90 protein-coding genes and 1 riboswitch (2 of these 91 only partly in view) are annotated in these 115,343 nt (G+C 34.2%); of the genes, 37 read left to right on the top strand and 53 right to left on the bottom strand.

What is annotated here, in order from left to right:
- From ITJ86_RS02225 to ITJ86_RS02190, 8 genes are all read left to right on the top strand, one after another.
- Window positions 1–1,233, top strand: partial view of a protein adenylyltransferase SelO gene (locus ITJ86_RS02225; RefSeq protein WP_195869968.1) — the 3' portion only. It extends 330 nt beyond the left edge of the window; the window shows 1,233 of its 1,563 coding nt (coding positions 331–1,563); the start codon falls outside the window, past its left edge; its stop codon occupies window positions 1,231–1,233.
- A 23-nt stretch (window positions 1,234–1,256) separates the two neighbouring features.
- Window positions 1,257–1,982, top strand: a complete 726-nt coding sequence (locus ITJ86_RS02220; RefSeq protein WP_195869967.1) for a flavodoxin family protein — start codon at window positions 1,257–1,259, stop codon at window positions 1,980–1,982.
- 62 nt (window positions 1,983–2,044) lie between these two features.
- Window positions 2,045–2,326 (top strand): DUF427 domain-containing protein, encoded by a 282-nt coding sequence (locus ITJ86_RS02215; RefSeq protein WP_195869966.1) that lies wholly within the window; start codon window positions 2,045–2,047, stop codon window positions 2,324–2,326.
- 9 nt (window positions 2,327–2,335) lie between these two features.
- Complete coding sequence (locus ITJ86_RS02210; RefSeq protein WP_195869965.1) at window positions 2,336–3,553, top strand: bifunctional alpha/beta hydrolase/OsmC family protein; 1,218 nt, start codon at window positions 2,336–2,338, stop codon at window positions 3,551–3,553.
- Between the two features lie 8 nt (window positions 3,554–3,561).
- Window positions 3,562–4,728 (top strand): ergothioneine biosynthesis protein EgtB, encoded by a 1,167-nt coding sequence (gene egtB / locus ITJ86_RS02205; RefSeq protein ID WP_317190608.1) that lies wholly within the window; start codon window positions 3,562–3,564, stop codon window positions 4,726–4,728.
- Complete coding sequence (locus ITJ86_RS02200) at window positions 4,729–5,667, top strand: L-histidine N(alpha)-methyltransferase (protein WP_195869964.1); 939 nt, start codon at window positions 4,729–4,731, stop codon at window positions 5,665–5,667.
- A 108-nt stretch (window positions 5,668–5,775) separates the two neighbouring features.
- A complete protein-coding gene (locus tag ITJ86_RS02195) occupies window positions 5,776–7,122 on the top strand; it encodes a DUF2254 domain-containing protein (protein ID WP_195869963.1) in 1,347 nt (448 codons plus the stop codon).
- Between the two features lie 53 nt (window positions 7,123–7,175).
- Window positions 7,176–8,393 carry a BaiN/RdsA family NAD(P)/FAD-dependent oxidoreductase gene (locus tag ITJ86_RS02190; protein WP_195869962.1) on the top strand — a complete coding sequence of 406 codons (1,218 nt, stop codon included), beginning with the start codon at window positions 7,176–7,178 and terminating at the stop codon, window positions 8,391–8,393.
- On the opposite strand, the gene ITJ86_RS02185 is transcribed toward ITJ86_RS02190, so the two are convergent.
- On the bottom strand, window positions 8,360–10,603 hold the full coding sequence (locus tag ITJ86_RS02185) for a hybrid sensor histidine kinase/response regulator (protein ID WP_195869961.1): 2,244 nt from the start codon (window positions 10,601–10,603) through the stop codon (window positions 8,360–8,362). The two genes, ITJ86_RS02190 and ITJ86_RS02185, sit on opposite strands and share 34 nt — an antisense overlap.
- 248 nt (window positions 10,604–10,851) lie before the next feature.
- On the opposite strand from ITJ86_RS02185, the gene ITJ86_RS02180 reads away from it, so the two are divergent.
- The 7 genes from ITJ86_RS02180 (at window position 10,852) to ITJ86_RS02150 (ending at window position 16,270) form a co-directional block, all read left to right on the top strand.
- Window positions 10,852–11,325, top strand: coding sequence for a DUF1697 domain-containing protein (locus ITJ86_RS02180; RefSeq protein WP_195869960.1), 474 nt, complete (start codon window positions 10,852–10,854; stop codon window positions 11,323–11,325).
- 5 nt (window positions 11,326–11,330) lie between these two features.
- Window positions 11,331–12,473, top strand: a complete 1,143-nt coding sequence (locus tag ITJ86_RS02175) for a diphosphomevalonate/mevalonate 3,5-bisphosphate decarboxylase family protein (RefSeq protein ID WP_195869959.1) — start codon at window positions 11,331–11,333, stop codon at window positions 12,471–12,473.
- A 59-nt stretch (window positions 12,474–12,532) separates the two neighbouring features.
- Window positions 12,533–12,880 carry a four helix bundle protein gene (locus ITJ86_RS02170; RefSeq protein ID WP_195869958.1) on the top strand — a complete coding sequence of 116 codons (348 nt, stop codon included), beginning with the start codon at window positions 12,533–12,535 and terminating at the stop codon, window positions 12,878–12,880.
- Between the two features lie 35 nt (window positions 12,881–12,915).
- Window positions 12,916–13,845, top strand: a complete 930-nt coding sequence (locus ITJ86_RS02165; RefSeq protein WP_195869957.1) for a mevalonate kinase family protein — start codon at window positions 12,916–12,918, stop codon at window positions 13,843–13,845.
- A gap of 45 nt (window positions 13,846–13,890) precedes the next feature.
- Entirely contained in the window at window positions 13,891–14,793 is a 903-nt protein-coding gene (locus tag ITJ86_RS02160) for a geranylgeranylglycerol-phosphate geranylgeranyltransferase (RefSeq protein ID WP_195869956.1), read from the top strand.
- A gap of 108 nt (window positions 14,794–14,901) precedes the next feature.
- The gene (locus ITJ86_RS02155) at window positions 14,902–15,762 is read left to right on the top strand and encodes a pseudouridine synthase (RefSeq protein WP_195869955.1); all 861 of its coding nucleotides are present in this window, start codon (window positions 14,902–14,904) and stop codon (window positions 15,760–15,762) included.
- A gap of 127 nt (window positions 15,763–15,889) precedes the next feature.
- Window positions 15,890–16,270, top strand: a complete 381-nt coding sequence (locus ITJ86_RS02150) for a hypothetical protein (RefSeq protein WP_195869954.1) — start codon at window positions 15,890–15,892, stop codon at window positions 16,268–16,270.
- A 22-nt stretch (window positions 16,271–16,292) separates the two neighbouring features.
- Here the strand turns inward: ITJ86_RS02150 and ITJ86_RS02145 are convergent, their stop codons facing one another.
- Window positions 16,293–17,306, bottom strand: a complete 1,014-nt coding sequence (locus ITJ86_RS02145) for a transglutaminase domain-containing protein (protein ID WP_195869953.1) — start codon at window positions 17,304–17,306, stop codon at window positions 16,293–16,295.
- Between the two features lie 7 nt (window positions 17,307–17,313).
- Window positions 17,314–17,748, bottom strand: a complete 435-nt coding sequence (locus ITJ86_RS02140; protein ID WP_195869952.1) for a carboxypeptidase-like regulatory domain-containing protein — start codon at window positions 17,746–17,748, stop codon at window positions 17,314–17,316.
- A gap of 60 nt (window positions 17,749–17,808) precedes the next feature.
- On the opposite strand from ITJ86_RS02140, the gene ITJ86_RS02135 reads away from it, so the two are divergent.
- Entirely contained in the window at window positions 17,809–18,006 is a 198-nt protein-coding gene (locus tag ITJ86_RS02135) for a hypothetical protein (protein ID WP_195869951.1), read from the top strand.
- Window positions 18,007–18,009: 3 nt separating this feature from the next.
- Here ITJ86_RS02135 and ITJ86_RS02130 read toward each other — a convergent pair whose 3' ends face one another.
- Window positions 18,010–18,816: an AraC family transcriptional regulator gene (locus ITJ86_RS02130; protein ID WP_195869950.1), complete on the bottom strand. Its 807-nt coding sequence runs from the start codon at window positions 18,814–18,816 to the stop codon at window positions 18,010–18,012.
- A 188-nt stretch (window positions 18,817–19,004) separates the two neighbouring features.
- On the opposite strand from ITJ86_RS02130, the gene ITJ86_RS02125 reads away from it, so the two are divergent.
- Window positions 19,005–20,525 carry a succinate CoA transferase gene (locus ITJ86_RS02125; RefSeq protein ID WP_195869949.1) on the top strand — a complete coding sequence of 507 codons (1,521 nt, stop codon included), beginning with the start codon at window positions 19,005–19,007 and terminating at the stop codon, window positions 20,523–20,525.
- A gap of 215 nt (window positions 20,526–20,740) precedes the next feature.
- Here the strand turns inward: ITJ86_RS02125 and ITJ86_RS02120 are convergent, their stop codons facing one another.
- On the bottom strand, window positions 20,741–21,517 hold the full coding sequence (locus ITJ86_RS02120; protein ID WP_195869948.1) for a T9SS type A sorting domain-containing protein: 777 nt from the start codon (window positions 21,515–21,517) through the stop codon (window positions 20,741–20,743).
- Between the two features lie 526 nt (window positions 21,518–22,043).
- Here ITJ86_RS02120 and ITJ86_RS02115 point away from each other — a divergent pair.
- From ITJ86_RS02115 to ITJ86_RS02095, 5 genes are all read left to right on the top strand, one after another.
- Entirely contained in the window at window positions 22,044–23,441 is a 1,398-nt protein-coding gene (locus ITJ86_RS02115) for a type III PLP-dependent enzyme domain-containing protein (protein WP_195869947.1), read from the top strand.
- 175 nt (window positions 23,442–23,616) lie between these two features.
- Complete coding sequence (gene speB / locus ITJ86_RS02110) at window positions 23,617–24,558, top strand: agmatinase (RefSeq protein WP_195869946.1); 942 nt, start codon at window positions 23,617–23,619, stop codon at window positions 24,556–24,558.
- On the top strand, window positions 24,548–25,525 hold the full coding sequence (locus ITJ86_RS02105; protein WP_195869945.1) for a deoxyhypusine synthase family protein: 978 nt from the start codon (window positions 24,548–24,550) through the stop codon (window positions 25,523–25,525). The genes speB and ITJ86_RS02105 overlap by 11 nt, the downstream gene beginning before the upstream one ends.
- Window positions 25,525–27,057 carry a carbon-nitrogen hydrolase family protein gene (locus ITJ86_RS02100; RefSeq protein WP_195869944.1) on the top strand — a complete coding sequence of 511 codons (1,533 nt, stop codon included), beginning with the start codon at window positions 25,525–25,527 and terminating at the stop codon, window positions 27,055–27,057. The genes ITJ86_RS02105 and ITJ86_RS02100 overlap by 1 nt, the downstream gene beginning before the upstream one ends.
- A gap of 44 nt (window positions 27,058–27,101) precedes the next feature.
- A complete protein-coding gene (locus ITJ86_RS02095) occupies window positions 27,102–27,428 on the top strand; it encodes a hypothetical protein (protein WP_195869943.1) in 327 nt (108 codons plus the stop codon).
- Between the two features lie 117 nt (window positions 27,429–27,545).
- Here ITJ86_RS02095 and ITJ86_RS02090 read toward each other — a convergent pair whose 3' ends face one another.
- The 5 genes from ITJ86_RS02090 to ITJ86_RS02070 are packed head-to-tail and all read right to left on the bottom strand — an operon-like array spanning window position 27,546 to window position 34,174.
- Complete coding sequence (locus tag ITJ86_RS02090) at window positions 27,546–29,069, bottom strand: mannosyltransferase (RefSeq protein ID WP_195869942.1); 1,524 nt, start codon at window positions 29,067–29,069, stop codon at window positions 27,546–27,548.
- Window positions 29,066–30,556 carry a cellulose synthase family protein gene (locus tag ITJ86_RS02085; protein WP_195869941.1) on the bottom strand — a complete coding sequence of 497 codons (1,491 nt, stop codon included), beginning with the start codon at window positions 30,554–30,556 and terminating at the stop codon, window positions 29,066–29,068. The genes ITJ86_RS02090 and ITJ86_RS02085 overlap by 4 nt, the downstream gene beginning before the upstream one ends.
- The gene (locus ITJ86_RS02080) at window positions 30,553–31,245 is read right to left on the bottom strand and encodes a glycosyltransferase family 2 protein (protein ID WP_195869940.1); all 693 of its coding nucleotides are present in this window, start codon (window positions 31,243–31,245) and stop codon (window positions 30,553–30,555) included. Before ITJ86_RS02080 ends, ITJ86_RS02085 begins: the two co-directional genes overlap by 4 nt.
- Before the next feature lie 32 nt (window positions 31,246–31,277).
- Entirely contained in the window at window positions 31,278–32,867 is a 1,590-nt protein-coding gene (locus tag ITJ86_RS02075) for a 4Fe-4S binding protein (protein WP_195869939.1), read from the bottom strand.
- A gap of 2 nt (window positions 32,868–32,869) precedes the next feature.
- A complete protein-coding gene (locus ITJ86_RS02070; RefSeq protein WP_195869938.1) occupies window positions 32,870–34,174 on the bottom strand; it encodes an NAD(P)/FAD-dependent oxidoreductase in 1,305 nt (434 codons plus the stop codon).
- A gap of 97 nt (window positions 34,175–34,271) precedes the next feature.
- On the opposite strand from ITJ86_RS02070, the gene ITJ86_RS02065 reads away from it, so the two are divergent.
- Entirely contained in the window at window positions 34,272–35,276 is a 1,005-nt protein-coding gene (locus ITJ86_RS02065) for a glycoside hydrolase family 113 (protein ID WP_195869937.1), read from the top strand.
- A gap of 46 nt (window positions 35,277–35,322) precedes the next feature.
- On the opposite strand, the gene ITJ86_RS02060 is transcribed toward ITJ86_RS02065, so the two are convergent.
- Window positions 35,323–36,852 carry a carboxypeptidase-like regulatory domain-containing protein gene (locus tag ITJ86_RS02060; RefSeq protein WP_195869936.1) on the bottom strand — a complete coding sequence of 510 codons (1,530 nt, stop codon included), beginning with the start codon at window positions 36,850–36,852 and terminating at the stop codon, window positions 35,323–35,325.
- Between the two features lie 182 nt (window positions 36,853–37,034).
- Between ITJ86_RS02060 and ITJ86_RS02055 the strand changes: the two genes are divergently transcribed.
- Together ITJ86_RS02055 and ITJ86_RS02050 are read left to right on the top strand one after the other, a co-directional pair.
- On the top strand, window positions 37,035–37,766 hold the full coding sequence (locus ITJ86_RS02055) for a metallophosphoesterase family protein (protein ID WP_195869935.1): 732 nt from the start codon (window positions 37,035–37,037) through the stop codon (window positions 37,764–37,766).
- A gap of 3 nt (window positions 37,767–37,769) precedes the next feature.
- Window positions 37,770–38,213, top strand: coding sequence for a hypothetical protein (locus ITJ86_RS02050; RefSeq protein WP_195869934.1), 444 nt, complete (start codon window positions 37,770–37,772; stop codon window positions 38,211–38,213).
- Window positions 38,214–38,233: 20 nt separating this feature from the next.
- On the opposite strand, the gene ITJ86_RS02045 is transcribed toward ITJ86_RS02050, so the two are convergent.
- From ITJ86_RS02045 to ITJ86_RS01985, 13 genes are all read right to left on the bottom strand, one after another.
- On the bottom strand, window positions 38,234–39,070 hold the full coding sequence (locus tag ITJ86_RS02045) for a TIGR04283 family arsenosugar biosynthesis glycosyltransferase (RefSeq protein ID WP_195869933.1): 837 nt from the start codon (window positions 39,068–39,070) through the stop codon (window positions 38,234–38,236).
- 32 nt (window positions 39,071–39,102) lie between these two features.
- Window positions 39,103–39,864, bottom strand: coding sequence for a DUF547 domain-containing protein (locus tag ITJ86_RS02040; protein ID WP_195869932.1), 762 nt, complete (start codon window positions 39,862–39,864; stop codon window positions 39,103–39,105).
- An 18-nt stretch (window positions 39,865–39,882) separates the two neighbouring features.
- On the bottom strand, window positions 39,883–40,800 hold the full coding sequence (locus ITJ86_RS02035; protein ID WP_195869931.1) for a sterol desaturase family protein: 918 nt from the start codon (window positions 40,798–40,800) through the stop codon (window positions 39,883–39,885).
- A gap of 173 nt (window positions 40,801–40,973) precedes the next feature.
- Entirely contained in the window at window positions 40,974–41,786 is an 813-nt protein-coding gene (locus tag ITJ86_RS02030) for a purine-nucleoside phosphorylase (RefSeq protein ID WP_195869930.1), read from the bottom strand.
- The gene (locus ITJ86_RS02025; RefSeq protein WP_195869929.1) at window positions 41,779–42,408 is read right to left on the bottom strand and encodes a TIGR04282 family arsenosugar biosynthesis glycosyltransferase; all 630 of its coding nucleotides are present in this window, start codon (window positions 42,406–42,408) and stop codon (window positions 41,779–41,781) included. Before ITJ86_RS02025 ends, ITJ86_RS02030 begins: the two co-directional genes overlap by 8 nt.
- Window positions 42,401–42,895 (bottom strand): rhodanese-like domain-containing protein, encoded by a 495-nt coding sequence (locus ITJ86_RS02020; protein WP_195869928.1) that lies wholly within the window; start codon window positions 42,893–42,895, stop codon window positions 42,401–42,403. Before ITJ86_RS02020 ends, ITJ86_RS02025 begins: the two co-directional genes overlap by 8 nt.
- A 30-nt stretch (window positions 42,896–42,925) precedes the next feature.
- Window positions 42,926–43,753 (bottom strand): metallophosphoesterase family protein, encoded by an 828-nt coding sequence (locus ITJ86_RS02015; protein WP_195869927.1) that lies wholly within the window; start codon window positions 43,751–43,753, stop codon window positions 42,926–42,928.
- A gap of 8 nt (window positions 43,754–43,761) precedes the next feature.
- On the bottom strand, window positions 43,762–45,120 hold the full coding sequence (locus ITJ86_RS02010; protein ID WP_195869926.1) for a sodium:solute symporter family transporter: 1,359 nt from the start codon (window positions 45,118–45,120) through the stop codon (window positions 43,762–43,764).
- Window positions 45,121–45,126: 6 nt separating this feature from the next.
- Window positions 45,127–46,569 carry a SusD/RagB family nutrient-binding outer membrane lipoprotein gene (locus ITJ86_RS02005; protein ID WP_195869925.1) on the bottom strand — a complete coding sequence of 481 codons (1,443 nt, stop codon included), beginning with the start codon at window positions 46,567–46,569 and terminating at the stop codon, window positions 45,127–45,129.
- An 82-nt stretch (window positions 46,570–46,651) separates the two neighbouring features.
- Entirely contained in the window at window positions 46,652–49,846 is a 3,195-nt protein-coding gene (locus tag ITJ86_RS02000) for a SusC/RagA family TonB-linked outer membrane protein (protein ID WP_195869924.1), read from the bottom strand.
- 89 nt (window positions 49,847–49,935) lie between these two features.
- A complete protein-coding gene (locus ITJ86_RS01995) occupies window positions 49,936–50,616 on the bottom strand; it encodes a TIGR04282 family arsenosugar biosynthesis glycosyltransferase (RefSeq protein WP_195869923.1) in 681 nt (226 codons plus the stop codon).
- A gap of 35 nt (window positions 50,617–50,651) precedes the next feature.
- On the bottom strand, window positions 50,652–51,707 hold the full coding sequence (arsS, locus tag ITJ86_RS01990) for an arsenosugar biosynthesis radical SAM (seleno)protein ArsS (protein WP_195869922.1): 1,056 nt from the start codon (window positions 51,705–51,707) through the stop codon (window positions 50,652–50,654).
- A 56-nt stretch (window positions 51,708–51,763) separates the two neighbouring features.
- Window positions 51,764–52,099 carry an arsenosugar biosynthesis-associated peroxidase-like protein gene (locus ITJ86_RS01985; RefSeq protein ID WP_195869921.1) on the bottom strand — a complete coding sequence of 112 codons (336 nt, stop codon included), beginning with the start codon at window positions 52,097–52,099 and terminating at the stop codon, window positions 51,764–51,766.
- A 183-nt stretch (window positions 52,100–52,282) separates the two neighbouring features.
- On the opposite strand from ITJ86_RS01985, the gene xdhC reads away from it, so the two are divergent.
- The 3 genes from xdhC (at window position 52,283) to ITJ86_RS01970 (ending at window position 54,742) form a co-directional block, all read left to right on the top strand.
- Window positions 52,283–53,059, top strand: coding sequence for a xanthine dehydrogenase accessory protein XdhC (xdhC, locus tag ITJ86_RS01980; protein WP_195869920.1), 777 nt, complete (start codon window positions 52,283–52,285; stop codon window positions 53,057–53,059).
- Window positions 53,060–53,240: 181 nt separating this feature from the next.
- The gene (locus ITJ86_RS01975) at window positions 53,241–54,248 is read left to right on the top strand and encodes a hypothetical protein (RefSeq protein WP_195869919.1); all 1,008 of its coding nucleotides are present in this window, start codon (window positions 53,241–53,243) and stop codon (window positions 54,246–54,248) included.
- On the top strand, window positions 54,245–54,742 hold the full coding sequence (locus tag ITJ86_RS01970) for a nucleoside-triphosphatase (RefSeq protein WP_195869918.1): 498 nt from the start codon (window positions 54,245–54,247) through the stop codon (window positions 54,740–54,742). The genes ITJ86_RS01975 and ITJ86_RS01970 overlap by 4 nt, the downstream gene beginning before the upstream one ends.
- Window positions 54,743–55,079: 337 nt before the next feature.
- On the opposite strand, the gene ITJ86_RS01965 is transcribed toward ITJ86_RS01970, so the two are convergent.
- The 12 genes from ITJ86_RS01965 to ITJ86_RS01910 all read right to left on the bottom strand — a co-directional run bounded on the left by ITJ86_RS01965 (window position 55,080) and on the right by ITJ86_RS01910 (window position 74,688).
- Window positions 55,080–55,562, bottom strand: coding sequence for a hypothetical protein (locus ITJ86_RS01965; RefSeq protein ID WP_195869917.1), 483 nt, complete (start codon window positions 55,560–55,562; stop codon window positions 55,080–55,082).
- Window positions 55,563–55,702: 140 nt separating this feature from the next.
- A complete protein-coding gene (locus ITJ86_RS01960; RefSeq protein ID WP_230080185.1) occupies window positions 55,703–58,033 on the bottom strand; it encodes a xanthine dehydrogenase molybdopterin binding subunit in 2,331 nt (776 codons plus the stop codon).
- Window positions 58,026–59,438, bottom strand: a complete 1,413-nt coding sequence (locus tag ITJ86_RS01955; RefSeq protein WP_195869916.1) for an FAD binding domain-containing protein — start codon at window positions 59,436–59,438, stop codon at window positions 58,026–58,028. Before ITJ86_RS01955 ends, ITJ86_RS01960 begins: the two co-directional genes overlap by 8 nt.
- Window positions 59,439–59,449: 11 nt before the next feature.
- Window positions 59,450–59,842: a hypothetical protein gene (locus ITJ86_RS01950; RefSeq protein WP_195869915.1), complete on the bottom strand. Its 393-nt coding sequence runs from the start codon at window positions 59,840–59,842 to the stop codon at window positions 59,450–59,452.
- A gap of 12 nt (window positions 59,843–59,854) precedes the next feature.
- Window positions 59,855–60,328, bottom strand: coding sequence for a nucleoside deaminase (locus ITJ86_RS01945; protein ID WP_195869914.1), 474 nt, complete (start codon window positions 60,326–60,328; stop codon window positions 59,855–59,857).
- 196 nt (window positions 60,329–60,524) lie between these two features.
- Window positions 60,525–62,780: a translocation and assembly module lipoprotein TamL gene (gene tamL / locus ITJ86_RS01940; RefSeq protein WP_195869913.1), complete on the bottom strand. Its 2,256-nt coding sequence runs from the start codon at window positions 62,778–62,780 to the stop codon at window positions 60,525–60,527.
- A 35-nt stretch (window positions 62,781–62,815) separates the two neighbouring features.
- Complete coding sequence (locus ITJ86_RS01935; protein WP_230080184.1) at window positions 62,816–67,903, bottom strand: translocation/assembly module TamB domain-containing protein; 5,088 nt, start codon at window positions 67,901–67,903, stop codon at window positions 62,816–62,818.
- A gap of 137 nt (window positions 67,904–68,040) precedes the next feature.
- The gene (locus tag ITJ86_RS01930) at window positions 68,041–69,765 is read right to left on the bottom strand and encodes a DUF885 domain-containing protein (RefSeq protein ID WP_195869912.1); all 1,725 of its coding nucleotides are present in this window, start codon (window positions 69,763–69,765) and stop codon (window positions 68,041–68,043) included.
- A 156-nt stretch (window positions 69,766–69,921) separates the two neighbouring features.
- On the bottom strand, window positions 69,922–70,929 hold the full coding sequence (locus ITJ86_RS01925) for an alpha/beta fold hydrolase (RefSeq protein WP_195869911.1): 1,008 nt from the start codon (window positions 70,927–70,929) through the stop codon (window positions 69,922–69,924).
- Window positions 70,930–70,938: 9 nt separating this feature from the next.
- Window positions 70,939–71,391, bottom strand: coding sequence for an OsmC family protein (locus tag ITJ86_RS01920; RefSeq protein ID WP_195869910.1), 453 nt, complete (start codon window positions 71,389–71,391; stop codon window positions 70,939–70,941).
- Window positions 71,392–71,470: 79 nt separating this feature from the next.
- Window positions 71,471–72,769, bottom strand: coding sequence for an O-acetylhomoserine aminocarboxypropyltransferase/cysteine synthase family protein (locus ITJ86_RS01915; RefSeq protein ID WP_195869909.1), 1,299 nt, complete (start codon window positions 72,767–72,769; stop codon window positions 71,471–71,473).
- Between the two features lie 145 nt (window positions 72,770–72,914).
- Window positions 72,915–73,038, bottom strand: a riboswitch (SAM riboswitch).
- Window positions 73,039–73,143: 105 nt separating this feature from the next.
- Window positions 73,144–74,688 (bottom strand): hypothetical protein, encoded by a 1,545-nt coding sequence (locus tag ITJ86_RS01910; protein ID WP_195870164.1) that lies wholly within the window; start codon window positions 74,686–74,688, stop codon window positions 73,144–73,146.
- A 148-nt stretch (window positions 74,689–74,836) separates the two neighbouring features.
- Between ITJ86_RS01910 and ITJ86_RS01905 the strand changes: the two genes are divergently transcribed.
- Genes ITJ86_RS01905 through ITJ86_RS01885 form a run of 5 tightly spaced genes read left to right on the top strand, consistent with a single transcriptional unit; the run spans window position 74,837 to window position 81,743 of the window.
- Window positions 74,837–76,012 (top strand): 2-isopropylmalate synthase, encoded by a 1,176-nt coding sequence (locus ITJ86_RS01905; RefSeq protein ID WP_195869908.1) that lies wholly within the window; start codon window positions 74,837–74,839, stop codon window positions 76,010–76,012.
- 3 nt (window positions 76,013–76,015) lie between these two features.
- Window positions 76,016–77,398, top strand: coding sequence for a 3-isopropylmalate dehydratase large subunit (gene leuC, locus ITJ86_RS01900; protein WP_195869907.1), 1,383 nt, complete (start codon window positions 76,016–76,018; stop codon window positions 77,396–77,398).
- Window positions 77,398–77,988: a 3-isopropylmalate dehydratase small subunit gene (gene leuD, locus ITJ86_RS01895; protein WP_195869906.1), complete on the top strand. Its 591-nt coding sequence runs from the start codon at window positions 77,398–77,400 to the stop codon at window positions 77,986–77,988. The genes leuC and leuD overlap by 1 nt, the downstream gene beginning before the upstream one ends.
- Before the next feature lie 47 nt (window positions 77,989–78,035).
- Window positions 78,036–79,154, top strand: a complete 1,119-nt coding sequence (gene leuB, locus ITJ86_RS01890) for a 3-isopropylmalate dehydrogenase (RefSeq protein ID WP_195869905.1) — start codon at window positions 78,036–78,038, stop codon at window positions 79,152–79,154.
- A 9-nt stretch (window positions 79,155–79,163) separates the two neighbouring features.
- Window positions 79,164–81,743, top strand: coding sequence for a phosphoenolpyruvate carboxylase (locus ITJ86_RS01885; protein ID WP_195869904.1), 2,580 nt, complete (start codon window positions 79,164–79,166; stop codon window positions 81,741–81,743).
- Between the two features lie 164 nt (window positions 81,744–81,907).
- On the opposite strand, the gene ITJ86_RS01880 is transcribed toward ITJ86_RS01885, so the two are convergent.
- Window positions 81,908–83,206, bottom strand: coding sequence for an ammonium transporter (locus ITJ86_RS01880; RefSeq protein WP_195869903.1), 1,299 nt, complete (start codon window positions 83,204–83,206; stop codon window positions 81,908–81,910).
- A gap of 27 nt (window positions 83,207–83,233) precedes the next feature.
- The gene (locus tag ITJ86_RS01875) at window positions 83,234–84,253 is read right to left on the bottom strand and encodes an outer membrane beta-barrel protein (protein ID WP_195869902.1); all 1,020 of its coding nucleotides are present in this window, start codon (window positions 84,251–84,253) and stop codon (window positions 83,234–83,236) included.
- Window positions 84,254–84,699: 446 nt separating this feature from the next.
- On the opposite strand from ITJ86_RS01875, the gene gltB reads away from it, so the two are divergent.
- On the top strand, window positions 84,700–89,211 hold the full coding sequence (gene gltB / locus ITJ86_RS01870; protein ID WP_195870163.1) for a glutamate synthase large subunit: 4,512 nt from the start codon (window positions 84,700–84,702) through the stop codon (window positions 89,209–89,211).
- Window positions 89,212–89,320: 109 nt separating this feature from the next.
- Window positions 89,321–90,787 carry a glutamate synthase subunit beta gene (locus ITJ86_RS01865; protein ID WP_195869901.1) on the top strand — a complete coding sequence of 489 codons (1,467 nt, stop codon included), beginning with the start codon at window positions 89,321–89,323 and terminating at the stop codon, window positions 90,785–90,787.
- 141 nt (window positions 90,788–90,928) lie between these two features.
- Here the strand turns inward: ITJ86_RS01865 and argH are convergent, their stop codons facing one another.
- The 15 genes from argH to ilvD form a co-directional block, all read right to left on the bottom strand.
- Window positions 90,929–92,215, bottom strand: a complete 1,287-nt coding sequence (argH, locus tag ITJ86_RS01860) for an argininosuccinate lyase (protein WP_195869900.1) — start codon at window positions 92,213–92,215, stop codon at window positions 90,929–90,931.
- Between the two features lie 180 nt (window positions 92,216–92,395).
- Entirely contained in the window at window positions 92,396–93,457 is a 1,062-nt protein-coding gene (locus ITJ86_RS01855) for a M20 family metallo-hydrolase (protein ID WP_195869899.1), read from the bottom strand.
- Window positions 93,454–94,230: an acetylglutamate kinase gene (gene argB, locus ITJ86_RS01850; protein WP_195869898.1), complete on the bottom strand. Its 777-nt coding sequence runs from the start codon at window positions 94,228–94,230 to the stop codon at window positions 93,454–93,456. Before argB ends, ITJ86_RS01855 begins: the two co-directional genes overlap by 4 nt.
- 71 nt (window positions 94,231–94,301) lie before the next feature.
- Window positions 94,302–95,237, bottom strand: coding sequence for a Rossmann-fold NAD(P)-binding domain-containing protein (locus ITJ86_RS01845; protein WP_195869897.1), 936 nt, complete (start codon window positions 95,235–95,237; stop codon window positions 94,302–94,304).
- Between the two features lie 52 nt (window positions 95,238–95,289).
- Window positions 95,290–96,423: an aspartate aminotransferase family protein gene (locus ITJ86_RS01840; protein WP_195869896.1), complete on the bottom strand. Its 1,134-nt coding sequence runs from the start codon at window positions 96,421–96,423 to the stop codon at window positions 95,290–95,292.
- On the bottom strand, window positions 96,420–97,220 hold the full coding sequence (gene proC / locus ITJ86_RS01835; RefSeq protein ID WP_195869895.1) for a pyrroline-5-carboxylate reductase: 801 nt from the start codon (window positions 97,218–97,220) through the stop codon (window positions 96,420–96,422). Before proC ends, ITJ86_RS01840 begins: the two co-directional genes overlap by 4 nt.
- 178 nt (window positions 97,221–97,398) lie before the next feature.
- Window positions 97,399–98,382, bottom strand: coding sequence for an N-acetyl-gamma-glutamyl-phosphate reductase (argC, locus tag ITJ86_RS01830; RefSeq protein WP_195869894.1), 984 nt, complete (start codon window positions 98,380–98,382; stop codon window positions 97,399–97,401).
- Between the two features lie 40 nt (window positions 98,383–98,422).
- Complete coding sequence (locus tag ITJ86_RS01825) at window positions 98,423–99,604, bottom strand: argininosuccinate synthase (protein ID WP_195869893.1); 1,182 nt, start codon at window positions 99,602–99,604, stop codon at window positions 98,423–98,425.
- Window positions 99,601–100,224 carry a GNAT family N-acetyltransferase gene (locus ITJ86_RS01820; RefSeq protein WP_195869892.1) on the bottom strand — a complete coding sequence of 208 codons (624 nt, stop codon included), beginning with the start codon at window positions 100,222–100,224 and terminating at the stop codon, window positions 99,601–99,603. Before ITJ86_RS01820 ends, ITJ86_RS01825 begins: the two co-directional genes overlap by 4 nt.
- Window positions 100,225–100,651: 427 nt before the next feature.
- Window positions 100,652–102,244 carry an NADP-dependent glyceraldehyde-3-phosphate dehydrogenase gene (locus ITJ86_RS01815; protein ID WP_195869891.1) on the bottom strand — a complete coding sequence of 531 codons (1,593 nt, stop codon included), beginning with the start codon at window positions 102,242–102,244 and terminating at the stop codon, window positions 100,652–100,654.
- Between the two features lie 248 nt (window positions 102,245–102,492).
- Window positions 102,493–103,761, bottom strand: coding sequence for a threonine ammonia-lyase IlvA (gene ilvA / locus ITJ86_RS01810; RefSeq protein ID WP_195869890.1), 1,269 nt, complete (start codon window positions 103,759–103,761; stop codon window positions 102,493–102,495).
- A 105-nt stretch (window positions 103,762–103,866) separates the two neighbouring features.
- A complete protein-coding gene (ilvC, locus tag ITJ86_RS01805) occupies window positions 103,867–105,372 on the bottom strand; it encodes a ketol-acid reductoisomerase (protein WP_195869889.1) in 1,506 nt (501 codons plus the stop codon).
- A 92-nt stretch (window positions 105,373–105,464) separates the two neighbouring features.
- Window positions 105,465–105,995, bottom strand: coding sequence for an acetolactate synthase small subunit (gene ilvN, locus ITJ86_RS01800; protein ID WP_195869888.1), 531 nt, complete (start codon window positions 105,993–105,995; stop codon window positions 105,465–105,467).
- Between the two features lie 161 nt (window positions 105,996–106,156).
- Entirely contained in the window at window positions 106,157–107,893 is a 1,737-nt protein-coding gene (gene ilvB, locus ITJ86_RS01795; RefSeq protein WP_195869887.1) for a biosynthetic-type acetolactate synthase large subunit, read from the bottom strand.
- Window positions 107,894–107,960: 67 nt separating this feature from the next.
- Window positions 107,961–109,640, bottom strand: a complete 1,680-nt coding sequence (gene ilvD, locus ITJ86_RS01790; RefSeq protein WP_195869886.1) for a dihydroxy-acid dehydratase — start codon at window positions 109,638–109,640, stop codon at window positions 107,961–107,963.
- Window positions 109,641–110,340: 700 nt separating this feature from the next.
- Here ilvD and ITJ86_RS01785 point away from each other — a divergent pair.
- Window positions 110,341–113,148, top strand: coding sequence for a helix-turn-helix and ligand-binding sensor domain-containing protein (locus ITJ86_RS01785; RefSeq protein WP_195869885.1), 2,808 nt, complete (start codon window positions 110,341–110,343; stop codon window positions 113,146–113,148).
- Between the two features lie 252 nt (window positions 113,149–113,400).
- Window positions 113,401–115,343, top strand: the 5' portion of a protein-coding gene (locus ITJ86_RS01780) for a SusC/RagA family TonB-linked outer membrane protein (protein ID WP_195869884.1). The gene runs 1,093 nt beyond the window's last position; only the first 1,943 of its 3,036 coding nucleotides appear in the window; its start codon is at window positions 113,401–113,403; its stop codon lies beyond the right edge, outside the window.

Here is a 115,343-nt window from a genome sequence, read left to right as displayed (position 1 = left end):
GAACAGAACAACCAACGTTGGGCGATTCAACTTAAAGGTTCAGGTGAAACACCCTATTCAAGACAAGGAGATGGGTTGGCGGTTTTACGCTCTTCCATTCGTGAGTATTTATGTAGTGAAGCTATGTATCATTTGGGTGTGCCCACTACAAGAGCGTTAAGTTTAATGTTGTCGGGCGATGACGTGTTACGCGATATGCTTTACAACGGTAATGCCGATTACGAAAAAGGCGCTATCGTCGCTAGAGTTGCGCCTAGTTTTATTCGCTTTGGAAATTTCGAATTATTTGCGGCTCGAAATGATATTAAAAATCTTCAAAAGCTAACCGATTATACCATAAAACACTTTTATCCAGAATTGGGTAACCCTTCAAAAGACACCTATATCAAGTTTTTTGAAGCGGTGACACAACGCACGCTGGATATGATTATTCATTGGCAACGCGTTGGTTTTGTTCACGGCGTAATGAATACGGATAATATGTCTATTTTGGGCTTAACCATAGACTATGGCCCTTATGGTTGGCTCGAAGATTTTGATTTTGGGTGGACGCCAAACACTACAGACAAACAGAATAAACGCTACCGTTTTGGTAATCAACCTAACATCGGACTTTGGAATTTGCTGCAGCTCGCCAATGCCCTTTATCCACTGGTTGAAGAAGCCGAGCCTTTTGAAACGATTTTAAATCAGTACCAGACTGATTTTGAAAAGCAATCCCTCGACATGATGCGTTCTAAATTAGGCTTACAAGTTGAACTTGAAGACGACGCGAAACTGATACAAAATTTTGAAGATTGTTTAGTGTTGTCTGAAACCGATATGACGATAGCATTCCGATTATTAGCGAGTTACAAAAAAGATAATCCAGACCATGGTATAGACATTATTGAAAATGCATTTTATAAGCCAGAAGAAATTATAAAAGATAATTTAAAGCAATGGAAAGTTTGGTTCAAAGCTTACGACCAACGCTTGCAGAAGGAAACAATTACAGATTCCGAACGTCAAAAAAACATGAATGCTGTAAACCCTAAATATGTGCTTAGAAATTATATGGCGCAGTTAGCGATCGATAAAGCGGATAAGGGCGATTATGGTTTGATAGATGAATTATTTAAAGTATTAAAAAAACCTTACGATGAGCAACCAAAGCACGAGAAATGGTTTGCCAAACGCCCAGAGTGGGCACGGTACAAAGTCGGTTGCTCAATGCTGAGTTGCAGCTCTTAATTTTTAATTTAAAAAACAGAACTATGGATTTTTCAAAACTTAAAGTATTATACATCAATTGCACCTTAAAGAAATCACCTGCTGAAAGTCATACAGAAACACTGATGGAAGTCTCTCAGAATATTCTAAAAAAAGAGAAGGTGTCTTTTGAGACCGTTCGATTTATAGATCATGATGTTGCAGTAGGAGTGTATCCAGATATGACAGAACACGGTTGGGAGAAAGACGACTGGCCAAGTATTTATAAAAAAGTGAGTGAAGCCGATGTTTTAATCGTAGGAACACCAATTTGGTTAGGGGAAAAATCGTCTGAAGCACAAAAGCTAATTGAACGTTTGTACGCCATGAGTGGAGAAACGAATGATAAAGGCCAATATGTGTTTTACGGTAAAGTAGGAGGATGTATGGTAACGGGTAATGAAGACGGCGTAAAACATTGTGCCATGGGAATATTGTATTCACTGCAGCATGTCGGGTATTCTATTCCACCACAAGCCGATTGTGGATGGATTGGCGAAGTAGGACCAGGACCAAGTTATGGTGATACCGAATGGAAAGATAAAACTATGAATCCACCAGTAGGTTTTGACTCGGAATTCACCAATAGAAATACCACATTTATGACGTATAATCTATTGCACTTAGCAAAACTATTGAAAGAAAATAAAGGATATAGCAATTACGGTAATTCTCGTGAAGCGTGGGACAGTGGTACTCATTGGTCTTTCGAAAATCCGGAATATAGATAAAAATTAAGTGGCCATAAATAGAGCAAGATTAAAGCTTCTATTTAATATAAAAAACAATAAAGATGAAAGCAATTTGGAATAATAAAGTCATAGCAGAAAGTAATGACACGATAGTCATAGAAAGAAATCATTATTTTCCTCACGACAGTATAAAAAAGGAATTTTTTAAACCAAGTGACTTAAACTCTGTTTGCCCATGGAAAGGCACAGCGTCGTACTATACGATAGAGGTTGATGGTAAGGAAAATAAAGATGCTGCTTGGTTTTATCCAGAAGTATCAGAATTAGCAAAAGGGATTAAAAACCATGTTGCTTTTTGGAGAGGTGTAACCATTGAAGAATAAAATTAGGGAATGAAAAGCACAAAACTTAAGATAAAAAATAGAAAAGGCATTACTCTCAATGCCAATTTAGAATTACCAGCCAATCAGAAGCCAAATTATTACGCCATTTTTGCACATTGTTTTACATGCAGCAGCAGCCTAAGTGCTGTAAGAAATGTGAGTAGAGCATTAACTCAAAATGGGTTTGCAGTGTTACGTTTCGACTTTACAGGTTTAGGTCGAAGTGAAGGCGAGTTTGCAGATAGTCATTTTTCTGCTAATGTGGATGATTTGTTAGATGTACATAGCTACATGTCGGATCATTACCAAGCGCCAAGTTTACTTGTCGGTCATTCCTTAGGTGGAGCAGCCGTATTAGTGGCGGCTTCCAAACTTGAAACAGTCAAAGCAGTTGCTACAGTAGGTGCACCATCAACCGTAAATCATGTGAAACATTTATTCTCGCATCAGGTTGAAGAATCTGCAGAAAAAGGCGATGTTGAGGTAAATATTGGTGGTCGACCATTTGTAATTAACCAGGATTTTGTTGAAGAATTTGACAAAACGGACTTGCCAACAATAGTTAAAGATTTGCGCAAACCGCTATTGATTATGCATGCGCCATTCGATAAGATTGTAGGTATAAAAAACGCAGAAGAATTATATATAAATGCACATCACCCAAAAAGTTTTATAACCTTGGATAGTGCAGATCATTTACTGTCTAAGGAAGAAGATAGTCAGTATGTAGGTCATATGATTGGGACTTGGGCATCGCGTTATTTTCCTAAAGTTGAAAATGTAATGTTAGATACCGAAGGCGAACAATTGGTTGGGCATCTTAATATTGTAGAAGATAATTTTACCACCTCAATTCAAACTAAAAATCATACTTTAATTGCAGATGAACCCGCAAGTGTTGGAGGAAGTGATTTTGGACCTTCACCTTATGAATATCTCAATGCAGCTTTAGCCGCATGTACGGTAATGACACTTAAGATGTATGCCGAACGTAAAAAGTGGGATTTAAAGGAGGTCTTCGTTTATATTTCACATTCACGGAAACACAGTGATGATTTGAATCTTGGTTTAGAGCAACCGAAGTACCTAGATCACATTAGCAAAAAATTAAAGTTTGTGGGTGATTTAACTGCAGAACAGAAGCAACGTTTAAAAGAAATTTCATCACGTTGTCCTGTGCACAAAACCATAGCAAGTGAAGTTATTTTTCAAACTGAAATACTATAGATTAAGACGTGGAAACCATAACAAAACATAGCATTTCAAAAGAGCGATTTTTAGAAGTTAGACATCAAACAGAACTGATTTGTAAATCGCTTCAGGCGGAAGATGTATCCATCCAACCCGCAGAATTTGTGTCGCCACCCAAATGGCATTTAGCACATACCACTTGGTTTTTTGAGCAATTTGTACTTTCTGAATATAAAGCAGGCTACAAAGTATTTAACGACGATTTTGCCTATTACTTTAACAGTTATTACAATAACGTAGGTAAACGGGTTATGCGAGCTGAACGTGGTTTAATGACACGACCAACGTTGCAAGAAGTTCTCGATTATAGGGCTTATGTAAATACACAACTTTCGGAATTTATTTCTAATGGAACTTCTGAAGAGATTTTTAATATTATTGAAATTGGTTTACAGCACGAGCAGCAGCATCAAGAACTATTAATTTACGACATCAAATATATTTTTGGGAATCAACCTTCTTTTCCGGTTTTAGATTATAAAATCCAGTTACAAGCCGAAAATGAACCACAAGAATTTCTTCAATTTAAAGAAGGTGTTTACCAAATTGGTCATAAAGGGGAAGGCTTTTGTTTTGATAATGAATTAGGAAGGCATAAAGTGTATCTTCATGATTTTGAAATTTCAAATCAACTCGTCACCAATTCAGAGTTTATTGAATTTATAGATGCAGGCGCTTATAACGATTTTAATCATTGGCATGCTGAGGGTTGGGATTATGTTCAAAACAATAAACTTGAAGCACCATTATATTGGCATAAAGTTGATGGGACATGGATGCACTACACACTCAATGGTTTTGTTGAGGTTGATGGTGATTTACCGGTAACTCATATTACATTTTACGAAGCTTATGCTTTTGCACAATGGAAAGGTATGCGTTTACCCACCGAGTTTGAATGGGAAGTGGCATCACCTCAATTTAATTATGGCCAACTTTGGGAATGGACCAATAGTGCGTACTTACCTTACCCTAATTACACTAAAGTAGACGGTGCGCTTGGTGAGTATAATGGTAAATTTATGGTGAATCAAATGGTGTTGCGAGGTGGCTCAGTGGCGACTTCAAAAAACCATTGTAGGCCGACTTATAGAAATTTTTTTCAGCCAGACATGCGTTGGCTATTTTCAGGAATTAGATTAGCAAGATAAATGACAGATAACTTCGCAAAAGATGTGCTCAAAGGCTTAACTGCCAAAAATAAACACTTGCCATCTAAGTATTTTTACGACGATAATGGCAGTCGCATATTTCAAGAAATAATGAATATGCCAGAATATTATCCAACCAATTCAGAGTTTGAGATTTTATCCATGCAATCCAAACAAATTATTGAAGCCTTAAAGTTTTCAGGCCCTTTTAATATTGTAGAATTGGGTGCTGGTGATGGTTTTAAAACCTTTAAGCTTTTAGAATATTTAGTGAATAACAACGTGGACTTCCATTATATTCCTATTGATATATCTCAAGAAGCTATAGATATTCTCACACAACGCTTAAAAGAGAAATTACCAGCTCTAAAAATTCACCCAAAAGTGGGGGATTATTTTGAAATATTAAAAGATAATAGACATAGTGATTATCCAAGTCTATTATTGTTTTTGGGTGGTAACATCGGAAACTACTTAGAAGAAAAAGCTAAAGAATTATTGCAACTGTTTCACAAAAACATGAAACGTGGTGATAAGCTTTTAATAGGTTTTGATTTAAAGAAAAATCCAATTATTATTCATAATGCCTATTATGATAAGCATGGCATTACAAAGCGTTTTAATCTTAACTTATTGGTGAGAATGAATCGTGAGTTAGATGCCGATTTTAAAATTGATGATTTCGATTTTTATTGCTATTACAATCCAATCACCGGAAATGTAAAAAGTTATATCGTTAGTCTTAGAAAGCAAACGGTACATCTTAAAGCGATAAACGAAGTTATTCATTTTGATTATGATGAATTAATCTGGACCGAATTGTCTAAAAAATATGCCTTAGAAGAGATTAGCGATTTAGCAAATAATGCTGAGTTTACAGTGGAGCACAATTTTTTAGATTGTAAGCATTATTTTACAGACAGTTTGTGGACAAAATGATACCGACTAAAACCTAATGCGTATGGGTTAAGTGATTAGCTTATAAATGTGTTTCTTAAGCTTGAATTGAAAATTTTTCAATATCAATAAGTTTTATAATTCTCAAGCGTGAAGAAGTACATCTACAAAATCCTAAAATCATTAGATAAGTTAGAAAGTAATATTGCCTTTTATCCATCCATAATTAGTCTGTTTGGATTGGTTTTTGCCTTTTTTATGATCTATTTAGAAAGCATTGGCATTTCTAAATACCTCGTGGAAAACGCACCAATTTTAGTTGTTAATAATACAGAAACGGCAAGAAGCTTATTAACCACCTTTATTGCAGGTCTTATTTCAATTATGGTGTTTAGCTTTTCATTGGTGATGATACTACTTAATCAAGCGTCAAGTAATTTTTCACCAAGAGTGCTACCAGGATTGATTTCTAATCGAAGGCATCAAATCATTTTAGGAATTTATAATTCCACATTGCTTTACTGCATTTTTACTTTAGTATCTATTACACCTCAAGGTGATAAATACCAAATGCCAGGTTTTTCGGTGTTATTGGGTATTATTTTTATGACCTTCAGTTTAGGAGCTTTTATCTATTTTATTCATTCCATTTCTCAAGAAATTCAAGTCAATACCATAATGGATAAAATTTTTAAAAAATCTAAAGCGCGGCTAGAGAAGTTGGTAGAAGCCGAAAAACATACTGATACTCGTTTTGAGGACACTTCAGACTGGAAACCTATTATGTCTGATAGAACTGGCTATATGCAAGATGTGAGTTTAAAAGCCATGGCAGAATTGGCTGAAGATCATAATTTAATAATAGAAATTGTTCCCATAAAAGGAGCGTATATTTTAGAAGGTATTCCTGTTCTTAGGTATAAAGGCGATGTTAATGATGCTAATGATGATATTGAAGACGATAAGGAGTTAGAAGAGGAACTTTTAGCAACCATCACCTTTTCTAATAACGAAATTATAGAAGACAACTACATTCTTGCTTTTAAACAAATTACAGAAATTGCCTTAAAAGCGATGTCGCCAGGAATTAATGATCCTGGAACATGCATTAATGCAATAGATTACCTTACAGAACTATTTGCATTGCGAATGCGTAAGAAAGACCAAAGCTTTTATTTTAATGAAGATGATAAAGCACTTATTCATATAAATACGGTTAGTTATGAAGAATTGCTATACAACGTTATGGCTGCGTTAAGAACTTATAGTAAGCACGATATTATAGTGGTTCAAAAACTATTCATAATGTTTAAGTATTTATTGCAACAGAACAATGTATTAAATGAGAACTACAAAGAAGCCATCATAAAGGAAGTGATCAATCTAAAAAAAGATGCTTTAAACAATCATAATAACGAGCGAGATATTGAGCTGATAAAATCATATATTACTAAACTTAAAAATGTAAATCCATCTGACCATAATTTTGAAGTTTAATTGCCTAATTTGCGCTGTTATGTAACAAACCTTAACATGTCTAAATTCGTTTAATGTTTAATCACAAAGATATCATCATAGTTGGTGGAGGAGCAGCAGGCTTTTTCGCAGCCATTAACATTGCAGAACAACATCCGGAATTATCAGTAGCACTCTTAGAACGTGGGAAAGAAGGCTTGCAAAAAGTGAAAATTTCTGGAGGTGGACGATGCAATGTAACGCATGCCGAATTTATACCGTCGGAATTAGTTTTAAATTACCCAAGAGGCGAAAAAGAACTTTTAGGGCCTTTTCATAGTTTTATGACAGGTGATACTATTGCATGGTTTGAAGAACGGGGAGTTGAATTGAAAATTGAAGAAGACGGAAGAATGTTTCCTGTTTCAAACTCTTCTCAAACTATTATCGATTGTTTTTTACATGAAGCCGAAAAGCATAAGGTTGAGGTCCTGTATAATCACTCTGTAAAATCAATTGAAGCTTTAGAGCATGGCTTTAAAATTGAAACATCTCAAGGAGGTTTTCAATCTGAAAAACTATTAATTACCACAGGAAGCAATCCTAAAATCTGGAATCTATTAGAAGATTTAGGACACACAATTATTCAGCCAGTGCCTTCTCTTTTTACTTTCGATATAAAAGATAAACGTATAAAGGATATTCCAGGTGTTGTTGCACAAAATGTAGAAATTAAAGTGGTTGGAACCGATTTAGAATCTAACGGTCCATTGTTAATCACACATGTTGGTATGAGTGCACCAGCAATTTTAAAACTGTCAGCTTTTGGGGCTGTAGAATTGGCAAAATTGAATTATAATTTTAAAATAGAAATCAATTTTATTCAATTAGATTTTGAGACCTGTTTAAACCAACTTAAAGATTATAAACAGGAATTCGCTAAAAAAACGGTTGTTAAATTAACACAGTTCAATTTACCAAAACGTCTTTGGAAGCAGTTGGTTTTAGCGTCAGATATTGAAGATTTTAAACGTTGGGCTGATTTAAATAAGCAGCAATTAGAGGCTTTGGCAAATCAATTAACTAGTGCTGTTTTTCAGGTGACAGGAAAAAGCACGTTTAAAGATGAGTTTGTAACTGCAGGAGGAGTAGACTTAAAAGAAGTGAATTTTAAAACCTTTGAAAGTAAACGTATTCCTAACTTGTATTTTGCAGGTGAAGTTATTAATGTAGATGCAGTAACAGGTGGATTTAACTTCCAGAATGCATGGACAGGTGCTTATATTGCTTCAGTATCTATAATGTTACACTGATTTTGTTTATTGCCATAAGATGTAATAATGGCTTTAAAATCGTCAAAAATATAGGGCTTTGTTACAATTTGGTCGATACCAGCGGCTTCAGCTTTTGTAGAAATTTCATTAGAGTTTAATGCTGTCAGTGCCAAAATAGGAATATGAGGATTAAACATTCTTATATGTTTCGTAACTTCGTAGCCATCCATATCTGGCATGTTAATATCCATTAAAATTAGATCAAAATCTTTTTCCTTCACAATAGATATGGCTTCCCTACCATTAGATATGGTTTGACACGTGTAACCTTCTATTTTTTCGATGTTCTTTTTTGTGATTAATAGGTTAATTTTGTTGTCGTCAACGATTAAAACATGGATGTCTCTTTTTGGTGATATCGCACTTGAACTTTCATTTTTTGCTGCCAATGAGAGTTGAAATGTTATATCAAAGAAAAAACAAGTCCCTTTGTTTGGTGTCGATGTAAAATCGATATCAGAATTATGACTCTTTAATAAGGTCTTTACAATATACAGTCCTAGTCCAGAACCACTGCTATTTTTATTTAAAAACGTCTTGTTTTCAAAAGCACTGAAAACAACAGAGCGGTGTTCTTCTTTTATACCAATACCAGAGTCTTTAACTTCAAAGCGTAACGTAATATCGTTATCTGTTCGGCTTTTTTCAAAAACATTAATAGAAACATGACCTTTTTTGGTGTATCTAATCGCATTGTATGCCAAGTTGATTAAGATTTGACTAAAAGCTACTTTATCTACGAGTACATATTCATGTTCGTCAGACTCATCTATATAAAAATGAAGATCTAAACCTTTATTTTTAGCTGCAACGGCAATTGTACTTACGACATGCCGTACAATTTTTTCTATTTTATCTGGTTTTAATCGTAAGTTCTTGTCTTCAAATTTTAACCTATTTGCTTGTAAAATGTTATCAATTAAAATAGATAAATAGTTGCTTGATGATATTAATGAATCTAAATACGACTGTTTTTTAATGTTATCATTTTCTTGATCTATTAGTGTTGCTAAACCACTTATGCCATAAATTGGTGTACGTAATTCATGACTGAGTATTGAGAAAAATTCTAGCCTGTCTTTATCTATTGAAATAAGTTTAGAGTTTGAAGCTTTTAAGGCTTTATTAATCGTTACAATATTCTTTCTAGCTTTAAAATAAAAGTAAAAAACGGTTAATATTATAGCCAAAGTAACACTCATAATAATGGTACTTTTTAAGAATATTTGTGAGTTTTGTGCTTCTTTTATACGGGTTTCATGTAAGCGCGCTAATTCTTGCTCTGCATTTATAATTTTATAAACGAGCTCCCCATTTCTACGGCTTTGTTGTTCAACATTATCTAATGCTCTGTATTTATAAGTATCAGATTTTAAAAGGTATTTATTAGCAGAATCTAAATTTTTCTTGCTATTGGTGTAATACAAATATTTGTAATAATTTAAAGATGCCAATTTTCTGTAGGATCTAACATCCTTAGAAATAGAAGCTTCTAATGCTTTTTCATTAATTGCAAAAAGAGGTTCGTAATCAGCGTCTTTAAAATTAGTGACTTTAATACCTGCTATGGCATTGAAGTATTGAAAAGATTGAAATAAATTCTGTTTTAAATTCTTAATTCTATAGTTTTTAGAATAATTTAAGCTGTCAAAATTAGTGTTTTTTAAGGTGTCTAAGCCAAAGGTACTTGAGGCTAACATAGATGCATTATCAAAACTGTAATAGTCTTTTCTTATTTTGTTTTCAAGATTTATAAAGTAGATTTCACTTTTTAGTGTTTTAGATACGGCTTGCGCTATGGGATATAAACTATCGAATTTGGGATAATTTTTGCCCGAAACATATGTGTTTAGTAAACCCGAATATGAAAGATCTATTCCTTTCTGATTTTGTAGAGAATCAAAGATTTTTAATGCTGTGTTATGGTATTTTTCAGCTTTTTTAAAATTAGACATTTTCGTCAAAACTTTGCCTAGTGCATTGCTAGCAATAGCTTCTGTATTTTTGAGATTGTATTTTTTAGAAAAACTTATGGCGTCATTAAGAAGAATCGTGGCTTGATAAAGACTATCGTTTTTAACGAGTAAATCCAGTTTGTAACTGTCAAAAGTACAAGAACTGCTATCAATGTTTATTAAGGAATCTTGCGCTTTAGCTACAAATCCATTAGTAATTAAGACTATAAACAAAATAATAACAGTGTTCGATTTGGGGAAACACATGGTATAGACTATTAATGCGGTAAATCTACGCTTTATTTATAAAACAAGACTCGTTTTGTCGGATTTATTTGTGTTTCGTGGGGTTTTTTGAGGTGATGTGGTTAAATACAAATTGATGTTATATTTGTGTCTTCAACGTTACAATAATAAACTAATGATTGCGTACATAGCACTTTATAAGAGGTATAAATGTTGGAGGGCATAACAAAGTGCAGATGGCAGTTTTGAGAGAATTATTAACGAAATCTGGTTTTGAAAACGTAAAAACATACATTCAAAGTGGAAATGTTATTTTTCAATCTGCAACTAATGGTGCAAAAGTGTTAGAAAATAAAATTCAAAACACAATTTTAGACCGTTTTGAATTTGAAGTGCCAGTTTTGGTAAAAACCCGAGAAGAATTAAGCACTATTTTTAATAACTGTCCATTTGCTGAAAATAAAAAGATTGAAAGCTATTTTATACTGTTGAGTGAAATTCCAGATAAAAAGCGACTACAAGAGGTGTCTCAAAAAAGGTACCCAAATGATGACTATGTAATTCTTAACGATTGTATTTATTTGCACTGTGAAAATGGATATGGCCAATCAAAATTTAATTTAAATGTCTTCGAAAAAAAACTTAATGTCAATGCTACGGCCAGAAACTATAAAACAATGGTAAAACTCTTATCTTTGTCAGATATTTAAAAGCAATGACTGAACAAGATTTTATCCTTAAATCATACAACTCTAATATAGAAAATGGTTCCGTAAAATGGGAGTCGCCAAGTAATATTGCATTGGTGAAATATTGGGGGAAAAAGGAACATCAAATTCCAGAAAATCCGTCTATTAGTTTCACACTTTCAGATTGTAAAACCATTACAGAAGTCACGTATACAAAGAAGAATCTTTCGACGCAGCTTGTCTTGAGCGAAGTCGACAGGCTCAAGATGACAACAGGTTTTAGTTTCGATGTTTATTTTGAAGGTAAAAAAAATGAAGCCTTCGAACCAAAAATTCAAACCTTTTTTGAGCGCATTGAAAAATATATGCCATTCTTGAAGGATTATCATTTCAAAATTGAGACTTCAAACACATTTCCTCACAGTTCTGGTATTGCGTCTTCAGCTTCTGGTATGAGTGCTATTGCTTTGTGTTTAATGAGTATTGAATATATACTGACAGACAATGTCGCTTCGAGCGCAGTCGAGAAGTCTTACTTCAATCAAAAAGCCTCATTCTTAGCACGTTTAGGCTCAGGAAGCGCCTGCAGAAGCATAGAAGGTGAGCTTGTTGTTTGGGGACAAAACGAGAGTATTCCTGAAAGTTCAGATTTATACGGAGTAAAATTTGAAGGCGAAGTACATTCAAACTTCAATAATTATCAAGACACTATTTTGTTAGTCGATAAAGGTGAAAAACAAGTGAGTAGTACCGTTGGTCATCAATTAATGTATGGTCATCCGTTTGCAACAGAACGTTTTTCGCAAGCACATGATAATTTGGCTAAGCTGAAAACTATTTTGGCTTCAGGTGATTTAAATGAATTTATAAAAATTGTAGAAAGTGAAGCTTTAACCCTTCATGCTATGATGATGACGAGTATGCCTTATTTTATTTTAATGAAGCCGAACACCTTAGAAATCATCAATAAAATTTGGACTTATAGACTTAAAACTGGTTCAAAAGTGTGTTTTACACTCGATGCCGGAGCTAATGTTCATGTATTATATCCTGAAAATGAAAAAGCATCTATTTTACAATTCATTAAGAATGAATTAGCTAACTATTGCCAAAACGGGCATTTTATTTGCGATCAAATTGGAAAAGGAGCTACACCAATTAAAAATTAAGAAGTAATAATGAAGAATTAAAAACTTATCTTAACTGAGTTTAATTTAATTCATTTATTTTGAAACCAAATATTATAAAAGAAAAAAGCTTCGATTTTGCAGTTGATATTGTTAACGTTTATAAAGAATTAGCTTACAATAAAAAGGAGTATGTAATGTCGAGGCAACTACTAAAATCCGGTACATCCATCGGTGCTAACGTAAGAGAAGCGGAGTTTGCACAAAGTAAACCAGACTTTATAAACAAAATGTCAATTAGCCTAAAAGAAGCCAATGAAACAGATTATTGGATAGATTTACTGTATGCTACAAATTATTTAAATAAAGAAGAATTTGATAAATTTAAACCTAAATCGCAGGAAATGTTACGATTATTAGTTAGTATTGTAAAATCATCTAAAGATTAATTGTTAACTTTGCATTATTAATTATTCATTAATACATGAAGGGACCACTATTTTATTCTAAAATACTTTTGTTTGGCGAATACGGAATCATCAAAGATTCTAAAGGCTTATCTATTCCTTATAACTTTTATAATGGGGCACTTAAAAGAGGTGAAAATCCTTCAAAAGAAGCGCAGAATTCTAACGAAAGTTTAAAACGTTTTGCAACCTATTTAAACAGTTTGGATAAAGATTTAGTAAGCTTTGATATCGGTACATTGCAAAATGATGTTGACAATGGTATGTACTTCGATTCATCTATTCCTCAGGGCTATGGAGTAGGAAGTAGTGGAGCACTAGTTGCTGCTATTTACGATAAATATGCAAGCGATAAAATAACGGTTTTAGAGAATTTAACTCGTGAGAAACTGTTGCGATTAAAACGTATTTTTTCGGCGATGGAATCGTTTTTTCATGGTAAATCTTCAGGATTAGATCCATTGAACAGTTATTTAAGCCTTCCCATTTTAATAAATTCTAAAGATAATATTGAAGCGACTGGTATTCCGTCTCAACAGGCAGATGGAAAAGGAGCGGTCTTTTTATTAGATAGTGGTATTGTTGGAGAAACGGCGCCAATGGTCAGTATTTTTATGGAAAATATGAAAAATGAAGGTTTCCGTAGCATGCTTAAAGATCAGTTTATAAAACATACAGATGCTTGTGTTGATGACTTTTTAAAGGGTGATATGAAATCATTATTTAAAAACACCAAGCAATTATCTAAAGTTGTTTTGAACAATTTTAAACCTATGATCCCAACTCAGTTTCATGAATTATGGAAAAATGGCTTGGACACTAACGATTATTACTTAAAGCTTTGTGGCTCTGGCGGAGGAGGTTACATATTAGGGTTTACTGAAAACATCGATAAAGCACGTGAAGCGCTAAAAGGTCAGAAGTTAGAAGTCGTTTATAATTTTTGATGTATGTCATCCTGAAATTACGTCAGGATCTTTTCTATTGTAGTTATGCTTACAAGACGGCAGAAACATATTCTTCTAAAATTTTTCAGCCTATTTTCTGTAGTAAGAGGTTATAATATTCTAGTTGTTGTAATTGCTCAATATTTAGCGTCAATTTATATTTTTGCTCACGATAAACCAGCTAAGGACGTTCTTTTAGACCTTAATTTATTAATGCTTGTTTTAGCATCTTCAGCAACCATTGCAGGTGGTTATATTATCAATAATTTTTACGATTCCGAAAAAGATTTAATCAACAAACCTAGAAAAACAATGCTAGACCGTTTGGTTAGTCAAAACACAAAACTGTCGTTCTACTTTGTGCTTAATTTTTTAGCCGTTGTATTTGCAAGCTATGTATCTTTTAAAGCCGTCATATTTTTTTCAATGTATATTTTTGCGATTTGGTTTTACTCACATCGCTTAAAAAAGTTGCCGATTGTTGGTAATATGGTATCTGCAATATTAACAGTGACACCATTTTTTGCCATTTTTATTTATTACCAAAATTTTGAAAACGTAATTTTTGCTCATGGTTTGTTTCTGTTTTTACTCATTTCCATGAGAGAACTCACTAAGGATTTAGAGAATTTAAAAGGTGATTTAGCGCTAAATTATAGAACAATTCCTGTGGTTTATGGAGAAAAGGTATCTAAGTTAATGCTTACTATTGTTGGTGTTTCTACTATAATTTCAGCAATTATGCTTAGTCTATTTTTTAAAATTGGCCACATGTACTATTTCTTTTATCTCAGTATTGTGTTGTTGCTACTTTATTTAATTATTCTGCTAAAATCCAATAAAAAGAATCATTATCTTATACTTCATAACATCTTAAAAATTATCATTGTACTAGGTGTTTTTTCTATTCTTTTGATTGATGTTTCTATTGTTTTAAACAGAATTTAAAAGCATAGAAATCCATTTTCTAACCTCTTGAAAATCTATAGTATTAAACATCTTAAATAATTAAGCACTAGATATAAACTATTGTTTACCTTTGCGAAAATTTGAAACATGAGCAGAAATCAAGATAGCAAAGGAAAAGGAAAGTCTTCAGGAGGAGGAAATGCTAATAGTAAAAGTAAAAATTTTGCTAGAGGGAACGCTCCTTTTAAAAAGAAATCCCAAGGTGTAAAGAAAAAATCAAAAGCACCAAAATCATCTAATCCAGATGAGATGCGTTTAAATAAATATATAGCCAATAGTGGCATATGTTCACGTCGCGAAGCCGATGAGAATATTGCTATCGGTTTAGTTATGGTAAACGGCCAAATAGTTACCGAAATGGGTTACAAAGTAAAACGTTCAGATGATGTGCGTTTTGATGGACAACGCATTGCGCCAGAGCTTCCTGTGTACGTATTGTTAAACAAGCCAAAAGGCTTTGCAACAACTACAGCAGAAGGAAAAGGTAGAACAGTTATGGACCTAGTAGCCAATGCTACTAACGCAAACATAAAACCTATTGGTCGCTTAGGCAGAAACTCTTTAGGTTTATTATTATTTACCAATGATGATATCGTAGTTCAGAAATTTACAAACTCTAAAAATGGAGTTGCACGATTGTTTCAAGTAGAGCTCGATAAGAATTTAAAATATGAAGATTTAAAAAAGATCCAAGAAGGTTTTAAAGTAGATGGTAAATTAGTTTCTGTAGAAGAAGTAAGCTACATACAAGGTGAATCTAAAAACCAAGTAGGTATTAAAATTAAAAATACGGGAAATACCATTTTACGCACAATATTTGATGTTCTAAATTACGATATTGTAAAAATTGACTGTGTTGCCATCGGTCATTTAACCAAAAAGGATATTCCTCGAGGTCATTGGAAGCATTTAACTGAGCAAGAGGTAAATACCTTGAAGATGCTATAATACTTAGCCTCATTAGCAATTTTTACATTTTTCATATTTTACCGTTCGTCGAATAAAAGTACTTTTTATCGAGGTTTTGTTTGTTTTTTTTATATTGCAGTCCCAAATATTTAAAAACAACCTACTTATGAAAAATGTTAAACTCATTTTTGTGCTTTTACTTATGGTGAATTGTACAACAGATTCTTCTGAAGTACAAGAAACACAAGACGAATTGATTCCACAAACACTTAGCTGTGTAGACAACTTACCTCAAGTTAAAATTACTAACAACAGTGCGCTTAGTTTCGATGTTGCTATTTATGGGCAAGATTATAGCGAATTGCATGCGGAGAATTTAACCACATCTGCAGATACCGATTGGCTAGAGTTGACTAATAATGACATAATTATCGTGGCAACTAACGACCTTGTTTACGGTCAAAAAATACAATTGAGTATTCTTCCTTGTGAGAGTATTGAGGTTGAAGTTGATGAAAACGATTTGTTAATTGTCTCTGTCGATTAAGTTTATATTACACTACCAATCATTAAGGACTTACTTTAACTGTATAGGTTGAAATTAAGTCGTCATTGATAAAAACATGAACATCGTAAAAACCCGTAGTTTTAAATTGTTGGTTTATAATTAACAACGTGTTGTTAATAGTTGTTTCTTGTGGTTTTGTTTTCCAAGTTCTAAAACCATTGTCAAGTTGAAGGGTGATATCTTTAATTTTGACAGTGGGTTTAACTTGGTAATTAAAAGTAACGGTATCAAAAGGTTTAATAGTTTGATGCAATTGTTGTGGCAAAATGTGTCCGTTGAGATAGGTATATGCTTTGCCGTAAATTATTGGAGAGGCTAAAAAATTCTCAAAGGAAGGAATAGCATTATCTAATAACCACCATTTTTGCTCAACTGGAAAATGATTCACTGCAAAAAGTGTCGGTTCGGTTAAAAAGAAGCCATCATTATACTGAAATGTAAACCGATTGGTTTTAGGATGTGGTATTCCACTTGCCCAAGTAGGATCGCATAAGTACCATTTGTTATTTAGCTTTACGGCATTCCAAGAGTGGTTTGGGAGGTCTAAATTTTCTATGTCTGTTGTACTAACGCGTCCATAACCCTGTACAATTTCGCATTCTATGTTGGCCAATTGAGCTAGCTCTTTAACCAAATAAGCATAGCCTGTACAGATTGTACTTTGGTCTTTAAGTAGTTTGGAAAATAACTTTTTTCTAAAATCGTCGTTCCAAGCTTTAAGCCTAATACGATCTGTTTTAAATCGCTCTCGCTTTCGTTTATTTCTTAAATACAAACCGTAATTGTTGGAAATATTATTACAAACCCAACGGTAAATAGCTCTAAAACGTTCTACGTCTGTGTCTAAATTAGAGGTGAGTTGAAACGCCAGTTGTGGTAAATTAGAAAGCCCTTCATTCTTATAAACCAATGCAATACTATCTGATTTTTTAAAACTAATAGAGTTAAAATCAGAAACTTGAGCAAATGCTTGAGTTGCAAATATGAAGGGCAGTATGAAACGTAATATATTCAAGACAAACTTAGTTTTTACGCTTAGATTTATACGGTTTTGATGTATCTAAAGCTCCAATCATTTCAACCAAATCTTCCGTTAGTTTAAGGGTAATAAATGTTGTACTATCTTTAATTACTACTTTTTGAGTAACATAGCCTAAATAACTAAATAGGAGCACATCACCAGTTTTTAACTTGTTAGGAAAGGTGAATTCTCCTTTTTCATTAGTTACTGTACCATTTCTTGTTCCTTGTTGAATTACGTTTACTCCAACTAAACCTGCCGTTTCATCACTAACAATACCTTTAATGATTCTGTCGTTGTCAGTAACTTGGGTGGATGTTGTGGTAGTGCTTTGCGCGTAAATTGGATTATAAGCGAGTAGTGTTAGCATTACAATTCCAATAAAGCGAATGGAGTTAATAGTTCGATGTTGTTGCATTTTTAATGTTGATTTCATAATATAGATTGTTTTGTTTACCTCAAATCTATCTGTTAAACCTTCCATTTAAAAATTGTTATGAGTAATAACAACCATTCAGTTCGTAAAGTGGTGTTTTGGGTTAGTGATTGGTTTTTGCCACAGTACTTTGTTGTCGTTTATTGTTCTAATGCTTTAAGATTAACGTTTAATAGAATATTCGAGTTTACTATTTTGAGTATTGGTTTATTAATTAAACTGAAAGAAATGATGACTATTGAACAAATTAATTTATAACATTTAGGATTCTAAATAAACACCTTTGGATTTTCTATATTCAGATGGTCGTTTATCCATAATTTTTCTAAAAGTATCACTAAAAGTTGGTAAACTATTATAACCAACTTTGTTGGCTATTTCTGAAATGTTATAATCTGAATTCATTAAGTATTCTAAAGATTTGAATATACGTAGTTTAGTGTAGTACTTAATAAACGACATACCAACATCCTTTTTAAATAATCGATATAACGTTTTGTTAGTCATACTAAACTTTGATGCGAGTTGAGGCAATAAATGCTCTTCGTGAATTTGTTTGTTCAGATAATTTATAATGGCAACTAGCCGCCTGTCTTTAGGATGTGGCAGTTCAAAATGTAATGACTTTGATGTGGTTTGCTCTAAAAGGGCCTTAAAAGCAATGCCAATGGCATATTTGTTTTTTTGTGAATTTGTAACATCTCCATTCCAGCTTTTTGTATATAATAATAACTCCAAAAGTAGGTTGTTAATCGGGTAAATAGCTTCATTTTTATAAAAATCAGATGTCATTGCGTCTAAAGGAAAATATAGATTTCTCATAATAACCTTTGGTGAATTAGGATAAATAGCATGTTTTGTTTTTGGCGGAATCCACATATAATGTCGTGCAGGTAAATAGTAAGTTCTACTATCAGTTTTAATATGTACAACACCTCCTTCAGTATATAAAAATTGACCTTTGTTATGGCTATGTGATTCAATGAAATTTTCACCCATTAAATTGTGGTAACAAAAGATGCTTTCTGGAATTTTATCAACCTCTGTTAAGTAATATTTTGTGTCCATAATAGTTGCAATTTTAACTTCAATAGTTGCTATTTTACCATTTATGTCCGAAATTAATAAATTAAAGTCTTTTTTAGATAAAAAGACATTAAATATCTTATATAAATTGCTTTTCGCTTTTATTGGAAAATACAATAGAAACTAAAACAGTAATTTTTTTACTTATAATTTATAAAATAATCAGGACTATGCAGAGAGTTAAGTATTCAGCTTATTTAGATAAAATTCAGAGCCCAGAAAAGGCTGCTATATTAATTAAAAATCATCACATATTAGGTGTTAGTGGTTTTACCAAAGCAGGTGACAGTAAAGCGGTATTACCACAAGTGGCAAAGCGAGCGCTTTTTGAAGATCTAAAGGTTACTGTAATGAGTGGTGCTTCATTAGGGTATAATACGGATGCCGACTTAGCAAAAAATGGAGCGTTATATAAAAGAATGCCGTTTCAAGCCGATCCTACCTTAAGAAAGAGTATCAATAATCATGAGGTACTTTATGTAGATCAGCATTTAGGGCAAACGGCAGACATGTTTCAGAAAATTGATAAATTTAAAATTGATATTGCCATTATTGAAGCAGTATCAATAACAGAAGAAGGTTATATTGTACCAACAACATCTATTGGGAATTCACCAATTTTTGCTGAAAATGCAGATAAAATTATTATTGAAATCAATACAACATTTCCTGAGAGTCTTGAGGGTATTCATGATGTAAAAGTTCTTAAAAAACAGCCTAATCGTGAGGTTATTCCTGTTTTAGAGTCTGATACTAGAATTGGAGATCCTTTTATTAAGATTGATCCAGCCAAAGTTGTTGCTGTTGTTTATACTGAGCTTCCAGATAGTCCTGCTGTGATTGCAGCACCAGACGAAAAAACTAAGGCCATTTCTGAACATATTCTTAAATTCTTAGAAAATGAAGTAGAAGAAGGACGTTTAACAGAATCACTTTTGCCTTTACAAGCTGGTATTGGAAAAACAGCTAATGCTATTTTATCTGGTTTTACTAACAGTAAGTTTAAAAATTTAACCATGTATTCAGAGGTGCTTCAAGATAGTACTTTTGAGCTTTTTGACTCTGGAAAATTATTATTTGCCTCAGCATCGTCAATGACTGTCACGGAAGGCTGTTCTAAAAAAGTGTTTAGTAATTTTGAAGCCTATAAAGATAAACTCCTATTAAGACCTCAAAATATTAGTAATGCGGCAGAAGTCATTAATCGTTTAGGTGTTATTGGAATTAACACCGCAATTGAGGTGGATATCTATGGAAATGTAAACTCTACACATATTGCAGGTACTAAGATGATGAATGGTATTGGCGGTTCTGGTGACTTTGCTAGAAACGGCTACTTGAGTATTTTTGCTTGTCCTTCCATGTCTAAAGAAGGTCGTATTTCACATGTAGTTCCTATGGTGTCACATACCGATCACAGTGAGCACGATGTTGATATCTTGGTTACAGAACAAGGTTTGGCAGATCTTAGAGGTTTAGCACCTATAGAAAGAGCTAGAGTTGTTATTGAAAATTGTGCACATCCTGAATATAAAGCACAACTTTTAGAATATTTTGAAGACGCTTATAAGTTGGGTGGACACACACCACATAGTCTTGAAAAAGCCTTTGCGTGGCATATGCAACTTAAAACTGAAGGAACAATGAAAGTAAAGGATTATGCTTGTAATGAGATTGAGGTAAAGGCTTAAAATCCCTATTATTCTGATTCAAGCCTATATCTTATTACAGTGCGTGTTGACTTTACTGAACGAGATTGGAAAATGAGCTCTTTAGTTTAGATATATAACAGATACGTTTCCGTTAGCTTCAATAGCTATCGCTCAACTGCAACCTGTATAAGTTGAGCCTCAGAAGACTTTGAATAAAGGTTAAAGGTATCTAACCTAAATATTAAATGTGCTTTCTATTTTTTTATGAATTTTAAGACGTGTTTATCTAAATAGATAAAGTATAAGCCATTTGTAAGCGCTTCAATATTGATGTGTTTGTTTTGTGAAATTGTACCTGTCTTTACCTTTTTACCTATTAAATTATAGATGTTATAATTTGAATGACCTGTTAATCCTGTAACTTGAATGTTATGTTTTGCAGGATTAGGAGATATAGCGAATTGAGGTTCATCAAATTCTTCAATAGTTAATCCTTCTCCTTCTACTAATTGAACATCGTCAATATAACCATCGTTGTTACTGCCTTGGTAACGCTCAGAAAGTAGTGTCACTTTAATAGTTCTTGTTCCAATTGGTGCTATACGAGTATCTGTAAAATAAACCCATTCATCAGTTCTCGTATTAACTCCTGTATCATAAGTATCTAAGATATCTCCAACTGAATCCATATAGTCAACTACAACTCTACCTTGGTCGGTTGGTGTTTGAGGCCACGAGTGTAAATAGCAACTAAATGTATAATATTGATTACCTGAGTCAATGTTTGCGCTATTGTCAGAAACATCTACATCTTGAAATAATTCAGCACTACTATTAGCACCAGCAAAGAAATAAGCATTCCCCTCCTGTGGCAGTGGTGATATTGTTCGTTGTTGCCAATCTCCTGAAATTTGTGTCCATCCGTTTTCTATAATTGGACTGACTTCTGCGTTGCCGTTTTCTATTAAATTTTGACTAGCAACAAAAGTTGGTAGTAATAAAAGATATAAGTAAGATGTAATTTTATTCATAGTGTGCAGTATTAATAGTTATTAGGCAAATATAATGGTACTATTTTGTGCTGAAAGTGAAGGTGTATTATTGGAGGATAAATATGTGTGGTTGGTATAAAAACCGATGTGATTATAAAATAATAAACCAGTTTGAAATCTTTCGTTTTATAACCTAATCGATTGTTATTTGTCTAAAAATCAAGACGCTAAAAATAATTAAAAAAAAGGTTTTCATATTAAAAAATAAATTACATTTGCAGCGAAAATTGGAGTCAATCTATTAAATTATAATCCAGTTTTTAGCTGAACAATTGAAACATGTTTATATGTTCGGGCGCTTGAAAATTAGGAAGTCATATTCAAGAGCAGCTTATAGATTAAGTAACCGAATTTTAGAGCTAACTTCCGCTTCTGCGATAGCTGCTAGCCAGCATATTTATGGTTTTGTACCTACTACACAAAGCCAAATTCAGGTATGATTTAGTGTAACCCTAATCTTATTTACACTACTATTTTTATTTACACTTGAATTTATATTTAAACAATGAACAATAAATACATTGATCTCATCGATCAATCCTTTCACTTTCCTCAAGACGAATTTAAACTTGAGGATAAAGCGTTGCATTTTCACGATATCGACTTAATGAAGTTGGTGGAAACCTATGGTGCACCTTTAAAATTCACCTACTTACCACAGATATCCAATAACATTCAACGTGCTAAATCCTGGTTTTCTGATGCGTTTAAAAAACACGATTATAAAGGAAAGTACAATTATTGCTATTGCACTAAGAGTTCGCATTTTAAGCATGTTTTAGATGAAGCCTTAACAAATGATATTCATATTGAAACCTCTTCGGCTTTCGATATTGATATTGTAAGAGCACTAAAAAAGGAAGGCAAAATAACAAATGAAACTTATGTGTTAAGTAACGGTTTTAAACGTGAACAATACATTTCTAATATTGCTGATTTAATTAACGATGGTCATAAAAATGCCATTCCAATTATCGATAACTATGAAGAAATCGATTTGTTATCTCAAGAGATTAACGGCAAGTTCCAAGTTGGGATTAGAATCGCTTCTGAAGAAGAGCCAAAATTTGAATTCTATACCTCACGTTTAGGGATTGGCTACAAAAATATTGTGCCATTTTATAAGTCTCAAATTCAGGAAAATAAGAAAGTAGAACTTAAAATGTTACACTTTTTTATCAATACAGGAATTAGAGATAATGCCTATTACTGGAATGAATTACACAAGTGTTTAAAGGTTTATACCGCATTAAAGAAAATATGTCCAAGCTTAGATAGTTTAAATATTGGCGGTGGTTTCCCGATTAAAAACTCTTTAGCCTTCGATTTTGATTATGCTTATATGGTCGATGAAATTGTTAACCAAATTAAACTCGTTTGTGAGGAAGAAGCGGTAGACACACCAAACATTTTTACAGAATTCGGAAGTTTTACAGTAGGCGAAAGTGGTGGAGCTATTTATAAGATTCTCTATCAAAAACAACAAAACGATCGTGAAAAATGGAACATGATTAATTCCTCTTTCATTACAACCTTACCAGATACCTGGGCGATTAATAAGCGTTTTATAATGTTGCCAATTAACCGTTGGTACGATAGTTATGAGCGTGTGTTATTAGGTGGTCTTACTTGCGATAGCGACGATTATTACAACAGCGAACAACACACTAATGCCATTTATTTACCTAAATACAATAAGGATAAAGATTTATATATAGGTTTCTTTAATACAGGAGCTTATCAAGAAACCATAGGTGGTTTTGGTGGCTTACAACACTGTTTAATTCCAACACCAAAGCATATTTTAATTCAAAAAGATGCCGATGGAAACCTAAGTACTAAAGTGTTTGCTGAGCAACAGAAAAGTGAAAACTTGTTGGGTATTTTGGGATATGGTTCTTGATTAATAATTAAAAGTTAAAAATGAATAACGATTGTCTGGTTGAGCGGAGTAGAAACCTAGTTAAGCAAAGAAATAAACGTTTTAATTACTTAGAAAGAGATCGTTGGAAATAGTATAGTTTAAAATAAAAAATAACAATTAATAAGATTCCCATTTTATTGGGAAATAACATATAATGATACACACAAAAACTTACGCTGGAATTCCAGAAGATTTAGCAAAATTAGAAACCGCTAAAATCGTATTAATTCCTGTACCTTATGATGGTACAAGCACTTGGCAAAAAGGCGCCGATAAAGGTCCTGATGCTTTTTTAGATGCTTCAGAAAATATGGAGCTTTATGATATTGAAACCGATTCAGAAGTGTACCAACAAGGTGTATTTTTGGCTGATGCTGTAACCGAAAATGCGTCACCAGAAGCGATGGTGGAAGCGGTGCACCAAGCCACTAAAAAATACATTAAGAAAAACAAATTTGTAACCATTTTTGGTGGTGAACATTCGGTATCAATCGGAACCATTAGAGCGTTCAATGAAATGTTTGAAGATTTAACTGTGCTTCACATTGATGCGCATGCCGATTTACGCGAAAGCTACGAAGGGTCAACGTGCAACCATGCTTGTGCTGTATATGAAGCGAGTCAAACCACTAACTTAATTCAAGTTGGCATTCGTTCCATGGATAGCATTGAAAAATCGATTATGGACGAAGAAAAAACCTATTTCGCTCACGAAATGGCAATGGATGATAGTTGGATGGATTCGGCAATCGATCAAATGACCGATAACGTATTTATCACATTCGATTTAGATGCCTTTGATCCTTCTATAATGCCAAGTACAGGAACACCAGAACCAGGCGGCTTACTGTATTATGAAACTTTGGAATTCTTAAAACAAGTATTCGAAGAAAAGAATGTGGTTGGTTTTGATATCGTGGAATTATGTCCTAATGAAAACGATAAATCATCAGATTTCTTAGCAGCCAAATTATATTACAAAATGTTGAGCTACAAATTTCTAAATCAAAATAGTGGTGATGATTTTGAAAGTAATTTCAACGACAAGACAAACGGATTAAATAAATTTTCAAAAAATAACGATGATGAGTACTAGTAAAGGAGAAATTTCAAAATTTATAGAAAAATATTATTTACACTTTAACGCAGCAGCTTTGGTTGATGCGGCAAAGGGTTATGAAGCGCAACTTAATTCTGGCGCAAAGATGTTAGTGTCTTTGGCTGGTGCAATGAGTACAGCAGAATTGGGTAAAATTTTTGCCGAAATGATTCGTCAAGATAAAGTGCAAATCGTGTCTTGTACAGGAGCAAATCTTGAAGAAGATATCATGAATTTGGTCGCACATTCGCATTATAAACGTGTGCCAAACTATAGAGATTTAACCCCTCAAGACGAATGGGATTTGTTAGAGAAAGGACTAAATCGTGTGACCGATACATGTATTCCAGAAGAGGAAGCTTTTAGACGTATTCAAGAGCATATCGTTAAAATCTGGAAAGAAGCCGAAGCTAAAGGCGAACGCTATTTACCACATGAATACATGTATAAATTATTACTTTCCGGAGTTTTAGAAGAGCATTACGAAATAGATTTGAAAGATTCTTGGATGTATGCAGCGGCTGAAAAAAACCTACCTATTGTTTGCCCAGGTTGGGAAGATAGTACTATGGGTAACATTTTTGCCAGCTACGTGCTTAAAGGTGAATTGAAAGCAAGCACTATGAAATCGGGGATTGAATACATGACCTTTTTAGCCGATTGGTATACGGATAATTCTGAAAATGGGATTGGATTCTTTCAAATAGGTGGTGGTATTGCTGGCGATTTTCCTATTTGTGTCGTGCCAATGTTATACCAAGATATGGAGCGTCCTGAAACACCATTTTGGAGTTATTTCTGCCAAATTAGTGATAGTACCACCAGTTATGGTTCGTATTCTGGTGCGGTTCCAAATGAAAAAATTACTTGGGGAAAGCTTGATATTGACACGCCTAAATTCATCATTGAAAGTGATGCCACTATCGTAGCACCATTAATTTTTGCTTATCTTTTAGATATGTAATGGAAGAACATAAGATTGATAATATAGAATTAAGCTTTTTAACGGTTGGTGATTTTGAAGAATTAAAATCGGCAACCTTAGAAGCTTATGGTGGCGTTTTAAATTCGTATTGGAAAAAAGAGCATATTGCACGTTTGACCTCTATTTTTTCGGAAGGTCAGGTCGTAATTCGTATCGATGGTCAGTTGGCAGGTTGTGCCTTATCTTTAATTGTCGACTACGATAAGATTGATGATAACCACACCTATGCCGATATTATTGAAGGGGATAAATTTAAAAATCACGATCCAGATGGCGATGTGTTGTATGGTATTGATGTATTCATAAAACCCGAATTTAGAGGCTTACGTTTAGGGCGTCGTTTGTATGATTATCGTAAAGAATTATGTGAAAACCTGAATTTAAAAGGGATTGTTTTTGGTGGAAGAATGCCAAATTACCACAAGTATAAAGACCAATATTCGCCAAAAGAATACATTCAAAAAGTAAAGCATAAGGAAATTCATGACCCGGTTTTAAATTTTCAAACCTCCAATGATTTTCATCCGATAAGAATTATTAAGGGTTATCTAGAAGGCGATACAGCCTCTAGCGAATATGCGGTGTTGATGGAGTGGGATAATATTTATTATACCAAACCCAATAAAAAAGCCAGCAGTGTAAAAACTGTGGTGCGTTTAGGGTTGATTCAGTGGCAAATGCGTCCTTATAATGGTTTAGAGGATTTGATGCAGCAAGTAGAATATTTTGTAGATAGCGTTTCAGCTTACCGCTCCGATTTTGCGGTGTTTCCAGAGTTTTTTAATGCGCCATTAATGGCAAAGTATAATCATTTGCACGAGCCGCAAGCGATTAGAGAATTGGCAGGTTATACGCAAACCATTGTTGAAAAAATGCAGCAGCTGTCTATTTCCTATAATATAAATATTATCACCGGAAGCATGCCTGAAGTGGTCGATGATGTCTTGTATAATGTAGGCTATTTGTGCCGAAGAGATGGGAGTTTAGAACGTTATGAGAAAATCCATGTCACGCCAGATGAAGCTAAAGTTTGGGGTATGCAACGCGGTCATCAATTAAAAACTTTTGAAACGGATGCGGGTAAAATAGGCGTTTTAATCTGTTACGATTCTGAGTTTCCTGAATTATCAAGATTGTTAGCCGATGAAGGTATGGACATTTTATTTGTCCCATTTTTAACCGATACGCAGAATGGGTATTCGCGCGTAAGGTTGTGTGCACAGGCGCGTGCCATTGAAAACGAATGTTATGTGGCTATTGCTGGAAGTGTAGGGAATTTACCTAATGTGAATAATATGGATATTCAATATGCACAGTCAGCGGTCTTTACACCATGTGATTTTGCCTTTCCAAGTAATGGTATAAAAGCAGAAACTACACCAAATACCGAAATGATATTGGTAGCCGATGTAGATTTAGGCTTGCTAAGAGAGTTACATTCCTTTGGAGCCGTAAAAAATTTAAAAGATCGAAGAAAAGATGTTTACGATGTTATTCGAGTAATTAAATAAGTATTATATTTAAAAAAAATTAGCTTTAGAAATAATATTAAAGAATGAAACCAAAAGACGCACATTTAAAACGAGTTATAGTTGATTTCAAAAAATTGACACCAGAAATTTTAGCACTTTTAGTAGAAAAATACCCAGATGGTTATGATGACGGCCAAATTGTATCGTTTAAGAATGCTAAAAATGAAATTGTCGAAGCTGTAGAGGTGACCACAGAAGATACCAAGTATTTGGTGAAAGTGAGCACGAAACTAGAGCAGACGATGGAAAATTATGACGAAGAGGATTATGAAGATTTTGAAGACGATGATCCTAATGCAGTCGTGGATCCAGAATTAGAACCTGGAGCTGAAGATGAAGATTTTTCTTAAAGAACTTACGCCTTGTTTAAGGTATTATATGAGCGCTATTTAGCGATGCTTTTTTGATGACGAGAAAGCTAAGGAATAGTAATTCAATAGAAATTATAAAATTAGAGATAGAGACTGCTAGGACACTGGCAGTCTTTTTTTTAGGATGACTTCCCAAATAAAGACTGAAAACACAATCACATACTCTATGGCAATAATCCATAAGTTTTCAGAATTATCAGTATTAGAATACGCTAAATAACTCAACACAACCACTAAAGACCAAACCAACGGAAATTTATAATTGGTAAACAGACTTAAGACGACTAACGTTGCAATATACCAAGGATGAACTGTTGTGCTTAAAAACAAATAAAAGCTAAGTGCTAATAACATTGAAGTCATTAATTTGGGCAAACTATTATTCGGTTTAAAAATGGATAACCCAAGAATTATTAGCACTGAAATTACAGGTAGTATTTTACCAATAATGGCAATTTCATTATAGCCCGTTTGTGCATAGCCAATAGCTCTTGCGAGATAATAGATACTGGCATTAAACTCAAAGTTTCCAAACCAAAGTCCAACAGTTTTAGAATAATTAGTCACAAATTCCATGGAAAAGAACGGGAGGAAGAGTAGAAGTGTCGTTAAACCAATTATTATGTAAAACGTAATTAATTTTTGGTACGAGACCTTAATGGTTTTAAAAACTTTTGAAGTCTTATTCTTGGATGGCATGTTGAGCGCAGTCGAAGCATCTTTATTTGATAAGTTTAAATTCACAGGAATGTCTCCTTCAGCACTCCCAATATCAGTTGGGATAAAAGGTTTTTTTGGTTTCTCAATATCATTTGAAATGACTGAATTTTTTCTAAACCAACCAAAAAACAAAGGCAACAACATTAAAGGGATCAACTTCACAGAAATAGAACAAGCAAAAACAACCGCAGCCCATTTCCATTTACCAGAATGTAGCAAATATAAAGACCAAATGAGGAAGAATATCATAACACCTTCAAAATGAAGGTTACCTGTTAATTCAATAATGATAAAAGGATTTAATATGTACCAAAAGATTCTTTTTGAAGGTAGATTTAAACGTTCTAAAAGTTTTTTTCCGAAATATAATGTTCCAATATCAGCTACAATTATAATAAGTCGCATTACAATCGCAGAACCTAAAATACTATGTCCTGAAAATAAAGCTGCAACTGTAAATAGAACTTGGTTGATTGGCGGATAATTGGTGTAATGAGAGGCGCTTAACTCACCCATGCCATTATATAGTTCTTGGGCTTGCGCAACAGGAAATTTGCCACTATCCATAAAGGAATCAGGTGTGTATAAATAGGGATTGAAACCTTCTAGAATCATACGGCCATCCCAAATAAAGCGATAAAAATCTTGCGATAAATTAGGTGTGGCAAAAAGAAATAGCAGCCTTAAAACTATAGAGAAGACAACTAAAAGTTTAAACTTTGAGCTATTAAATTCAGATGAACTTATAATTTTATAAGCAAAAGCAAATAATAAAACATAAGCAAAAAGAAGTTGAATAGTGTTGGTCCTTACAATGGCATACGCAAACCATAGATACAATAGACTACTAACAATAAAAAATAGAAATGGAATTTTGTGATATTTCCAAAGCGCTTTCACACCTTAGAACTTAAAGACTTAAAAAATACGTAGCCAAAGCCAATAAAAAGCATTAAGTGAAAAGGAAACAGTCCAAAATCACCACCTTGATCACCAACTATAAAAGCACTATACATTCCGAATGCGAAATACAGCATCAATATACCTTCTATAACCACGTGTGGTGATAATTTTTTTCTGAGGTATTTATTGCCTTTCCAAGAATCTCTAATGTTGCTAATATTAAATTTTGGTGTTCTTACAAACTCACTACGTTTACCAATATGGCCTTCAATTACTGCAATAGAGTTGTGAAGTGAAAAGCCCATAGCTATTGAGAAAAATGTAAAGAACATACCTATATAACCAAAGAATTTTTTAAAACCACTACCATAAATGTTGCGATACATAAACCAATAACAGATAAAGAAAATAATGGTACTCATTACAAAGAAACTCATGATGTAAAAGTAGTTTCTTAGGTGGGCGTATTCGTTCTTTATATACAACATCGGAATACTCAAAATAGCGACTGTAAAAATGCTTAAAAACATAGTGCTATTAAGCAAATGAAGTAAACCGTGTACTTTAGTTTTAGTTGAAATATTATCAGACTTCACAACACGCCAAAGCATTTTTCTAAAGTTTTCGGCACCACCTTTATTCCAACGGAATTGTTGCGAACGTGCAGCACTAATAACAACTGGTAATTCTGCAGGAGTTTCAACATCCTCTAAGTATTTAAATTCCCAATTTTTTAATTGTGCTCTATAACTTAAATCTAAATCTTCGGTAAGGGTGTCTCCTTCCCAATTTCCGGCATCGAGAATACAGGTTTTTCGCCAAACACCTGCTGTTCCATTAAAATTAATAAAATGTCCTTTGCTGTTTCTGCCTACTTGCTCTAATGTAAAATGGGCATCTAAAGCAAACGCTTGAATTTTAGTTAATAAGGAATAGTTTCTATTGATATGTCCCCAACGTGTTTGAACAACACCTATTTTTTCATTCTTAAAATAAGGAATGGTACGCTTTAGCCAATTAGGTTGCGGTAAAAAGTCGGCATCAAAAATGACAATAAATTCACCTTTAGCAATTTTTAGTCCTTCTTTAAGTGCTCCAGCTTTAAATCCACTTCGGTCAGTTCTAGTAATATGTGTAATATCTAAACCTGTTTTGGCAAGTTTTTCAACATGTGCTTTTGTAGTTTCAATTGTTTCATCTGTAGAATCATCTAAAACCTGAATTTCTAACTTGTCTTTTGGATATTCTAAGCGCGCGATATTATCCAATAAACGTTCCATTACATACATTTCGTTAAAAACAGGAAGTTGTATGGTAACTATTGGGATTTCTTCAGGATTTGAAAAATCAAAAGTTTCACAGTCTTGTCTTTTCTTTTTAGAAGACAAATAGTTGTACAGTAAGTTTAGCTGTGCCAAAGCATACATGAAAATTAGTACAATGGCAATGGTGTATATGACAATAATTATTGATTCGAGAATCATTTCTTAAAACTATATTTAAAAATCCAACCTAAGATTTTTATACCTGCAAAGATAGCACCTTTTATCGTACCTGAAACTTTTGAGACACCTATTCTGTTTCTATAATTAACAGGAATTTCCTTATAACTTAATTTTTGTTTTAAAACCTTTAATTGCATTTCTACAGTCCAGCCATAGGTTTTATCTTCCATATTTAACCCTAAAAGTTTGTCATATTTAATTGCTCTGAAAGGGCCTAAGTCAGTAAATGTAGAACGGAAAAACAAAGTCATTAAGTTAGTTGCTAGCCAATTACCAAAAATTTGAGGGGCAGTCATTGAACCTTCTTCTCGCAATTCTTTAACACGAGCACCAATCACAAAATCAACATTGTTATTAATAATAGGTTGAACAATTTTTGTTAATTCTTCAGGATAATCACTATAATCCCCATCTAAAAAAACTACAATGTCTGTTTTTTTTTCTTGCTTGGCGATATAATCCATGCCTTTTAAACACGCATAACCATACCCTTTTCTGTTTTCAACTAATACTGTAGCTCCAGCATTTTTAGCATTAGTTTCAGTATTATCTGTAGAATTATTACTAACCACAATAATTTCATCGACAATAGAAGGTATGTCTTTTATGACGAGAGGAATTGATTCTTCTTCGTTATACGCAGGAATAATAACTTTTATGTTAGGCATTTAGTGTGTTTGAAAGTGCAAAAGTAATCTTCTTATTTTTGATTTACTAAATCCATTAAATCAACATCGTTTCCTAAAAGGACCTCTGTTGGATTGATACGTCCTTTCATAGAGTCATTTTCTAATTTTAAAACACCTCTTGGGCACACTGCAGAACAAATACCGCAACCAACACAACTAGAACGTACGATGTTTTCTCCTTTTTGTGCATAGTGTCTTACATCAATTCCCATTTCACAACTGTTAGAACAGTTACCACAAGAAATACATTGTCCACCATTTGTGGTAATTCTAAATTTAGAAAATAAACGTTGTTGAAATCCTAAAATCGCTGCCATAGGGCAACCAAAACGACACCATGATCGGTTTCCTAAAATAGGGTAAAAGCCTGTACCAATTACACCTGAGAAAATAGAACCAATATAAATACCATATGCAGATCGTAAAGCTCCGGCTTTAATATAGAATAAGTGGTCTGTTGTACCCGTATAATGCATTCCGAGTAAAAGTGCGATTACAATAAAGAAACCAATAGCTCCGTATTTAGCATCTTTGCCTAATTCGTGTCTTTTAAATAGCATTACTAACGCAAAAACAAGGGTCAAAAATCCAATAACTAAACTGATAAAAACACCTCGTGTTAACCAAAAATCATTCTTGTCATAGCCTAAATAAGTGTAAACCACAGCGGTTGTCATCACAATTGAAAAGACCAATACCACATGAATTAACCAACGTTCTATTTTCCATGCGTACATTTTTTTAGACGATAATTGTCTAAAAGAATCACCAGCAGTTTCTGCTAAGCCGCCACAGCCACAAACCCAAGAGCAATACCAACGTTTTCCATATTTATAAGTTAAAATAGGCGTAAAAACAAAAATAGATAGGATGCCAAATAGAAGTAATGCTAATCCAATATTTCCATTAGATAGAAAGCCATTTACAGACCATTCATCAAAAATGTAATAATTAAGCGGCCATATACTTTTAAGGTCATAATATGGTAAATCGTTATTCATAACGTACATAAATTCAGGAATCAAAAAGGCAAAACCTAATTGGAAAAACATCACTGAAACGGTACGTAATTGTTGGTAACGATTATGTCTGTATTTTAATATAAATTTATAACCAAAGGCTAAAATCGCAACGGTATATAGTGTACCGTAAACAAACCATTGGCTCGCATTTCTACCGGATAAGAGTTGACTTAATGGGTCAAAAAGCGCAATTAACCCTGTGTTGGCCTCTCCGTCGGTCCCTAAACCTAAGTATTTTGGAAAGAAGTAAAGTACAATATAAAACGTCGTTAAGACAACACCAATAATCCAGCCCCAAATTCCACGCGAGGAAATAGATTTAAACCAAACTCCATCATTCTTTATGCCTTCTAGTTTTGAAAGGTAAGCTTCTCTAGAATACATGATAATACCACCAATTATAGATCCTAACGACAGTGTAAGAAATAAACCTTTATTTGGAAAGTTAGTGTTAAAAAGCGCTAAGGCTAAAATAAATAAGCCAATAACTCCTATGGCAAGAGCTACTTTTTGTTTGTTATTAATACCTAAAGCATCTGGTTTTGCTAAAGACATACTGTGATTTAATTTATTGCTCATTATTATGCAGTTTGTAATTGGTTATTATAGGCTTGTAAAATTTCGTTTTCAAATCTTGAGTAAAACTCAGGATCGAAATTCGCTTCATTTAGATGTTGCATTACATAATCTACATCGCGTTTTTCGGTAAGCCATTGATCAAAGACTTCATGGCGCATTCTAATGCCAAAGGTGTTAATGCCTAAAAATGCATTGGTGTTTTTATCGTAAGCAACAGTTATACATTTGGTGTCGTCATCATGTTTCCAATGAAAATGTTGTTCGTATTCTGGTCGTCCGCCTTTGCCAAAGACCCAACCATAGGTTTGATATTCGATATCTAAAAATTTAGCAGAATTAAACCAATGACCTGGTTTGTATTCCATTTTATTACCGCAAATGGTTTGTGCTAATGTTTCACCCATCATACGACCAGTGTACCAAACGGCTTCAATTGGTCTTCGGTTTCCAATGGCTTCATGCTGTTCGGCACAATCACCAATAGCATAGACATCTGGAATGTTGGTTTCTAAAAAACGATTCACTTTAACTCCTCTTCCTGTTTCAATATCAGAATCTTTAATGAAATCAATATTTGGAGCTACTCCAGCTGTTAAGCCAACCACATTACATTCTAGTTCTTCTCCTGTTTCCTCAATAATTACAGATTTGACTTTTCCGTTTTCATCGGATTTTATTTCTTTCAAGTTGGTAGATAATCGTAAATCGATATGATGATTTTTTATATGCCTGTTAATCATTTCACTTTCTCCTTGAGGCAACACGCCATCCCAAAAGCTATCTTCCCTAACCAAAAATGTTACAGGAATACTTCGGCTATTTAGCATTTCTGCCAATTCAATACCTATTAATCCACCTCCAACAATCACGGCACGTTTGCAGACCTCATTATTGGGTGCATGTTTTTCAAGATTTTCTAAATCTTGCTTGTGATACATCCCCATTACACCGTTTAAATCTTGTCCTGGCCAACCAAATTTATTGGGTTTACTTCCTGTGGCGATAATTAATTTATCGTATTGCAAAGTGTCTCCTTCTGCAAAATGAAGTGTTTTGGTTGCTGTTTCAACTTGCTTTACGTACCCTTTTTTGAGTTCAATTCTGTTTTTTTTCCAGAACCAATTTTCGTATGGTTGGGTGTGTTCAAATTTCATGTGTCCCATGTAAACGTACATTAGTGCGGTACGTGAGAAGAAATAATCGGTTTCGGCAGAGACGATAGTTATTCTTTTATCGGATAGTTTTCTAACGTGTCTTGCAAGGGTAACTCCAGAAATGCCGTTGCCAATAATAACGATGTGTTCCATATAATTGAGGTTGTTAATATAGACTATAGGTCGAAGCTTTTGTTAAAACCTTATCCTAAAAGCCGAATTTCTTTAAATTTAGACATAATTTTACAGTATGCGACAAATATTTTATTTCCTTTTAAGTTTTATTTTTATAAGTTGTGCTGCGGCCAAATACAAACCTCAGAAAATAAATGGAGTTAGTTTTGTGGCCTCAAGAGGTGTTGTGGATTCTACTCATGTGGAGCCGTTAGTAAATATTAATGCGAATGCTGCAGCGGTTATGCCTTTTGGTTTTATAAGAGATGTTAACCGCCCTGAAATACTTCATAATACAGACCGTCAGTGGTTTGGTGAAACGCGATCTGGTGCCGGACAATATATTGAAGCCCTTCACAAGGAGGGAATTAAGGTAATGGTAAAACCTCAATTATGGATTTCTCATGGAGAATTCACAGGGTTTTTAAAAGCATCTTCGGAAGCCGATTGGCAATTGTTAGAAACCTCATATACCGACTTTATCATAGAATATGCTGAATTGGCTGAAGAATTTAATGTAGAAGTATTTTGCATTGGAACCGAACTCCAAGAATTTATAAAAAATAGACCAGAATATTGGCATCAATTAATAAAGGAAATTAGAACGGTATATACAGGGAACTTAACCTATGCGGCTAATTGGGATGAATTTTGGAGCACACCATTTTGGTCGGAATTAGATTATGTTGGTATTGATGCTTATTTTCCTGTCAGTGATATGCAAACACCAACGATTGAGGATTGTATAAAAGGTTGGGGAAAACATAAAGACGATTTAAAAGGGTTTTCAGAGAAACTAAACAGACCAATTTTATTCACCGAATTTGGATATAGAAGTGTAGATTTTACGGCAAAAGAACCATGGAGGTACGACCGTTCTATGACCTCAGTTAATCACGAAGCACAAAAGAATGCCACACAAGCCTTATTCGATGCGGTTTGGAACGAAGATTGGTTCGCAGGCGGTTATCTTTGGAAGTGGTTTGTACAGCATGATGAAGTTGGTGGTATGGATGATAATCAATTTACTCCACAGAATAAACCTGTGGAGGATATTATAAGAGCACATTATAAAGAGTAGTGTTTTTGATCGGAAATTAAATCGGTAATGATGAATACTAATTTACTTACTCACGTTCAAGCACCTTAAAATCTTTTATAGCTTTATTAGGTTCAATAATATTATAGCCTTTCCAAAACTCAGGATCATATTGGTTTAATTGTGTTGGTGAAACCTGCGGTTTTTCTTTGAAATTTTTAAAATCAGATTCAGAAATACTATTGGTTTCAAAGACCACAAGTTCTGTTTTTTCAATATTTCTAACAATAAAATGAATATCACCTTTTAATTCGTTTTGTTTTCGTCTGCCTTTTACATTTTTATTTTTTTCCACAATTTTAAAAGGTCGTTTAATACCAACGCGTTGGCCTAAAGACTCATCTCTGTATTTTAAAGTGTATTTATCATTGTCATTTTTTTGAAAGATAATGGTTCCTTCCTTTAAGTATTTTTTCATGGAAATTCCAAGAAGAGAAAACTTACTTAGTGGCTTCACATTTTTATAATCAACGCGTATAACTGCAAAATCTTCTGTATTCACATACATCGTTCCCGAAAAGTCTTCACTTCGTTTTGGTTTAAATGGAATCACATACACAAACATATTATTGATATATGCATAGTCTGCGATTTCAAATTCATAGCGTCGTGATTTATGAATAAAGTTGAGGTCATTATCGTCATCAATAAAATTATTGTTTTCAAATTTATGTATCATCATTTTTCGCCAATGTAAAAATCCTATTTTACGGATAGAGTCTTTCTTTTGTTGCTCTGCAAGTAAAGCATCAGTAACGGCTTCCTCTTTCTCATTTGTATCTCCAAATAAAGACGAATCCATTTCTTCTTTCACGCTAAACCAACCCGATTTAATTTTAAAATACGAATCGCGTTTTACATACTTTTTAAAGATGTCATTAAACCGTTTTTCATAATTATCTAAGTTGATGTCTTTAGATTTGTCATATAAACGACAAGCTTTTAGAATGTCCATTTTTTGAGATGCTTCTGGTTCAATTTCTCCATAGAGTTCACCTAATACTTCAGTATGATTACTATTACTTTTAGGCATAATTAGAAGTAAGCTATCTATAAATTGCTGATTGAATTCAGGGATGGTTGACTTTTCTAATATAACATCATACTTATCCATGTCTGTGTAGTAAGATGTTCTATAGAACAATTTTCGTTTGTTATAACTAAAATCGTAATTAAGCGTTAAGCCTTCTTTTATCTTATCTAGAATTTCGTCTATGCTGTAGTTTTTATTGGTGACTAAAACCTCGGATAAATCAACAGATTTTGAAGTTAATAAAATGGTAGATTGGTTAAAATTTAAAAGTGGAATACGTTTTTCTTCATAGCCTAAACAACTTATCATTAATGAGTCGGTTGCTTTTATAGCACGATTAATACTGATGTTAAACTCGCCTTGATCGTTGCTAATAACTCCAGTTTTAGAGTTAAATTGAATGCTAGCAAAAGGAATGGGTTTCTCTGTTTTAGAATCTAGTAATGTTGAAGAAAAGGTTTGCTGTCCGTAAGATTGCGACGTTAAAAATAACGTAAGCGCAATGATGATTTGATTGATTTTCATTTTTTGGTTGGTTGATTAGATTTCAGCCAAAGTAGAAGAATGAAGTCTTTTAGAAAGTCGATTTAAACTTTTGTTAAGTAAGATTTATCTTAAGTTTAACAACTTTAAGAAAAATTAAGAATTCAAATTAAGTGTATCATTATTAAATACTTAATTTTAGCTTTGATAAAAATAGAAGTCATATGAGAACGTTAGCAGTAGGAGATATTCATGGTGGTTTAAGAGGGTTGGTTCAAGTTGTAGAACGCGCAAATGTGAGTTCTGATGATACATTAATTTTCTTAGGAGATTATGTTGATGGCTGGAGTGAAGCTGCACAAGTGATTCAGTATTTAATTGAATTATCTAAAACGAATACCTGTGTTTTCATTAAGGGTAATCATGATATTTGGTGCGAACAATGGTTGGCGTATGGTACCGTGAATGATGTTTGGTTTAAAAATGGCGGTAAGGAAACTATAGAAAGTTACGATGGCTTTTCTAAAGACCAAAAATTAATGCATCTCGATTTTTTTGAAGGCATGCCCTTATATCACATTGATTCTGAAAATCGATTGTTCCTACATGCCGGATTTACCTCTATGCATGGTGTGGAACGCGAATTGCACAAAGAAAATTTCTATTTTGATAGAACATTATGGGAAATGGCGTTAACCTTGGATCAGCGTATAGAGAAGAACTCAAAACTTTATCCTAACCGTTTAAAACATTATGCTGAAATTTATATAGGTCATACCCCAACTATTAATTTTGGTAAAGACCAACCGATGCATGCAGCTAACGTTTGGAATGTTGATACAGGCGCAACGTTTACAGGAAAACTATCGGCTATAGATATTGATACCAAAGAAATTTTTCAGAGTGATAAGGTTATGGATTTGTATCCTGATGAAAAGGGGAGGAATAAGAAATAGACTATGAAACTAATTTTAAGCTTTGTTGTTTTAACTTTTGTTTTTAGTTGTGAACCTAGAATAAAGAAAGATAATTTTAAAATCATTGACTTTGATTTAGCAAATGCTCAAGTAAAACTTGATAACTTAGGTTATCTGCATTATAAACATAATTCAAGAACTTCTTTAAATGAGGAAGAGTTTAGTGTCCTTTTTCAAATTTTAGAAGAAGGAGTAAACCGTTTTAATGTTAAATACAAAAACCGCCAAATTGATATTAATGATTATCGGTTCTTTATAATTCCAACTTTATTTGAAAACAATGAAGAAATTCTATTAATCTATTCCTGTCGTTTTCACCCACATAACGAATGGGTTAATTTAAGTGATTGGTTTATGGTATTTGATGGAGGACATAATTATTTTAGAACAAAAGTAAATTTAACTCAAAAAAAGCTGGAAAAATAATTCCAAATGGTGAGGCTTAATTAACAAACATGCTTCTTATAATAAGCCAATAACTCATCTGCCGAAGCACCAAACCATTTCTTTACATAAATTGTCCAGAAGTGGTATTGTAATTTCCAAACACCATGTTTACGATAAAGTCGTGCAGAGGTTGTTAGTTTTTTATTGATGACGGTAAATTCATTCCGAGCATACAATTCATTAATCAGAATATTGTCTTCGTAGATAATATAGTTCTCATTATAACCACCAATATCGTTAAACAGTGTTTTTGTAATAAACTGACTCTGGTCGCCGCCTCTACTAGCACGCCAAGAAAATTGGGTAAGCCAACTGGCTAAACGTAACCACCAATGCTTGCTGTCAAACTGCATTCTAAAACAGCCTGCTTGGTTACCTTTTTGAATTTCATTTATAATAAGTTGATCAAAATCTATAGGTGGAAAAGAATCGGCATGAAGAAAATAGAGAACCTCTCCTTTGGCATGTTTTGCACCTAAGTTCATTTGCTTTGCCCTGCCTTTGGAAGATTCAAGCAAAAGTATTTTTGATTGAATATGCCATCCTGAACTTGATTCAGGATCTCCTATTTCGCTACCTAGTTGTACGTCAGTTCGAGTAAAATTCTGTTTTTGGAATTTTGTATCGAGAACATTGGGTGTCATGCTTTCTATAACAGACCTATCAGGTTTTAAAAACCTGTCAGGTTTAAGAATGTCCAAAGTGCCATCTGTACTACCTCCATCAACCACTATAATTTCAGAAATATTCTTAGGCGACGAATTATCAATTAAATGTGTTAACAAACGACTTATAGTATCAGCCTCATTTAAAACCGGAATAATTATACTAATCATACAGTACTTACGATAAATTAATGACTGTAGTTTTAATCATTCAAACCCCAATCATAATCCGTGTAACTTTTCTTAGCAGATTCTGAAATGGTAATGTCTGAATATTGATTTAAGAAATCAATTAAGCTACCATTTTGTTCAAAATCCTTTTTAAACCATCTAAATATTTTTGAAATCTTTATGTTATCTTTAGATAGTTCATTTTTAGATGTATCTGCTAAAAATTCTTTTGTAGCATTCGTTAATTGTGCGTCTAAATTTGAAGCTGTAAATGCTGTATTCTGAAGTTTTGGGCATGATACAGACGCACAAACAATAGCAAAGTGAATGCGTGGTTCATTCATCTCTCTAAGAATTTTATGCTCAATATCGTTTAGGTTTTGCCAAGTGTTACCCAATTTCCAAAGCCGTTGATCCCAAGGGTCTTTAATGTCTTTTATACTTTTTGTTGGGTAATTTCTAAGAATTAAATCTATAGTTAAAGCGTTGTAAGCATTAATCCAATACGCGAGTTTGTCATTCTTGGTCCATCCATCAGTAGGTTGTTGTTTTTTTAATAAATCAATATAACGTTGTAAAGTTTTTGATTCAGCTTTAAGCCCTTTATAATTTACATTTCCATTTTCTGAAACGTGCTTTTTTAACAATGCATCAAAAATAGCATGATCAAAAGTTTCGGTATAAACAACCTCAGAAGTATTTGTTTCTATAGCTTTATCTTGCGTTGTTTGTTGCAAACTACTAGACGAAGACGTAAGTATTAAAGTGACCATTAAGGCTGATAAATAATTCATGTATGATGTTTTTAAATGTTAGTCGTACTGTTTTGAACTCTTGCTATCCTGTTTTTTTGAAAATGCAGGATACAATTCTTGTTTTAAAAAATCTTTAGGGAAATTTTCGTCACCTTCAAAACCGAGTTCAATATCTTTACCATCGTGTGGTATATAATCGGTTTTAAAAATGTAATCCCATAGACTTAATGTTAGTCCAAAGTTGACACCATACCTTACATCTTCAGGTAACTTTTTAACATGATGCCAAATATGCATCTTAGGATTATTAAAAATGTATTTTAAAAATCCATAATCCCAACCCAAATTAGCGTGGTTGAGATGACCAATAGCAATGCTAAAGAAATAAACAATAGCCACATCTTGAGCATCAAAACCACCAATGATAGCAATAGGAATATAAAGTATAGATTTATAAACTACAGGTTCCATCCAATGGTAGCGCAAGTGAGCTGCAAATCCCATTTCTTTTACAGAATGGTGGACTTTATGGAAATTCCAAAGCCATTCAAAACGGTGTAAAAGCCGATGCGTATTCCATTGTACAAAATCTGAAACTATAAAAAAGATAAACAAGCCTAACCACTTAGGAAGTTCGTCGACATCAAACAATTGAAAGCTTGAAACAGACAGTCCTACAAGGCCTAAAATATCATTAAATAGTTCTGAAGCTGTATTAGATAAGGCAATAAAAACAATTAGATTCAATAAAAAGAAATTGAAAAACATGTAAAAGGTGTCTAGCCAAAAATCTTTTCTGAACAAGGCTTGGTCTTTTCGCCAAGGAAATGCAATTTCAAGTATCCAAACTAAAATAGAAATAAGGATAAGACCATAAAAAAAGTTGTCCCAATGATTGAGGTCAATGAGCTCGTATTTGAGGTAATTCCAGTAATCGGAATATGATTTTGTGAATATGTCTATGTATTTTTCCATACAACTTCCAGAGAAAGCAGGTATCTCTTTTTTTTGTTATCCGGCAAGGTTTCTAAAACCTTGTAGGTTTTGATTATGTTTTATACCTATAAGGTTTTCAGGATCTTACAGGTCTTCAGCGTTTAGTTGCGAATCAGTGAGGTTGAAGACTGCAAACTGAGGACTACCAACTATTAAAGTGTTTTAATCAATTCCTTAAACAAGGTAATCATATGCGGTTCTGCTTTGTTTGCCATAGCAATGATTTCATTGATATCAACAGGTTTTAAATTCTCTGGATCGCATTCGTCAGTTAATACAGAAACCGCCGCGACTTTTAAATTTAAGTGATTTGCCACAATGATTTCTGGTACGGTACTCATACCAACAGCATCAGATCCTATAATTTTTAGCATTCTGTATTCTGCTCGTGTTTCTAATTGTGGTCCAACCACACTTGCATAAACACCTTTATGTAATGTAATATTGTTTTCTTTGGCGATATTTTCAAATTTAGAATTGATATCTGCATCGTAAGGCGCGCTCATATCTGTAAAACGTTCTCCCAATTCAGAAACGCCTTTAAAAGCTAGAGGCGACCCTCCTTGAAGATTAATATGATCGTCAATAAGCATTAATTCTCCTTTTTTGAAATCGAGATTAATGGCGCCAGAAGCATTAGAAACCAATAAGGTTGAAATGCCTAACTTCTCCATTATTCTCACTGGGAATGTTACATCTTGCAATGTGTAGCCTTCATATACATGAAAACGACCTTGCATAACAACCACCTTTTTACCTTCTAAAAGACCATAAATAAGTTTGCCTTTATGAAATTCTACAGTTGCTGTAGGAAAGTTTGGAATGTGATTATAACTGGCTTCAGCAATGATTTCAATCTCATCAATTAATTGTCCTAATCCTGTGCCTAAAATGATACCTATTTCTGGTTTTTCAAAACCTTTGCTTTGTAAATATTCTGTGCTTTCTGAAATTAATTTAATCATTTAGTTGCTGTATTTTTTCTTGTAATTTAATGTTCGATTTGTAAAAGTCTGAAGCAATTAAGTCTTCATAGGTGTCAATATCGTTTAAAGTGTCTAAGATACCAACTGAAATTTGATTACTCTGTAACTCTTGTAACGTTAGTTCTAATAAATTGGGTTGACTCCATGGTTTATTGGTGAAAATTTCGGCATTCAGTTTAGACATGCCAACTAAATAATAACCACCATCTTCTGCTGGACCAAAAACCACTTCATTTGTGGTTAAGGCATCTAATCCATTTTTTAGGTGTGTGGCATTGATATCTGGTAAATCAGAACCAATCAATACAATGTTTTTATAGCCAGCATCAAATCCATCTTTAAAAGCATTCAACATGCGTTCTCCTAAATCAGCTCCATATTGTACCGCTTTAAATTCACCTTTCCATTGGTCGTCTACAATAGCATTAGAAAAATAAATGCGTTTATCGATATCTAATTTCTGAGTTGCTTTTTCTGTAATTTTCACCAACTCGGTGTACACTTCAAAAGCCCCAAAATCTCCAATGGTTTTAGCGAGTCTAGTTTTTACGGTTCCTAATTTTATGTTTTTAACAAACACAATAACGAGTGATTTATTCATAAGTTTTAATACCTTTTAATAACCATTTACTCCAGTCTTTAGAGTAAGCATGTACGTGATCTGTTTCATTTCCTTCCGAATTATATACGGGAAAATTGTTATTCTTCCATTCAAAAATACCACCAAATAAATTGTAAACATTGGTGTAACCTTTGTTTTTCAGTTGTTCTGCGATATCTTCAGATCTAATACCAACAGAACAATAGATTACAATAGTTTTTGAAGTATCTGGAATTGTTTGTGCAACAACATCGATATCAAAATTATTGTAGCCCACATGAATGGCATTCTCAAGATGACTTACGTCGTGTTCTCTAGCCTCTCTGGCATCCAATAAAATAACATCTGTTTTTGGCATGGCCAATTCTTGAACAGAAATATATGGTATACGCTCTTTATTATGCGTTTTTAATAACTCTTGAAGCGTTTCTTGGCTATTTCCAAAGCAGCTAAAGAGCAAAAAAGATAAAATAAAGAGGTTTCGCATGTCCAATTAGTATAAATTATTTGATATTCCTTACAACTCTAGTGCTTTTCCTTGTTGCTGTTTTTCGGCTTCAGGTAGTATTTCCATGTTGTCCCAAATTCCTGAAACGATCGTTTTCGCATAAGATTCTGGAAGCAAGCCATTTAGCATTAGTTTATTAGTTAGCGTATAGTTGTATTCTAACTTACGAAAATTCACCTGTAATGGTTTTGTTGAATCATCTAAAACAGCAAACCAAACATTCGGTTTTCCGTCATTAGCAGGCATACCAATCACACCAGGATTTATCCAAAGTTTATCGCTGTTGTTGTGTTCAAAAGGTAAACCACAATGGCCAGCAATAATGATATCACTTTCGGTAGCTTCAAAATTAGAGTGCTTAGTAGTCCAAGGTGTCGATTTGAAAATAAATTCTGAAACATTACCATAGGAACCATGTACAACAGTCACCTTTTGATTTCCCAATGTGAATTGTATATGGTCTGGAAGCGTTTCAAGATAGTCAAGAGAATCTTTAGACAATTTGCTTTTAGCATACGGATACCATTGTTGCGAAAACCCATCGCATCGCGACCCTTCTCTAAAATCGCAACCACAATCGTCTTCATCATCACGAAGTTGAATTTCTACATTCCCAACAATGCTTCGGGCATTCCAATTTTTAAAGGTTTGCATGGTTTCTTCGGGTTGGGCGCAATAGCCAATAATATCGCCAGTGCAAATACAATTTTCAGGCGGAACACCTTCAGATTCTGCCACGGCAATTAGTGCTTCAAGGGCTTGAAGGTTGCTGTAAACACCACCAAAGAGTAGTACTTTACCTGTAAGTTTTCCTATGTCAACGATGTTTTTATTCATAACAATTTTTACACAAGTGAATCGCTCATTTTTTTAGATTTCAACCATTTTGGTATGAAATATAGAATATTACAACTTAAAATTCCCCAAATATTAACCCAAAGTAAATCGGCATACTTACCTTCTGTAAAAATTAAGGCTTCTGGGAACACATTAAAAACCAAGGTGAATCCAAATACTAATCCGGTTATAACGCTCAAATAGAAACTCAGTTTAGGAACTTTAGTATTCCAGAATAAAAATACAGGTGTTAATCCAATGACCATTGTTCCTGATATGGTAGTTGCGGATAGAATTTCTGCATCGAGAAAAACAGGTAGCGTGCCTAATATAGCAATGGCAGCCATAGAGGCTCTACCAAAAGTAATATCGTTAACCATACCTAAATCAATAGCTAATAATTTTGAAAAGGATGAAAACGTTGAGTCTAATGTCGATGCTGCTGAGGTTATCATTATAAAGTTAATAACCAATAAAATAACCACACCAAAGGCTTTTCCGACTTCTACGGCAGCTTGACCTTTAAAACCTTGGGTTTGTGCATAGATACCAATGACGCTGAATAGTACAATACAAATAGCGCCTAATAAACTCGCCCATAAAAAACTTTTTCGGGTCACTTTTGGCGAACTGAGAAAGGCTCTATCCGTTAAAACGGGGTCGTGAAACGGATAACTAAAAGATTGGATAATAGCAGCGAAGAAAAGGTTTAAACCCAATTCAAAACTCCAAGTTCCAGAAGTTGCGACATCAGCAACGCTAAAGGTTTCTATAGAAAAGATATTATAAAGAATTACCATAAGTAAAATACTAAATAATACCATTTGAATCACATCAGTGAAAATGGAACTACTCAGTCCGCCTTTTATCGCATACGCTAAAGTTAAAACGGTAAAAACGATAATGGCCCAATAATAGTTAGAACTTCCTGTTTCGCCAAAATAACTACCAATAACCATGGTGTTACTCCAGACTTCATTAAACAACCGGATAGCAATCAGTATAGAAAACAAGGCCATAGCTCCTTTACCAAATTGGGTAGTTAAAAACTGATGAATACTTTCAAATCCACCAATAACACGCATCTTGTAAATCAGTAAACCTGCAACCGCAAAGGATAGATAATAACCAGCATAGGCCACACCACCAACAATACCAAAATCTAAACCCAGATTAGCCGCATTGGTAATGCTCTTGGCAAAAATCCAAGAAATAATAAGGCTTCCGGTAAGCACTAAACTATTCGGTGCTTTCTTTTTATGAACCGCCTTAAAAAATTCGTCTGTAGTTTTCGCTAATGGTGATAATAGAAAGAGTAGTACACTCGATGCAATTATCAATGTCCATTGCCAGTTAATTATATCCATATATGTTTATTCGTTCCACCAAACTGGGACGTTTATACTGTTGTTTTCTGTTGCGGTTGCTGCAACACTGTAATTTTCAAAATTTAAAGCTTCTTCTTCCGCAGGATAAGGCATTCTTATTGGAATTAAATCATTGTTTAAACTTGCTGAAATAGTTTGCAATTGTGGGAAACCTGTTCTTCTGTATTCTATCCAACCTTCGTAACCATTAATGACATTGGCTATCCATTTCTGTGTTAAAATTTGTTCCATCGGATTTGCCCCAACAGCATTATAAGCAGCAGGACCAGAAAGGTAATCTGTAGGTAACTCTGTGTTCCAATATTCAAAAGCTAAGGTGACTCCGGTTTCGTATAAGGTTTGTGCATCTGCGTTGATTAGGCCTTTGGTTGCAGCTTCTGCTAAGGCAAAATGCACTTCCCAAGCGGTAATAAAATTAGCATCTAAAGTTGAAGTGTCTTCTCTGAAAGCTGCACTTGCTAAAGAATAATCCGCCAAAGCAATTGAAGTAGAAGCCGCATCAATACCGTTTAATAAACCATTGAATTCATTAGTGCTTGAATTTGAAAACGGACGGAATAAACTTGAAAGTCTCGTGTCATTTAGGCTAACCAGAATGTCTTCCATGGTTTCTGACAATACAAAATTGTTAAAATCTCCAACACGTAATTGTGCTAACCTAAAACTATTTGGGTCTGTGTTTGTAAAATTGAAAATAGCATTCTCACTGTTTGAAGTGATATAATTACCTTCAGCATATAAGGTTTGCAATTGATTTGAAACATCTACTTTGTTTGAAACACGAACTAGGTGTTTAATTTTTAATGCGTTTGCAAAACGAATCCAAGCGTTTAAATCGCCATCAAATAAAATATCACCTTCTAACGGAATAACATCAGAATATCCTTCGATAGCCGCAATGCCTTTATCTAAATTGTCTAAAATTCCGTTTTCATTGAGGTAGATGTCTTCTTGAGAATCGTATGCAGGTGTAACGGTTCCGGCAACACCGTTGAACGCTTCAAAATAAGGCACATCACCAAATAAATCGGTTAATCCTGCTGCCATGTAGGCTTTTAAGATCAATGCAGGACCTTCGTAAACAGCAAAGGTTTCAACGGTTTGCGATTGGTTTAAGATAATCTCGTTATCTCTTAAATTGGTGTAAAAAATAGGCCAAGGGTTGCCACCTAATTGTGGTGATTTTAGCGCGTGTCTATCAAATAAATTAAAATCTAAAGCAGTTCTGTGTTGGGCTAATAAATCGCCAGCAACAAAACCTTCATAACTCATGTTTTCGCCAAAATCGTAAATCACTTGTCTCAGTAACAAACTTGGCTGTACAGAACTTGGTGAATTGGGGTTGGTGTTGATGTCTTCAAAATCTTTAGTACAACTCAGTGTTGTTGCAATAAATAAAACTGAAAGTATGTATGTGATTTTTTTCATTTAAAATTTTATTTTCATTCCCTTGAAAAAGGGAACTTTATTCTTTTATTTTCTCTTCTTGAGATTCTCATTGTCTTGAGAACTAGAAGTTAAATCCGGCTTTAAAACCAATACTTCGTGTGGTCGCATAACTCATATCTTCAACACCACTTACAAATCCATTGCCTTGAACGGCTAATTGTTCTGGGTCAAAATGTGGATTTTCTGTGAAAGCAAATAAGTTATTTCCAACGATAGAGATACTGATGTCAGCACCTTCTTTTAATCCTAAAAAGCCATCTTTAATGTCAAAAGTATAACCAACTGAAAATTGGCGTAGTTTTAAAAAGGAAGCGTCATAAACATTATTCTCTTCATGATTTCTATCGTAAAATTGTCGGTAATAGCTTTCTGCCGTAATGGCAACGGTGTTTGTTTGTCCTGTATTTAGATTAACACCTTGAGCAATAATTCCTGCATCTGGTCTGTAACTGGTCTCGGCAAGTTGGCCGCCAACATTTCCTAAAGCTCGTGTTCTAGAAACCACTTCTCCTCCTTGTCGCCAATCGAATAAAAAGCTCATATTCCAATTTTTATAATTGAAATTATTACTCCATCCTAAAGTGAAATCTGGATTATAATTCCCTAATTTTTTTAAATTATCATCTGCGATATAGTTACCATTATCATCAATTAAAAATTCGCCATTATCATTTTTTTGATACCCTGTTCCGTAGAAATCACCAACTCGTCCACCTTCTTCTACTTGAAACCAAACGGTTTGGTTTGCGCTGTCATAAATTCGACTGTAAGCTAATGTTAATCTGCCGTCGGATTGTGGTAAATCTGTAATCACAGAGCGATTAGTGGCGAAGTTAAATGTGGTATTCCAGTTAAAATTATCCGTTTGTATAGGTGTTATGCCTAATATAATTTCGATACCTTGTGTATTTACTTTTCCGCCATTAACCACTTGTTGGTTATAACCTGAAGAGATGGCAACGGGTAATGAAATAATCTGGTCTTCTGTATTGGCGTTGTAATAGGTAAAATCTAAGCGTAGTCTATTGTCTAAAAATCGTAAATCTGTACCAAACTCATACGACGTAGTGCGTTCTGGTTTTAAATTGGCATTTGGAATAAAATCTTGGTCGCTAAAGGTAGGTTCGCTATTGTAAGGTATTTGCGATACAAAAGCACCAGAAGTTTGGTAAGCACTTGTATCGTTTCCAACTTGCGCCACACTTGCTCTAAGTTTTGCAAATGAAATGATATGAGGTAATTCCGCGACATTAGATAATATAAAACTTGAAGACATAGAAGGGTAGAAGAACGAGGTTCCGTCCACAGAAAAAGGTGTAGCTAAAGCACTAGACCAATCATTTCGACCTGTAATATCTAAAAATAAATAATCTTTATAGCCTAATTTTGTAATACCGTAAAATGAATTAATTCGCTTTTCGCTTTCAAACTGAAATGTTTCAATAGGTGAAGCTGCATTATTTAAATTAAAGATTCCTGGTTGTGCCAAACTCACTGTTTGTGATTGATTGGTGGTTGCGGTTTGATTCAATCTATTTCCACCTAAAAACACATCCACTGAAAAGTTATTAAACTGATTTTTATAGTTGATTAAAAAATCGGTATTCACTTCTCTAAACATCACATCGTGTTCTGCGTATGCGCCATTACTAAAACGGTTGCTACTGTAAGCACGACGTAATTGACGTTTTTCTGTAGAATAATCCATTCCTGTTCTTAAGGAAATACTTAAGTTTTTAGTCAGTTCTTGTGTAATGGAAATGTTCCCAAAAATACGGTCGCGATTAAAGGCATTGGTGTTTTCATTTAATATGAAATACGGATTATCAAAAAAAGTATAGTTAAATGAGTATTGTTGTGTGCCTTCTAATCCAGGTTGCCAATAGTTTTTTAAATTTTGAATATTTAAAGAACGTGGACCCCAAGCAACAAGTGAATAATTTGCGTTTTCACTGCCGTAACCATTTGAAGGTCTGTTGTCACTGTTAGAATTTATATAACTAAACGACGAATTGATTTCAGTATGTTCACTCGGTTGAAAGTTTAACTTAGCAGAAATGGTTTGTCGGTCTAAATTAACACCAGGAATAATTGATTCACTTCTTAAATCGGTAAACGATAATCTATAATTACCAGTATCAAATCCATTAGAAACCGATATGTTATTAATAGTTGTAATACCAGTTTCGTAAAAATCCTTTAAGTTATCTGGATTTGATGTAAAAGGGATTGCTGTGATGTCTAAGCCATCATACAATGCTGTGTCTCCACCACGAACAAAAGAACCGTTAGCTAATTGTACAGGACTATCAAACTGAGGAATTAACAAACCGGTGTCTAAACGTGGTCCCCAAGAATAGGTGATGTTGTCATTTATGCCACCACCTAAGCCGTCTACATATTCAAACTGACCAGAATTACCTTGACCATAAGAATTTTGAAAATCAGGTAATCTAAATGCTGTTTCCACAAAAAGAGAAGAATTAAAACTAATACCTAAACCTCTTTTGTTTTTTCCGTTTTTGGTTTCAATAACAATAACACCATTAGACGCTCTAGTGCCGTATAGTGCAGCAGCGCTTGGCCCTTTTAAAACCGTAACGGAACCAATATCATCTGGATTCACTTCCATACCGCCATTACCAAAATCAATTTCTTGAAATCCGGCAGCAGCTTCATTAGTGAAATTAAAAACGGTTTCGTTGTTAATTGGTACACCATCAACGACAAATAAAGGGTTGTTATTAGAAAAAGAAGCTTCGCCTCTAATCGTGATTTTGGAAGAGGAACCAACACCTGTTGCGCCTTGTGTTACGGTTACTCCTGCTAATTTGCCTTGTAAATTATCTAGAAAATTTACTGTTTTTACTTCCGTTAGTTTTTTAGAAGAAATGGCTTGCACAGCGTAACCTAATTCTCGGGTATCTCGCTCAAGACCTAAAGCGGTAATGACAACTTCATCTAAAGCAGCAGAATCTTCTTGTAATTCAATATTAATAATGGTTTGATTTCCAATATCAATAGTTTGCGATTTAAAGCCTAAAAATGAGAAGGTAAGTTTATCTGTAGTTGAGTTAACTATTATGGAATAGGTGCCGTCATCATTTGACGTTGTTCCATTGCCGTTGTTAGATGAAATGTTTACAAAAGGCAAAGGTGTCCTAGAACTGGCTTCTGTAACCGTACCTGTAATGGTTATTTGAGCATTACTGAAAAAGCAAAAGCATAGCAGTAAGCATAAGTAAATGTGCTTCATATGTAGACCACAAAATCTGTGGCGGTTTTTAAAATGTGAGATTATTTGACTGAAAAATTCTAAGGAATTAATGAAATTAAAACCCAATTTTAAATATGAAGTAAAATAGGTGAGCCTTTATTATAATGTCTTTTAAAAACGGTTCTGCCATGAAAAACAGAAGCGACTATTGCAATTGTTTTTACTTTTTTTAGAATTTTTAAAAGTAGTTTTCTAATCTTGAAATCTAAAGACTTAAAACTTTTTAAGATGAGTTCTATATCTGACGTATCATCAATATCTGTTAGTGTTTCTAAATAAGAAATACTTTCGTTTTGCTGTTGCAATTCATGATGTAAACAACGTTGTAAATGAGACGTTTGCCAAGGTAAATTTTGGATGTCTGTTTTATTAAAATGTGCTTTTTTAAAACCCATTAAATAGAAACCTCCATCAGTTGAAGGTCCTAAAACATAATCTGAATTTTCTAATTTATTTTTGGCTTTAACTATAAGATTAGCGGTAAGGTTGGGAATGTCATTACCTAGTGTAATCACATTTTGAAATCCTTTATTAAAAATGGTTTCAATGGCATTAGTAAAACGCTCGCCAAATGAATGTCCTATTTGCGCTTTTTCGGAAAAATGAAAATAAGGTAAACCGGCTTTTTTTACTGTTTTTACAGTGTCAGAATCAAGCAAATTAAAGAAGTCAGAAGAAGCAATTGATTTTGATATCAATTGTTTTTCTGCAGAATTTGCAAAGATTAATATGGCGGTTTTATTATTCATATTTCATTCCTGCAAAGGCAGAAATATTAATTGATTTATGCTACAATACCCTGACAACTACTTCCTGCGCCGGCAGTGCAACCATAGCAGTGTTGAGAAATAACGATGTTACGTCCTTCTAATAACTCTTCGTTAAAATCAGAAACATGTCTGGATTTGCTATTTACGGGTAATTCTAGCATCTGATTAAAATCACAATCAAATAAATAGCCGTCCCAACTAATCGATAAGGTGTTCGTACACATGACGTTTTCCACAGCAGACGGATTATAAGCTTCGACCAAAGAATACATGTAATCTTCGTAGTTTTCTGAAGCGATTAAATAATCTAAAAATCGTGCAATCGGTAAATTTGTAATGGCAAATAGATTGTGAAATTCAATTCCGAAATCTTCCATTAAGGCCTTTTTAAAATCCTTTTCCATAGCCTCTTGATCACCTGGTAAAAAGGCTCCAGACGGATTGTAAACTAAATCTAGTCTCAGGTCAGAATCAGGCATTCCGTAACCCACAGCATTTAGTTCTTGTAAGGCTTTTATCGATTTATCAAAAACACCATCACCACGTTGTTTATCTGTTTTTCCACGCGTCCAGTGTGGCATAGAACTTACCACGTGCACATTGTGTTTTTTAAAGAAATCTGGTAGGTCGTAATATTTTTTGTTAGCTCTAATAATAGTTAGGTTAGAACGTACAATGAAATCTTTAATACCAACTTTAGCGGCTTCTTCTACAAACCATCTAAAGTCCGGATTCATTTCTGGGGCTCCACCTGTTAAATCTAAAGTATGTGCACCTGAGTTTTTAATCACCTCAAGACATTGTCTCATGGTGTCTCTGGTCATAATTTCCTTTCGGTCTGGCCCAGCATCAACGTGGCAATGATCGCAAACTTGGTTGCACATGTAGCCAACATTAATCTGTAGAATCTCTAGCTTTTTTGCTTTAATTGGAAATTGACTCGTTTCAGAAATTTTATCTTTAAAGGTTGGTAATTCACCAGTTTTAAAGATACCATTAGAGAGTATTTCTATTTGTTTATTGCTTTGCGCTAAATCGTTTCCGAGTTTTTTTAGGGACTTTGTTGCCATTAATCGTTTCTCTTGTTTGTAATTCTTACGAAATTAATACGGTTGAGGTTTTATGCCTAACCGTCTAATTTGTTGACTTTATTCATCATTTGTACACCATGTACTAAAGTAGCACCACTTTTTATGGCAGCACCAACATGGATCGCTTCCATCATTTCTTCTTTAGTTACACCTCTTTGCAGTGAATCTTTTGTGTAAGCATCAATACAATAAGGACATTGTTCTGTATGCGCTACAGCTAGGGCGATTAGTGATTTTTCACGAGCGGTTAAAGCACCTTCTTCAAATACTTTTCCGTAATAGTCAAAGAATTTAGTTCCTAATTCTTCACTCCATTCGGTAATTTTTCCAAACTTGCGTAAATCCGCAGCATCGTAATATGGTTTTGACATAAAATTATTTTTTGATTTAGAAAAATCAATATAATGATTAAGTCGAAGTTAAATCTTAAAGATTACAGAAAATTTTAAAAGATTGATTTCTATTAAAAGGTTTGAGGCTAGTTTTTAAAAATAGAAGATCATTTAAATCAAAAATCCTTATTTTTAAATTCTCTTTTTTTTTTATTATTAGGAATGCATAACTGGATTGAATTACTTTCTGAATTTAAACAAAAGCAAATACCTGTCGCTTTTATAACGGTGACTAAGTGTTTAGGGTCAACACCTTGTGTGGTGGGTTCGCGTATGTTAGTGACAGAGGATAAAGATATTCATGGAACCATTGGAGGAGGTAAGCTTGAATTTAAAGCGATAGATGAAGCGATAATCGCTTTAAAAGAAAATAAAATTATAGAATCCACGTATACTTTAGGTCCAGAATTTGAACAATGTTGCGGAGGAAAAGTTGAATTTATTATTGAACCTATGAATCAATCTCCTGAATTATTTTTGTTTGGAGCAGGACATATCGGCATTGAAATTACCAAATTGTTGATCGACACACCATTTAAAGTGAACCTTATCGATTCTCGCGACAATTGGTTTTCTAATCTAGAATTAGATAACAGTGTAACCACGCATCAAGCCACCGAAACTAATTTCAAGACCTTTAAAGATCCTGTGAAATGGGGAAGCAATTGTTACGTTTTAGTATTAACACATAATCACGCTATCGATTTTGATATTATAACCATGGCGTTGCAAAACGAAACAAAATTCTTAGGTCTAATAGGTAGCAAAACGAAAAAAGTACGTTTCAATAACATGTTAATTAAAGAGATGCATATTGCCGAAGGTATGACCAATGTGGTTTGTCCAATAGGATTAGATATCGGAGGTGATACACCAAAGGAAATAGCCATTAGTGTGGTGGCGCAATTACTGCAGGTGCATTATAAAGTTACAGAATAAAAGCAATAGTTATACGAGTGAAATTAGGCTTTGAGTTTTTAAATTAAATTTTTGACAATCGCGAATAATGAAAATGAAATTTCACCTGAAAGTTGAACGTAAGAATTGTCCCCTTAAGGGGACTTTAGGGGTGTTTTTTAATGAAATTTAAAACAGATTCCTGCTTTCGCAGGAACTAAAGATGAAAAACAACAAATCCATAATAGATAAACTTACAGCGCTTTGGGCACTAAACGAGTCAGGTTTAGGTGGATTTCTACATGTGTTTAACTCACCATTCACAGGATTAATTGTTGGAGGAGTATCCATTTTACTCATAAGCTTAATCGCCTATTATGCAGAAAATAAATGGCAATCCATCTTTAAAGCGTTGGTCATTGTCTTAATTATTAAAATGGCAGTAAGCCCGTATTCGCCTTTTGGAGCTTATGTGGCTGTTAGTTTTCAAGCTATTGTTGGTGCTTTTTTGTTTTCCAATTTTTCTTGGAAAGGATTAACGCTAATGGTTTTAGGCATGGTGACGTTTTTGGAATCTGCCCTTCAAAAATTAATTATTCTCACCATTGTTTATGGTACGGAATTATGGGAAGCTGTAAATATTTATGGCGCTTGGGTTCAGCAAAAATTGAATTTTATATCAAATACTTCTACTTCAACATTTTTAGTAAGCTTATACCTGTTGGTTTATGGTGTTTGTGGTGTTATGGCAGGAGTATTTATTAAAAACATCATGACCATCATTGCTAATAAAAAGGAAAAAGATTTTTCTCTTGAATTAGAAACTACATTGGTTAAAAATAAAGCTAAAAAAGTAACTTTTAAAACCAAAGTTATTTGGATTTGGTTGATTACAGTAGCGTTAATTGTGTTGGGATTATCATTGTATGGTGGTCCTCTTTTTGGTTGGGAAAAGGCAATTTACATCGTGTTGCGAAGTTTCTTGATTTTAATGCTGTGGTATTTGGTCATAGGTCCTTTGTTATTGAAAATCGTTCGGAAATACCTTCATAAAAAAGAATCTAAGTACCAAGAGGAAATTACTAATGCTATGGATTTGTTTCCCTATTTCAGACAAATTATCTCGTACACTTGGAAAGAAACAAAACACTTAAAAGGCTATACCAGATTTCAGTATTTTATGGCCAATAGCATCTCTAATTGCATTCATTTTAAAGTGGTTTCAGAATGATTTATATCTTAACAGGAACAATTCGTTCTGGGAAAACGACAGCTTTAAAAAAATGGGTTGGCACCAGGCATGATGTTGATGGTTTGTTAAGTCCAGACAATGACAATGGAAAGCGCTATTTTTTGAAAGTAAAATCAAAAAAAGAATTTGAATTTGAAGTTGAAACTGAACTTGAAAACAAAAATGAAGACATCATTGAAATAGGACCCTTTAAATTTTTGAAATCTGCTTTTGTTGAAGCGAATGAATTTTTAATTTCGAATCCTTTTGAAGCGGTAAATAAATATCTAATTATTGATGAACTAGGAAAACTTGAATTAAAGAATGAAGGTTTACATGTGTCAGCTGAAAGGTTGATTCCTGAATTTGAGAATAATGAAAACAGTCACTTAATTCTTGTTGTTAGAGATTATTTAGTTGATGCTGTTTTGAAGCATTATTCAATAACTGAACATAGAATTATAACCAAAGAAGATTTAGAATTACTGACATAGTCCTGTTAGGTTTCAAAAACCTGACAGGTCTGGAATAGGCGCGTTGCATTAGTTCCTCATCATACAATCTCATTTGTAATATTATGATGTGGTAAAGTTAATATACTCACTAGAAATATCCGGATTCACTATATTAGACTTATCAGGTTTTTCAAACCTAGCAGATCTGGTAAAACAAGAGGCTATAATCTATTTGTTGGGTGTTGTCCTGATACGAATTTTAAAAAAATTGCTGCTAATTTGCTTTTATACCTGTCAGGTTCTAAAAAACCTGATTGGATAGGTGCGATAGTAATTTTGTTCCCATTTATGAGATTCCTGCTTTTGCAGGAATTTGTCAAGAAAAAAGCGTCTCACTCATCGCATAATAAATCGCCATTAAAGCAGAGAAAACAGCACTTCCCAAAAATCGCCACTTCATCTTAAATCGATTTTGAATAATATAATTCGCGACAAACGAAATAGGAATATTGACCAAAAACGACCAAAAAGCAATTTCCAAAAGACTTAAGTTAATGTCAGAAAACTGACCTGAAAATAACTGAATAAACAGTAAATGTCTGGCAATCCACAGTGGATTAAAATAGGCAATTGCCAAAATTGTTTTACTCAATGTGGCTTTAATGCCTTTTAGAGCAGCTGTCTTTTTTACAATCCAATCAAAATAATTAGGGATTTCAAATGCGTAGAATGTAGCACCAATGAACATCATTCCTACTAAACGATATATGGAAAATTCACCTAATAAAAGTGCAGCAATAGAGTCGCCTGCACTGTAAATTAGTGCACCTTTTATGATGTTTTGTTTTTTGTAATGCAATTATTGTTCTTATTAAATTCGTCAATTCGAGTGGATTTTACGATTTAAATGAGTGAAATTTGTATCGAGAATAAGAATTTAGTTCAATTGGTTCTCGATACAATTTTCGTTCCTCAAATCACTCGAACTGACGTTTGTTTTTATTTTGAATCCTCATACAATCCCATCAAAACCTTTTCAGCTGTCATTGGTGCATGAAACTTCATATTATAATTCGGGTTGAAGGCTTTTATAGCATTCTGAAGCGCAAAATACGCTCCAATCCCATACATTAAAGGAGGTTCGCCAACGGCCTTAGATTTTAAAATGGCTAAATCATGTCCTTTTGTTTCTAAAGGAATAGTTTCAACAACTTTAGGCACTGAAAATAAATCTGGAACTTTGTAAGTTGATAAGGCATTCGATAATAATTTGCCGTCGTCGTTATAGGCGATTTCTTCCAAAGTCATCCAGCCGATACCTTGTATTAAAGCACCTTCAACCTGTCCTAAATCGATACCTTCACTCATGCTTTTACCGTAATCGTGAACAATCTTCACAGAATCAAATTCGTAAGTGCCACGTGTGCAATCTACAGTCACCGTTGTAATTGCTGTGCCGTAGACATGGTATGCAAAAGGGTGTCCTTTTTCTTTGGTTTTATCAAAGTGGATTTCTGGCGTGGCATAATGTGCATTTTCAGTTAAAGCCACACGTTTTAACATGGTTTTACTAATGAGCTCTGTCCAAGATAATTCTGATTTTTTAGCATTGATATAAACAAATTCATCTTGTAATGAAATCTCGTTTTCTGAAACGTTTAAGTCTTCTGATGCGACTTTCTTCAAACGTTCTAAAAGTGAATTACAAGCCATTAAGGTTGCTTTTCCATTCAAATCTGCAGTAGAACTTGCCGCAGAAGGCGAGGTATTGGCAACTCTTGTGGTATTGGTGGTTTCAATTTTTATTTTTTCAATTGGAATTGAAAATACTTGTGCTGCAATTTGCATCATTTTGGTGTTGACGCCTTGTCCCATTTCAACAGCAGCTGTGCTTACACCAACACTTCCATCCAAATAAATATGAACCAAAGCACGTGCATGATTCATTGGTGTGTTGGTAAACGAAATCCCGAAACAAATCGGCATAAACGCGATGCCTTTTTTGAAATTTGAATTGTTCTGATTAAAGGTTTCAATTTCACGTTCTAATCCTTCACTATTAAATAATGATTTTGCCGAATTCCAAGAGTTTTTAGCTTCAACCAATTTTGCAATTTGACCATACGAAAACGTATCATTTTCATCTAATAAATTAGCTTCTTGAATCGCTTTCGACGACACACCAATCTCACTTGCCGCTTTTGCAATGGCAGATTCAATCACAAACATCCCTTGTGGTCCGCCAAAACCTCTAAAGGCTGTGTTTGGTGGTAAGTTGGTTTTGCAACTCAACACTTTTGTGGTGACGTTGGGAACAAAATAACTATTTGTGGCATGAAACAAAGTACGCTCGGCAATGGCTGGCGATAAATCGGCTGCTGCACCAGAATTTTGAAGAAATTCCGCTTCATAAGCCAAAATCTTTAAGTCTTTAGATAAGCCGATTTTATACGAACTTTCGTAAGGATGTCGTTTACCTGTCATGCGTAAATCATCATGGCGATTCAGTACTAGTTTTACGGATTGATTTAAATGATAAGTTGCCAAAGCAGCCATCACAGCCCAAGGTGTGGCTTGATCCTCTTTACCACCAAATCCACCACCAAGACGCGTCACATCTATTTCAATTTTATGCATCGCTAAGCCTAAAACTCTAGCGGTAGTGGCTTGTACAGCGGTTGGGCCTTGCGTGGATGATGTGATTTTTATATTACCATTTTCTAAAGGTTCTGCATATGCTCCTTGCGCTTCAATGTATAAATGTTCTTGTCCGTTGGAAAAGGTTTCTCCTTCAAAAATATAGTCGCAATCCGCAAATGCTTTTTCAGTATTACCTAAACTGAATGATCGAGGAGCATTTATAAAACTACCTTTTGCCTTAGCTTCTTTTGCAGTGGTGATAACGGGAAGTTCTTCTATGTCAATGTCAATTAAACCTCGAGCTTTTCGAGCAATAAATTCTGATTCTGCCACGATTAATGCGATTGGCATTCCCCAGAAATGGACGTCGTATTCTGCGAATAAAGGTTCGTCTGCAATGATGCCTCCGATTTCATTTTCGCCAGGAATATCTTTATAAGTCAAGATGCGTTCTACACCTTCTAAAGCTTCAGCTTTTGAGTAGTCGATATGTTTTATTTTCCCATGTGCTTTTGGTGAATCAAAAACCACGGCGTGAAACGTCCCTTGTCTAATATTTACATCATCAACATAAAGCGATTCTCCACGAACATGCGTGTAAGAATCTAAGTTTTTAATGCTCTTCTTTAATGCTTTGGAAACCGCATCCAATTCAGAATTCAACGTGTTATGTGATTTGTTTTTATGCATGTTGAATAAAGTCTTTTAATGTGAATTGCTTAGGGAATACTTCTGTAAAATGCGCGAAGAATAATTGTCGTGCTAATAAGCGTTTATAGTCGCTGGTGCCACGAACATCAGAAATTGGTGCAATCTCATTTTGAAGTATATCGTTGGCTTCCAAAATAGTTTCTGAAGTCAATGATTTTCCTGTTAAAAATTTAGAGGTTTCATGTAAATATTTTGGAATGGCAGCAACTCCTCCAATAGCAATATGTGCTTCTGAAATCATTTCATTTTCAACTAATATATGAATCGCCGAATTCACACTCGCAATATCTAAATGGGTGCGTTTACAAACTTTTTCAAAATTGAAAAATGTGCTTTTGTTGGGTAGCTTAAAACTGATGTTTTTTAGAAGTTCGCCGTCTTTTAAATCGTAAGTTTTATAATCTTGATAGAAATTTTTAAGAGCAATAGTACGTTCTTTTTCGTCTTTATCAGTAATTGTAATATCGCTATTCAACGCTAAAAAGAAAATGGTCATGTCTCCAATTGGTGATGCATTCACAAAGTTGCCACCTAAAGATGCCATGTTTCTAATCTGTTCAGAAGACACGAGTTTTAAATGCTTTTTTAAGTTTGGGAAATAGTTGTTCAATTCCGAATGATTCCATAAATCTGAAACGGTTGTATTGGTTCCGATGGTGCAAATATCGTTTTCAATAGTTATGCCCTTTAGGTAATCCTTTTCTGCAATGAGATGCACAGAATTATTGGTTAAATTATCGGCTTGTTGCACATATAAATCTGTTCCTCCAGAAATGTATTTTCCTTTGGGTTGATTTAAATCTTTAATTTCAATGGCTTTTAAACGTTGCGGAATGGTTTCAAAATATTGAGGAATAAATTCATTTTCAATCAACCAATTTATTGAGTTTGTATTTTTGTTTTCAAGCTTTTCAACGACTTGATGCGCCGCTTTTTCAATAGATTTATAACCTGTGCATCTACAAATATTTCCGCTTATGGCATCTAAAGCAGTACTGTAATTGTTTTCAGAATTAGACAATGCAAAACCGGTTAAAGCCACTACAAAACCAGGTGTGCAAAAACCACATTGTGTGGCGTAATTGGATTTCATGGCTTCTTGTGCAGTGGTTAACTTGTCGTTTAGATTTGTGCCTTCAACCGTTACAATGTGTTTGCCGTGTGCGTTTCCTAATGGCGAAATACAAGAGGTGATGCTTTGGTATTCTAAAATGCCTTTGGTGTTTAATGTGCCTACCAAAACAGTACAAGCACCACAATCGCCTTCACGACAACCAATTTTGGTGCCTGTGAGGCGTTGTTGATAGCGAACAAAATCCAATAAGGTCATACCAGAGTTTTCTGGTGTTTTTATGGTTTTGTTATTTAGGATGAAGGTTATCAATAGTTTTAATTTTAATTCAGTTTTTCGATTTCTTCTTGAAAATGTTTACTGAGAAATACCTTTTCTTTTTCATTTATACTATCTAGAATACCAACTCGGCCATAAAAGCTAATATTCTCATTTTCTTTGTGCACAAGAACAATTAAAGGGTAACCTTTTTTAGCTTCAAAAATTTCTAGATTCTTCTCTATTCCTGTTTTTGGAATTTCGCGGTCTAAGAAATAGTTGAAACTTATATTTTTTACTAGAGAGCTGTCAAAGTAATTATCATTTTGCACAGCGGAAATGATTACACCTTGAACTTCATAAAAGTCAGATTCCTCATAATCCGTGTATTTTGCTTTTGATTCACATGATGTAAAACAAAGCAGTATAAGTAATATTAAAGATAAGGTGTTTTTCAAAAATATCAATAATTAGTATTGCGTCTTATCCACCTTCTTACTCCATTCCTGAAAAGGCTCTAAAGCAACTTCTCTTGCTAATTGTTCAAAAGGGATACTTCGTTTCTCGTAAGGTAAGGGGATTTCTTTATAAATAAACTCATCATCAAAGCCAATATTTGCCGCATCTACTTGGTTACTTCCATAATAAACTTTGTCTGGTCGTGCCCAATAAATGGCGCCTAAACACATTGGGCAAGGTTCGCAAGAGGTGTAGATTTCGCAGCCTTCTAGCTGAAATGAATCTAAGTTCTTACAAGCATCTCTAATCGCAGATACTTCTGCATGTGCTGTTGGGTCGTTGGTTGAGGTGACTTTGTTGTTGCCTCGTCCTACAATTTTTCCGTCTTTTACGATGACGCAACCAAATGGGCCGCCTTCGTTGTTATTCATTCCTTTAAGAGCAGCATTAACTGCTTCTTTCATGAATTGTTCTTTATTGTTCATATATAATTTGTGTCTATTTTTAGTTTTGAATAAAGGTATTAAATTTTTGAGAATAGAATGAAAATGGATTCATTTTAAAAGCCAAGAGCGAAGAGATAGGAAATTAGAGATGAGAAATTAGAGGTGAGAGAAAATACGAAAAAAGAACCAGGCTGTGTATATAGAATACTAAATAAAAAACTTATTTTTCAATAACTCAAAACGAATACCCAATAGCAAAATTAAGTACAGGTTCATCTACTTTAAAGTCCCATCGTTTGCTTTGGTCTTCAGACGGATCGTGAAATGGTGCTGCCAGATCAAAACGAATTACAAAACCTTGGACATCGATATGTAAGCCGATTCCTGTTCCCATTCCTAATTCATTTATAAAATTTGAGGTAAACTTGTCTTCACCATTAAACGTAGGATTTGCTTTTGAGTTCCACACGTTTCCTGCATCGGCAAAAATGGCTCCTTTAAAGAATGAAAAGAGTGGAAAACGATATTCTACATTGGCCTCTAGTCGTACGTTTCCGGTTTGGTCAAAGTAAGTGCCGTCACTACTTTCATCAGTTTCTTCGTTGTAAGTTCCTGGTCCTAATGAACGGATTCTAAAGGCTCTTACGCTGTATGGTCCGCCAGAAAAATACTGTTTCACATAAGGAATCACTTCAGAATTTCCATATGGCATGCCATAACCTGCAAATAATCGGGTTGCAATAGTTTGTGCTTTGTCTTTTCCGAAATTGAGGTGAAACCTTAAGTCCATATCTGCTTTAGCATACTGAGCATATTGCAAACCTAGGAATGTTTTTGGTTCACCTGAGACTTCTGGATCTTTACCGAAAAGACTAATTGAATTTCCTGCCACATCGAGCGTGGTATTCATATAAAATTGGTGCGGATCGTTAGCATCTACCATTTCGTTATACGTAAATGAAAAGGTCATTCCTGAAATAAATTGCTGATCGAAACTTTGCTTTAAAAAAGGGTTCTCGTCTAAAATATTTTCAAATTCTGTTGAGGTTTTTATAAGTTGCGTATAATTAACAGAAATAGGATTAAACTCGTAGGTGATATACCGATTAGCATTCCATGAATACCCAAAAAGAGCGTTTCCTGATAAAAGGGTGTATAATTTACTACGACGTAAATAATTGACACCAACACTCGTTTTTGTTTTTGGAATGGAATATTCGAAGAAATTTTCGTTAAAGGTATAGGGGAAAATTACGCGTGGAAAAATAATTTCACTTTTTAAGCCTAATTCCAAACTGCTAAGTCCCGAATTGTCACCACTTCTAAATTGCGTTTCGTAACCAACATTTGTGCTGATGTTTAGGGTTTCACCTCCTTTAAAAAGATTTCTGTTACTATAGGTTAAAGCTAAATTTGGACCTGTAAAATTATTAGATTTCGTTACGGCTTGTAACTCGGCTCGGAATGCCCTTTTAGTTAAAGGCGATAAGAAAATATTAGCTTCGAGAACACCCAAACTATCTGTTTGTAAGGTGTCGATTTCTTTATACTGAATGTTTACATATTTGTAAGCTCCTATAGTTGACAAGCGTCTTGCTGTATTTTTTGAAGCTAAAGGATCGTAAAAATCATCTTCTTTTAGTGTAATATATCTATCGAGATGTTTGGGTTTAATAAATAAGGTGTCTTGGTAATAATTTTTATTTTGAAACCGTTCCTTTGTATTGAATGTGGAATCTTGTAGATCGTAATTTGGGAAAACATTAATCGTTTTAACTTGGTATGGAATTGTTGCTTTCTTAGGAACTTCCGCCTTCAGTTTTAAGAATAAATTGAACCGTTTATTATCATATTGATTGGTGTCGGCTTCAAATATGAAAAAATCTGGATTCAGGTTATAATACCCTCTTTTCTTTAATTCTTGATCGATACGTTGACGCTCTAACTTCATGTGAGACAAGTCAAAATACGAACCGTTTTGAAATGGTGATTTTTTAACTTCTTTTTGCACCTCTTCGTACATTGGTGAAGGCATGGAATCCAATTGGTAATTTGCCATTTTATATGGTTGAGCAATTTTTACGTTATACGCAACAGAAGCTTTTGTTTCTTCTTCTTCAAAGGCTGAAGTAGCTGTACTGAAGAAGTAGCCTTTGTTTTCTAATCGATTTATTAAAATGTCTTCAACTTCAAAAGGTTTTATATCAGATTGATAAATGGGTTTTTTACCTAATTTTTTATTTAACCAGCGATTAATGAATCCAGGGTTTTCCTTTTGTCCTTTGTAATGGTAATAAAGTCCCAAATACATACCTAAAAACTTAGAGTTAGGTTCTGGTCTTAGCACTGATTCTAGTTCTGTTTTTAAGTCTTTAACAGTCGTCACTGAAGAATCTGCATCAATTTCAATTTTGGCACCTGTATATAGTTTTTCGTCTTCAGGAATGTATTTTGTTATACTACACGAGTACAACACTATTCCGAAGCACATTAAATAAACACTATGTTTTAAAAATCGTTTCAAGTTTAGTCCTTTTTCTGTTCTATGCTTTTATTTGTCGTTTCTTCTTTGGTGTCAAGTTCGTTTTCAGCTGCTTCTTTTTCGGCTTCACGTTTCGCTTTTCTAGCCATGATAATTGCATCCCAAAGTTCACTAAATTGGTTGAATTCTTGTGTGAAAATTAAACTAATGCCACTGACAATCGTTTGACCATCAATAACATTTTCAAATTCACTTTTTCTAAAGCCTTTTAAACGATATCTTCCGTCTTCTGTAAGGGTATATTCTAAGCTAACATTACCAATTAGTGGTGCTTCCTCACCTGTACTGCTGCTGCCTTGTATATCTACTTCGCTACCAACTCTAACGGTTAACCTATCATTAAATAGTTTTTTTTGTGCGGCAATATCTAATTGTGTACGGTCTGTTGGAGCGTCTCCTTGATAGTCGGTGTAGCTATTTAAGCCAAAATCGAGTTCAATACCAGAACCACCTAACAATTTATCTGAAAATGCATTCAATTGGTCTGAAACCGCATCGTTTAAATTATCTCGTGCAATCGTTGCAAATCCACCAGAACTACCATCACTTCCGGAGTCTGGATAAAAACGGTTTAAGACTAATAGTGAAAATACTTGCCTATTTAACTCACCTTCTTGTTGGTTAACTTGTTGCACTCTGCTATAAACTTGGCCGCTAATTGCACCTTGTTCTTCTTCAGGCATATCTAAGCCAAAAGAAATCTTAGGTTGCAATAATTCACCATCAATATTAAGATAGACATTAAATGGTAAAACTTGTTTATATTTATTTTGAACCGATGGATCAGAACCTGAAATCTGCGATGCCATAAGACCAGTAGCGGAGGTTTCTAAATTGTAAATGGCGCGTACATCGAGTTCGGCATCAAAAGGGTCACCAGACCAAGTAACACGACTTCCTGGTGCAATTAAAAATCTTCTATTAACTAAATTATACAAATTAAGTTCGTAATGACCATCTGAAATTTCGTAAGATCCGGTAAGCGAAATACGACCATTTGGTGCCATTGTAAAAATGAGATTCCCTTCGCCCGAAGCTTTAAAATTATCACCAGTTTCTTCATCTAAGACAACTGTGACGGCTGCATTTTTATCAATAATAATTTCAGAAGAAATATCAAAACCTTTAATTGTAGCGGTTTGTTCTTCGGTTTGGGTGAGAATCGCATCAGGATTTTCACGATTTACAAAAACAACAACACCTTCGCGTTCTTCAATACTTGCCATTGACGATGGCATAACATAAGTAATATTAGTGTCTGACCCTAAGGTGAGTTTAGCATCTAGTTTTGGGATCTGTAAATCTCCAGTAAGTTTTGCGTTGGCATTAAAACTCGCTTTACCATAAAAGGTTTCGTTATCTTCTTTTGTGGCATTTAATACTTGAAAATTAGTGGCTTTTACACTTAAGTCGAACGTTGGGTTTACAAAACTTTCTGTCCCTATTTTTCCAGAAAACACTAAATCATTATTGTTTTCATCACTAATGGTGAAATTGGTCATTGAAAGTCCTGCGTTGTTTACGTTTAGCTTTTCATCTGCCATCGTAAATTTTGTGTTGAGTTTAGCAACGTTGAAACTCGCATTGTTAAATGTTAAAAACCCATCGTACTGAGGATCTGTTGTGGTACCTGTAACTTTAAAAGCACCAGAAAAACTGCCGTCAGTTTCTTTAATTTCACCCAAAGAAAGCGTGTTGAGGGCTTTCATTTTAAATTCGTTAATATCTAAATCCAAGTCTAAATTAGCGATACTGTTACTTACGGTGTAATCACCAACAAGATCAAAATCAATGTCTCCTCCTTTTAAGCCTGCGTTAAATGCATAACTGTTAGTACCAAGCGAATTTCCATTGATACTTAACGTGCCTAAATCTGTTTGGAGTGTATGAAATTCTTCGATGTTTAAATCGGCAACAATACCTGCGTTTTCAAAGGGATCTTCAACAATAAAATTACCATTTAATTGACCTGTTGCTAATTCTGCTTTAGGGTTTAAATAATTGAAAACTTCGTTGATATCAAAATTTTCAAAAGCTATTGCAATATGTTTTTCCGTAATATTTTCTAATTTATCAGTAAGTTCTATTGATTGGTTGTTTTTTGTGATTTTGAAGGCGTTAAACTCAAGGTTTTTATCAGTAATAATAACTTCATTGTTATCTGGAATGGTCCATGTTTCTTTGTTCAGAATTAGACTATCGGGATTAACGGTGAATTTTAATTCATCACGATTACCTGATATTTTAGTACTGACATTCATTAGCTGCTCGTCGTTATGATATCCTAAAAAATCTAGAAGGAGCTCATGATCTGATTGTTGGCCTTTTATGATTGTTTTAGGAACATTTAAAGGGCCAGCCGTTATGTTTTGAAATCCTAAATTAAAGTTGAAATTATCCTTGTCTGTATCCATTGAAAACGCCAAGCTGTCTAAGGTGTTTCCGCTGTAATTAAAATAGGGAGCCGTAATGTTTGCTTTTAATAACCGTTCTTTTTCTTTGAAATCTAAGGCGATATCAATAGTATCTAAATCTCTTACATTTACTAAAAACACATCGTTGAGTAGAGGTGATTCTGAGATTTTCCCTTTAAGCTTTAAGTTTACAAAATCTGTAATGCTATCTGAAACCTTTTCATCTCTATAGAAATAGCTTAAAATATGTCTTTTTATGGCTTTACTAAAGGTCTGCGGATTGGTGTTAGATTCTAAATTAAGATCTATGATTTTGTTGTTTAGCGCTACTGATGTAGTGTCTTTATCCACATGAGCTAACGCTTTTATATCACCAACTAAATAGCTTTTATTGTCATAAACTATAATGCCATCATCAATTAGTGCATCTGCGTCAAAGTGCTCTGCGTTGCCTTTAAAATTGGCATTAATATGCATAGCAGTTTTAACGTTACGCTGCATGACACCAAGTGCTTCTAAATTGGCACCAATAATATCGAGGTTTAATTGTATTTCAGGTTTAATAGAATCTAAAACAATGAAGGTCTCTAAATTGGCATTCAGATTGTCGTCTTTGTAATTTGAATTAATCGATCCAGAACCATTAACAATATCGCCATCAATACTGAGATCTGTAATGGCATAATTGTTCAGTTGAAATTCAGATATATTGGCTTCTACGTTGGCATTAAGTGTGTTAATGTTTTTACCGCTTCCTTTCGATTTTATGATAAGACTCAATCCTCCAAATTGCGGATTGTTTAGCAATTCATTTATTTTGTAATCGTCAATAGTAACGTCGGCATCAAAAGCAATGTCTTCTTCATTTTTATAATGGCCATCAACAGTTGCCACACCTTGTGACGTGGTTAGTTTTGCGTTAGCGGAAATGTCTTCAGGATTCCCATTTACTTGCGCAATAAATTTGATGTCATTTGGGAAATGGACTCCTAATTCTGCTTCATCTACAAATTGAATTAAATCTGATCGTTTTGTTACTGCAGAAAATTGTGGAATATCAAATTGAATCAATTCAGGGTTTGTGACGTTTTGAATGGTACCGTTTGCGGAAATTTGTGTTGAATTTCCCCAATTGAGTTCCGCTTTGTTTAATTTGATAGCTGCTAAAGTTCCTGAAGCATTTAAGTGTCCTAAAACAAGTTTTTTGCTTAATTTATTAAGGTATTCGTTGTTTTTTAAATCGGGTTGAAACTTGAAAATTTCTGTCAGTGACAACTGAAATGCAGGTAAATTTAAGTTCACCTTAGTGGTTTCTGGTGCTTCTATTAATTTTGAAAGTGATGTGTAGTTGAGCTCTGCATCACCCGAAATTGAATTGTTATTTAGTTTGAAGTTTAATCCATCCAAATGCATGTCTTGGTCTGTAGCGTTGAATTTCACAGCCAATTGGTTTAAGTTTAATCCTGAAGCTTCATTGAAATTAAACTGTTCTAAATTTAATGTCGCTTTTTTATCCTTTAATAAAATATCTTTAGCCTGAAGTGTTAGGTTTGCCAGTGAAATGGCATTGGGATTAAAAATGTCTTTTATAGGTTTTGCATTTCCTACACGATAATCGAGCTGGTTATTTTCAAAATCAATTGAAGCCACATTAATTGTCAGTTGCGGCCACTCAAAAGTCGTAATGTCTGTTTTTGTCTTTTCTGATACCTCTTCAATTTGTTGTGTTAAGCCATTGATTTCAGCTTCTGTCGTTAAACTAATTTTAGAATTTTTTAAGGTAATATTCTTAAGGTCGAAATCACTATCACTCAAATTTATTATTGGAACTTCTGTTGAAAATTCCGAAATATCAACATCTGCAATGAGTCTGTCTGGTTGAGATTCGTAATACGCTTTAACATTGTTTAAGGCTAAGTTTTCAAAAGAAAGTTTTGGTAAAGAAGCCTCTGAAGTGGTTGTATCTATCGCAACAGGTTTTTGAACAAACTTGATGTTGGCATCACTAAGTTCAATTTCCGACGCCTCAAAAATCATGTCTTCAATATTGGTGGTTTCCATATGGGCTTGAAGGTTTCCAATCTTAAATCTAGAATCAATTCCTGCAACAGCATCATTGAAAACAATATCGAAATTATTGAAATTTAAGTTGCCAATCACTAAGTTTAGTGGAGTAGAAGTGGTGTCTGTAGCAACGGTCGTGGTATCGGTTGAAGCAAAAGCATCAATTAAAAACTGAAAATTATATCCGGTAACGCTATCTTTTCTAATTACATTGGCACGCAATCCATCCCAATCCAAGGCATCGACACCAACGGCTTCGCCTTGTATCATTTTCCAAAGTGGAATGTTGGCTTCAAGCGAATTGGAATAGACTAAAGTATCTCCTTTGGTGTCTTCTAGATAAAGACCATCGAGTTGTAAATCACCATCAAAGGTTATAAAAAGTTTTTCAATAGCTACTTTTGTTCCTGTTTTGTCAGAGACGAAATTAACCGCTTTGTTGACGATAATATCTTGTCCCCAAGGACTTCTCACAAATAGAATCATTAAAAACAAAAACACAAAAATGCCTAGCAGTACGCGTAAGGTTCTGCGAAGCCAACGATAGTGTCGTTTTTGTGGTGTTTGAGGTCTTTTGTTTTCGATTTTATCCAATAGTCAAATATATACGTGTAAAAGTATAACTATTGTCTTTAATGCTAATAATATTAACGCTCTCAAATGCATTTTTAACTAAAATGAGATGGTGATTAATTCAAGTTTCATTTTGATAACGCGTTAACATATTCGCTTTATTTTGCTTTCATTGCGTTTTCAATATAGGTATTAACACGTCTTTCAAGAATAGACAGCGTCACTGTGCCTTCTTCTAAAATGATGCTATGGAAGTCGCGAACATTAAATGATGTACCTAATTCGGTTTCTGCTTTTTGTCTTAATGCTCTGATTTTAAGTTCACCAATTTTATAAGAAATGGCTTGTCCTGGCCATGAAATGTAACGATCCGTTTCGGTAGTGACTTCGTGAATGGATAATGCTGTGTTTTCAGACATATAGTCAATCATTTGCTGTCTTGTCCAGCCCTTTGCATGAACACCTGTGTCAACCACAAGTCGGCAGGCTCTCCACATTTCGTACGTTAATTGACCGAATTTCTCGTAAGGTGTTGTGTAAATATTCATTTCGTCAACTAAATATTCGGAATATAATCCCCAACCTTCACCATAAGCAGATAGATATAGATTTCGTCTAAATTTAGGGATTGTTTCAGGTAATTCATTATTCAGTGAAATTTGTAAATGGTGTCCAGGAACGGCCTCGTGAGCTGTTAAAGCTGGTATGGTGTATAAGGTTCTGCTTGGTAAATTATAAGTGTTAACCCAATAAAATCCTGCCGTTGTGCTGCTGCGCGAAGAGGCGTATCGTCCGGCAGTGTAGTTAGGCGCAATCTCTTCAGGTACAGGAATAACACCATAAGGTTTTCTAGGCAATGTTTTAAAATATTTTGGAAGCTCAGCATCGATCCGCTTAGATATATCTCTTGCGAACATCATTAGTTCTTTAGCTGTTTTTGGTTGAAACTGCTCGTCTGTTCTAAGGAATTCTATGAAATCGGCAAAGTTGCCTTCAAACTCTAAATCATCAATAATTTGTTGCATTTCTGCTCTAATTCTTGCGACTTCGTTTAGGCCGATTTTGTGAATATCATCTGCTGTGTATGCATTACTGGTTGTAAAAAAGTTAATTCTGTTCTGATAAAATGCTTCACCATCTGGAATACTTGAAATACCTAATTCTTGTCTTGTATTTGGGAAATATTCATCTTCAAAAAATCGCTTAATTTTTTTGTATTGATCAATGGCATTTTTTTGAACACTCGTTTTCGCAACATTAATGATAGAATCTCTTAAAGTGGTCGGCAAAGACTCTGGTAAATTGAGAAATGGCTTATAAAATTCGCTGGTTGTAACATCTGAAACGATGTGTTTGTCATAGGTGATTTCATAATTATTAAAAACAGCTCTAGGTTGTGTCATACCTTCCTTTATGGCAGCTCTCATAAGGCTGATATTGTAATCAACTGTTTGTGGTAGATTATCGAGACGTTTTAAATAATTGTTTATTTGTTCTTTAGTGTTTAAGGTTGTGTTTCCTATTCGATTTAATCGTAAATGAAATGCATACTCGTTTGTTATTGTATTTAAATAGGTTTTATAAGTGTTTGTGTCAATCTTATCTTGTAATACGAAGGCTAATAATTCTTTTGAAATTTTTTCGGATTCAGATAATTCGTCGTCTGAAATTTGTTCAAGTTCTTTTTTTAAGTTTTCTGCAAAAAGAGCTTCAGCTTTATAATATTTAATGGTGTTTTCAACAGATTCAAAAGGTTTGAAGTCGTATTCTCTTTCTGTTTCATACGTTTTAATAATCGCATTTAAAGTATCGGAATCGGAAAGGGATTGAAAGGATAATAATCCTAAACACATAACGACTAATAATGCTCTGAGGTATTTCATATAAGATTTATAAAGGTTGTTTTTTAGAGTCATAAATTACTAAAATAGAAGGTAGAGAAAGTATACGACGTGTATATTTTCGCTTTTATTAATAATTACGAATCCGTTACCGTTATAAAGATACGAGATAGATTGGGAATTCTAGCAATTTTGAATTTAAGCCACTTGCTGTTCAAGTTTTTTTTGACTTTGCAGTTGGTTCGAAAAAATCGGTTTTAAGAATCGTGCTAATTGATCAAATTCAATCAAAAATGCATCATGACCATGTATGGATTTAATCTCATGGATATTGACGTTTTCTTTCACGCTTTTTAAATCGACAAAGGTGTTCCAGTTTTCATCGGCTTTAAAGAATAAATCAGAATTAATAGTTATGATATGAATATCGCTTTCAATTTTAGAAGCGACCTCTAAAAATTCAGGTCTATCTTTTGTAATATCTATAGTTCGTAATATCTGATTCATCAGTTTGTAAGCTGCCACCTGAAAACGACTTTCTAGTGCCTCACCATGATAACTTAACCACGATTCAATATTATAAAGTGTGTTGTTTTTCTTAGTGCGTCCAAACTTTTGAGTCAAGGATTCTGGTGTGCGATACAAGGTCATAGCGTGCATTCTTGCATCAGCTAAAGCTTGAGATGAATTATTTAACAGTGCGTCTTGAATGTGGCAGTTGGCAATGACCCAATCCGTAGATTTCCAGTCGGTAGCTATAGGAATTAAATGTTGAATTAAACGTGGTTTTAAAGCGGCTAATTCCCATGCGATTCCACCACCAACAGAGCCACCAATAACGGCGAATAATTCTTTTATTTCTAATTGTTCTATCGCTAAAGCAAATAGTTTTGCAATATCTCTTGCTGTAAAATCTTTATAATTTTCAATAATATGTTCAGGAATATTGTCAAAACCATTACCTAAAATATTAAACGATAAAATGGTGTAATCCGCTGTGTTTATACATTTTTCTTTACCTATCATATCGTTCCACCAACCATTTTCGCCAATCACATTAGAGTTCCCTGTAAGTGCATGGTTTACTAAGATTATTGGTGCAGAATGTAACGATTGACCAAAAGTTTGGTAAGACAATTTTGCATTGATTGTCTTACCACTTTCGGTTGTGTAATTGTTTAATGTTATATAGTGTAAATGTGCCATTACAAATAGTTATATAGCTGTATATTCTTTTTCTACTGAAATTTTTAAAGGTGTTTTATTCTGTAAATTATCTTTTACAGGACAACGTTCTTCTACAATTTGAAGCCACTTTGTTAGCACTTCAATACTAGCATCAGTTTCTGGAATTAGATTGAGGTTTATAGTTTTAAAACCAGCGCGCTCTTCAGTAGAAGTACCTAAAAAACGATTTGGATTTATGTCACCCGAAACTTCAATTTTTAAGCTTTTAATTGTGAAGCCTAATTCTTTGGCAACCAAATGTCCTACAACATTGGCACAACCTGCAAATCCTGCTAAAATATATTCTACAGGATTGGCATCTTCATCTGTGCCTCCTAAAGCTTCTGGTTCGTCTACGACTAAAGTAAATTGTCTTGTTTTTCCTATAAATTGAGTTGCAGAAGCACTATCTCCTACAACTGAGAATTTTAAATCACTCATTGTTTTGTCTGTTTTAATTTTGAAAATTTAAAGTAGACGCCTTTATCGCAAAGGCATCTACTTAGCTATTCATTAAAGTTTAATTCTGAAGTGCTTTTTTCTGCTTTACAACAGCAAAAGCGTCTTTTAAATCGTCTTTTAAATCTTCAATGTTTTCAATGCCAACAGATAAACGAATTAAATCTTTTGTAACTCCTGCGGTTTCTTGTGCTTCATCACTTAATTGTTGATGTGTTGTACTTGCAGGATGAATAATAAGTGATTTTGTATCTCCAATATTGGCTAACAGTGAGAATAATTTGGTAGTGTCTGCAATGGTTTTTGCAGCTTCATAACCTCCGTCAACTCCAAAAGTTACGACGCCACTCTGACCTTCTGGTAAGTATTTTTTAGCTAGCACGTGGTATGGACTAGATTCTAATCCTGGATAATTGACCCATTTCACTTCTGGCTGTTCTTGTAACCAAGTTGCTAATTCAAGAGCATTTTCACTATGTTTCTTTATACGAAGTTCTAAGGTTTCTAAACCTTGAATAATTTGAAACGCATTAAATGGACTTAAAGCTCCACCGTAATCTCGTAAACCTTCTACTCTTATTTTAGCTATAAAAGCAGCTGCTCCAATGGCTTCACTATAGACTAAGCCATGGTAACCAGCAGATGGTTCTGTGAATTCTGGGAATTTTCCGTTAGTCCAATCAAAGGTGCCTGCATCAATAATAGCGCCTCCAAGTGAGGTTCCGTTTCCGGTTATGTATTTTGTTAATGAGTGAATAACAATGTTAGCACCATGTTCAATTGGTTTTAATAAATAAGGTGTAGCAACAGTGTTATCTACGATTAAAGGCACCTTGTGCGTTTTTGCTTCTGTAGAAATGGCTTCGAGATCTAAAACGTCTAACTTCGGATTTCCTAAAGATTCTACAAAGAATGCTCTTGTATTTTCTTGTGCTGCTTTTGCAAATTCTTCGGGATTTGAAGCATCTACAAATGTTGTGGTAATGCCGTGTCTTGGTAAGGTAACGCTTAATAAATTGTAGGTTCCTCCATACAAACTGCTCGATGCTACAATATGGTCACCTGCTCTTAAAAGCGTCAGTAATGTTGTAGCAATTGCTGAGGTTCCAGAGGCTGTAGCAACAGCTGCAATACCTCCTTCTAGTGCTGCTAAACGCTGCTCTAGAATGTCGTTTGTTGGATTGTTTAAACGTGTGTAAATAAAACCAGGAACGGAAAGATTAAATCGTCCGGCTGCATCATCGGAATCGTCAAAAACATACGATGATGTTTGGTAAATAGGAACAGCTCTTGTTCCAGATGTTTGATTGGTGTCGTGACCTGCGTGCAACGCTTGTGTTGCGAATTTTTGTGTACTCATTTTTCTAAGTTTTTGAGTTAATAAATGATTAAACCAAAAGCCAAATAAGCCTCTCTTTTCCCTGAACATTGTCAAAGGGTTAGAAGCGTACTTAATAGAAAAATATTATAAAGAAAATGCTAATTACAGATGAGTAATTAGTCTTGAGTTATCTATCCAAATGTGCAAAAAATGACTTGCATATTTAAGTAGAATTTAGCACCTTCTTAGTAAATCTAAGGGTTGCTAAGGCTTCATAGGGTCATTCCCTCCACCTTTCTTGATAACATTTCAGTAAGTGTTTGAACTTTGTGAGCACAAATATTGCAATACAAAATTTAGAAATCCAAATATTTTGCTGCTTTTATTTGTTTTTTAACAATTTCATAAAATTTTTAGCTGTTTTTTGATAAATACTTAATACGTATAATTTCGGCTACAGGCTTGTTTTCAATCTTACTTTCTAGCCAAGAAATAATATCGAGATATAAAAAGGCGCGTCGCTCGTATGGATGCTCTTCAAAAGTTTTTAAGGTTTTATGCAATTCAATAAAGGCGTTTTTAAGATCGTGTGGATAAATATATTGAAGTCCTCTAATGAATTTTATCATTTCTTTTTGCACTTCATGAAGGTCATTCATCTTAATTAAAAACTTATAAGTACTTCGTAAAAGGGTGTCTAAATGATAGTCTAAACCAGCTTCATAATGTGCAACGAGATTTAGAACTCTAGAGAAGCAGAGTAAATCTTCGCGCATTGAAAGTGATTTGTTAGAAATAATTTTGTCTAAATATTTTATACATGCTTTATTGTTTCCTGCTCCAAAGTGTAAACTGGCAAACTTGTAATAAAATATCATTTTATGATGCGGATCAATTCTGTTATTAAACGGAATTAAGGCTTTTTCAATTTTAGGAATTAAATCTAAACCTTCTTCAAAACTTCCATCAATAAAGTGTTGATTAATACTGTGAAAGTTGGTGTAAAGAAACACTAAAGAGGCAACGTTTTCATCTTTAGGGAAATTGGCTTTGTTCACAGTTAGCTCAAACTCAGTAAACTTTTCTAAGAATTTTGGTTTGTTTCCAATAAAAAATAAAGCTTCGAGTAAGTAATTATTACCTTTTAAAAAGAAAACGGGGTTTAGGTTAATCATGCTTGGATTCTGATAAAATAAATCCACCCATTTTGAAGCGTATTTGTAACAACTTAAAAAGTCTTGAAGCAAAAAACTTTGCCATAAATTGGCTTTATAAAGCCATAATTTTTCACGAAACCCAAGGTCTTCAATTTTTACCTTAGGTAAGCGTTTGTTAAAATAATTAGTGACCATGTTGGCCTCTTCTTCATTTCTAATATAGCCGGTTTTTAAAATAGTACTATAGAGCTGAAGCGATAAATTAGAAAGTTTACTCGCTATCATGTTCAGTGAACTCAGCTCCTTAGCTTGCACTGTCAACTCATCTGCGCGTGTGCTGATGCTTCGTGTAATGTATTGTGATTCTATTACTTTTTCGAGTTCAACAATTTCAAAAGCAGAATTTTTTTCTTCATTTGCAATCGCTAGTTCTTTAGCTTTATCTAAGATTTTTAAGCTTTGTTTATACAAGCCTTTATGATATAAAATTGAAGCAAAATCTAGTTGTTCTCTAATTTGTAAACGCACATTTTGATGCGAAGGGTTAAGTTTTAAACTTATTAAAACTTGTTTGTATAAATGAGCTTTTACATTTGCAAGTTGTCGTTTTTTAACGATGCCACTTTTTATAATTGCTGCTTCATTATAGGTTTTTGATTTGTCTAAAAGATTAAAAAGTTTCAAAAATTTTGAATCTGAATTTACTCCAAGTCGACCCACATAAAGTTTGAATTGTCGTTTTTCAGACTTAGTCAATGACTTTATGAGTGAGAATAAATTATCTTTTTGGTCTTTAGTTATCAATATAAAATAGATTTAGAAACCTGTTAATCAGTAATTTAAAATACATTTTGGCAACTGAACATCGTAAAGTTATAGGTTTGTCAAAATTTATGGCAATTTCAAAACATATATTCGTTAGACAATACTATAAAATATATTTTGATATATGTCAAATAACAACATACAAATCTTCGATACAACCCTTCGGGATGGAGAACAAGTGCCAGGTTGTAAATTAAATTCTGAACAAAAAGTAATCATTGCTGAAAAGTTAGATCAACTTGGAGTTGATGTGATTGAAGCAGGGTTTCCAGTGTCTAGTCCAGGTGATTTTAAATCGGTAGAAGGCATTTCTAAAATAGTGAAAAATGCTACAGTTTGTGGTTTAACCCGATCTGTAGAAAATGACATAAAAGTAGCTGCAGAGTCGCTTCGATATGCAAAAAAACCAAGAATTCATACAGGTATTGGTACTTCTGATTCGCATATAATTCACAAATTTAAATCGAACAGAGAGGCTATATTAGAGCGTGCTTTTGAAGCTGTAAAATTTGCAAAATCATTTGTAGAAGATGTTGAGTTTTATGCTGAAGATGCAGGAAGAACAGATAATGAGTATTTAGCAAGAGTTTGTGAAGCGGCGATAAAAGCAGGTGCAACAGTGCTAAATATTCCTGATACAACAGGGTATTGTTTGCCAAGCGAGTATGGAGCAAAAATTAAGTACCTAAAAGAAAATGTAAAAGGTATTGAAAAGGCTATTTTGTCTTGTCATTGCCATAATGATTTAGGATTGGCAACAGCAAATTCTATAGAAGGTGTAATTAATGGAGCTCGCCAGATAGAATGTACTATTAATGGTATTGGTGAGCGTGCCGGAAACACAGCTTTAGAAGAGGTTGTTATGGTGTTAAAGCAACATCCTTATCTCAATTTAGATACTAATATAAATACCTCTATGCTTTATGGGCTGAGCCAGTTGGTCAGTGACAGTATGGGAATTTACACACAGCCAAATAAAGCAATTGTTGGAGCAAATGCGTTTGCGCATAGCTCTGGAATTCACCAAGATGGTGTGATTAAAAATAGAGAAACGTATGAAATCATTGACCCTAAAGATGTAGGTGTTACTGAGTCTGCAATTGTGTTAACGGCAAGAAGTGGGAGAGCTGCTTTGGCGTATAGAGCAAAAAATGTAGGTTACGAGCTTACAAAACTGCAATTAGATGATGTGTATGCTAATTTCTTAAGTTTTGCAGATAAAAAGAAAGAAATCAATGATAATGATATTCATCAAATTATTGAAACAAGTAAGGTGTATCAACAAATAATTTCAGCATAATAGATGGGTAAAACATTATTCGATAAAGTTTGGGATTCGCATGTGGTCAGTACGATAGAAAACGGACCGCAGATATTATATATTGACAAGCATTTAATCCATGAAGTAACAAGTCCGCAAGCTTTTAATGAACTAGAAGAGCGTGGGATTCCTATTTTTAGGCCCAATCAAATTGTGGCGACAGCAGATCATAACACTCCAACATTACATCAAGATAAGCCCATTAAGGATGCATTATCTCGAAATCAATTGGAGCAATTGTCTGAAAATTGTAAAAAAAATAATATTACCCTTTACGAGTTAGGGCATAAATATAACGGTATTGTGCATGTAATGGCTCCAGAGTTGGGAGTGACGCAACCAGGCTTAACCATGGTCTGTGGCGATAGTCATACCTCAACACATGGTGCGTTTGGAGCCATTGCTTTTGGTATTGGTACAAGTCAAGTAGCGCAAGTTTTTGCAAGTCAATGTTTGTTGCTTACCAAGCCAAAAAGTCTAAGAGTAACGGTTAATGGTCAATTGAAGAATGGCGTTTTACCAAAAGATGTTATTCTTTATATTATTTCAAAATTAGGAACCAATTCAGGGACAGGTTATTTCTGTGAATATGCTGGAAATGTTTTCGAAGAGATGAGTATGGAAGGTCGTATGACCGTTTGTAACATGAGTATTGAAATGGGAGCACGTGGCGGAATGATTGCGCCAGATGAAACCACTTTTAATTATGTAAAAGGTCGAAAATTTGCACCTCAAGGAGAAGATTTTGAAAAGAAAGTAGCCTATTGGAAAACCTTGCCAACAGATGATGATGCAACGTTTGATAAGGAATACAGCTTTGATGCCGCCGATATAGAGCCAATGATCACCTATGGAACTAATCCAGGAATGGGAATTAAAATTTCTGAAAACATTCCTACGGATGAAAATCCATCGTTTAAAAAGTCATTGTCTTATATGAATTTTGAAGCTGGAGAAAGTTTAATTAACAAACCCATCAATTTTGTGTTCATAGGAAGTTGTACCAATTCTAGAATTGAAGATTTTAGAGTCGCAGCAGATTATATTAAAGGAAAGAAAAAAGCAGCTAATGTTACAGCTTGGTTAGTGCCAGGAAGTAAGCAGGTTGAAACGCAAATTATAGACGAAGGATTAAAAACTATTTTTGATGATGCTGGTTTTGAATTACGTCAACCAGGTTGTTCGGCATGTTTGGCCATGAATGATGATAAGATTCCACAAGGAGAATACTGCGTGTCTACTTCAAATAGAAATTTTGAAGGACGACAAGGTCAAGGGTCTCGTACTATCTTAGCGAGTCCGTTGGTCGCAGCAGCAACAGCAGTAGAAGGTAAAATTATAGATATTTCAAAGCAATTAAATTAATGGAAAAGTTTACAACATTACAATCTAGAGCCATTCCATTACATATAGAGAATGTAGATACAGATCAAATTATACCAGCACGTTTCTTAAAAGCAACAGACAGAAAAGGCTTTGGTGATAACTTGTTTAGAGATTGGAGATATCATAAAGATGGTTCAGTTAATACAGATTTTGCACTCAATGACTCTAAGTATTCTGGAAAAATATTAGTAGCCGGAGATAATTTTGGCTGTGGATCTAGTAGAGAACATGCGGCATGGTCGTTAACAGATTATGGCTTTAAAGTCGTAGTCTCTAGTTTTTTTGCAGATATTTTTAAAGGCAATGCCTTAAATAATGGCTTGTTACCCATTCAGGTTTCGGAAGAATTTTTAAGTGACTTATTGGACCTTTTAGTGTCTAAACCAGAGACCGAAATTGTAGTGAATCTCGAAAGTCAAACCATTTCTGTAAAAGGTTCAGATTTACAAGAAGATTTTGAAATTGATGCCTACAAAAAAACATGTATGATTAATGGCTATGACGATATTGATTATCTCGTAAATAACAAAGAACAAATTGAAGCTTTTGAAGCTCAAAAAATATATTAAATAATTAACTTAAAAGTACCGTTGATTCGGAAACGATTTTTCTCTAGATGAAATTAAATATAGCAGTTTTACCAGGTGATGGTATTGGTCCAGAAGTAACAAATCAAGCTATTAAAGCTTTGAAAGCAATTGCTTCAGAATTTAATCATAATTTTAAATTTACAACGGCAGATGTTGGTGCTGTTGCGATAGATAATCATAATGATGCTTTGCCAGACAAAACATTGGATTTATGTAAAAATAGTGATGCGATTTTATTTGGTGCTATTGGACATCCAAAATACGATAATAACCCTTCGGCAAAAGTACGTCCAGAACAAGGTTTGCTTAAACTGCGAAAAGAATTAGGTTTATATGCTAACATTAGGCCTGTAAAAGCTTATAAAACATTATTAGATAAGTCTCCTTTAAAGAAACATATCATTGAAGGTACAGATATTTCAATTTATAGAGAATTGACTGGTGGAATTTATTTTGGTGAAAAGCACTTATCCAAAGATGGTGATTACGCTTCTGATTTATGTTCATATTCTCGCGAAGAAATTGAGCGTATTGCACATTTAGCTTTTGTTGAAGCAGAACATAGAAATCATAAAGTAACTTTAGTCGATAAGGCTAATGTTTTAGAATCGTCTCGACTTTGGAGAAAAGTAGTAAAAGAAGTTGCGGAGCAATATTCAGATGTGACATTAGACTTTTTATTTGTAGATAATGCAGCTATGCAAATGATATTAAACCCGAAACAATTCGATGTTATTTTAACAGAAAATATGTTTGGTGATATTATTAGTGATGAAGCTAGTGTTATTGGTGGTTCAATAGGGCTTTTAGCTTCAGCTTCTGTTGGAGATACATATGCAATGTTCGAGCCAATTCATGGATCATACCCTCAAGCAGCTGATAAAGGAATCGCAAATCCTATTGCTTCAATTCTTTCTGCTGCTATGTTGCTCAGTCACTTTAACTTACATAATGAAGCCGAATTAATTAGGTTAGCTGTAGAAAAATCGTTAAAATTAAACATCTCAACACCTGATATAAATTCGGTGGTAAACACAGTGACGACCTCTAATGTTGGTGACTTTATAGAGGATTTTATCTTTAATCCTAAAGATACAAACCTCAATTTTAAGAATATCCACTTAGGGCAGTCCACAATAATTTAATAAAAAATAATGCCCACACAACCAAAATTAACACGCTTCAATCAAAATGTTTTGTCTAAGTATCAGATATACAATAGTATATTTATGACGCTACCTTTTGATGATGTTACAAAAACAGGAGCGCTTTTACCTTTATTTCACGAAACATGTCAAAAAGGATTCGCAAATCAAGATAATCCTACAGCTATTGTAGAGTCATTTTTTAAAAAATACCAAGCCAGACGGTCGCCTGAAAGTCAGATCAATTTGTTATTTCGATTTATTCAATATATCGAAAGACAAGTAGTACTATTTGATGCTATTGAAGATGCTGCATTTCCTGTTGTTAACAATATGGATGGTATTGGAACATTGCGAAGTTTAAAAGAAACCGTTTCTGCAGAGAATAAGTTAGAGGTGCTTCAGAAATATTTAGAAGAATTTAAAGTTAGAATCGTACTGACTGCACACCCAACGCAGTTTTATCCTGGTTCTGTTTTAGGAATTATTACTGATTTAACAGAAGCTATTCGTGAAAATGATTTATTACGAATTAATGACTTGCTAGCCCAATTAGGAAAAACACCATTTTTTAAGCACGAAAAACCATCACCTTTTGATGAGGCGGTGAGTTTAATATGGTATTTAGAAAATGTATTCTATAAATCCTTCGGAAGCATTTACGATTACATTCAACAAAATATTTTCGACGGAAAACAAATTGAAAATAATGTTATAAATATTGGGTTTTGGCCAGGTGGAGATAGAGATGGAAATCCATTTGTTACTCCAGAAATAACATTAAAAGTGGCAGGCAGATTGCGTCTTTCTATCATTAAAAATTATTACAGAAATGTAAGACAATTGAAACGGAAATTAACGTTTCAAGGAGTGGAAGAGCGAATGTCAGTGCTAGAACGTGAGCTGTATAAGATTATTACTAACGAGCCTACTGACTTTACGTTAGACTTTTTTGTTTCAGAATTAAAAGCTGTGAAGGAAGTAATTATTACTAATCACAATTCGCTTTATGAGAATGAGTTGAACAGTCTTATTAATAAAACACACTTATTCGGATTCCATTTTGCAAATCTAGACATAAGACAAGACAGTCGTAAACACGCGCAATTTTTTAATGACATAGTAAATGCATTAATCGAAAGCGGAAGTGATATTTTTCCAAAAAATTATCATGATTTATCTGAAAGTGAGCAGATTAAAATTCTATCTAAAGTAGAAGGTAGTATTGATTTAGCTTTAATAAAAGATGATGAAACGTTGATGGCTTTAGAAACGATTAAAGCTATAAAAACCATTCAAGAAACTAATGGTGAGCAGGCAGCCAACCGATATATCATTAGTAATAATCAGACCACATTACATGTAATGCAATTATTTGCAATGTTAAAATTGGTGGCATTTCAAGAAGAATTAACTGTAGATATTGGACCATTGTTTGAAACCATTACGGATTTAGAAAATGCTCCAAAAGTGATGGAAGAATTATATACAAACCCGGAGTATGCGGCACACTTAAAATCTAGAGGTAACAACCAAACTATAATGCTTGGTTTTAGCGATGGTACAAAAGATGGTGGTTACTTAATGGCAAACTGGGCAATTTATCAAGCTAAAGAGAATTTAACAAAAGTGTCTCGAGAACATGGTATTAAGGTTGTTTTCTTTGATGGTCGTGGTGGACCTCCAGCTAGAGGTGGTGGAAAAACACATAATTTCTATGCGTCATTAGGGCCAACGATAGAAGACAAAGAAGTGCAGTTAACCATACAAGGGCAAACAATAAGTTCTAATTTCGGAACTTTAGAATCGTCACAGTATAACCTTGAGCAATTAATAAGTTCTGGTGTTAATAATAGTTTAAGCGATACAGATTTAAAAATGCATCCAGACAATAGGGATGTAATGTCAGATCTGTCAAAGCGAAGTTACGAGGCGTATGTGAAGTTTAAGTCACATCCAAAATTCATTTCGTATATAGAGCACATGAGTACGTTGAAGTATTATGCAAAAACTAATATTGGAAGTCGCCCAAGTAAGCGAGGAAAAGCAGAAGGTTTAGTGTTTGAAGATTTAAGAGCTATTCCATTTGTTGGATCATGGAGCCAATTAAAGCAAAATGTTCCAGGTTTTTTCGGAGTTGGTACGGCGTTAAAACATTATGAGGATGCCAATGAATTTGAAAAAGTGCAACACCTCTTTAAAACATCGAGTTTCTTTAAAACATTGATTGAAAATAGTATGATGTCATTGTCTAAATCTTTTTTCGATTTAACACGTTATATGGCTAATGACAAAGAATATGGTGAATTCTGGAACGTTATTTATGAAGAATATGAAACTTCGAAACGTTTAATCTTAAAACTTACTGGTTATAAGGAATTAATGCAAGAAGAACCATCTGGAAAAGCATCTATTGCTGTTAGAGAATCTATTGTTTTGCCGTTGTTAACAATTCAGCAGTATGCCTTAAAGAAAATTCAAGAGCTAGAAAAGGCTGAGGTACGCGATGAAGAACAGATTAAAATCTTTGAGAAAATGGTAACGCGATCTTTGTTTGGAAATATTAATGCTAGTCGTAATTCGGCGTAATTTAGATTACATAAGCGTTTAAAAAAACCTTAGAAGAATTTCTTCTAAGGTTTTTTTGTGATTGTAAAATAAGCAATAACAAAAAACCCTCGAAGCTTAAGCTTCGAAGGTTTTTATTCTAACAATTAAATTAATTATCAATTAAAACTTATATGAAAGAATATTTATCTTTCTCTTTTTCCTGGGTAAGCAATTTCTCCGTGCTCAGAAAGGTCTAGACCAACAAGTTCTTCTTCTTCGCTAACTCGAAGTCCCATTGTAGATTTTAATATTTTTAGAATAATAAATGATAAAGTAATAGCCCATACGCCATAAGCTAAAGCTCCGATAGCTTGAGTACCTAGCTGACCAAAGCCTCCACCATTAAATAAGCCTATTCCTGTATCTCCATCAATTCCCCAAAGACCAATAACAAGTGTTCCCCAAACTCCGGCAACACCGTGTACTGAGGCTGCTCCGATAGCATCATCAATTTTTAGCTTCTTCTCAATAATTTCAATTGAGAAAACAACGATAATACCTCCAATTAATCCCGCAAATACAGCACCAACCGTAGACATATTTCCACAGCCAGCGGTTATACTTACTAAACCAGCCAAGGCTCCATTTAAAGTTTGTGGTAGATTTGGTTTTCCGTACCAGATCCAAGTGGTTATTAAAGCACCTAAGCCACCTGCACCTGCTGCTAAATTTGTTATTAATACAACGTTTGAAGCTGCAATTGCATCATCGCCTCCCCAAGCTAATTGAGAACCACCATTAAATCCAAACCATCCTAACCATAGGATAAAAACACCTAAAGTGGCAAGAATTTGATTGTGTCCTGGGATAGCCTTTACTTTTCCGTCTACAAATTTTCCTATTCGTGGTCCAACCATATATGCAGCTACTAAAGCGGCCCATCCACCAACGGAGTGAACGATTGAAGATCCCGCAAAATCAATAAAACCAAGTTCGGTTAACCAACCAGAACCTTGCCACTGCCAACCACCTGCGATTGGGTAAATTAATGCGGTCATTACGATTGAAAATATTGCGTAAGTAGAATATTTTGTTCGTCCGGCAATAGCTCCTGATACAATTGTAGCGGCTGTTGCAGCAAACATGGTTTGAAATAATAAATCAGCTCCTTCACCTTGCATTATGCCACTCCAGAAAAACCATCCGTTTGAAGTGTCACCATACATTAAAGAATAGCCTACAAACCAGTAGGTTAATGATCCTACACAAATATCGAGTAGGTTTTTCATTGCGATATTGGCTGCGTTTTTAGAGCGTGTCATTCCTGTTTCAACAAGGGTGAAACCAGCTTGCATAAAGAAAACTAAGAGTGCTGAGATTAGCATCCATAGCATTCCCATGTCGCCATTTATGGCTGCAACTGCCGCTTCGACTTCGGTAGGTTCTGCAGCATCTTGTACTGCAATAAGACTTGGGATAATAGTTAAAAAATTAGGTATCATAATATGTGTGTTAGTTAGTGTTGTGGTTTAGAATGAGTAGATAGCTGCTAGAGTAAATACAGCTAAACTACTTGAGTCTTCTCCGTCTGCATCGAAGAAAGCGTCATCGTTATTGCTCCAAGAGTCTAATCTTACTTCTGGCTTAATAATTAAGTTGCTATCTACAATATAGCTACCTGTTGCTGTTAAGCCAATTACACTTGGTAAATCATCTAGATCATCGTCGTGTCTTGAATAATATTCACCTCTTAATCCTAGAGAGAAGTCATCTGATAATGTGTATTGTGGGTATAGTGCAGCGCCATAAAAGCCACTTCCGTCATTGTCGTTATAGGCAGCGTTGATTCCTAAGAAAAAACTATCCGCAAGATCGAATCCACCTGTATAATCTACTTCAAATCCTAACCCTCCATTATTACCACTGTCGTAGTATAAGTTTAAATATTGACCGGAATATCCTAATTGAGCTCCAAATGAATACTCACCTGTTGTAGATGTGTCGTTAGTATCCCAAGGATTCATAACGGCTAACATTAAGCTAAAATCATCAGATAAAGCAAAATCTGCTTTTAATCCCATATGAGAGAAAGGTCCGCTAGAGAATAAGTAAGATGTACTGTAGTTGAAGTTTGCTGCTGGTGCAATAACTTCATAGCCTAAGAATGTATTAAAACGTCCCATAGTTAAAGTGGTTGTTTCAGAAACATTCCAATAAATATAAGCTTGGTTTACAATACCATCAACAATGTCGGTGTTGAATGTAGCAGCACCACCTCTTGGTCCTGTTACTAAATCTAAAACAGCACCTACTTTGCCGCTTTCGTAGCTAGCAATAATATTACCCATGCCCAATGCAAAACCTGTTTTTCCTGCAAAAGCAGTTCCAAAAGACTGGCCAGAATCGTCAGAAGCGGTTAATAGCGTTTGGTAATAAGCGTCTACACTTCCAGATAATGTGAATTTTTTATCCTTAGTGACTTCACTAGAGTCTTGTGCCGTTAATACTATTGACATAAATAGTACAGTTAAAGTTAAAATTTTTTTCATAATAATGATAGTTTAGTAATGGTTAGTTCGGGTCAAATCTATGTAATAATTATTTATACCCTAGAAAAAGTTAGGTGTAAAATGCAATTTTTGTGAATATTAAGTTTTATACCCTATAAATTTTGGGGTGATAAAAAAATTAAACGATTTTTTTGGTATATCAATAATTTCGTTTTGGCTTAAATGAGCTTAAAATGCTGTTTTTGTGAATTAATTTTATTGTTTTTCTGTTTTTGAAAACGTTTTAGCAATAAATTAGGTTTTTTGTTGAATAATACTCATTAGTTAATTATTAGAATTTGTTGTAATTATTGCAATATTTTCAATAAGAATGCACATTACTATCGATATGGGAAAAGTGTTTCAACTATTTTTATAATAAAATTTATGCTTATATATTAGAGGTGAAATAAGGTGTAAAAACCTTTTAATTTTATTGAAATATGATGAAGAAACAAGGGCTTTATTTGCCAGAGTTTGAGCACGAAAATTGTGGTGCTGGTTTTATATGTAACCTTAAGGGAGAAAAAACAAATCAAATTATACATGACGCTCTAGAAATTCTCGAAAAACTGGAGCATCGTGGAGGGGTGAGTTCTGATGGAAAAACAGGAGATGGTGCAGGCTTACTTATCGATATTCCGCATGCTTATTTTAAACGCGTTTGTGGTTTTAAAGTGCCTGTAAAAGGGAAATATGCGGTTGGAATGGTGTTCTTGCCTAAAAATATAAATCAATACAGGTTTTGTAAAGATACCTTCGAAAGAGAAATTATTGCGCAAGGTCTTTCTGTAATCGGGTGGAGAGAAGTGCCTGTAGATTCTACACAACTTGGAGAAATCGCCTTAGCATCAGAACCTAATATTGAGCAACTTTTTGTTGGGAAATCTAATGAGGTTTCAGAAGCGGATTTTAAGGCAAAACTTTATGCTGCTCGAAAAATTACAGAGCATACTGTAAGAGCCTCAAAAATGTCTCAAGCATCTTATTTTTACGTTTCAAGCTTATGTACAAACACGTTAATATATAAGGGTATAATTATGCCTGAAGATATCGGGCCATACTATAAAGATTTACAGGAAACCGATTTAGTGACGCGTTTGGCTTTAGTGCATCAGCGTTTTTCAACCAATACAATGCCTACTTGGGAATTGGCACAACCCTTCCGATTTATGTGTCAAAATGGTGAAATAAATACACTTCGTGGAAATGTAAGTCGAATGCGTGTACGTGAAGAAATCATGAAAAGTGACGTCTTTGGTCCTCAAATAGACAAATTATTTCCTATTATTTTACCTGGAAAATCTGACTCTGCGTCAATGGATATGGTTGTTGAATTATTAACGCATACAGGACGATCCTTACCAGAAGTTATGATGATGATGATTCCTGAAGCATGGGAAAAACATAAAACCATGTCACCAGAGCGTAAAGCATTTTACGATTACAATGCCTGTATAATGGAGCCATGGGATGGACCAGCATCTGTACCATTTACAGATGGAAATTATATTGGTGCATTATTAGATAGAAATGGATTGCGTCCTTCACGATATACTGTTACTAAAAGCGGTAAATTAATTATGTCTTCAGAAATTGGTGTGGTAGATATTGCACCAGATGATATTGAAAGTCATGGTCGTTTAGAACCTGGTAAAATGTTTTTAGTAGACATGAATCAAGGTCGAATTATCAATGACGAAGAAATTAAAAGTAAGATCGTTAAAGAAAGACCATACCAAGAATGGTTAGATAAAACAAGATTGCATCTTAAAGACATTCCATATACTGGAGAAACCTGTCCGATAGAAACCACAGATATAAAAACAAGACAACGTTTATTTAACTATACTTTTGAGGATATTCAAGACGTCATTACACCAATGGCTGTAAATTCTAAGGAAAGTTTAGGTTCTATGGGAACGGACACTCCTCTGGCAGTTTTGTCGAATAAACCACAATTAATTTCAAATTATTTTAAGCAGTTATTTGCTCAAGTTACTAATCCACCATTAGATGGTATTAGAGAAGAAATTGTAACTGATATTAGTTTGTCTTTAGGTAAGGATAGAAATATTTTCAGCATTACAGAACGTCAATGTAGAAAGTTAAAAATTCAAAATCCAGTAATATCTAATGACGATTTAGATAAAATTAGAAATCTTTCAATAGAAAGCTTCAAAGCCGAAACTATTGAAATATTATATCAAAAAGATAAAGGTCTAAATGGATTAGAAGATGCCTTAGATGCTATTATAGTTCAAATTGAAAAAGCTATAGACCGCAAAACAAATATTATCATTTTATCAGATAGAGGTGTTAATAAGGAGTTTGCTCCAATACCTTCATTGTTAGCTTGTTCTTATGTGAATCATCAAATGAATCGTCTACGTAAGCGTTCAAATTTCGATATTATTATTGAATCTGCAGAGCCACGAGAGCCGCATCATTTTGCGACATTATTTGGTTATGGTGCAAGTGCTGTAAATCCGTATATGGTAAACGAAATCATTAGAGCACAAGTAAAAGAAGGTTTTATTACAGGTATAGATGAGCAAAAAGCGGTTGATAATTTCAATAAGGCGATAGGAAAAGGCATCTTAAAAGTGATGAACAAAATTGGTATTTCAACACTACATTCTTATAGAGGTTCTCAAATATTCGAAATTGTTGGTTTTAACTCTCAATTTGTTGAAAAATATTTTCCATATACAGCCTCTAGAATTGAAGGTATTGGTTTGTATGAAATTGAAAAAGAAATTGCCAAACGCTATAAATATGCTTATCCAGACAATTTAATAGACAAACGTTTAGGTTTAAATATTGGAGGAGATTACCGATGGAGACGTAATGGTGAACGCCATTTGTTTAACCCAACAACCGTTGCTAAATTACAGCAAGCAGTTAGGTTGAGTGATCAGGCGAGCTATGATGTTTATGCAAAAGCGATAAATGAACAGTCCGAAAATTTAATGACCATTCGAGGGTTATTCGAATTTAATAATATAGATCCTATACCACTTGAAGAAGTAGAGCCTTGGACAGAAATCGTTAAACGATTCAAAACAGGTGCGATGTCTTATGGTTCAATTTCTCGTGAAGCACATGAAAATTTAGCCATCGCCATGAATAGAATTGGAGGGAAATCTAATTCTGGAGAAGGTGGAGAAGACCGAAGACGTTTTCAACCAGATGTGAATGGAGATAGCCGAAATTCAGCTATTAAACAAGTGGCTTCTGGCCGTTTTGGAGTCACGTCTCACTATTTAACCAATGCGAAGGAGATTCAAATTAAAATGGCTCAAGGTGCAAAACCAGGAGAAGGAGGACAATTACCAGGTGAAAAGGTTTTACCTTGGATTGCTTCAGCTAGAAACTCAACACCATTTGTGGGTTTAATTTCACCTCCACCACATCACGATATTTACTCAATTGAAGATTTGGCACAATTAATTTATGACTTAAAAAATGCCAATCGTGATGCGAGAGTTAATGTGAAACTTGTTTCAGAAGTTGGTGTTGGTACTATTGCAGCAGGTGTTGCCAAAGCAAAAGCAGATGTAGTGCTTATTGCTGGATATGATGGAGGAACAGGAGCCTCACCTTTAACATCATTAAAACATGCAGGTTTACCATGGGAACTTGGTTTAGCCGAAGCGCAACAAACCTTAGTACTTAACAAACTAAGAAGCAGAATTGTTGTAGAATGCGATGGACAATTAAAAACAGGTAGAGATGTGGCGATTGCAGCACTATTAGGTGCAGAAGAATTTGGGTTTGCGACAGCACCTTTAGTAGCTTCAGGTTGCATTATGATGCGAAAATGTCATTTAAATACTTGTCCAGTTGGTATCGCAACACAAGATAAAGAGTTGCGTAAAAACTTTAAAGGCACACCAGAACATGTTATTAACTTTTTCTACTATATAGCAGAAGAATTGAGAAGTATTATGGCTGAATTAGGGTTTAGGTCAATGAATGAAATGATTGGTCAAACGCATAAAATCAATGCAAGCAAAGCCATTAAACATTATAAAGCTAAAGGTTTAGATTTAACATCTATTTTACACAGACCTGCGGAATACAGACAGATGCCAGTTAAGAATTCTGAAAAGCAAGATCATAATTTAGACAATGTATTAGATTTTACAATTCTTAAAGATTCACATCGTGCTTTATATAGAAAAGAACAGATGACGCTTTCGTATCCAATAAAGAATACAAACCGAACAGTTGGTGCCATTGTAAGTAATGAGATCTCAAAAATTTACGGTCATTTAGGTTTACCTGAAGATACTATAAAAATCAATTTTACCGGTTCTGCTGGTCAAAGTTTTGGCGCTTTTGGTGCTCATGGATTAACGTTTAAACTAGAAGGAAATACCAATGACTATTTAGGAAAAGGATTATCTGGAGGAAAACTAATTATTAAAAAACCAGAACAGGCAGACTTTAAAGCAGAAGATAATATCATAGTTGGTAATGTTTGTTTATTTGGAGCTGTAGAAGGGCAAGCCTATATTAATGGCATTGCAGGAGAACGATTTGCGGTGAGAAACTCAGGAGCAACAGCAGTTGTAGAAGGAGTAGGTGATCATTGTTGTGAGTATATGACAGGTGGAAAAGTTGTGGTTCTAGGTAAAACAGGTCGAAATTTTGCCGCTGGAATGAGTGGCGGAATCGCTTATGTTTATGATCCGGAAAACAAATTTAAAACCGGCTTATGTAATACAGAAACGATAGAATTTGAAAAAATTCTAAAAGCAGATGCCAAAGATCTAAAAGGAATAATTCAAAAGCATGTAAAATACACAGATAGTGAATTAGGTAAATCGGTATTGGCCGATTGGGAAACAAGCTTAAAGAATTTTGTACGTGTAATGCCTACGGAATACAAACATGCTTTAAAACGTTTAGAGACAGAAGAGCAAATGGTTGAGGAATTAGAAACGGCATAGTTGTAGGTATAAATTATAAAACGATACCTGCAAGGTTTTTGAAACCTTACAGGATTAACACAAATAAAATAAGAAAGTATGGATAAGATTCCTGCTTTCACAGGAATATATGGGAAAAGTAACAGGTTTTAAAGAGTTCGAAAGAAAAGATGAAGCATACAAGCCAGTAAAGGAAAGGGTAAAGCATTATAATGAATTTACCAAACCTTTAAAGGAAAAGGACATGCAAGAACAGGGATCGAGATGTATGGATTGTGGTATTCCATTTTGTCATAGTGGTTGTCCATTAGGGAATTTAATTCCAGATTTTAACCACATGGTACATCAAGGAGAGTGGAGAAAGGCATCATGGATTTTACATTCAACAAATAATTTTCCTGAATTTACAGGTCGTTTATGTCCTGCACCTTGCGAGCAATCTTGTGTTTTAGGTATTATTGAAGATCCAGTTTCTATAGAAAATATTGAGAAAAATATTGTAGAACGTGCTTTTAAGGAAGGTTGGATAAAGCCACAACCACCAAAAACTAGAACAGGAAAAACCATTGCTGTTGTTGGTTCTGGTCCAGCTGGTTTAGCTACAGCGCAACAATTAAATAGAGCAGGTCACACCGTAACAGTTTTTGAGCGTGATGATGCTATTGGTGGATTGTTACGCTATGGCATTCCGAATTTTAAAATGGAAAAAGGTATTATAGATCGTCGTTTGGCCATTTTGGAAGCCGAAGGTATTGTGTTTAAAACCAATGTTAATGTTGGAGTTAATTATAAAGTTGAAGATCTTAAGGCCTTTGATGCTGTGGTACTTTGTGGAGGTGCAACGGAAAGAAGAAGCTTACCTACACCAGGTGTCGATGCAGATGGAGTAGTGCAAGCAATGGATTTTTTAACGCAACAAACCAAAGTTGTTTTTGGTCAGAAAATAAAAGACCAAGTTGTAGCAAAAGATAAAAATGTAATAGTTATTGGTGGTGGTGATACAGGTTCTGATTGTGTTGGTACCTCAAATCGTCAAGGAGCAAAGTCTGTAGTGAATTTTGAAATTATGCCAAAACCACCAGGACATCGTTCGCCAGCAACGCCATGGCCATATTGGCCGTTACAGTTAAAAACTTCTACGTCTCATAAAGAAGGTGTGGAGCGTAATTGGTTAATTAATACCAAGGAATTTGTCACAAATGCTAAAGGAAAGCTTACGGCTGTAAAGACGGTAAATGTAGAATGGGAAATGGTGCCAGGTGAACGTCCAAAATTAAAAGAAATTGCGGGTACAGAAAAAACATGGCCTTGTGATTTAGCGTTATTAGCACTTGGGTTTACAGGACCTGAAAGTACTATCGCAGATCAATTAGGATTAGAAAGAGATGTCCGTTCAAATTATAAAGCAGCCTATGGAGATTACCAAACTAATATCCCAAATATCTTTACAGCTGGAGATATGCGTAGAGGACAATCATTAATTGTTTGGGCAATATCTGAAGGGCGTGAAGCGGCTCGCCAAGTAGATATTTATTTAATGGGTAAATCAGATTTGGCAACTAAAAATCAAGATGGTGATTTAGTTAGCATTTCATAGCATGACTTTTTCTGCTACTATAAATTTCTAAGGGTATATCTATTTGTTAGGGTAGAATATAAAAGCATCTGGTAACAGATGCTTTTTTTATTGTTATACAGCAAGGTGAATATGTGTCAAACCTTGTAGGATTTTAAAAACTCAAAATTTGGATTTCTTAGGAAACTTCTCTCTGATTTTATCCAAACATAAATTATGAATACTACCAATATGAGAATGTTCTTTTCCTAAATCGGGTTGGTATGTTCCGCTTTGAACTTGACTTCCAATTTTCTGATAAGCTTCTCTAAAACTCATACCATCGACGACCAAATTATTAATACTATCGACCGTAAATAAGTATTGGTATTTCTCGTCGTTGAGGTCAATATCTTTAACGATGATTTGCTGAATAGAATAATTAAAGATGTCTAAAATGTCTTTTATATCTTCAAAGGCATTGATGATATTCTCTTTCAACAGTTGAAAATCCCTATGATAACCACTTGGTAAATTATTGGTGATTAATAACATTTCAGAATGTAAAGCTTGAATTTTATTGCACTTTCCTCGAATCAATTCAAACACATCAGGATTCTTTTTGTGTGGCATAATGCTACTTCCTGTGGTCAATTCATCTGGAAACGAAATAAATCCAAAATTCTGACTCATATACAAACAGATATCCATAGCGAATCGTGCCATGGTGTTGCATAATCCACCTAAAGCATTGGCGATAGCGCGTTCACTTTTTCCTCTACTTAATTGCGCAGCAACGACATTGTATTTTAAAGTCGAAAACCCTAATTCTTCAGTCGTAATACTTCTATCAATAGGAAATGAACTTCCGTAACCAGCAGCCGAACCTAAAACATTTTGATCTGTAATTTTAGAAACCGCATTTAAAACATAAACATCATCAATTAATAACTCTGCATAAGCAGAAAACCATAAGCCAAAAGACGATGGCATGGCGACTTGCAAATGTGTATAACCTGGTAAAAGCTTGGTTTTATAGGTTTCTGATAATTCTAAAAGTGTATCAAAAAACGTTTTAGTTTTGTCATTAATGATTTGAAGATTTTCTTTATAATATAATTGAAGAGCCACTAAAACTTGGTCATTCCTAGAACGCGCTGTGTGGATTTTCTTTCCAACATCGCCTAAGGTTTTTGTGAGTTCGTGTTCAATTTTAGAATGAACATCTTCAAATGATTCTTCAATGACGAATGTTCCATCGTCAATAGAATCTGCTAAGGTTTTTAAGCCTGATTTCAGTTGTTCTAATTCTTCCGAACTTATAATTCCGATGGATTCTAACATTATGGCATGCGCTCGCGATGCTTCAACATCATATTTTGCAATATGCATGTCAATTTCCCGATCGTTACCAACGGTAAATAATTCTATTTTTTTATCTATTGAATAGCCTTTGTCCCAGAGTTTCATCTCGTTCCTGCGAAAGCAGGAATCTCTGCTTTCTATTTTTAATTAAACTTCTTTTTTTTTAGTCTGAATTGAGACCTGCAAGGTTTTTAAAACCTGCTAGGTCATCAAAATCAAGACTGCTTACTTTTGCGTTAAAGTAGTCGTCTTGGATCTTGTCTCTTGATTCTTATGTTTTTTTTCTTACAATACCTTCTCTAACAATTTAATATATAAATCGACGCCTTCCTCAATTTCAGCCAAATAAATAAATTCATCAGCTGTATGCGAACGCGTACTATCGCCAGGTCCAAGTTTTAAGGATTGGCAAGTTAATGTTGCTTGGTCAGAAAGCGTTGGCGAACCGTACGTTTCTCGTCCTAGTGCGATTCCGGCTTTTACCAAGTCGTGGTCACTAGAAATTGACGATGAATTTAGGCGTAAACTTCTTGGAATAATACTCGTACATGGTGATTCTTTAGCTAAAATATCAGCAATTTCTTGATTCGAATAGTTGTCATTCACACGAACATCGACCACTAAATCCACTTCCGATGGTACAGCATTATGTTGTTTTCCTGCATTAATTTGAGTAACCGTCATTTTTACATCGCCTAAAACTGGTGACGTTTTTTCAAACTTATAATCTTGAAACCATTTTAAAACTTCGATACAGTTGTATATTGAATTGTCAGTATTTGGATGTGCTGCATGGCTTGCCGTTCCTTTAACTTTGGCATCAAAAACAACCAATCCTTTTTCAGCAATGGCTAAGTTCATTAGCGTAGGTTCACCAACAATGGCAACATCGATTTTTGGAATGATGGCCAACATACTATTCAGTCCATTTGGTCCACTGCTTTCTTCTTCTGCAGATGCGACGATGACCAAATTGTAATTCAGGTCTTCTTTATCGTAAAAATAAGTGAACGTCGCAATTAGAGAGACTAAACAACCACCAGCATCATTGCTTCCTAAACCGTATAATTTACCGTCTTCAACAATGGCTTTAAATGGGTCTTTGGTATAACCATTATTAGGTTTTACAGTGTCGTGATGTGAGTTTAATAACAAGGTTGGTTTGCTCTCATCAAAATGTTTGTTTGTTGACCAAATGTTATGATTATTCCTTTTAAATGGTACATTGTGTGTTGTAAACCAATTTTCAATAAGCAAAGCTGTGTTGTCTTCTTCTGAAGAAAAAGACTGTGTTTCTATTAATTGCTTTAATAAAGCAATAGCTTCTGTGGTTAGTTTTTCAATCATTTTGTAATGGTTGTGTGTTTGTTATTGGCATCAAAAAGCATCTTTGATTTTCCAATGCAAACTTTTTGAACGTTTTTATTTATAGCGTGAAAGCAGTTGTCTAATTTAGGTAACATACCTTCGAATATGATATTGTTTTCTTTTAGTGTTTTATAACTTTCTGTGTTGATGTTTTCTATTACAGAATCATCGTTTTCAACATTTTCAAGAACACCATTTTTTTCGAAACAATAATATAATTCTGTCTTGAAAATTGAAGTTAACCCAATCGCTAATTCTGAAGCAATCGTATCTGCGTTGGTGTTTAGTAATTGTCCGTTTTCATCGTGAGTTATAGCACAGAAAACTGGTGTAATATTATTATTAAGTAAAACTTCTAATGTTGCTGTATTGACTTTTTTCACATCACCAACAAATCCGTAATCGATAGTTTTTATTGGTCGTTTTTCTGAAATAATGGTATTGCCATCAGCACCAGAAAATCCAATGGCATTGCATTGACGAGCTTCAAGTTGTGCAACTATATTTTTGTTGATTTTTCCAGCATAGACCATAGTGATAATGTCTAGCGTTGCTGCATCAGTGATACGTCTGCCTTCCGTCATTTTTACAGGAACGTTCATTTGGTTGGCTAATTTGGTGGCTAATTTTCCTCCGCCATGAACCAAGACTTTTGGACCTTCTATGGTAGAGAAATCTTTGATGAATGACGATAGTGCCGCTTCATTATCTATGATGTTGCCACCTATTTTTATGACTTTTAGTGTTTTCATCTAGTGCCCGCGAAAGCGGGTATCTTTTTGTTATAGACCTGTCAGGTTTTTAAAACCTGACAGGTCTGAAATTATAATGTTTCCAAAATCTCTTTCAATACCACTTGCGCAGCATAAGTTCTATTATTAGCTTGATGAATAACCACAGATTGCTCACTATCCAAAACGGCATCTTCAACAATCACATTTCGTCTTACTGGTAAACAATGCATAAATTTTGCATGGCCTAATTTGGCTTTTGTCATCATCCAATTCTCATCTTGACTCAATACTTTTCCATAATCCCTGTAACTGCTCCAATTTTTTACATAAACAAAATCAGCATCTTTTAAGGCTTCTTCTTGATTGTGATTGACAACTGTATTTTTCGTGATTTCTTCACTTAATTCATAACCTTCAGGATGTGTAATGGTTAAATCTACCTCTAAATCCTGCATCATTTCTACAAACGAATTTGGAACCGCTTGTGGTAAGGCTTTAGGGTGTGGTGCCCAAGACAACACGACTTTTGGTTTTGCCTTTTCCGTGAGTTCAGTTACAGTAATGGCATCGGCTAAGGCTTGTAAAGGATGAGCTGTGGCAGATTCCATATTAACAATTGGAACTGTGGCGTATTTTTTAAAGTTATTGAGCACATATTCCGATTCGTCTTTGGCTTTATCTTGCAATGTTGGAAATGCTCTAACCGCAATCACATCGGCATATTGAGAAATTACTTGCGCGGCATCTTTAATGTGTTCCGATTTGTCCATGTTCATTATGGTGCCATCTTCAAATTCTAAATTCCATGCATCATTGACATTTAAAATCATGACATCCATGCCTAGGTTTTTTGCCGCTTTTTCAGTACTCAATCGTGTTCTTAAACTCGAATTGAAAAACAGCATGACTAAGGTTTTATGTTTTCCTAAATCTTGAAATTCAAAAGGATTCATTTTTAATAAAATGGCATTCTTTATGGTTTCTGAAAGGTTGGAAATATCTTTTATTTTGGTGTAATTTTTCATGTTCACTTCCCACGAAAGTGGGAATCTGTTTTAATTAAACTTAGCTCTAAACTTACAAGGTTTTTAAAACCTTGCAGGTTGCATCAAAAAACAAATCAATATGTTTTTTCTGAATCGTTAAAGGCGGAAGAATCCTGAGCAAATTAGGATTCTTTGCACTTCCTGTAAATATATGATGGTCGAAAATTAATTTTTTTCGTAATTCTGAAATTGGAAATTTAAACTCTAATCCTAGCATTAAACCTCGTCCTTTAATAGATTTTAAATTGGGTAAGGACTTCGCTTTCTCTTGAAAATAATCTGAGATATTTTTAGCATTTTTCATTAATTTTTCCTCTTCCAAAACGTCTAAAACTGATAGTGTCGCTGCACAAGCCAAATGATTACCACCAAACGTCGTACCTAACAAACCGTAAGAGGCTTTAATTGAAGGATGAATTAAAATCCCTCCAACCGGAAACCCATTGCCCATACCTTTTGCCATGGAAATAATATCTGGCGTTATATTATGTTTTTGGTAGGCAAAAAAGTCACCAGTTCTTCCAAATCCAGATTGTACTTCGTCTGCAATTAATGACGTGTTATATTGTTTGCAAAGTTTATCTAATCCTTGGTAGAATTCTGTGGTGCTTTGATCTAAACCACCAACACCTTGTATAAATTCGACAATAACAGCACAGGTTTCGTTCTGTTTCAATACGGTTTCAACAGCATCTAAATCGCCTAATTCTAAGAAATCTACTTCTTGTTGTGCGTTTATTGGTGCAACAATTTTTGGATTGTCAGTAGCGGCAACTGTAGCCGAAGTTCTGCCATGAAACGAGTTTTTAAAAGCTAATACTTTCTTTTTCCCATTATGAAATGACGCTAATTTTAAAGCGTTTTCATTGGCTTCTGCGCCAGAATTACATAAAAACAACTGATAATCTTTACAGCCAGACAATGCTTCCAATTTATCAGCTAATTTTACTTGTAACGGATTTTGAATCGCATTACTGTAAAAACCAAGTTTTTCAACTTGATTAGAAATTGCTGATACATATTTTGGGTGCGAATGGCCTATGGAAATCACAGCATGTCCACCATATAAATCTAAATATTCAACATTATTTTCATCGTAAACGTATAGATCTTTTGCGCTTACAGGTGTAATGTCGAAAAGTGGGTAAACATTGAATAAACTCATATCTGCTCTTTCTTAATGTTACTAATTTTATTAAACGATGCTACCATTCCTTGAATTAAAGATGAACTTAACCCTTTGTGTTCCATTTCGTTTAAGCCTTCAATGGTGCAACCTTTTGGTGTGGTCACACGATCAATTTCTTCTTCAGGATGATTGCCGTTGGTAATCAATAAACTCGCTGCGCCCTCACTTGTATACATGGCTAATTCTTGGGCTTCTTTAGCATCAAATCCTAATTGAATAGCAGCTTGTGTGGTAGCTCTAATCAGACGCATCCAAAAGGCGACTCCACTGGCACAAACTACTGTTGCGGCTTGCATTTGCGATTCCGGAATGGCTAGCGTATGGCCTAATCTATTAAAAATCGCTTCAGCAATTTTAATACGTTTTGTTCCTTTTTCATTACTACACATACAAGTCATGGATTTACCAACAGCAATCGCTGTGTTTGGCATGGCTCTTATAATGAATTGCTCAATGCCAACAATAGATTCAATTCTTGAAATTGAAAATCCTGTTATAGTTGAAATTAAAACATGCTTTTCCGTTAAATACGGCTTAATATTATTTAAGATTTGTTCAAAATGTGTCGGCTGAATAGCAAATATTAAAATATCGGATTGCTTAACGGCTTCAATATTGTCTGTTGTTAAAACGACGTTTTTATAACCTTCTAAATCTTGAATATCATTCAGGTTTCGTTTGGTTAAATAGAGCGTGGTTATGGCATTGTTAGTGATGAGTCCTTTGGCTATGGACTTCCCTAAGTTTCCTGTTCCTATGATTGCTATTTTCATCTTTAGTGACCGCGAAAGCGGTTATCTTATTAATTAAACTTTCTTGTTATTAAGACCTTTCGACTGCGCTCAAGGTAACAATTGATTATCCTGCGAGGTTTCTAATAACCTTGTAGGTATTGTGATTTGTTTCAGACCTGCTCGAGTGGATTTCTGCCTGTGCAGGAATGACAGCTATTTAAAAATAATTAGCCTTTAATTGCAATCCTTCAGTTTCATCAAATCCAAACATTAAATTCATGTTTTGAATCGCTTGACCTGATGCGCCTTTTAGTAAATTGTCGGTTATACTTGTTATTAATAATTTGTTCTGGTGTTTATGTAAATGTAAGATGCACTTATTAGTGTTTACGACTTGTTTTAAGTGAATGTCTTCATCTGAAATAAAAGTAAAAGCTGCATCTTTATAAAAATTGGAATACACTATTTTAGCGTCTTCAAGCGTGGCTTCAAACTTGGTGTAAAGTGTTGCAAAAATTCCTCTTGAAAAATTGCCTCGATTTGGCATAAAATTGATTTCAGAATTAAATTTTTCTTGCAACTGATTAACCGTTTGGTTGATTTCTCCTAAATGCTGATGTGTAAACGCTTTATAATGTGAAAAGTTATTATCTCGCCACGTAAAATGTGTGGTTGCAGATAAAGAGGTACCAGCTCCAGTTGCTCCAGTAACCGCATTGATATGAATATCGTCGTTTAATAAATTTGCTTTTGCTAGTGGTAATAATGCGAGTTGAATTGTAGTTGCAAAACAACCAGGATTAGCGATGTAGTTCGCTGTTTTGATTTCAGATTTATTTAATTCTGGTAAGCCGTAAATGAATGATTTACCTTCAAAATTAGAATCATCTGTTAACCTGAAATCATTACTCAGATCAATAATTTTGGTTTGGTCTGAAAAGGTGTTGTTTTCTAAAAAAGCTTTTGAATTTCCATGGCCTAAGCACAAGAAAAGTACATCTACTTCTGAGTTAATTTCACTTGAAAACTTTAAGTCTGTTGAGCCTAATAAATCTTGATGAACCTTGCTGACTTTGTTTCCAGCGTTTGATGTGCTGAATATAAAATCGATTTCAACTTTAGAGTGATGAATCAATAATCGTATTAATTCGCCTGCTGTGTAGCCTGCACCTCCAATGATTCCTACTTTTAATTTTTTCATATCTATTTCCCACGACAATGGGAATCTTTTTAATTCAAACCTAACTATTTACTTGTTGATAGATCTTATTCTGATTACCAAAAATTTTGATGAATCCTTTAGCTTCATCAGCTGTCCAGCCTTTATTTTCTTCTCCGTAACTTCCGAATTTAGCACTCATTAAATCGTGCTTCGATGAAATACCATCTAGAGAAAAATGATACGGTTTTAAGGTCACAAAAACATCACCTGAAACCTTGTCTTGACTACTTTGTAAAAAGGCTTCCATATCTCGCATTACAGGATCTAAATATTGCCCTTCATGCAAATGCATGCCATAGAAACTAGATAAATAATCTTTATGCTGTAACTGCCATTTGGTTAAGGTATGTTTTTCTAAAAGATGATGTGCTTTGATGATTATTAAAGCTGCTGCAGCTTCAAAACCAACACGTCCTTTGATGCCAACAATGGTGTCACCAACATGAATATCTCTGCCAATGGCATAAGTTGAAGCTAAATTATTTAAGACTTCAATATTAACTTCTGGATTATTTTTTATACCGTTTATAGCCACTAACTCACCTTGCGAAAATGTGAGAACTACTTTTTCAGGATCAGAATGTTTTAATTGCGAAGGGTAAGCCGAATCTGGTAATGGTTTTTCTGAAGTTAAGGTTTCTTCTCCACCAACACTTGTTCCCCAAAGTCCTTTGTTAATCGAATATTTAGCTTTGTTCCAAGACATGTCAATACCGTTTTCAACGAGGTAATCAATTTCTTGTTGTCTTGTTAATTTGCCGTCTCTAATCGGTGTAATGATTTCAATTTCTGGTGCTAAAGTTTGAAAAATCATATCGAAACGCACTTGGTCATTTCCTGCTCCTGTGCTTCCATGTGCAATATATTTTGCGTCGATACTTTTTGCATATTCAATGATTTCAATAGCTTGAATGATACGTTCTGCACTTACGGATAAAGGATATGTATTGTTTTTAAGCACATTTCCAAAGATTAAATACTTTATCACTTTATCGTAATACGACGCAATAGCATCAATATTTTTATATGTGGAAACGCCCATTTTGTAGGCATTACTTTCAATGGTTTTAATTTCTTCAGTTGTAAAACCTCCTGTGTTCACACTGACAGCATGGATGTCATATCCTGCTTTACTTAAACTTACGGCACAGTACGACGTGTCTAAACCTCCGCTATAAGCTATCACTAATTTTTTACTCATTTTTTATCTTTTTTAAGAAACATGTTCTGTTTAATAAGTTTCAATCTTGTCCATGTTTTATTATCATAGTCATGCTTTTTAGATTTTGTTGGCTTGGCTTTAGCCGGATCGTAAAGCATGCCTGTGCATAAACACATTTTCTGTTCTGTTCTGGTTAAAACATCAAAATTTTTGCATGTTTGGCAACCTTTCCAGAAAGACTGATCATCTGTTAGTTCTGAAAATGTTACGGGTTTATAGCCTAATTCGCTATTCATTTTCATTACGGCTAAACCTGTAGTGATACTAAAAACTTTAGAATCTGGAAACTTAGTTCTAGAATGTTCAAAAATTACTTTTTTAATTCTTTTGGCAAGCCCTAGATTTCTGAAATCTGGATGTACAATTAATCCGGAATTGGCGACAAACTTCCCATGACTCCAAGCTTCAATATAGCAGAAGCCAGCAAATTTATCGTCTTCTAATGCAATCACAGCATTACCGTTTTCCATTTTAGAAATGATGTATTCTGGCTGCCGTTTTGCAATACCAGTTCCTCTAACTTTTGCGGCTTCAGCTATGGTTTCGCAAATGAGTTCTGCGTATATACTATGTGATTTATCTGCAATGACAATTTTCATTGTGATTGATTTATTTAATTATAAAATTTTTTCAATGTTTGGAAAGAAGAACTGGACACACCAAAGTTCCTAAAATAGATCGCACCCTTAAGGGCGACGATTAGAAACACGGCGTAACATATGTCTGTTAGTAAATGAAATTACTAAAAATGAAACTAGAAAAAAATTGGATAAATTGTTCAATGTGAAAAAATTAAAATTGATTAACTAAATGGTTTTAAGTAGGTCCATTAGCGACGTCGCCTGTTTAATAACAAGCGTGTGGGTCTTTCAATTTTATTTCTTTGAATTAACATAGTGTAAATTTATAATTTTTATTTAGAAATTAACTTGTTATACCTTCTTTTTTGAAAGATTTATGAAATTCATAATTCTTCTGTTTAAAACTGTAAATATTTCAATTTGAACGGCTTTATACTCTGCTTTTTTAAAGAATATAATCTGTGCTTACAAAATTTGAAGCTCTAGAATCCATTAAGTCTTTTAAAATAGCATTGTTGTAATCATTGTCTTTTGAAGCCACAAACGTTCTAATTGAAAACGAACGTAAGGCGTCATGAACACTAAGCGTTGCAACAGCTGAATCTTTTCGCCCTGTAAACGGATAAACATCTGGTCCACGTTGACAAGAACTGTTTAAATTTACTCTACAAACCAAATTCACTAAGGTGTCAATTAAAGGTGCTAAGGTTTTTACATCTTTACCAAATAAACTTACTTGTTGTCCATAATTAGATTCGGCCATATCATCTAATGGTTCTTCAATATCTGAAAAAGGAACAACAGGAATTACAGGTCCAAATTGTTCTTCTTGAAACACTCGCATATCTTTTGATACAGGATATAAAACGGCTGGGAAAATATAATTATCTGTAGTTTCTCCTCCTTTTGTATTAATCACTTTTGCTCCTTTTTCAGTAGCATCGTCAATTAATTCTTGAATATAAAGTGGTTTATCTGGTTCTGGTAATGGTGTTAATTTTGCACCACCTTCCCATGGATTTGCAAATTTTAGGGCATCTACTTTGGCAGAAAAACGTTTGTTGAATTCCTCCACTATGTCTTCATGAACATATAATACCTTTAAAGCGGTACAACGTTGACCATTAAAAGAAGTTGTACCTGCAATACATTCGTCAATGGCCAAATCTAAATCTGCATCTGGTAACACGATCGCAGGATTTTTTGCTTCCAAACCTAAAACTAGACGTAACCTGTTACTTTTTGGATGTTGATTCTGTAAAGCATTTGCAGATTTGCTATTTCCTATTAAAGCTAAAACATCAACTTTTCCAGATTGCATAATTGGTGCAGCAACAGTTCTTCCACGACCATAGATAATATTTACAACGCCTTTTGGGAAACTACTTCTAAATGCTTCCAACAACGGTGAAATCAATAAAACACCATGTTTTGCGGGTTTAAAAACAGCTGTATTTCCCATCATCAATGCAGGAATTAAAAGCGCAAATGTTTCATTTAATGGGTAATTATAAGGGCCTAAACAAAGTACAACACCTAAAGGTCCTCTTCTAATGTGTGCGTTAACACCAGAGTTTTTTTCAAACTTAGCGCTATCGCGATCCATTTGTTTGTAATCTTCAATAGTATCGTAAATATATTCAACGGTTCTATCGAATTCCTTTTCAGAATCGGGAAGATTTTTTCCAATTTCCCACATTAATAATTTTACGACTTCGGCACGCTTGGTTTTCATTTGTTCTACAAACTTTTCCATACACGCTATTCTATCCACAACCTTCATTGTTGGCCATAATCCTTGGCCTTTATTGTAGGCAGAAACGGCAGAATCTAAAGCTCTTAAAGCTTCTTTTTTTCCTAATGTCGGAATGGTTCCGAGTAATGTAGGCTTGTAGTCTTCAGTTGACGAAATGGTGGAATAGACCTTAGAGGTTTCTCCGCGCCACGGAATCAATCCACCTTCTGTTAAATAGGTGTTTTGTTCGACTAATTCTTTAATTTGAAATTGCTCTGGAATATTCTGAGATGTAGAAGTCATAAAATTTAATTTTAATTCAATATTATTTATCTTAAAGATACCAAAATGTATCCTTTAGGACGGTTAAGTTTGTGTTAAGCTATATGAAAGTATATAGTTGTTGTATCAATAGACATTAGAACCAAGACGAAATTCAAACTAATGGATAAGCATTTTTATTTTAAGGTGATTTATCCAAAAGCATACTTTTTAAACTTTAAAAAAGCCTTGAGACCATATCCTGAAATTTAGATTAACACTAATAATTCTTATACTAAGAACTGAAATAAGTCTGGCTTGTCATTTAAATAATCACCATAAAAATTATTACGCTTCATTTTAGCAATTAATGGCTCTAAGTCATCGGGCGACTTTAACTGTAATCCTACAACGGCAACTTCGTTTTCTCGGTTAGCTTTTTTTGTATATTCAAAATGGGTAATGTCATCTGTTGGGCCCAATATATCAACTACAAAATCTCGCAATGCTCCGGCACGTTGCGGAAACTTAATGATAAAATAGTGTTTAAGTTGCGCATAGAGTAATGCGCGCTCTGTTATTTCAGCCATTCTAGTGATATCGTTATTGCTTCCGCTGATAACACACACCACATTTTTGCCTTTAATTTCTTCTGAGAACTGATCTAGCGCACATAAACTTAAGGCACCTGCTGGTTCAACAACTATGGCATCTTTATTATATAAGCTTAAAATAGTTTGACAAATTTTGCCTTCATCTACAGTGACAACACGATGTAGTGTTTCCTTACAAATGGAAAAACTTAAATCACCAACACGCTTTACTGCAGCACCATCTACAAAATTATCTATGGTTTGTAATTCTGTATTTTTATTTTCTCGAATAGAGGTTAACATGGCTGGTGCACCTTTTGGCTCTACGCTAATAATTTTTGTTTGCGGCGATAGAATTTTAAAAACAGAGGATAGTCCTGCTGCTAGTCCACCACCACCAACAGGTAAAAACACATAATGAATTGGATGTGCTTTAGCTTGGTCTATAATTTCTAAACCAACCGTTGCTTGTCCTTCAATAACTTTTTCGTCATTAAAAGGGTGAATAAATGTTGAGTTTAACTCTTCGCATTGTTGCATTGCGGCATGGTAAGCGTCATCAAAAGTGTCACCAACTAAAACAACATCTACATAATCTTCGCCGAACATTTTTACCTGTTCAATTTTTTGATTAGGTGTTGGCGAAGGCATAAAAATGGTGCCTTTTAATTTTAATAATTTACATGAAAGTGCTACACCTTGTGCGTGATTTCCGGCACTAGCACATACAATTCCGTTTTCAATTTGTGATGAATCTAAAGATGATATTTTATTGTAAGCTCCACGAATTTTATAAGAACGAACCTCTTGTAAATCTTCTCGTTTTAAAAATATGTTTGCTTCATAGTCCTTAGAATATCTTGCGTTTTTAATTAAAGGGGTTACTGATGCTATACCTTGTAAATTTTCGGCAGCTGCTTCAATTGCTTTTAATGTTGGTCTGTATGTTGTTTTGGTGTCTTTCATGTGCATTTCCCTTGGAGGTGGGAATCTCTTTTCGTTTATAAGACCTATCAGGTTTTAACTTCGGCTATACTTTGCGACCTTAAAACCTGATAGGTTAAAATTGTTTTATGCTAATACTGAATCGGCTTCTTTTACTTCTTCTGTTTTAATAACTTTCATTGCTGTCATAGCCGCACGTAAACGTTGACCAACAGTTTCTATGGGGTGATTTCTAATAGCATCGTTAACTGCAATTAACTCAATATTATCAACTCCTGTTGTTTTTGAAAACGGTTTTCCGATAATATCAGTATTAACAGTTTTCATAAAATCAGTTAATAATGGTTTGCAAGCATGATCAAATAAATAACAACCGTATTCCGCCGTATCAGAAATAACACGGTTCATTTCAAATAATTTCTTTCTAGCGATGGTGTTAGCGATTAATGGTAACTCGTGCAGCGATTCGTAATATGCAGAATCTTCAATTATTCCTGCGCTTACCATAGTTTCAAACGCTAATTCTACACCAGATTTTACAAAAGCAACTAATAAAACACCGTGATCAAAATACTCTTGTTCTGTAATATGATCTGATGTTAATGGTGTTTTTTCAAAAGCAGTTTCTCCTGTTGCAGCTCTCCATTTTAAAAGATTTACATCGTCGTTTGCCCAATCTTCCATCATGGTTTTTGAGAAGTGACCCGAAATAATATCGTCCATATGCTTCTCAAAAAGTGGACGCATAATATCTTTTAATTCCTCAGATAATTCGAAAGCTTTGATTTTTGCAGGATTAGATAAACGGTCCATCATGTTGGTAATTCCTCCGTGTTTTAAGGCTTCTGTAATAGTTTCCCAACCAAACTGAATGAGTTTCGCTGCATAACCAGGTTCAATGCCCTCTTCAACCATTTTGTCGAAAGATAAAATGGCTCCCGTTTGTAATAAACCACAAAGAATAGTTTGTTCTCCCATTAGATCACTTTTTACTTCCGCAATAAACGATGACTCTAAAACGCCAGCACGATGACCTCCAGTTGCTGCAGCATAAGCTTTAGCCTGAGCCCAACCTTTTCCTTCTGGATCATTTTCTGGGTGAACAGCTGTTAATGTTGGTACTCCAAATCCTCTCTTATATTCTTCTCTTACTTCTGTTCCTGGACATTTTGGTGCTACCATAATTACCGTTATATCTTCACGGATTTTTGTGCCTTCTTCAACAATATTAAACCCATGAGAATAGCTTAATGTCGCTCCTTTTTTCATTAAAGGCATTACGGCTTTTACAACATTTGTATGTTGCTTGTCTGGTGTTAAGTTTAACACTACATCTGCCGTCGGAATTAGCTCATCATACGTGCCAACATTAAAGTCGTTAGATGTTGCGTTCTTAAAAGAATCACGTTTTTGGTCAATAGCCACTTGCCTTAACGCATAGGAAATATCTAATCCGGAATCTCTCATATTTAACCCTTGGTTAAGCCCTTGCGCACCGCAACCAACGATTACGATTTTCTTTCCTTTTAAAGCGTCTACACCATCTTCAAATTCTGAAGCGTCCATAAAACGACATTTTCCTAATTGCTCTAACTGTTCTCTTAATGGTAATGTGTTGAAATAATTTGACATTTTGTTTGTTTTTATTTGAGAGTAAAAAAATTATAAAAGGTTCAATGTTAAAACGTTTTAATTTCTAAGTCTCTATTCAATTCTTTTTTTTATTAATAATGTAATGCTTTAAGCATTGTTGATATTTTCATTTCGTCTTTTGTAACTGCAATACGTCCTGAGCGCGTAAATTGCATAATACCGAAAACGGATAATTCTCTGTGTAATAGATCAATTTCTTCTTTTCTTCCTGATTTTTCTATAACGAAGAATTCACGGTTTACAGTGACAATTCTAGCGTTACTTTCTTTAATGATATTCTGAATTTGGCGTTCGTCAAACAATAAATTAGATCTCATTTTAAAGATACACGATTGCTGATAGATGATTTCTTCTTCAGTATGATAGTAGGCTTTTATGACCTCGACTTGTTTTTCAATCTGACCGCGAATCTTTTTCATTTGAGATTCGGTAATATTGACAACAATAGTAAATCTTGAAACGCCATCGATTTCAGAAGGTGATGTATTTAAACTCTCAACATTCACATGTCTTCTTTGGAATATTGCTGAAATCCTATTCAACAATCCAATATTGTTTTCCGTATAAATAGAAACGGTATAATGTTTAATTTCTGTACTCATTGTTTTTAAGCTTTTCTATTAGCTTTCATTATTATATTTATTCGTCACTTCGAGTGGTTTTATTGAGGAACGAGATAAAATTGTATCGAGAAGCTACTTAAATTGTTCTCGATACAAATTTTAAATTCGTTGCACTTCTTTGAAATTCACTCGAACTGACGTTACTCTAATCGTATATCTGAAACACTTGCTCCTGTTGGGATCATTGGGAATACATTATCTTCCTTTTCTACTCTCACTTCTAAGAAATAAGGACCTTCACAGTCGATCATTTCTTTTATAGCCGCTTTTAAGTCTTTTCTTTCTGTTACTTTTTGAGCTTCAATATGATAACCTTTGGCAATGGCTACAAAATCTGGATTCACCATTTCGGTAGAAGCATAGCGTTTATCAAAGAATAATTGTTGCCATTGACGTACCATTCCAAGGAACTCATTATTTAAGACCACAATTTTTACAGGTACTTTTTGTTGAAAAATTGTTCCTAATTCTTGAATGGTCATTTGGTAACCGCCATCTCCAGCTATCATAACGACTTCTCTTTCTGGTGCTGCCATTTTTGCACCAATAGCTGCTGGTAAAGCAAATCCCATAGTGCCTAAGCCACCAGATGTAATATTACTTTTTGTTTTGTTGAATTCGGCATAACGACAAGCAATCATTTGATGCTGACCAACATCACTTACAATAGCAGCTTCTCCTTCAGTTGCAATGTTGATTTCTTTCAACACTTCAGCCATAGTTATACCGTCTTTTGTGGGATGTAAATCGTGTTTTATGACTTTTTCAAACTCAATCTTATATAAGTCTTTAAATTCTTGATGCCAATCTGTATGAGAATTCTTATTTAATAATGGTAATAATTGTTTTAAACTCGCTTTTGCATCTCCAAGAACAGCTACATCTGATTTCACATTTTTATCAACTTCGGCTGGATCAATTTCGAAATGCACAATTTTAGCTTGTTTTGCATAGGTGGCTAAATTTCCTGTAACACGATCGTCAAATCGCATTCCTATGGCAATCAATACATCACATTCGTTAGTTAATACATTTGGCGCATAATTTCCATGCATGCCAACCATACCAACATTTAATGGGTGAGATGTTGGAATTGCAGAAGCCCCTAAAATGGTCCAAGCAGAAGGGATTCCTGCTTTTTCAATGATAGCTTTAAATTCTTCTTCGGCTTTTCCTAAAATAACACCTTGTCCCCAAACTATCAATGGCTTTTTTGCAGAATTAATAAGTTTAGCTGCAGCTTTTAACGAATTTTCATCCGTATCTGGAACTGGCTTATAGCTTCTAATGCCTTTACATTTTTCGTACTTAAAATCGAATTCTTCAAATTGAGCATCTTTAGTAATATCAATGAGTACAGGTCCTGGTCTTCCACTTTTAGCTATATAAAATGCCTTAGCAAAAGCCTCAGGGATTTGAGATGCTTCAGTGACTTGACAATTCCACTTGGTCACCGGAGTTGAAATGCCGACGATATCAGTTTCTTGAAAAGCATCACTACCTAATAAATGCGAACCAACCTGACCAGTGATACAAACCATTGGTGTAGAATCGATTTGAGCATCAGCAATACCAGTAATTAAATTAGTAGCTCCTGGACCAGAAGTTGCCATGCAGACACCAACTTTTCCAGAAATACGTGCATAACCTTGTGCAGAATGCGTTGCACCTTGCTCATGACGCGTTAAGACATGATGAATTTTGTCTTGATACTTATATAATTCATCATAAACTGGCATAATTGCACCACCAGGATAACCGTAAAGGGTATCAATACCTTCGGCTAGTAAACACTTTATAACCGCTTCACTACCAGAAATACGTTCTGTGGTTTCTGATGCTTTAGCTTGTTTTTGTATGGTTTGAGTTTCTTTCATGTTTATTAAAATCTATTTGAGACTCTTCGACTAGGCTTAGAGTGACATTCAAGAACTATATTTAGAATTAAAATTCATCGGTTACACATCCTTTAGATGCTGATGATACTGTTTTAGCGTATTTATATAAAACACCACGTTCAAATTTTAATTCTGGTGTTTTCCATTTTTCTCTTCGTTTTTGTAACTCTTCTTCAGAGACTTCTAGGGATATTGAATTCGTTTCAGCATCAATTGTTATGATGTCTCCATCTTTCACAACTGCGATTGTACCTCCTTCTTGTGCTTCAGGTGTAATGTGCCCAACAACGAAACCGTGGGTTCCTCCAGAAAATCTTCCATCTGTAATTAAAGCGACATCTTTCCCTAAGCCAGCTCCCATTATTGCAGCCGTTGGTTTTAGCATTTCAGGCATTCCAGGACCTCCTTTTGGGCCTTCGTATCTAATGACAACGACATCTCCTTTTTCTACTTTTCCGTCTCTAATTCCGTCGTTTGCTGCGTATTCTCCTTCAAAAACTTTCGCTTTTCCACGGAAACATAGACCTTCTTTTCCGGTGATTTTAGCAACACTTCCTTCTGTTGCTAAGTTGCCATACAACATTCTTAAGTGTCCGGATATTTTAATCGGTTCTTCAATTGGTTTTATAACGTCTTGTCCTTCTGTTAAATCAGGAACATCTAATAAGTTTTCAGCAATGGTTTTTCCTGTAACGGTTAAACAATCTCCGTGAATGAGTCCTTTTTTTAATAAATATTTTAAGACTGCCGGAATGCCTCCAACAGCGTGCACATCTTCCATTAAATATTTTCCGCTTGGTTTTAAGTCGGCTAAAAACGGTGTGTTGTCACTTATGTCTTGAAAATCTTTTAACGTAAAATCTATTTGAGCTGCTCTAGCAATTGCTAAAAAGTGTAGTACAGCATTTGTAGAGCCTCCTAAGATGGTTACTAACCGAACGGCGTTTTCTAGAGATTTTCTTGTTATAATGTCTGAAGGTTTAATGTCTTTTTCTAATAATAAACGTAACGCTTCACCAGCTTTTACGGATTCTTCTTTTTTAGCATCACTCAACGCTGGATTTGAAGAGTTAAATGGCAGTGTCATACCTAAAGCTTCGATTGCAGAAGCCATGGTGTTTGCTGTATACATACCTCCACAGGCACCAGCTCCAGGACATGCTTTTTCAACGATGTTTTGATATTCATTTTCGGTCATGGTTCCTGCAACCTTACTTCCCCAAGCTTCAAAAGCAGAAACAACATCTAATTTTTTTCCTTCGTGACAGCCAGAATCAATGGTTCCTCCATAGACTAGAATACTAGGTCTGTTTAAGCGAATCATAGCCATTAATGCACCTGGCATGTTTTTGTCGCAACCTACTACAGTTACCAAACCATCGTAGCTCATCGCTTGAACGACAGTTTCCATAGAATCTGCTATGATATCACGAGACGGTAAAGAATAACGCATTCCTGGTGTTCCCATTGAAATACCATCACTCACACCAATGGTGTTAAAAATTAAGCCAACGACGTCTTCATTTTTTGTGCCTTCTTTGACCAATTTTGCTAGGTCGTTAAGATGCATATTACAAGGGTTACCTTCGTAACCTGTGCTTGCAATACCAACAATAGGCTTAAAAAAATCTTCTTTGGTTAATCCAATGGCATGCAACATGGCTTGAGCTGCTGGTTGTGTTGGATCTTGTGTAACTGTTTTACTGTATTTGTTTAATTCGCTCATAGTATTTAGGCAAAATTGATTTGCAGAATCTAAATTAGTTGTTATACGATTTTTATTTACTAGTGTTATGCGTTTTTATTCTAAATTCAATAGTTTCATTATTAGTGTAATGTGTTGATTGTAAGTTTTTTAAATAGCATTTAATATGATGTCCAAGTGTCTTAAATTTTTGCATAAAAAAAGCCTTCCGAAATAGGAAGGCTTAAAAATTAATTATGTTTAATTTGTCATAGCATTCCTTGGCTTCGAGAAATAATCACGATGCTAATAATTGAAATGATATTAATGACTTGTTTTTTCATTTGTTGGTTCAAATATTAGAGATTTTATTTTGAATTCCTAATTAAATTTTAAAAAGAATCAATTATTGGAAGTAATCTAGGGATCAAAAGGTAAATTTACGTTTAAAACTTTTATAGGTGAAGGTTTTAGGGTAATGATGCATAATGATCAGTTTATTTTTGAAGACTCTAGAGCTAAAAAAAAACCTCAAGTTGTTCAGGGTGATGTAGATGCGTCAAATGGAATTGTTTAAATTGTTAAAGATATTTTGATGGTAAAAAAAATAATTATAGTAGAAACTCTATAGACTCAACTCAGGTTGGATCTTTATTTATCGTAATTTTTTCGATGTTTGAAGTCACTCAGAATGAAATTCTTATTTTTAAGCGTTAAATAATAAAAAATGTATTGTTACAGAATGAAAAAATTATTGCCATTATTATTTTTCTTCTTTGTTTTTTCATCAGAGTGTTATAGCCAATTCTCTCCAAATATTCATAATTACACATTGGCAGAATATAAGGCAGGTAACCAAAATTGGGATATTTCTAGGGCAGACAATGGTAAGGTCTATGTTGCAAACAATAGTGGTTTATTAGAGTATGATGCTTTAGTTTGGAAATTTTATCAATTACCTAACGAAACTATAGTTCGGTCGGTTTTGGCAGTGGATGATGTTGTTTATACTGGTTCTTATGAAGAATTTGGATTTTGGAAACGAGATGAATTTGGTACATTAGGATACCACTCATTAAGTGATATGATTCCTGATCTTATTTCTCCAAATGAAGAGATATGGGAAATCGTGAGCTTTAAGGATAAAATTATTTTCAGGTCATTTTTAAATATCTATATCTACGATTTTGAAAATGTTGTTCAGTTACGACCTGGTTCTGCTATTATATCTTGTAGTGTTGTTGAAGATGATTTGTATGTAAGTACGTTAAATGAAGGTGTGTTCTTATTGAAAGGTGAGAGATTAGAATCATTTTATTATAATGATTTACTGATAGATACTAAAATTATTTCTATTAATAAATTTAACGATAAGTTGCTATTGATGACGTCTTTAAAAGGAAGTTTTTTCTTAGATAAAGGTACTCTAATTGAGACTAATTTCAACATTAATGAGCAAATACGTCTTCAGCAGTTAAATGCATTTTCCATGTTAGAAAGTGGTGATATGGTTTTTGGTACCATAAAAGATGGTGTTTATATTACAGATAGTCTTGGAGTATCTAAATTTCATATAAGTAAAGAGAATGGCTTACTCAATAATACCGTTTTAGGTCAGTCTATTGATATAACCGGAAACCTTTGGCTAGGTCTAGATAATGGAATAGCCAGTATAGATCTTAATAGTAGTAATTATCTTTTTAATGATGTGTCTGGGGAATTAGGGGCTGTATATGATGTTGTAGAGTACAAGGACAATATTTATATTGGGACAAATACTGGCCTTTTTAGATTAGATAAAGATGAGAAGCTAAAGTTTATAGAAGGCTCGCAAGGTCAGGTGTGGGATTTAGATATTATTGAAGGTCAGCTTTTTTGTGGCCATAATGAAGGTACATTTATCGTCGACAAAGATGAGTTTACCAGTATTTCTACACATAACGGTGGTTGGACTATTAAAAAAGTACCAGAACAAAACCATACGTATATTCAGGGTACATATTCTGGTTTGGTGAAATTTGAAAAGATTTTAGGTGAATGGCATGTAAAACACCTTGGTAAAACTACAGTTCCATCGCGTTTTTTAGTGTTTGAAGATCCGCATACGGCTTGGGTGGCTCATGCTACAAAAGGTGTATATAGAGTTCATTTTAATGAGAATTATGAGGCAATTACTGAAGTAGAGAATTATCTAGATAAAGGCATTAGTTCTAATTATAATGTTCGCATCTATAATATTAGAAATAATATTAGTTTTAAATCTAACGATGGCTGGCAGAAATATGAGCCTATTCTAGATTCTATAGTGCCTTATGATTTGCTTAATGAGTTGTTAGGGAAGGATAGTTATATTATTTCTGAAGATAATACCGACCTTTTTGCACTTAAGTATAAAAATAGTTTTATAAAATTTAAATCATTTGATGATACTCAAGAGGCCTTTTTTTTAAATGATTTATTTTTGAAAAACAGGTATATCGTTGGTTATGAAAACGTTTCTAAAATTAAAGATTCCATCTACGCTTTAAATCTTGATAATGGGTTTATGATGCTAAATTATACGTCTATTCCAGGAGTTAGTCTGCAAAAACCAAAAATTGAGACGATGTCAATAAATGATATTCCGATGCGTATTTCTGCAATAGACGATGAATCTTTGGGGTTTAAGTTTAATGAAAGTATAGCCTTAGAATTGTCTTCACCTAAATCTCTAAACCATTTTTTTGAGTATAGTATTTCAGAAGGAGAGGCAGATAAAGCACACGATACGTGGTATAGAGTTGAAGGAAATAAAGTTGAATTTTCAAACCTAATTTATGGCGATTATACTGTTGCTTTTAGAAGTAGTGATAATGCTGGAAATGTATCGCCTGTTCAATCTCTAAGTCTAAATGTTTATCCACCTTGGTATAAAGATACATTAGGATATATATTGTATTTGTTATTAGCAGTTTTAACTACAGTTCTATTTTATACCCTTCACAATAGAAAAATAGCAAAGGAACAGCGCATAATAAAAGTTAAGTATCAAAAAGAACAGCAAAAATTATTGCGAGAAAAAACGCTAGAAAACGAAAAACGCATAGTTCAGCTTAAAAACGAATCCTTACAGAACGAAATCAAATTAAAAAGTAAGCAATTAGCTAATAATGCAATGGCTTTAGTTAAAAAGAATGAAACGCTTCAGGATATCAAAAAGGACCTGATGATTAACAAAGATGGTTTCAGTAATTATTACACATACAAAAAGATTGTAAAAAAATTAGATAATTCAATTGTTTTAAAAGATGAATGGGAAGTTTTTGAGAATAATTTTAGTCAAGTTCACGAGGAATTTTTTGAGGCTTTAAAGCTTAAACATTCTAAACTTACTCCAAAGGATTTAAAGATTTGTGCTTACATCAAAATGAATTTATCTTCAAAAGAGATTGCTCCACTTATGAATATCTCAGTAAGAGGTGTCGAAACCCATAGATATCGATTAAAAAAGAAATTAAATTTAGAAAATGATATTTCTTTGGTGGATTATTTATTGAATTTCAAAAATTGAAGGCGTTTTCTTACTTAGCTCCTAATTTGTAATACGTCATTTCTACGTCACTTTGTTAATTTCACCGCTACTACAACGTTTTTTTTATAGCTTTATATTACGTCAAAGTGAGTTTTATTTAAAGTTTTTAGCCGGTCTACGTTAAGAGTGGTGTATTTAAAATGTAAATATATTTTAAGTACTTTGAGTAATACGTTATAACTTCGGCATTGAATTAACTAATCTCTATTATTTAAATTAAACAATCTATAAATGAAAACAAAAACTAGTTTATTGTTGATGTTGTTTTTTTCAATCTGTTCTTTTGCGCAACAGTTAGAAATTAATGGAATCGTAACAAGTGAAAGTGATGGAATGCCCTTGCCAGGGGTTAATGTCATTGTGCAAGGTACAAGTAGAGGAACTACAACAGACTTTGATGGTAACTATACTATTAGCGTTGAGCGTGGTGTTCAACTTGAATTCAGTTATGTGGGCTTTATTACCCAGACCGTGACGATAGAAAATCAGACCGTTTTAAATATTACTTTAGAGGATGATGTTGCTTCGTTAAGCGAGGTTGTTGTCGTTGGTTATGGTACGCAGAAAAAAGCAGATTTAACAGGTGCTATAACCACCGTTAAATCTGAGGATATTGAAAAAACACCCAACAGTAATGTGATGCAATCACTTCAGGGTAAAGTAGCAGGTGTGCAAGTAGTCAGTAGTGGTTCGCCTGGTGGTTCGCCAACAGTTCGAATTAGAGGGGTGAATTCACAAGAAGGAGGTAATAATCCTTTATATGTAGTTGATGGCATGTTTTATAATACCATCGATTTTTTAGATAGCAGCCAAATTGAAACCATTTCGGTATTGAAAGATGCCTCCTCGATTTCTATTTTTGGACAAAGAGGGGTTAATGGAGTTATCATCATTGAGACTAAAAATGGAAGGCAAGAACAAAAACCTGTATTTACTTACAATGGTTATTCAGGGTATCAAAATGCCCAGAATGTGGTTAAAATGGCTAATGCAGAACAATTTGTAACAATGGCCTATGAATCGCAATCTCAGGCAGATATAGAATTTGTGGAAAATGCGATTCAACGTTTTGGTAGAAGTAGGGTTAATCCTAATATTCCAAACGTCAATACGGATTGGTACAAAGAAATTTTAAGAGTTGCTCCAATTTCTAGTCATAGTTTTGGTGTCGCTGGTGGTTCAGAGAAAACGACTTATGGCGTCAATGCGAGTTATTTTTCACAAGACGGGATTTTAGATATGAAAAACGAATACGAGCGTTTCAATATTCAATCTAACATTGAAATAGAATTGTCAGATCGCTTAACCGTTGGGACAAATGCAATATTTAGTAATTCTACACAATATAATCCGGAAAATGGGGCTTGGTTTCAAGCGTATTTTGCGGTACCAATTTTACCTGTTTTTGATGAATTAAATACAGAAGCGGCTCCAATTCCTTACTCAGATGCTAGTTTGTTAGGTTATCGTGGTGCACAAAACCCATTCCCTGTAATGACTTATAACAATAACCAACTTAAAGTTAGAAAGGTATTAGCAAGTATGTTTGTGGAATACGATTTAATTCCAGATAAATTAAAATTTAAAACCTTATATAGCCACGATTATTCTACAATTTCTGCTCGTAATGTTAGATTTCCTTATTTTACTTCTGGGGTATCGCAAAGAGAAACTTCGAATATTAAGCGTGAAGAAAATAAATTTTCAAATCAAAATTGGGATAATACATTAACTTATAACGATACCTTTGGGGATCATAATCTTACTGTGTTGGCGGGTACAGCATATAGAGATGAACAAATAAATGAATTTGAAGCTACAGGTTTCGATATTCAAGGTATAGGTCTAGAAAGTTCTTGGTACTTGGATTTTGCAGACCCTACTACATTTAGTAACCAAGTAAGTGAATTAGGAGATCGCCAATATTCCTTTGCTGTTTTTGGCAGGTTAGAATATAGTTTTAAGAATAAGTATTTGCTTAACGCTACATTAAGACATGAAGGAGACGGCAGGTTTCCTAGAGAAATATGGGTTACTACTCCAGCTGTTGGTTTAGGTTGGGTCTTATCTGAAGAAAATTTCATGAATGACAGTAACCTTTTTAACTTTTTAAAATTACGGGCTAGTTGGGGGCAATTAGCTAACGGATCGCTAGGTGGTAGTAGCGGGACCAA

Source organism: Winogradskyella marina, assembly GCF_015645385.1.
GTDB lineage: Bacteria > Bacteroidota > Bacteroidia > Flavobacteriales > Flavobacteriaceae > Winogradskyella > Winogradskyella marina.
The sequence above is the reverse complement of the archived record's forward strand: the minus strand, read 5'-3'. Positions and strand labels throughout refer to the sequence as shown.

Excerpts from the sequence above, each read along its gene's own strand:
- ITJ86_RS01865 (WP_195869901.1), top strand. The coding sequence starts at position 89,321 with ATGGGAAAAGTAACAGGTTTTAAAGAGTTCGAAAGAAAAGATGAAGCA.
- ITJ86_RS01945 (WP_195869914.1), bottom strand. The coding sequence starts at position 60,328 with ATGAACAATAAAGAACAATTCATGAAAGAAGCAGTTAATGCTGCTCTT.
- ilvB (WP_195869887.1), bottom strand. The coding sequence starts at position 107,893 with ATGAAAGAAACTCAAACCATACAAAAACAAGCTAAAGCATCAGAAACC.
- ITJ86_RS02190 (WP_195869962.1), top strand. The coding sequence starts at position 7,176 with ATGTTTAATCACAAAGATATCATCATAGTTGGTGGAGGAGCAGCAGGC.
- ilvN (WP_195869888.1), bottom strand. The coding sequence starts at position 105,995 with ATGAGTACAGAAATTAAACATTATACCGTTTCTATTTATACGGAAAAC.
- ITJ86_RS02120 (WP_195869948.1), bottom strand. The coding sequence starts at position 21,517 with ATGAATAAAATTACATCTTACTTATATCTTTTATTACTACCAACTTTT.
- ITJ86_RS01820 (WP_195869892.1), bottom strand. The coding sequence starts at position 100,224 with ATGAAAATTGTCATTGCAGATAAATCACATAGTATATACGCAGAACTC.
- ITJ86_RS02010 (WP_195869926.1), bottom strand. The coding sequence starts at position 45,120 with ATGGATATAATTAACTGGCAATGGACATTGATAATTGCATCGAGTGTA.
- ITJ86_RS01905 (WP_195869908.1), top strand. The coding sequence starts at position 74,837 with ATGTCAAATAACAACATACAAATCTTCGATACAACCCTTCGGGATGGA.
- ITJ86_RS01875 (WP_195869902.1), bottom strand. The coding sequence starts at position 84,253 with ATGAAAAAAATTTTAACTTTAACTGTACTATTTATGTCAATAGTATTA.
- ITJ86_RS01840 (WP_195869896.1), bottom strand. The coding sequence starts at position 96,423 with ATGAGTTTATTCAATGTTTACCCACTTTTCGACATTACACCTGTAAGC.
- ITJ86_RS01845 (WP_195869897.1), bottom strand. The coding sequence starts at position 95,237 with ATGAAAAATTACACCAAAATAAAAGATATTTCCAACCTTTCAGAAACC.
- ITJ86_RS02220 (WP_195869967.1), top strand. The coding sequence starts at position 1,257 with ATGGATTTTTCAAAACTTAAAGTATTATACATCAATTGCACCTTAAAG.
- ITJ86_RS01920 (WP_195869910.1), bottom strand. The coding sequence starts at position 71,391 with ATGAGTGATTTAAAATTCTCAGTTGTAGGAGATAGTGCTTCTGCAACT.
- ITJ86_RS02000 (WP_195869924.1), bottom strand. The coding sequence starts at position 49,846 with ATGAAGCACATTTACTTATGCTTACTGCTATGCTTTTGCTTTTTCAGT.
- ITJ86_RS02115 (WP_195869947.1), top strand. The coding sequence starts at position 22,044 with ATGAACAATAAATACATTGATCTCATCGATCAATCCTTTCACTTTCCT.
- ITJ86_RS02175 (WP_195869959.1), top strand. The coding sequence starts at position 11,331 with ATGACTGAACAAGATTTTATCCTTAAATCATACAACTCTAATATAGAA.
- xdhC (WP_195869920.1), top strand. The coding sequence starts at position 52,283 with ATGCATAACTGGATTGAATTACTTTCTGAATTTAAACAAAAGCAAATA.
- arsS (WP_195869922.1), bottom strand. The coding sequence starts at position 51,707 with ATGGCAACAAAGTCCCTAAAAAAACTCGGAAACGATTTAGCGCAAAGC.
- ITJ86_RS01785 (WP_195869885.1), top strand. The coding sequence starts at position 110,341 with ATGAAAAAATTATTGCCATTATTATTTTTCTTCTTTGTTTTTTCATCA.
- ITJ86_RS02045 (WP_195869933.1), bottom strand. The coding sequence starts at position 39,070 with ATGATTAGTATAATTATTCCGGTTTTAAATGAGGCTGATACTATAAGT.
- ITJ86_RS02140 (WP_195869952.1), bottom strand. The coding sequence starts at position 17,748 with ATGAAATCAACATTAAAAATGCAACAACATCGAACTATTAACTCCATT.
- ITJ86_RS02125 (WP_195869949.1), top strand. The coding sequence starts at position 19,005 with ATGCAGAGAGTTAAGTATTCAGCTTATTTAGATAAAATTCAGAGCCCA.
- ITJ86_RS01885 (WP_195869904.1), top strand. The coding sequence starts at position 79,164 with ATGCCCACACAACCAAAATTAACACGCTTCAATCAAAATGTTTTGTCT.
- ITJ86_RS01880 (WP_195869903.1), bottom strand. The coding sequence starts at position 83,206 with ATGATACCTAATTTTTTAACTATTATCCCAAGTCTTATTGCAGTACAA.
- ITJ86_RS01975 (WP_195869919.1), top strand. The coding sequence starts at position 53,241 with ATGAAAAACAACAAATCCATAATAGATAAACTTACAGCGCTTTGGGCA.
- ITJ86_RS01995 (WP_195869923.1), bottom strand. The coding sequence starts at position 50,616 with ATGAATAATAAAACCGCCATATTAATCTTTGCAAATTCTGCAGAAAAA.
- ITJ86_RS02035 (WP_195869931.1), bottom strand. The coding sequence starts at position 40,800 with ATGGAAAAATACATAGACATATTCACAAAATCATATTCCGATTACTGG.
- ITJ86_RS02100 (WP_195869944.1), top strand. The coding sequence starts at position 25,525 with ATGGAAGAACATAAGATTGATAATATAGAATTAAGCTTTTTAACGGTT.
- ITJ86_RS02020 (WP_195869928.1), bottom strand. The coding sequence starts at position 42,895 with ATGCGAAACCTCTTTATTTTATCTTTTTTGCTCTTTAGCTGCTTTGGA.
- ITJ86_RS02215 (WP_195869966.1), top strand. The coding sequence starts at position 2,045 with ATGAAAGCAATTTGGAATAATAAAGTCATAGCAGAAAGTAATGACACG.
- ITJ86_RS02070 (WP_195869938.1), bottom strand. The coding sequence starts at position 34,174 with ATGGAACACATCGTTATTATTGGCAACGGCATTTCTGGAGTTACCCTT.
- ITJ86_RS01815 (WP_195869891.1), bottom strand. The coding sequence starts at position 102,244 with ATGACTTCTACATCTCAGAATATTCCAGAGCAATTTCAAATTAAAGAA.
- leuD (WP_195869906.1), top strand. The coding sequence starts at position 77,398 with ATGGAAAAGTTTACAACATTACAATCTAGAGCCATTCCATTACATATA.
- ITJ86_RS02055 (WP_195869935.1), top strand. The coding sequence starts at position 37,035 with ATGAGAACGTTAGCAGTAGGAGATATTCATGGTGGTTTAAGAGGGTTG.
- ITJ86_RS02200 (WP_195869964.1), top strand. The coding sequence starts at position 4,729 with ATGACAGATAACTTCGCAAAAGATGTGCTCAAAGGCTTAACTGCCAAA.
- ITJ86_RS02155 (WP_195869955.1), top strand. The coding sequence starts at position 14,902 with ATGAGCAGAAATCAAGATAGCAAAGGAAAAGGAAAGTCTTCAGGAGGA.
- ITJ86_RS02015 (WP_195869927.1), bottom strand. The coding sequence starts at position 43,753 with ATGAATAAAAACATCGTTGACATAGGAAAACTTACAGGTAAAGTACTA.
- ITJ86_RS02160 (WP_195869956.1), top strand. The coding sequence starts at position 13,891 with ATGCTTACAAGACGGCAGAAACATATTCTTCTAAAATTTTTCAGCCTA.
- ITJ86_RS02105 (WP_195869945.1), top strand. The coding sequence starts at position 24,548 with ATGAGTACTAGTAAAGGAGAAATTTCAAAATTTATAGAAAAATATTAT.
- ITJ86_RS02050 (WP_195869934.1), top strand. The coding sequence starts at position 37,770 with ATGAAACTAATTTTAAGCTTTGTTGTTTTAACTTTTGTTTTTAGTTGT.
- ITJ86_RS02005 (WP_195869925.1), bottom strand. The coding sequence starts at position 46,569 with ATGAAAAAAATCACATACATACTTTCAGTTTTATTTATTGCAACAACA.
- ITJ86_RS02135 (WP_195869951.1), top strand. The coding sequence starts at position 17,809 with ATGAGTAATAACAACCATTCAGTTCGTAAAGTGGTGTTTTGGGTTAGT.
- tamL (WP_195869913.1), bottom strand. The coding sequence starts at position 62,780 with ATGTGCTTCGGAATAGTGTTGTACTCGTGTAGTATAACAAAATACATT.
- leuC (WP_195869907.1), top strand. The coding sequence starts at position 76,016 with ATGGGTAAAACATTATTCGATAAAGTTTGGGATTCGCATGTGGTCAGT.
- ilvC (WP_195869889.1), bottom strand. The coding sequence starts at position 105,372 with ATGTCAAATTATTTCAACACATTACCATTAAGAGAACAGTTAGAGCAA.
- argC (WP_195869894.1), bottom strand. The coding sequence starts at position 98,382 with ATGAAAAAATTAAAAGTAGGAATCATTGGAGGTGCAGGCTACACAGCA.
- ITJ86_RS01925 (WP_195869911.1), bottom strand. The coding sequence starts at position 70,929 with ATGGCACATTTACACTATATAACATTAAACAATTACACAACCGAAAGT.
- ilvD (WP_195869886.1), bottom strand. The coding sequence starts at position 109,640 with ATGAGCGAATTAAACAAATACAGTAAAACAGTTACACAAGATCCAACA.
- gltB (WP_195870163.1), top strand. The coding sequence starts at position 84,700 with ATGAAGAAACAAGGGCTTTATTTGCCAGAGTTTGAGCACGAAAATTGT.
- proC (WP_195869895.1), bottom strand. The coding sequence starts at position 97,220 with ATGAAAATAGCAATCATAGGAACAGGAAACTTAGGGAAGTCCATAGCC.
- ITJ86_RS02210 (WP_195869965.1), top strand. The coding sequence starts at position 2,336 with ATGAAAAGCACAAAACTTAAGATAAAAAATAGAAAAGGCATTACTCTC.
- ITJ86_RS01915 (WP_195869909.1), bottom strand. The coding sequence starts at position 72,769 with ATGAGTACACAAAAATTCGCAACACAAGCGTTGCACGCAGGTCACGAC.
- ITJ86_RS01985 (WP_195869921.1), bottom strand. The coding sequence starts at position 52,099 with ATGTCAAAACCATATTACGATGCTGCGGATTTACGCAAGTTTGGAAAA.
- ITJ86_RS02065 (WP_195869937.1), top strand. The coding sequence starts at position 34,272 with ATGCGACAAATATTTTATTTCCTTTTAAGTTTTATTTTTATAAGTTGT.
- ITJ86_RS02085 (WP_195869941.1), bottom strand. The coding sequence starts at position 30,556 with ATGATTCTCGAATCAATAATTATTGTCATATACACCATTGCCATTGTA.
- ITJ86_RS02080 (WP_195869940.1), bottom strand. The coding sequence starts at position 31,245 with ATGCCTAACATAAAAGTTATTATTCCTGCGTATAACGAAGAAGAATCA.
- argB (WP_195869898.1), bottom strand. The coding sequence starts at position 94,230 with ATGAAAACACTAAAAGTCATAAAAATAGGTGGCAACATCATAGATAAT.
- ITJ86_RS02150 (WP_195869954.1), top strand. The coding sequence starts at position 15,890 with ATGAAAAATGTTAAACTCATTTTTGTGCTTTTACTTATGGTGAATTGT.
- ITJ86_RS02040 (WP_195869932.1), bottom strand. The coding sequence starts at position 39,864 with ATGAATTATTTATCAGCCTTAATGGTCACTTTAATACTTACGTCTTCG.
- ITJ86_RS01825 (WP_195869893.1), bottom strand. The coding sequence starts at position 99,604 with ATGAGTAAAAAATTAGTGATAGCTTATAGCGGAGGTTTAGACACGTCG.
- ITJ86_RS01930 (WP_195869912.1), bottom strand. The coding sequence starts at position 69,765 with ATGAAATACCTCAGAGCATTATTAGTCGTTATGTGTTTAGGATTATTA.
- argH (WP_195869900.1), bottom strand. The coding sequence starts at position 92,215 with ATGAAACTCTGGGACAAAGGCTATTCAATAGATAAAAAAATAGAATTA.
- ITJ86_RS02030 (WP_195869930.1), bottom strand. The coding sequence starts at position 41,786 with ATGATTAAATTAATTTCAGAAAGCACAGAATATTTACAAAGCAAAGGT.
- ITJ86_RS02025 (WP_195869929.1), bottom strand. The coding sequence starts at position 42,408 with ATGAATAAATCACTCGTTATTGTGTTTGTTAAAAACATAAAATTAGGA.
- ilvA (WP_195869890.1), bottom strand. The coding sequence starts at position 103,761 with ATGAAAGACACCAAAACAACATACAGACCAACATTAAAAGCAATTGAA.
- ITJ86_RS02130 (WP_195869950.1), bottom strand. The coding sequence starts at position 18,816 with ATGGACACAAAATATTACTTAACAGAGGTTGATAAAATTCCAGAAAGC.
- ITJ86_RS02165 (WP_195869957.1), top strand. The coding sequence starts at position 12,916 with ATGAAGGGACCACTATTTTATTCTAAAATACTTTTGTTTGGCGAATAC.
- ITJ86_RS02095 (WP_195869943.1), top strand. The coding sequence starts at position 27,102 with ATGAAACCAAAAGACGCACATTTAAAACGAGTTATAGTTGATTTCAAA.
- ITJ86_RS01960 (WP_230080185.1), bottom strand. The coding sequence starts at position 58,033 with ATGCATAAAAACAAATCACATAACACGTTGAATTCTGAATTGGATGCG.
- ITJ86_RS02060 (WP_195869936.1), bottom strand. The coding sequence starts at position 36,852 with ATGAAAATCAATCAAATCATCATTGCGCTTACGTTATTTTTAACGTCG.
- speB (WP_195869946.1), top strand. The coding sequence starts at position 23,617 with ATGATACACACAAAAACTTACGCTGGAATTCCAGAAGATTTAGCAAAA.
- ITJ86_RS02075 (WP_195869939.1), bottom strand. The coding sequence starts at position 32,867 with ATGAGCAATAAATTAAATCACAGTATGTCTTTAGCAAAACCAGATGCT.
- ITJ86_RS01855 (WP_195869899.1), bottom strand. The coding sequence starts at position 93,457 with ATGATTGAAAAACTAACCACAGAAGCTATTGCTTTATTAAAGCAATTA.
- leuB (WP_195869905.1), top strand. The coding sequence starts at position 78,036 with ATGAAATTAAATATAGCAGTTTTACCAGGTGATGGTATTGGTCCAGAA.
- ITJ86_RS02180 (WP_195869960.1), top strand. The coding sequence starts at position 10,852 with ATGGCAGTTTTGAGAGAATTATTAACGAAATCTGGTTTTGAAAACGTA.
- ITJ86_RS01970 (WP_195869918.1), top strand. The coding sequence starts at position 54,245 with ATGATTTATATCTTAACAGGAACAATTCGTTCTGGGAAAACGACAGCT.